The 114,607-nt window shown below is 54.9% G+C and carries 104 protein-coding genes, 1 tRNA gene and 3 pseudogenes (1 of these 108 running past the window's edge); 46 read left to right on the top strand and 62 right to left on the bottom strand.

Annotated elements, in window-relative coordinates:
* From FHR27_RS04735 to FHR27_RS04715, 5 genes are all read right to left on the bottom strand, one after another.
* On the bottom strand, positions 1-932 hold the 5' portion of the coding sequence (locus tag FHR27_RS04735) for a vWA domain-containing protein (protein ID WP_373565114.1). The gene continues 730 nt to the left of window position 1, outside the view; 932 of the gene's 1,662 nt are visible here — the first part of the coding sequence; its start codon is at positions 930-932; the stop codon falls past the left edge of the window.
* Positions 933-1,002: 70 nt separating this feature from the next.
* On the bottom strand, positions 1,003-2,445 hold the full coding sequence (locus FHR27_RS04730; RefSeq protein WP_042556721.1) for an aminotransferase-like domain-containing protein: 1,443 nt from the start codon (positions 2,443-2,445) through the stop codon (positions 1,003-1,005).
* Between the two features lie 209 nt (positions 2,446-2,654).
* A complete protein-coding gene (locus FHR27_RS04725; protein ID WP_179537950.1) occupies positions 2,655-3,464 on the bottom strand; it encodes an OmpA family protein in 810 nt (269 codons plus the stop codon).
* Positions 3,461-3,733 carry a DUF4398 domain-containing protein gene (locus FHR27_RS04720; RefSeq protein WP_179540036.1) on the bottom strand — a complete coding sequence of 91 codons (273 nt, stop codon included), beginning with the start codon at positions 3,731-3,733 and terminating at the stop codon, positions 3,461-3,463. Before FHR27_RS04720 ends, FHR27_RS04725 begins: the two co-directional genes overlap by 4 nt.
* A 90-nt stretch (positions 3,734-3,823) precedes the next feature.
* Positions 3,824-4,657 carry a substrate-binding periplasmic protein gene (locus FHR27_RS04715; RefSeq protein ID WP_042556680.1) on the bottom strand — a complete coding sequence of 278 codons (834 nt, stop codon included), beginning with the start codon at positions 4,655-4,657 and terminating at the stop codon, positions 3,824-3,826.
* Between the two features lie 98 nt (positions 4,658-4,755).
* Here FHR27_RS04715 and FHR27_RS04710 point away from each other — a divergent pair, with 98 nt between their 5' ends.
* A complete protein-coding gene (locus FHR27_RS04710; protein WP_179537949.1) occupies positions 4,756-5,709 on the top strand; it encodes an alpha/beta fold hydrolase in 954 nt (317 codons plus the stop codon).
* A 55-nt stretch (positions 5,710-5,764) separates the two neighbouring features.
* Here FHR27_RS04710 and FHR27_RS04705 read toward each other — a convergent pair whose 3' ends face one another.
* Positions 5,765-6,511 carry a sulfite exporter TauE/SafE family protein gene (locus tag FHR27_RS04705; RefSeq protein WP_042556682.1) on the bottom strand — a complete coding sequence of 249 codons (747 nt, stop codon included), beginning with the start codon at positions 6,509-6,511 and terminating at the stop codon, positions 5,765-5,767.
* 88 nt (positions 6,512-6,599) lie between these two features.
* On the opposite strand from FHR27_RS04705, the gene FHR27_RS04700 reads away from it, so the two are divergent.
* A complete protein-coding gene (locus tag FHR27_RS04700; protein WP_179537948.1) occupies positions 6,600-7,664 on the top strand; it encodes a LysR family transcriptional regulator in 1,065 nt (354 codons plus the stop codon).
* On the opposite strand, the gene FHR27_RS04695 is transcribed toward FHR27_RS04700, so the two are convergent.
* Both FHR27_RS04695 and FHR27_RS04690 read right to left on the bottom strand, forming a co-directional pair.
* Positions 7,567-8,496 carry an electron transfer flavoprotein subunit alpha/FixB family protein gene (locus FHR27_RS04695; protein ID WP_042556684.1) on the bottom strand — a complete coding sequence of 310 codons (930 nt, stop codon included), beginning with the start codon at positions 8,494-8,496 and terminating at the stop codon, positions 7,567-7,569. The genes FHR27_RS04700 and FHR27_RS04695 overlap by 98 nt on opposite strands.
* Positions 8,497-9,246: an electron transfer flavoprotein subunit beta/FixA family protein gene (locus tag FHR27_RS04690; RefSeq protein WP_042556685.1), complete on the bottom strand. Its 750-nt coding sequence runs from the start codon at positions 9,244-9,246 to the stop codon at positions 8,497-8,499. It lies immediately after the preceding gene.
* A 313-nt stretch (positions 9,247-9,559) separates the two neighbouring features.
* Here FHR27_RS04690 and FHR27_RS04685 point away from each other — a divergent pair, with 313 nt between their 5' ends.
* On the top strand, positions 9,560-11,224 hold the full coding sequence (locus tag FHR27_RS04685; RefSeq protein WP_179537947.1) for an electron transfer flavoprotein-ubiquinone oxidoreductase: 1,665 nt from the start codon (positions 9,560-9,562) through the stop codon (positions 11,222-11,224).
* A gap of 181 nt (positions 11,225-11,405) precedes the next feature.
* Here the strand turns inward: FHR27_RS04685 and FHR27_RS04680 are convergent, their stop codons facing one another.
* The 3 genes from FHR27_RS04680 to FHR27_RS04670 all read right to left on the bottom strand — a co-directional run bounded on the left by FHR27_RS04680 (position 11,406) and on the right by FHR27_RS04670 (position 13,360).
* Positions 11,406-11,972: a DUF1285 domain-containing protein gene (locus FHR27_RS04680; RefSeq protein WP_179537946.1), complete on the bottom strand. Its 567-nt coding sequence runs from the start codon at positions 11,970-11,972 to the stop codon at positions 11,406-11,408.
* 42 nt (positions 11,973-12,014) lie between these two features.
* A complete protein-coding gene (locus FHR27_RS04675) occupies positions 12,015-12,620 on the bottom strand; it encodes a DUF4823 domain-containing protein (RefSeq protein WP_042556688.1) in 606 nt (201 codons plus the stop codon).
* Between the two features lie 101 nt (positions 12,621-12,721).
* Positions 12,722-13,360: a TetR/AcrR family transcriptional regulator gene (locus FHR27_RS04670; protein WP_027906448.1), complete on the bottom strand. Its 639-nt coding sequence runs from the start codon at positions 13,358-13,360 to the stop codon at positions 12,722-12,724.
* Positions 13,361-13,434: 74 nt separating this feature from the next.
* Between FHR27_RS04670 and FHR27_RS04665 the strand changes: the two genes are divergently transcribed.
* Complete coding sequence (locus FHR27_RS04665) at positions 13,435-14,568, top strand: aminotransferase class V-fold PLP-dependent enzyme (protein WP_042556689.1); 1,134 nt, start codon at positions 13,435-13,437, stop codon at positions 14,566-14,568.
* A gap of 219 nt (positions 14,569-14,787) precedes the next feature.
* Here FHR27_RS04665 and FHR27_RS04660 read toward each other — a convergent pair whose 3' ends face one another.
* From FHR27_RS04660 to FHR27_RS04645, 4 genes and pseudogenes are all read right to left on the bottom strand, one after another.
* Complete coding sequence (locus FHR27_RS04660) at positions 14,788-15,570, bottom strand: TatD family hydrolase (RefSeq protein WP_179537945.1); 783 nt, start codon at positions 15,568-15,570, stop codon at positions 14,788-14,790.
* Between the two features lie 92 nt (positions 15,571-15,662).
* The gene (locus tag FHR27_RS04655; protein WP_042556691.1) at positions 15,663-16,019 is read right to left on the bottom strand and encodes a PilZ domain-containing protein; all 357 of its coding nucleotides are present in this window, start codon (positions 16,017-16,019) and stop codon (positions 15,663-15,665) included.
* Positions 16,020-16,053: 34 nt separating this feature from the next.
* A complete protein-coding gene (locus FHR27_RS04650; protein WP_042556692.1) occupies positions 16,054-17,040 on the bottom strand; it encodes a DNA polymerase III subunit delta' in 987 nt (328 codons plus the stop codon).
* A pseudogene (locus FHR27_RS04645) lies at positions 17,033-17,383 on the bottom strand (dTMP kinase); the annotation flags it as partial. The pseudogene FHR27_RS04645 and the gene FHR27_RS04650, both read right to left, overlap by 8 nt.
* 102 nt (positions 17,384-17,485) lie before the next feature.
* On the opposite strand from FHR27_RS04645, the gene FHR27_RS04640 reads away from it, so the two are divergent.
* From FHR27_RS04640 to FHR27_RS04620, 5 genes are all read left to right on the top strand, one after another.
* Positions 17,486-18,331, top strand: a complete 846-nt coding sequence (locus tag FHR27_RS04640) for a deoxynucleotide monophosphate kinase family protein (protein WP_257026817.1) — start codon at positions 17,486-17,488, stop codon at positions 18,329-18,331.
* 14 nt (positions 18,332-18,345) lie between these two features.
* On the top strand, positions 18,346-20,532 hold the full coding sequence (locus tag FHR27_RS04635; RefSeq protein ID WP_179537944.1) for a hypothetical protein: 2,187 nt from the start codon (positions 18,346-18,348) through the stop codon (positions 20,530-20,532).
* Entirely contained in the window at positions 20,525-22,837 is a 2,313-nt protein-coding gene (locus FHR27_RS04630) for a tyrosine-type recombinase/integrase (RefSeq protein ID WP_179537943.1), read from the top strand. Before FHR27_RS04635 ends, FHR27_RS04630 begins: the two co-directional genes overlap by 8 nt.
* Positions 22,830-23,900: a hypothetical protein gene (locus FHR27_RS04625; protein ID WP_179537942.1), complete on the top strand. Its 1,071-nt coding sequence runs from the start codon at positions 22,830-22,832 to the stop codon at positions 23,898-23,900. The genes FHR27_RS04630 and FHR27_RS04625 overlap by 8 nt, the downstream gene beginning before the upstream one ends.
* A 70-nt stretch (positions 23,901-23,970) precedes the next feature.
* On the top strand, positions 23,971-25,302 hold the full coding sequence (locus FHR27_RS04620) for a tyrosine-type recombinase/integrase (RefSeq protein WP_179537941.1): 1,332 nt from the start codon (positions 23,971-23,973) through the stop codon (positions 25,300-25,302).
* Positions 25,303-25,614: 312 nt separating this feature from the next.
* Here FHR27_RS04620 and FHR27_RS04615 read toward each other — a convergent pair whose 3' ends face one another.
* Positions 25,615-27,204: a hypothetical protein gene (locus tag FHR27_RS04615; RefSeq protein WP_179537940.1), complete on the bottom strand. Its 1,590-nt coding sequence runs from the start codon at positions 27,202-27,204 to the stop codon at positions 25,615-25,617.
* A 26-nt stretch (positions 27,205-27,230) separates the two neighbouring features.
* Positions 27,231-27,374 (bottom strand): hypothetical protein, encoded by a 144-nt coding sequence (locus tag FHR27_RS04610; RefSeq protein WP_179537939.1) that lies wholly within the window; start codon positions 27,372-27,374, stop codon positions 27,231-27,233.
* Between the two features lie 898 nt (positions 27,375-28,272).
* On the opposite strand from FHR27_RS04610, the gene FHR27_RS04605 reads away from it, so the two are divergent.
* Positions 28,273-29,460 carry an HNH endonuclease gene (locus tag FHR27_RS04605; protein ID WP_179537938.1) on the top strand — a complete coding sequence of 396 codons (1,188 nt, stop codon included), beginning with the start codon at positions 28,273-28,275 and terminating at the stop codon, positions 29,458-29,460.
* 767 nt (positions 29,461-30,227) lie between these two features.
* Here FHR27_RS04605 and FHR27_RS04600 read toward each other — a convergent pair.
* On the bottom strand, positions 30,228-30,422 hold the full coding sequence (locus tag FHR27_RS04600; RefSeq protein ID WP_218878449.1) for an antitoxin Xre/MbcA/ParS toxin-binding domain-containing protein: 195 nt from the start codon (positions 30,420-30,422) through the stop codon (positions 30,228-30,230).
* A 129-nt stretch (positions 30,423-30,551) separates the two neighbouring features.
* Here FHR27_RS04600 and FHR27_RS04595 point away from each other — a divergent pair.
* Positions 30,552-30,625, top strand: a tRNA-Gly gene (locus FHR27_RS04595).
* 404 nt (positions 30,626-31,029) lie between these two features.
* Here the strand turns inward: FHR27_RS04595 and FHR27_RS04590 are convergent.
* Positions 31,030-31,821 (bottom strand): hypothetical protein, encoded by a 792-nt coding sequence (locus tag FHR27_RS04590; RefSeq protein ID WP_179537937.1) that lies wholly within the window; start codon positions 31,819-31,821, stop codon positions 31,030-31,032.
* 432 nt (positions 31,822-32,253) lie between these two features.
* Between FHR27_RS04590 and FHR27_RS04585 the strand changes: the two genes are divergently transcribed.
* Positions 32,254-33,312, top strand: coding sequence for a tyrosine-type recombinase/integrase (locus FHR27_RS04585; protein WP_179537936.1), 1,059 nt, complete (start codon positions 32,254-32,256; stop codon positions 33,310-33,312).
* Between the two features lie 174 nt (positions 33,313-33,486).
* Here FHR27_RS04585 and FHR27_RS26825 read toward each other — a convergent pair whose 3' ends face one another.
* Positions 33,487-34,317, bottom strand: coding sequence for a hypothetical protein (locus tag FHR27_RS26825; RefSeq protein ID WP_257026815.1), 831 nt, complete (start codon positions 34,315-34,317; stop codon positions 33,487-33,489).
* Positions 34,318-34,631: 314 nt separating this feature from the next.
* Between FHR27_RS26825 and FHR27_RS26820 the strand changes: the two genes are divergently transcribed.
* A complete protein-coding gene (locus FHR27_RS26820; RefSeq protein WP_257026814.1) occupies positions 34,632-35,480 on the top strand; it encodes a hypothetical protein in 849 nt (282 codons plus the stop codon).
* 166 nt (positions 35,481-35,646) lie between these two features.
* On the opposite strand, the gene FHR27_RS04565 is transcribed toward FHR27_RS26820, so the two are convergent.
* Positions 35,647-36,738: a hypothetical protein gene (locus tag FHR27_RS04565; RefSeq protein ID WP_179537934.1), complete on the bottom strand. Its 1,092-nt coding sequence runs from the start codon at positions 36,736-36,738 to the stop codon at positions 35,647-35,649.
* 478 nt (positions 36,739-37,216) lie between these two features.
* Here FHR27_RS04565 and FHR27_RS04560 point away from each other — a divergent pair, with 478 nt between their 5' ends.
* From FHR27_RS04560 to FHR27_RS04530, 7 genes are all read left to right on the top strand, one after another.
* Complete coding sequence (locus tag FHR27_RS04560; protein WP_179537933.1) at positions 37,217-37,903, top strand: TetR/AcrR family transcriptional regulator; 687 nt, start codon at positions 37,217-37,219, stop codon at positions 37,901-37,903.
* 393 nt (positions 37,904-38,296) lie between these two features.
* Positions 38,297-38,764, top strand: coding sequence for a hypothetical protein (locus tag FHR27_RS26815; protein ID WP_257026813.1), 468 nt, complete (start codon positions 38,297-38,299; stop codon positions 38,762-38,764).
* A gap of 56 nt (positions 38,765-38,820) precedes the next feature.
* The gene (locus tag FHR27_RS04550) at positions 38,821-39,780 is read left to right on the top strand and encodes an MvdC/MvdD family ATP grasp protein (RefSeq protein ID WP_179537932.1); all 960 of its coding nucleotides are present in this window, start codon (positions 38,821-38,823) and stop codon (positions 39,778-39,780) included.
* Positions 39,768-40,430: a hypothetical protein gene (locus tag FHR27_RS04545; RefSeq protein WP_179537931.1), complete on the top strand. Its 663-nt coding sequence runs from the start codon at positions 39,768-39,770 to the stop codon at positions 40,428-40,430. Before FHR27_RS04550 ends, FHR27_RS04545 begins: the two co-directional genes overlap by 13 nt.
* 68 nt (positions 40,431-40,498) lie before the next feature.
* Positions 40,499-42,097, top strand: coding sequence for an ATP-dependent nuclease (locus FHR27_RS04540; protein WP_179537930.1), 1,599 nt, complete (start codon positions 40,499-40,501; stop codon positions 42,095-42,097).
* Positions 42,090-43,250, top strand: coding sequence for a UvrD-helicase domain-containing protein (locus FHR27_RS04535; RefSeq protein ID WP_179537929.1), 1,161 nt, complete (start codon positions 42,090-42,092; stop codon positions 43,248-43,250). The genes FHR27_RS04540 and FHR27_RS04535 overlap by 8 nt, the downstream gene beginning before the upstream one ends.
* On the top strand, positions 43,247-46,996 hold the full coding sequence (locus FHR27_RS04530; protein ID WP_179537928.1) for a hypothetical protein: 3,750 nt from the start codon (positions 43,247-43,249) through the stop codon (positions 46,994-46,996). Before FHR27_RS04535 ends, FHR27_RS04530 begins: the two co-directional genes overlap by 4 nt.
* Before the next feature lie 124 nt (positions 46,997-47,120).
* Here FHR27_RS04530 and FHR27_RS04525 read toward each other — a convergent pair whose 3' ends face one another.
* The 5 genes from FHR27_RS04525 to FHR27_RS04505 form a co-directional block, all read right to left on the bottom strand.
* On the bottom strand, positions 47,121-47,615 hold the full coding sequence (locus FHR27_RS04525; RefSeq protein WP_179537927.1) for a hypothetical protein: 495 nt from the start codon (positions 47,613-47,615) through the stop codon (positions 47,121-47,123).
* 178 nt (positions 47,616-47,793) lie between these two features.
* Entirely contained in the window at positions 47,794-48,519 is a 726-nt protein-coding gene (locus tag FHR27_RS04520; RefSeq protein WP_218878448.1) for an HAD family hydrolase, read from the bottom strand.
* A gap of 95 nt (positions 48,520-48,614) precedes the next feature.
* Positions 48,615-48,968 carry a hypothetical protein gene (locus FHR27_RS04515; protein ID WP_179537925.1) on the bottom strand — a complete coding sequence of 118 codons (354 nt, stop codon included), beginning with the start codon at positions 48,966-48,968 and terminating at the stop codon, positions 48,615-48,617.
* A 70-nt stretch (positions 48,969-49,038) separates the two neighbouring features.
* On the bottom strand, positions 49,039-49,317 hold the full coding sequence (locus FHR27_RS04510) for a hypothetical protein (protein WP_179537924.1): 279 nt from the start codon (positions 49,315-49,317) through the stop codon (positions 49,039-49,041).
* An 18-nt stretch (positions 49,318-49,335) separates the two neighbouring features.
* A complete protein-coding gene (locus FHR27_RS04505; RefSeq protein WP_179537923.1) occupies positions 49,336-50,064 on the bottom strand; it encodes a metallophosphoesterase in 729 nt (242 codons plus the stop codon).
* 208 nt (positions 50,065-50,272) lie between these two features.
* Here FHR27_RS04505 and FHR27_RS04500 point away from each other — a divergent pair, with 208 nt between their 5' ends.
* Positions 50,273-50,743, top strand: a complete 471-nt coding sequence (locus tag FHR27_RS04500) for a Cro/Cl family transcriptional regulator (protein ID WP_179537922.1) — start codon at positions 50,273-50,275, stop codon at positions 50,741-50,743.
* A 230-nt stretch (positions 50,744-50,973) separates the two neighbouring features.
* Positions 50,974-51,156 (top strand): LysR substrate-binding domain-containing protein, encoded by a 183-nt coding sequence (locus tag FHR27_RS27210; protein ID WP_373565143.1) that lies wholly within the window; start codon positions 50,974-50,976, stop codon positions 51,154-51,156.
* A gap of 212 nt (positions 51,157-51,368) precedes the next feature.
* On the opposite strand, the gene FHR27_RS04490 is transcribed toward FHR27_RS27210, so the two are convergent.
* From FHR27_RS04490 to FHR27_RS04480, 3 genes are read right to left on the bottom strand one after another with little or no spacing between them, the layout of a single operon-like run.
* Positions 51,369-51,797: a CopD family protein gene (locus FHR27_RS04490; RefSeq protein WP_179537921.1), complete on the bottom strand. Its 429-nt coding sequence runs from the start codon at positions 51,795-51,797 to the stop codon at positions 51,369-51,371.
* Between the two features lie 3 nt (positions 51,798-51,800).
* Entirely contained in the window at positions 51,801-52,265 is a 465-nt protein-coding gene (locus tag FHR27_RS04485; protein ID WP_218878447.1) for a DUF3817 domain-containing protein, read from the bottom strand.
* Entirely contained in the window at positions 52,266-53,267 is a 1,002-nt protein-coding gene (locus FHR27_RS04480; RefSeq protein WP_179537920.1) for a c-type cytochrome, read from the bottom strand.
* 548 nt (positions 53,268-53,815) lie between these two features.
* Here FHR27_RS04480 and FHR27_RS04475 point away from each other — a divergent pair.
* Together FHR27_RS04475 and FHR27_RS27205 are read left to right on the top strand one after the other, a co-directional pair.
* The gene (locus FHR27_RS04475; protein WP_179537919.1) at positions 53,816-54,748 is read left to right on the top strand and encodes a GlxA family transcriptional regulator; all 933 of its coding nucleotides are present in this window, start codon (positions 53,816-53,818) and stop codon (positions 54,746-54,748) included.
* 62 nt (positions 54,749-54,810) lie between these two features.
* Positions 54,811-55,020 (top strand): annotated as a pseudogene (locus FHR27_RS27205) (FAD-binding and (Fe-S)-binding domain-containing protein); the annotation flags it as partial.
* A 146-nt stretch (positions 55,021-55,166) separates the two neighbouring features.
* Here the strand turns inward: FHR27_RS27205 and FHR27_RS04470 are convergent.
* From FHR27_RS04470 to FHR27_RS04435, 8 genes are all read right to left on the bottom strand, one after another.
* Positions 55,167-55,790: an SCO family protein gene (locus FHR27_RS04470; protein ID WP_257027029.1), complete on the bottom strand. Its 624-nt coding sequence runs from the start codon at positions 55,788-55,790 to the stop codon at positions 55,167-55,169.
* A 135-nt stretch (positions 55,791-55,925) separates the two neighbouring features.
* Entirely contained in the window at positions 55,926-56,417 is a 492-nt protein-coding gene (locus FHR27_RS04465) for a copper chaperone PCu(A)C (RefSeq protein ID WP_179537917.1), read from the bottom strand.
* 89 nt (positions 56,418-56,506) lie between these two features.
* Positions 56,507-58,564, bottom strand: a complete 2,058-nt coding sequence (locus FHR27_RS04460) for a TonB-dependent receptor family protein (protein ID WP_257026812.1) — start codon at positions 58,562-58,564, stop codon at positions 56,507-56,509.
* Positions 58,564-60,723 carry a TonB-dependent receptor gene (locus tag FHR27_RS04455; RefSeq protein ID WP_179537916.1) on the bottom strand — a complete coding sequence of 720 codons (2,160 nt, stop codon included), beginning with the start codon at positions 60,721-60,723 and terminating at the stop codon, positions 58,564-58,566. Before FHR27_RS04455 ends, FHR27_RS04460 begins: the two co-directional genes overlap by 1 nt.
* 72 nt (positions 60,724-60,795) lie before the next feature.
* Positions 60,796-61,191 (bottom strand): DUF2946 domain-containing protein, encoded by a 396-nt coding sequence (locus FHR27_RS04450; protein ID WP_179537915.1) that lies wholly within the window; start codon positions 61,189-61,191, stop codon positions 60,796-60,798.
* A gap of 351 nt (positions 61,192-61,542) precedes the next feature.
* Positions 61,543-62,217 carry a hypothetical protein gene (locus FHR27_RS04445; RefSeq protein ID WP_179537914.1) on the bottom strand — a complete coding sequence of 225 codons (675 nt, stop codon included), beginning with the start codon at positions 62,215-62,217 and terminating at the stop codon, positions 61,543-61,545.
* Positions 62,218-62,287: 70 nt separating this feature from the next.
* The gene (locus FHR27_RS04440) at positions 62,288-62,662 is read right to left on the bottom strand and encodes a PA0061/PA0062 family lipoprotein (RefSeq protein ID WP_179537913.1); all 375 of its coding nucleotides are present in this window, start codon (positions 62,660-62,662) and stop codon (positions 62,288-62,290) included.
* A gap of 49 nt (positions 62,663-62,711) precedes the next feature.
* Positions 62,712-62,999: a hypothetical protein gene (locus FHR27_RS04435; RefSeq protein WP_179537912.1), complete on the bottom strand. Its 288-nt coding sequence runs from the start codon at positions 62,997-62,999 to the stop codon at positions 62,712-62,714.
* Positions 63,000-63,251: 252 nt separating this feature from the next.
* Between FHR27_RS04435 and FHR27_RS04430 the strand changes: the two genes are divergently transcribed.
* The 5 genes from FHR27_RS04430 (at position 63,252) to FHR27_RS04410 (ending at position 67,770) form a co-directional block, all read left to right on the top strand.
* On the top strand, positions 63,252-64,211 hold the full coding sequence (locus FHR27_RS04430) for a GlxA family transcriptional regulator (RefSeq protein WP_179540029.1): 960 nt from the start codon (positions 63,252-63,254) through the stop codon (positions 64,209-64,211).
* A gap of 144 nt (positions 64,212-64,355) precedes the next feature.
* A complete protein-coding gene (locus FHR27_RS04425) occupies positions 64,356-64,754 on the top strand; it encodes a DUF2946 domain-containing protein (RefSeq protein WP_179537911.1) in 399 nt (132 codons plus the stop codon).
* 250 nt (positions 64,755-65,004) lie between these two features.
* Positions 65,005-66,534, top strand: coding sequence for a PepSY domain-containing protein (locus tag FHR27_RS04420; protein WP_179537910.1), 1,530 nt, complete (start codon positions 65,005-65,007; stop codon positions 66,532-66,534).
* Positions 66,531-66,911 carry a DUF2946 family protein gene (locus FHR27_RS04415; RefSeq protein WP_179537909.1) on the top strand — a complete coding sequence of 127 codons (381 nt, stop codon included), beginning with the start codon at positions 66,531-66,533 and terminating at the stop codon, positions 66,909-66,911. Before FHR27_RS04420 ends, FHR27_RS04415 begins: the two co-directional genes overlap by 4 nt.
* Positions 66,912-67,245: 334 nt before the next feature.
* Complete coding sequence (locus FHR27_RS04410; protein ID WP_179540028.1) at positions 67,246-67,770, top strand: putative natural product biosynthesis protein; 525 nt, start codon at positions 67,246-67,248, stop codon at positions 67,768-67,770.
* A gap of 224 nt (positions 67,771-67,994) precedes the next feature.
* On the opposite strand, the gene FHR27_RS04405 is transcribed toward FHR27_RS04410, so the two are convergent.
* Both FHR27_RS04405 and FHR27_RS04400 read right to left on the bottom strand, forming a co-directional pair.
* Entirely contained in the window at positions 67,995-68,111 is a 117-nt protein-coding gene (locus FHR27_RS04405) for a transposase (protein WP_218878446.1), read from the bottom strand.
* A 260-nt stretch (positions 68,112-68,371) separates the two neighbouring features.
* Positions 68,372-69,232 carry an NmrA family NAD(P)-binding protein gene (locus tag FHR27_RS04400; RefSeq protein WP_179537908.1) on the bottom strand — a complete coding sequence of 287 codons (861 nt, stop codon included), beginning with the start codon at positions 69,230-69,232 and terminating at the stop codon, positions 68,372-68,374.
* An 85-nt stretch (positions 69,233-69,317) separates the two neighbouring features.
* Between FHR27_RS04400 and FHR27_RS04395 the strand changes: the two genes are divergently transcribed.
* Positions 69,318-69,638, top strand: coding sequence for a winged helix-turn-helix transcriptional regulator (locus tag FHR27_RS04395; protein ID WP_179537907.1), 321 nt, complete (start codon positions 69,318-69,320; stop codon positions 69,636-69,638).
* 230 nt (positions 69,639-69,868) lie between these two features.
* Here FHR27_RS04395 and FHR27_RS04390 read toward each other — a convergent pair whose 3' ends face one another.
* The 3 genes from FHR27_RS04390 to FHR27_RS04380 form a co-directional block, all read right to left on the bottom strand.
* Positions 69,869-70,480, bottom strand: a complete 612-nt coding sequence (locus FHR27_RS04390; RefSeq protein WP_179537906.1) for a transferase — start codon at positions 70,478-70,480, stop codon at positions 69,869-69,871.
* 182 nt (positions 70,481-70,662) lie between these two features.
* Positions 70,663-71,208 carry a cysteine hydrolase family protein gene (locus tag FHR27_RS04385; RefSeq protein ID WP_179537905.1) on the bottom strand — a complete coding sequence of 182 codons (546 nt, stop codon included), beginning with the start codon at positions 71,206-71,208 and terminating at the stop codon, positions 70,663-70,665.
* A 174-nt stretch (positions 71,209-71,382) separates the two neighbouring features.
* Positions 71,383-72,273: an MBL fold metallo-hydrolase gene (locus FHR27_RS04380; protein ID WP_179537904.1), complete on the bottom strand. Its 891-nt coding sequence runs from the start codon at positions 72,271-72,273 to the stop codon at positions 71,383-71,385.
* A gap of 122 nt (positions 72,274-72,395) precedes the next feature.
* Between FHR27_RS04380 and FHR27_RS04375 the strand changes: the two genes are divergently transcribed.
* From FHR27_RS04375 to FHR27_RS04350, 6 genes are all read left to right on the top strand, one after another.
* Entirely contained in the window at positions 72,396-73,349 is a 954-nt protein-coding gene (locus FHR27_RS04375; RefSeq protein ID WP_179537903.1) for a GlxA family transcriptional regulator, read from the top strand.
* A 156-nt stretch (positions 73,350-73,505) separates the two neighbouring features.
* Positions 73,506-73,961 (top strand): hypothetical protein, encoded by a 456-nt coding sequence (locus tag FHR27_RS04370; RefSeq protein WP_179537902.1) that lies wholly within the window; start codon positions 73,506-73,508, stop codon positions 73,959-73,961.
* Positions 73,962-74,510: 549 nt separating this feature from the next.
* The gene (locus FHR27_RS04365) at positions 74,511-75,497 is read left to right on the top strand and encodes an MBL fold metallo-hydrolase (protein WP_218878445.1); all 987 of its coding nucleotides are present in this window, start codon (positions 74,511-74,513) and stop codon (positions 75,495-75,497) included.
* A gap of 189 nt (positions 75,498-75,686) precedes the next feature.
* Positions 75,687-76,679 carry a zinc-dependent alcohol dehydrogenase family protein gene (locus FHR27_RS04360; protein WP_179537901.1) on the top strand — a complete coding sequence of 331 codons (993 nt, stop codon included), beginning with the start codon at positions 75,687-75,689 and terminating at the stop codon, positions 76,677-76,679.
* Between the two features lie 165 nt (positions 76,680-76,844).
* The gene (locus FHR27_RS04355) at positions 76,845-77,741 is read left to right on the top strand and encodes a LysR family transcriptional regulator (RefSeq protein ID WP_179537900.1); all 897 of its coding nucleotides are present in this window, start codon (positions 76,845-76,847) and stop codon (positions 77,739-77,741) included.
* 242 nt (positions 77,742-77,983) lie between these two features.
* Entirely contained in the window at positions 77,984-78,943 is a 960-nt protein-coding gene (locus FHR27_RS04350) for an LLM class oxidoreductase (RefSeq protein WP_179537899.1), read from the top strand.
* Positions 78,944-79,140: 197 nt separating this feature from the next.
* On the opposite strand, the gene FHR27_RS04345 is transcribed toward FHR27_RS04350, so the two are convergent.
* The gene (locus FHR27_RS04345; protein WP_179537898.1) at positions 79,141-80,115 is read right to left on the bottom strand and encodes an endonuclease; all 975 of its coding nucleotides are present in this window, start codon (positions 80,113-80,115) and stop codon (positions 79,141-79,143) included.
* 163 nt (positions 80,116-80,278) lie between these two features.
* Between FHR27_RS04345 and FHR27_RS04340 the strand changes: the two genes are divergently transcribed.
* A complete protein-coding gene (locus FHR27_RS04340; RefSeq protein ID WP_179537897.1) occupies positions 80,279-80,638 on the top strand; it encodes a histone-like nucleoid-structuring protein, MvaT/MvaU family in 360 nt (119 codons plus the stop codon).
* Between the two features lie 840 nt (positions 80,639-81,478).
* Here the strand turns inward: FHR27_RS04340 and FHR27_RS04335 are convergent.
* Complete coding sequence (locus FHR27_RS04335) at positions 81,479-83,818, bottom strand: AAA family ATPase (protein ID WP_179537896.1); 2,340 nt, start codon at positions 83,816-83,818, stop codon at positions 81,479-81,481.
* Between the two features lie 164 nt (positions 83,819-83,982).
* Positions 83,983-84,525, bottom strand: coding sequence for a HEPN domain-containing protein (locus tag FHR27_RS04330; protein ID WP_179537895.1), 543 nt, complete (start codon positions 84,523-84,525; stop codon positions 83,983-83,985).
* A 182-nt stretch (positions 84,526-84,707) separates the two neighbouring features.
* Between FHR27_RS04330 and FHR27_RS04325 the strand changes: the two genes are divergently transcribed.
* The 3 genes from FHR27_RS04325 to FHR27_RS04315 all read left to right on the top strand — a co-directional run bounded on the left by FHR27_RS04325 (position 84,708) and on the right by FHR27_RS04315 (position 91,346).
* Positions 84,708-87,587, top strand: a complete 2,880-nt coding sequence (locus FHR27_RS04325) for a UvrD-helicase domain-containing protein (protein WP_179537894.1) — start codon at positions 84,708-84,710, stop codon at positions 87,585-87,587.
* A 175-nt stretch (positions 87,588-87,762) separates the two neighbouring features.
* Positions 87,763-89,682 carry an ATP-dependent nuclease gene (locus FHR27_RS04320; protein WP_179537893.1) on the top strand — a complete coding sequence of 640 codons (1,920 nt, stop codon included), beginning with the start codon at positions 87,763-87,765 and terminating at the stop codon, positions 89,680-89,682.
* The gene (locus FHR27_RS04315; protein ID WP_179537892.1) at positions 89,679-91,346 is read left to right on the top strand and encodes a UvrD-helicase domain-containing protein; all 1,668 of its coding nucleotides are present in this window, start codon (positions 89,679-89,681) and stop codon (positions 91,344-91,346) included. Before FHR27_RS04320 ends, FHR27_RS04315 begins: the two co-directional genes overlap by 4 nt.
* Positions 91,347-91,513: 167 nt before the next feature.
* On the opposite strand, the gene FHR27_RS04310 is transcribed toward FHR27_RS04315, so the two are convergent.
* The gene (locus FHR27_RS04310; protein ID WP_179537891.1) at positions 91,514-91,996 is read right to left on the bottom strand and encodes a hypothetical protein; all 483 of its coding nucleotides are present in this window, start codon (positions 91,994-91,996) and stop codon (positions 91,514-91,516) included.
* Positions 91,997-92,240: 244 nt separating this feature from the next.
* Here FHR27_RS04310 and FHR27_RS04305 point away from each other — a divergent pair, with 244 nt between their 5' ends.
* The gene (locus FHR27_RS04305; RefSeq protein ID WP_179537890.1) at positions 92,241-92,603 is read left to right on the top strand and encodes a hypothetical protein; all 363 of its coding nucleotides are present in this window, start codon (positions 92,241-92,243) and stop codon (positions 92,601-92,603) included.
* Between the two features lie 32 nt (positions 92,604-92,635).
* On the opposite strand, the gene FHR27_RS04300 is transcribed toward FHR27_RS04305, so the two are convergent.
* Both FHR27_RS04300 and FHR27_RS04295 read right to left on the bottom strand, forming a co-directional pair.
* A complete protein-coding gene (locus tag FHR27_RS04300; protein WP_218878444.1) occupies positions 92,636-93,412 on the bottom strand; it encodes a hypothetical protein in 777 nt (258 codons plus the stop codon).
* A 277-nt stretch (positions 93,413-93,689) separates the two neighbouring features.
* Positions 93,690-93,989: a hypothetical protein gene (locus tag FHR27_RS04295; protein ID WP_179537889.1), complete on the bottom strand. Its 300-nt coding sequence runs from the start codon at positions 93,987-93,989 to the stop codon at positions 93,690-93,692.
* Between the two features lie 193 nt (positions 93,990-94,182).
* On the opposite strand from FHR27_RS04295, the gene FHR27_RS04290 reads away from it, so the two are divergent.
* On the top strand, positions 94,183-95,619 hold the full coding sequence (locus tag FHR27_RS04290) for an RES family NAD+ phosphorylase (protein ID WP_179537888.1): 1,437 nt from the start codon (positions 94,183-94,185) through the stop codon (positions 95,617-95,619).
* 460 nt (positions 95,620-96,079) lie between these two features.
* On the opposite strand, the gene FHR27_RS04285 is transcribed toward FHR27_RS04290, so the two are convergent.
* The 14 genes and pseudogenes from FHR27_RS04285 to FHR27_RS04220 form a co-directional block, all read right to left on the bottom strand.
* A complete protein-coding gene (locus FHR27_RS04285; RefSeq protein ID WP_179537887.1) occupies positions 96,080-97,828 on the bottom strand; it encodes a hypothetical protein in 1,749 nt (582 codons plus the stop codon).
* Between the two features lie 41 nt (positions 97,829-97,869).
* Entirely contained in the window at positions 97,870-98,556 is a 687-nt protein-coding gene (locus FHR27_RS04280; RefSeq protein WP_179537886.1) for a hypothetical protein, read from the bottom strand.
* The gene (locus tag FHR27_RS04275; RefSeq protein WP_257026811.1) at positions 98,553-99,770 is read right to left on the bottom strand and encodes a hypothetical protein; all 1,218 of its coding nucleotides are present in this window, start codon (positions 99,768-99,770) and stop codon (positions 98,553-98,555) included. Before FHR27_RS04275 ends, FHR27_RS04280 begins: the two co-directional genes overlap by 4 nt.
* Before the next feature lies 1 nt (position 99,771).
* A complete protein-coding gene (locus tag FHR27_RS04270; protein ID WP_179537885.1) occupies positions 99,772-100,815 on the bottom strand; it encodes a hypothetical protein in 1,044 nt (347 codons plus the stop codon).
* 611 nt (positions 100,816-101,426) lie between these two features.
* A pseudogene (gene tmk / locus FHR27_RS04265) lies at positions 101,427-101,724 on the bottom strand (dTMP kinase); the annotation flags it as partial.
* Positions 101,721-102,785, bottom strand: coding sequence for an endolytic transglycosylase MltG (mltG, locus tag FHR27_RS04260; RefSeq protein WP_042556694.1), 1,065 nt, complete (start codon positions 102,783-102,785; stop codon positions 101,721-101,723). The gene mltG and the pseudogene tmk, both read right to left, overlap by 4 nt.
* 3 nt (positions 102,786-102,788) lie before the next feature.
* A complete protein-coding gene (gene pabC, locus FHR27_RS04255) occupies positions 102,789-103,601 on the bottom strand; it encodes an aminodeoxychorismate lyase (protein WP_042556695.1) in 813 nt (270 codons plus the stop codon).
* Positions 103,601-104,845, bottom strand: coding sequence for a beta-ketoacyl-ACP synthase II (fabF, locus tag FHR27_RS04250; protein WP_179537884.1), 1,245 nt, complete (start codon positions 104,843-104,845; stop codon positions 103,601-103,603). The genes pabC and fabF overlap by 1 nt, the downstream gene beginning before the upstream one ends.
* Positions 104,846-105,058: 213 nt before the next feature.
* Positions 105,059-105,295 (bottom strand): acyl carrier protein, encoded by a 237-nt coding sequence (acpP, locus tag FHR27_RS04245; protein WP_003245177.1) that lies wholly within the window; start codon positions 105,293-105,295, stop codon positions 105,059-105,061.
* Between the two features lie 192 nt (positions 105,296-105,487).
* Positions 105,488-106,231 (bottom strand): 3-oxoacyl-ACP reductase FabG, encoded by a 744-nt coding sequence (gene fabG / locus FHR27_RS04240; RefSeq protein ID WP_042556697.1) that lies wholly within the window; start codon positions 106,229-106,231, stop codon positions 105,488-105,490.
* Between the two features lie 14 nt (positions 106,232-106,245).
* The gene (gene fabD / locus FHR27_RS04235; RefSeq protein WP_179537883.1) at positions 106,246-107,184 is read right to left on the bottom strand and encodes an ACP S-malonyltransferase; all 939 of its coding nucleotides are present in this window, start codon (positions 107,182-107,184) and stop codon (positions 106,246-106,248) included.
* 99 nt (positions 107,185-107,283) lie between these two features.
* A complete protein-coding gene (plsX, locus tag FHR27_RS04230; RefSeq protein ID WP_179537882.1) occupies positions 107,284-108,300 on the bottom strand; it encodes a phosphate acyltransferase PlsX in 1,017 nt (338 codons plus the stop codon).
* Positions 108,301-108,303: 3 nt separating this feature from the next.
* The gene (gene rpmF, locus FHR27_RS04225; RefSeq protein WP_025167420.1) at positions 108,304-108,486 is read right to left on the bottom strand and encodes a 50S ribosomal protein L32; all 183 of its coding nucleotides are present in this window, start codon (positions 108,484-108,486) and stop codon (positions 108,304-108,306) included.
* 12 nt (positions 108,487-108,498) lie between these two features.
* The gene (locus tag FHR27_RS04220; protein ID WP_042556700.1) at positions 108,499-109,026 is read right to left on the bottom strand and encodes a YceD family protein; all 528 of its coding nucleotides are present in this window, start codon (positions 109,024-109,026) and stop codon (positions 108,499-108,501) included.
* Positions 109,027-109,137: 111 nt separating this feature from the next.
* Between FHR27_RS04220 and FHR27_RS04215 the strand changes: the two genes are divergently transcribed.
* The 4 genes from FHR27_RS04215 (at position 109,138) to FHR27_RS04200 (ending at position 113,371) form a co-directional block, all read left to right on the top strand.
* Positions 109,138-109,716 carry a Maf family protein gene (locus FHR27_RS04215; protein ID WP_179537881.1) on the top strand — a complete coding sequence of 193 codons (579 nt, stop codon included), beginning with the start codon at positions 109,138-109,140 and terminating at the stop codon, positions 109,714-109,716.
* A gap of 277 nt (positions 109,717-109,993) precedes the next feature.
* Positions 109,994-110,938, top strand: a complete 945-nt coding sequence (locus FHR27_RS04210; protein WP_197077073.1) for an aliphatic sulfonate ABC transporter substrate-binding protein — start codon at positions 109,994-109,996, stop codon at positions 110,936-110,938.
* 98 nt (positions 110,939-111,036) lie between these two features.
* Positions 111,037-111,960: a sulfurtransferase gene (locus FHR27_RS04205; RefSeq protein ID WP_179537879.1), complete on the top strand. Its 924-nt coding sequence runs from the start codon at positions 111,037-111,039 to the stop codon at positions 111,958-111,960.
* Between the two features lie 253 nt (positions 111,961-112,213).
* Positions 112,214-113,371: a YeeE/YedE family protein gene (locus tag FHR27_RS04200; protein ID WP_257026810.1), complete on the top strand. Its 1,158-nt coding sequence runs from the start codon at positions 112,214-112,216 to the stop codon at positions 113,369-113,371.
* The last annotated feature ends 1,236 nt before the right edge of the window (positions 113,372-114,607 follow it).

Below are 114,607 nucleotides of genomic sequence, written 5' to 3'. Positions count from 1 at the left end.
CTGCGCTTGTCGACAGCGAGCGCCTTGAGGCTCTCGAAGTCGCTGATGCCGACATTGAAGTCACCATCGGTGGCCAGCAGGATGCGATTGATGCCGCCTTCGATGAAGCCCTTCTGCGCCTGTTGGTAGGCGAGCTGAATGCCCGACTCCCCCGCCGTCGAACCGCCGGCCCGCAACTGCTCGATGGCTGCGCGGATAGCCGCCTTGCGCGAGCCGGACGTTGGCTCCAGCACCACGCTGGAGTCACCGGCATAGACCACCAGCGAGACGCGATCCTGGGCCCTTAATTGATCGACCAGCAGTTTAAGGGTGCTCTGCACCAGCGGCAGGCCCTCGGGGCGATCCATCGAACCGGATACATCGACCAGGAACACCAGGTTGGCGGCCGGCAACTCGGCGACTTGCAGGTCGGACGCCTTGACGGCGATGCGCAGCAAGCGGCTCTGCGGGTTCCAGGGCGTCACCGCCAGCTCGCTGCCGACCCCGAACGGTGCGGCACCTCTGGGCATCGGATAGGCATAGGGAAAGTAATTGACCAGTTCCTCGAGGCGCACCGCCTCGGCCGGTGGCAGCCGCCCCTCGTTCAGGAAGCGCCGCACGTTGGCGTAGCTGCCGGTATCCACGTCGATGCTGAAGGTGGATACCGGCGCCTCGGCGACGGATTGCACGGGATTGGCGGCCAGACGCTGGTACTGCTCGCCGCTGGCCTCGGCGACCGACGCATGAGCCTGATCAGCGGCCAGTGGCGCTGCCATGCGCGTCATCATCGGTGCGGGACGAACCTGCTGCTGGATCGATGCCACTTCACTGACAGTTGGCGGCTCGCTGCGCGGCGCCTCGCTGGCATCTTCATGGCTGGCCGTGCAGGCCGTCAGCGACAGCACGACACCGCTGGCAAGGCCGCACAACAGAGGCTGGGCAATCATTTTCATGGTGCATCTCCTGGATCGAAAGAGTCGCTCTGATCCAGTAGACGCACGGCTGACCTGATTCGGGTTAACGCTAGAAGCTGCTGGCGGCTGCCTCCTGACAGAGCTGGCTGGCCAGCATGCCGAGGGTCATCAGGGCGCGCTCCGCTTCGCGGTTCCAGGGGATCCCGCAGTTGAGGCGCACGCAGTGGTTGAACTGCTCGGTGTTGCTGAAGATCAGCCCCGGGGCGATGCTGATACCCTGCTGCAAGGCGCTGACGTGCAGATCCTTGGTGTTGACCCGCGCCGGCAGACTGACCCAGAGAATGAAGCCGCCATTGGGCCGGGTGATCTGCGTACCCTCGGGGAAATACTGCTGCACCGCCAGCTGGAAGGCACTCAGGTTCTTGCGGTATTCCTGACGGATGTGCCGGAGATGACGGTCGTAGCCACCATTTTCCAGGTAAGCGGCCACCGCCATCTGGGTGACGCTGCAGGCCGAATGGGTAGTGAACATCTGCAGCCGCTGGATTTCGTCCTGATACTTGCCGGCAATGATCCAGCCGATGCGCACCCCAGGCGACAGGGTTTTGGAAAAGCTCGAGCAATACACCACACGCCCTTCCAGATCCCCGGCCTTGAGCGCCTTGGTGCGCCCCTGTTCGAACATCAGTTCGCCGTAGATGTCGTCCTCGACGATCTGGATATCGAAGTCGCTGGCCAGGCGCAGCAGCTGTTTCTGCCGAGCCTCGGGAATGGTGCCACCCAGCGGGTTGCTCAGGCGCGCAGTAAGCACCAGCGCCTTGATCGGCCACTGGCTGGCAGCCAGTTGCAGGGCCTCGACGCTGATCCCGGTGGTGGGATCACTGGGAATCTCGATGACCTTGAGCCCGAGCAGATCGGCCAGTTGCAGCAAACCGTAATAGGTCGGCGACTCGGTGGCGATCAGGTCGCCGGGGCGCGTCAGCACCCGCAGGGACATCTGCAGGGCGTCCACGCAACCGTGGGTGATCACCACCTCGGAGGGATCGACCAGCACACCGGCATCGCGCATGCGGATCGCCACCTGGCGGCGCAGCGGTTCGAAACCGGGGCTGAACATGTAGCTGAAGGCGCGCGGGCTCTGGAAGCGAGTGACCTTGGCAAGCTGCTGATGCAGGGCGCGAACCGGCAGGTAGTCGACGTGAGGCACCGCCGCCCCGAGGGGAAACACACCTTCTCTGCGCGCTTCGCCGAGCACCTGATTGATGATGCTGCTGCGCGTCACCAGGCCGGGCCGTTCGACCCGCGCGATATCCGGTGTATCGGCAGTCAGCGCAGGCGTCTGGTGCACGTAGAAGCCGGACTGCGGACGTGCCCGAATCAGGCCCAGGTCTTCCAGATTGGCATAGGCCTGCAGCACCGTGGCATGGCTGACGCTGAGCTGGGCGCTGAGCTTGCGCACCGATGGCACCCGCTCACCGGGCTGATAGACGCCACGACGGATATCATCCGCCAGCTGCTGAGCGATACGCTGATAGAGCAACAGATTGGTCATGGCCGCTTCATCCCGGGACTGAACCATAACAGTACTCCAACTGAATGTTTCTGTACCGGTACAGCCCTGAAATATCTCGACGATACAGCCGCTTGGTTCGGGAATGATCTTTCCAGGCCGCTGATGACGACCCGAGGGTAGAAGCCAGCGCAGACGGTCATGAAAAACCCCGCACTGGCAGTCAGTAGCGGGGTCCTGCGCCATGGTCTCTAGCGAGTAGCGCCCAGCCGCCCCTGTTCATCGGAGAATAAGATCTCGACGCGACGGTTCTGCGCCTTGCCCTTGGCCGAAGCGTTTTCAGCCACCGGGAAGCTCTCGCCAAAGCCTTGCACCTCGATGCGCCCGGCATCGATGCCCAGATCGATCAGCGCATCGGCGACGGTCTGCGCGCGATCCCGAGACAGCTGCAGATTTTCCTCGCGCTTGCCGCTGCTGTCGGTGTAACCCTCTATGCGCAGCACGCGGCGCGGGTTCAGCTGCAGAAACTGCACGAGCTTCAACACGGTGCGATTGGCGCTGGTCTTGAGGTGCGCTTCGCCCGCGTCGAACAGCACGTCGCCGAGGGTCATCACCAGACCGCGGTCGGTCTGCGCAGTGGCCAGGCTGACGATCTGCTCTTCGAGCCAGGCATTCTGCTCCTGCACGCTGGTCAGCTTGGCTTCACGCAGCGCCAGTTGCAGACGCTGACGCTCGAGCTCCAGGCGTGCAGCACGCTCCTGATCCAGAGCGAGCTGCGCATGCTCACGGGCAATCTCGCTATAGCGCTGGCTCAGGTAGGCGTAATGGGCCACGTCGTCACCGCTGCCCCAATAGCCGGACAAGCGCTCGGCACGCCCAAGGGACTCGCCGGCACGAATGACATCCTTGGGCGCGCTACGCAGCACCTGAGGATCCTCCCTGACCGACTGGAAGCTGCTACGGGCAGCGTCGAGCGCAGCGCTGTGCTGGTCATCGAAACCGGCGCAACCGCTCAGAACGGCGCCAACCAGCGCCACGGCACTCATCCGCGACAGGCTCATGGCATGGCTCCCAACTGATCGCGAAGCCGCTTGATATGGCGGTTCAGCTCGGTCAATTGCGCCTGGCTGCGCAGCGTCAGCACCCGAGCCTCGGCCAGGCGCGCATCCAGCTCGGCCTGTTCGGCCTGGACACGAGCAGTGCGGTACGCCTCCTCGTCCATGGCCGAACGTGCCCGGGCAAGCTTGTCCTCGGCCTGGGTGAGCTCGGCGACGGTTTCGCCGGCAGCCACGGTACGGGCCTGCTCGATCACCTGTTCGGTGAGGCGCATCTGCTCCGAAGGTGCAGGGTCAGTGGCACAGCCTTGAAGCAACAGCAGCGCCAGCGCGGCGCCGGTATATCGATAGATCACAGGTACGTCCTACTGATTCGGAACACTACTGGCAGCGGGTTGCGGCTGTTGTTCCTTCCAGCGCTGCAAGTTGCGTTGCAGAAGGGTTTGCGGCACGCCAGCGGCGGTGAATTCTGTCATTTTTCTGGCCAGCTGTCCGCGCAGCCAGGGGTCGTTGCACGCCGAGTTGTGCGACAGCGCCAGGTGCAGCCCCTCGCTGGAAACCGGCGGATCGAGCACCTGCAGATCGTCCTGCAGGCCCAGGGTCGAAGCCAGCGCCTGCCCCGGATAGCGCTCGTAGAGCACGTAGTCGGTACGCCCCAGCAACAGTTTCTGGAACGCCTGGGTCAGGCTGGAAACCCCTTCGAGGGTCAGGTTGTCCTTGGCATAGGTGTCGAACGTCTGCCCGAAGCTGTTGTTGACCAGCGTGTCACCGGTACGCCCCTGCAGATCGGCCCAGCCGGCATACGGGAAATCGCTGCCCTTGCGCACCCAGACCACGCTCGGCGTCGACAGGAAAGCTGGGTGAACGAAGTCCATGCTTTCCAGCCGTGATACGGTCAGGAAGGCGCCGGCGAGCATGTCGATACGCCCGGTTCGCACATCCTCCTGCGCCCTCGACCACGGCCCCGCGTAGACCACCTCGATGCCGACACCGAGCTCCTCGGAAACCGCCTTGAGCAGGTCGACGGTGGCACCGATCAGTTGCCCCGGGTTCTGCGGGTCACGCCACAGGTAAGGCGGGTACTCGGGGTTGCCGGTCGCGACCAGTCGCTCGCATTTGCCGGCAGCCTGCGCACCACCGGCCAGCAGCGAGCCGGCAAGCAACAGCACAGCTGACCTGATCAAACCTCGCTCACCCATTGGCACTCTCTCGATTCAGATATCGGCCGGACAGCCACCGGCACAAGATTCGTGACATGCTAGCTCATACTCCTTCGATATTCAGCGATAAACGCCGCATGAAGAAAATGATTCTCGCCGTATTCGTCGTCATCGCCCTCGCCGCAGGCGCGGTGCTCTACCTGTCGCCCGCGGCGCAATTGACGGCCTATCAATCCATCGAGCAGTGGCGCGCCGGGCTGCACGAGCGCAGCGTCAGCGTCAACGACCTGAACGTCAGTTATTACGAAGGTGGCCCGCAAGGTGCCGAGACCGTACTGCTGGTTCACGGTTTCGGTGCCGACAAGAGCACCTGGCTGTGGTTCGCCCGGGATCTAACCGAGCGCTATCACGTGATTGCCGTGGACCTGCCCGGCTTCGGCGACAGTGGCCGGCCGCACGGCAGCTACGATGTCGGCACCCAGGCCGAGCGCCTGGCAGCCTTCGTCGATGCACTGTCGATAAGACGCCTGCATCTGGTTGGCCACTCCATGGGTGGGCATATCGCAGCGCTCTATGCGGCCCGCTACCCGGAGCAGGTCACCAGCCTGGCCCTGATGGCCAATGCCGGCATCGATGCGCCACGGCGTAGCGACTTCTTTCGAGGTCTGGAGGAGCGCGGCGACAACCCCCTTCTGGTGGAAAGCACGCTGCAGTTCGATCAGCTCCTCGACTGGCTGTTCGTCGCCCCGCCCCAGTTGCCGGAGCGCATCCATCAGTACCTGGCGCAACGTGCCGTCGACGACAGCGCCCATCAGCGCGTGGTTTTCGACCACCTGCGCCAACGCTACCTGCCCCTCGAGCCCGAACTGCCACGAATCAGCGCCCCTACGCTGCTGCTCTGGGGCGATCAGGATCGCATTCTGGACGTATCCAGCATCGAGGTGATGAAGCCGCTACTGGCAGACCCGAGCGTAGTGATCATGAAGGGCTGCGGTCACGCGCCGATGCTCGAGCGCCCCGAAGAAACCGCGACCCAGTACCTGCAGTTCGTCGGTACCCATGGGGCACAGGCCACGGCCACGAAACAGTAGCCGGACGCGTAACCAGCCTGTTCCGGCGAGACAGCGAATGGATCGTCTCCTGCCGTCAGAAGAAAGGCCGCGAGATCAGCTCGAGCCCCAGAATCAGCAGAAACCACAGGAAGCACAGGCGGAAATGCCTTGGACTCAGGCGCGCACGAATCGACTGCCCCAGCCACATCCCCAGCAGCGCCGGGATGACCGCCAGCGAAGACACACCCAACTGGTCGACGCGAAAGGCTCCCTGCAACAGCAAACCGCCCGCCAGCGCCAGGGTCGACACCGTGAAGGACAGGCCTAGCGCCTGCACCAGTTCGTCCTTGCTCAGGCGCAGCGCCTGCAGATAGGGAACCGCGGGCATCACGAAAACCCCGGTGCCCCCGGTGATCAGCCCAGTGACGATCCCCACCAGCGGCGACAGCGTTCGCTCCCATCGCGCGGGTACCGAGACGGCCGGAGACACCAGGGCATAGCTGGCGTAGGCCAGCAGCGCGCACCCCAGCCCGAAGGCAGACCAGGATGGATCGACCCGCACCAGCAGTGCCGTACTGCTCAGGGTGCCCAGCAGGATACCCAGCGCCATCGGCCACAGGCGGCGCAACAGACTCACCGTCGCCGGGCCCGCCAGGCTCTGCCAGAGGTTGCTGACCAGCGAGGGGATGACCAGCAGGGCCGCAGCCGCCGCTGGCGACATGAAGGTCACCAGCAGGCCCATGGCAACCGTGGGCAGGCCCATGCCCGTCACGCCCTTGACCACTCCGGCCACGAGGAAGATCAACATCAGCGGTAGCAACAGGGACAAGGATTCGTTCATGCGCCCATTTGGCCTGTCAGAGTGCTTTCGCACAATCAGGATCTTTCATCGTATCCTCTGGTTTTTCCGAAGGCTGAGGAGCGCTGACATGCGACCGGATCTGGCCGACCTGCGCCTCTTCCTGTGCGTGCTGGAGGCGGGCAGCATCACCCGCGGTGCAACCCTGGCGAACCTTGCCCTGGCCTCGGCCAGCGAGCGGCTGCGCAACCTCGAGCGCGATGCAGGTGTGCCGCTGCTACTGCGTCTGCCGCGGGGCGTAGCGCCGACCGAAGCAGGTGAAGCCCTGGCGCACCATGGCCGCCTGATCCTCGACCAGCAGTCGCTGCTTCAGGACGAGTTGCGTGACTTCGCCAACGGCGCGCGGGGCACACTGCATCTGTATGCCAATACCGCGGCGCTGACCGACTTCCTCCCTCCCCGACTCGCTCCCTGGTTGGCCCAGCGCCTAGGGCTGCACCTCGAACTCAAGGAGCGCACCAGCGCCGAGATCGTCGGGCTCATCGGCAGCGGCCTGGCCGAAGCCGGTATCGTGTCCGACGCCGTCGAGGCCCAGGGCCTGCACATGCAGCCTGTGGCGAAGGATCATCTGGTTCTGATCATGCCCACCGAGCACCGCCTGGCAGACCAGACCACGCTGCAACTGGCCGATGTGCTCGACGAGCCCTTCGTCGGCCTGGCAGCAGGTAATGCCTTGCAGGACCACATCCTCGATCACGCCCGCTCGGCTGGCGGTGAGCTGACCCTGCGCATTCGCCTGAAAACCTTCGAGGGCCTGTGCCAGATGGTCGCCCATGGTGTCGGCCTGGGCATCGTCCCACTGACCACCGCCAGCCGCTACCGGCGCCGCCACGGATTGCGGACGGTATCCCTGAGCGATGACTGGGCACGCCGTCAGTTGTGCCTCTGCTTCGGTTCCTGGCAGGCGCTGTCCCCGCCCATGCGCAGCCTGCTCCTGCACCTTGGCGTCACCGCCGAAGCCGCCCTTGCCCGAGGGCTGGCAGGCAATAAAAAACCCGCTCGAATGAGCGGGTTCTCTGGGTGCAGAAACAGCTGGATCAGACCAGCTTTTCCAGCTCCGGGACGGCTTCGAACAGATCGGCGACCAGGCCATAGTCGGCAACCTGGAAGATCGGTGCTTCTTCGTCCTTGTTGATCGCGACGATCACCTTGGAGTCCTTCATGCCGGCCAGGTGCTGGATGGCACCGCTGATGCCGACCGCGATGTACAGCTGCGGAGCGACGATCTTGCCGGTCTGGCCGACCTGCATGTCGTTCGGCACGAAACCGGCGTCGACCGCGGCACGGGAAGCACCGACCGCTGCGCCGAGCTTGTCGGCCAGGGTGTACAGGTGTTTGAAGTTGTCGCCGTTCTGCATGCCGCGGCCACCGGAGACCACGATCTTGGCAGCGGTCAGTTCCGGACGATCGGACTTGGCCAGCTCCTCACCGACGAACGCCGACTTGCCGGCATCGCCGCCCGCCGAAACGTTCTCGATGGCAGCGGAACCGCCTTCGGCCGCCACGGCGTCGAAACCGGTGGCACGCACGGTGATCACTTTCACGGCTGCGGAGGATTGCACCGTAGCGATGGCGTTACCGGCGTAGATCGGACGCTTGAAGGTGTCCGGGCTCTCCACGGAGACGATCTCGGAGATCTGGTCGACGTCCAGCTGTGCAGCGACGCGCGGCAGGATGTTCTTGCCGTTGCTGGTGGCGGCAGCCAGGACGTGGCTGTAGGCCTTGCCGAGCTCGGCAACCAGCGGCGCGACGTTTTCCGGCAACTGATGAGCGAATGCGGCATTGTCGGCAACCAGCACCTTGGCGACGCCAGCGATCTTGGCAGCCGCTTCAGCGGCAGCGCCAACGCCTTGGCCGGCGACCAGTACGTGGATGTCACCACCGATGGCCTGTGCGGCAGCGACGGTGTTGAGGGTCGCTGGTGCCAGCGCGGAATTGGTGTGTTCAGCGATAACCAGGATAGTCATTTAGATCACCTTCGCTTCGGTTTTCAGTTTCTCGACCAGTTCGGCAACCGACTTGACCTTGATACCCGCACCGCGTGCAGCTGGCGCTTCGACCTTGATGGTCTTGACGGTGGAGGCAGTGGAAACGCCCAGCGCGTCAGGGGTCAGGGTTTCCAGCGGCTTTTTCTTGGCCTTCATGATGTTCGGCAGCGAGGCGTAACGCGGCTCGTTCAGGCGCAGGTCGGTGGTGACGATGGCCGGCAGGTTCAGCGCAACGGTTTGCAGACCGCCGTCGATCTCACGGGTGACGTTGACCTTGTCGCCGCTGACTTCCACCTTGGAGGCGAAGGTACCTTGGGCGTAGCCGGTCAGCGCAGCCAGCATCTGGCCGGTCTGGTTGTTGTCGCTGTCGATGGCCTGCTTGCCGAGGATGACAAGCTGCGGCTGCTCCTTGTCGACCACTGCCTTGAGCAGCTTGGCGACCGCCAGGGAGTTCAGCTCTTCGGCCGACTCGACCAGCACGGCGCGATCGGCGCCCAGTGCCAGTGCGGTACGCAGTTGTTCCTGCGCCTGGGCAGGGCCGATGGAGACGACCACGATTTCACTGGCGACGCCCTTCTCTTTCAGGCGCACGGCCTCTTCAACGGCGATTTCGCAGAAAGGGTTCATCGACATCTTGACGTTGGCAAGATCGACGCCACTGTTGTCCGGTTTGACGCGAACCTTGACGTTGTAATCGACCACTCGTTTGACAGCTACAAGAACCTTCATGGATTCCTCGTTACTCTCCGGTGAATAGGAATGTCGCCAGAAGCGAGCATGCGGGTGATGCAGACAAGCAGACACCATAGCTCAGGCGGCGAGCGCAAAACCGCCCTTATCTTGACCGTCACACCTGGCTCGGTCAATACGCCCTGGCTGCGAGCCATTCGTGTTGTAGCTCGATTCTAGCAGGCCTACAGAAAATTCAAACAAACGTTTGTATTGGCCCTAATCGAGGCTGGCTATATACTGCGCGAGCGTGCCTTGGGAAGGTTGCTGGCTCGCCATGAAAAATTAGAGAGCCTTGATGAGGAGATAGCCCGTGGAACGCGAATTTATGGAGTTCGACGTCGTCATCGTCGGCGCTGGCCCTGCCGGCCTGTCCGCCGCTTGCCGTCTGAAGCAGAAGGCCGCCGAGGCTGGCCAGGAAATCAGCGTCTGCGTGGTCGAGAAAGGCTCCGAAGTGGGTGCCCACATCCTTTCCGGCGCGGTCTTCGAGCCACGCGCCCTGGACGAACTGTTCCCCGACTGGAAGGAACTGGGCGCGCCGCTGAATACGCCGGTCAAAGGCGACGACATCTACGTGCTGAAAGATGCCGACAGCTCCGTCAAGGTTCCGGGCTTCTTCGTGCCCAAGACCATGCACAACGAAGGCAACTATATCATCTCCCTCGGCAATCTGTGCCGCTGGCTGGCCCAGCAGGCGGAGAATCTCGGCGTGGAAATCTACCCGGGTTTCGCCGCTCAGGAAGCGCTGATCGATGAAAGCGGTGTGGTTCGCGGCATCGTCACCGGCGACCTGGGCGTCGACCGCGAAGGCAACCCCAAGGAAGGCTATTACACCCCCGGCATGGAACTGCGCGCCAAGTACACGCTGTTCGCCGAAGGCTGCCGTGGCCACCTTGGCAAGCAACTGATCAAGAAATACAACCTCGACAGCGAAGCCGACGCCCAGCACTACGGCATCGGAATCAAGGAAATCTGGGACATCGACCCGAGCAAGCACCAGCAAGGCCTGGTGGTGCACACCGCCGGTTGGCCGATGGACATCATGGGCACCGAGAACACCGGCGGCTCCTTCCTCTATCACCTGGAAAACAACCAGGTGGTGGTCGGCCTGATCATCGACCTGTCCTACGCGAACCCGCACCTGTCGCCGTTCGACGAGTTCCAGCGCCTCAAGCACCACTCGGTATTCAAGCAATACCTGGAAGGCGGCAAGCGTGTCGCCTACGGCGCCCGCGCCATTGCCAAGGGCGGCCTGAACTCGCTGCCGAAGATGGTATTCCCAGGTGGCGCCCTGATCGGCTGCGATCTCGGCACCCTCAACTTCGCCAAGATCAAGGGCAGCCACACCGCCATGAAATCCGGCATGCTGGCTGCCGAGGCCATCGCCGAGGCCCTGGCCGCTGGCCGTCAGGGTGGCGACGAGCTGGGCAACTATGTCGACGCCTTCAAGGCCAGCTGGCTGTACGACGAACTGTTCCGCAGCCGCAACTTCGGCGCGGCGATCCACAAGTACGGCGCTGTGGTCGGTGGCGGCATCAACTGGGTCGACCAGAACCTGTTCGGCGGCAAGCTGCCCTTCACCCTGCACGACGACAAGCCGGACTACGCCTGCCTCAAGCCTGCGGCCCAAAGCAAGAAGATCGACTACCCGAAACCGGACGGCAAGCTCAGCTTCGACAAACTGAGCTCGGTGTTTCTCTCCAACACCAACCACGAAGAGGAGCAGCCCTGCCACCTCAAGCTGGCCGACCCGAGCATTCCGATCGACAAGAACCTGCCGCTGTACGACGAACCGGCGCAGCGCTACTGCCCGGCCGGCGTGTACGAAGTGGTCGCCAACGACGATGGCAGCAAGCGCTTCCAGATCAACGCGCAGAACTGCGTGCACTGCAAGACTTGCGACATCAAGGACCCGGCCCAGAACATCACCTGGGTGGCGCCGGAAGGGACGGGTGGGCCTAACTACCCCAACATGTAAGGATCTGCGCACAATCTGCTGCGCGTCGGCCCTGCGGCGTTTAAAACAGGCTCGGAATGCTCATTTACAACTCGTAAACTCCGCTTCCTCGCCTGTTTTTGCCTTGCAGGGCTCTAGCTCGCTAGATCGTGCACAAATCCTGGCTATTGAAAGGCTCCCTCGGGAGCCTTTTTCATGGGCCCTATTCCAGCGGCCCGATGGGAAAGAACACGCCACCACTCCACACGCCCAGCCATGGCTGGCCGTCGATTTCACGGGTTTGCGCCAACTCGACCAACTGGTAGAAAACGTTGCGATGGATCAGCGCGTCCAGGTTGGCGCGCACGTGCACGTAGGGCGATGGTTCCTGAGTCTGCGCATCCAGCTCGACCCGCAACGGATGCTCATCACCCGCCTCGACCTCGTCACCGACATTGCTGACGAAGCGCAGCACCTGCCCCTCACCCTGCCCCGTCACCTGCACGGAGATTGCCACGAAAGGCGCGTCATCGACCTTGATGCCGACCTTCTCTACCGGCGTGACCAGAAAGTAGTCGTCGCCATCACGGCGAATGATCGTCGAGAACAGCCGCACCATGGCTGGCCGACCGATGGGCGTACCCATGTAGAACCATGAGCCGTCGCGGGCGATACGCATATCGATATCGCCGCAGAAATCGGGATTCCACAGATGCACCGGCGGCATGCCCTTGCTGCCTGCTGGCGGAATCTGCGCCAGCAGGTCGCCGGCCTTGTCGCGTTCACTCATTACCCTTCCTCACGCTCCGAGGAGCACCAGGCGGCAGTGCCCTCAACGACTGAATCCGAGCAGTGTACGCGCATAATCCTCGAGCGGCGCCCGGATCAGGTCTTCGGGCCTGGCGTCGTAGAACGTCAGGAATCCGCCACGACTGTGAATTCGCGCGGTGTCCACCAGATAGCGGGTGTTGGTTTCGATCAGCATCAACTGCAGCACGCTGCGGTCGGTACCGAGGCGATCGAAGGCCTCCTGATCTTCCCACTCCTCCATGGTGCCGATGCGGTCATCGGCATAGGCGAAACGGGTGTAGAGCAGATAGTGGGCACCGGCGGCGCGGGCTTCGCCCAGCGCCTCATCCAGGCCGACAGGCGCCTTGGCGCGACGTACCATGGGAAAGTATTCGACGAAACCGCGGAACGCTTCCTCGGCCACCACATTGGGCCGCGGATAGGCGTGCTTGCCACTTGGCGCGAAGTGGCCCTGAGCGATGTAGATGAACGAGTCACCCTGCAGCCGCCAGGACGCCGAGCGCCGCACCTTGCTGTGATCCAGCACGCCCGCATCACGCAGGTGGTAGGTGGCGCCATCGGCCATGTCGCTGACATTCATGCAGCCAGCGAGGCTCAGCAATAGGGCCAGGGCGAACAGATTACGCATGTGAACTCTCCCGAGACCGGCGACGGAAAACCGGCGAATGACTGCTCCAAGCAGGTTTCGCGCCAGTCGGCTCACTCGTCGCCCGAATCGGGTCGGAGGGGTCAGGCGGGAGGCGTCTCGCTGTCGCGCTTGCGCTTGTTGCCCATGCGCACGCCGATATCCATCAGGAACTGGAAGAAGCCTTCCTGATCTTCCAGCACATTGCTCCAGAACGGCGAGTGATAGAGCGCCACGGCCCCATGCACCAGTGCCCAGGCAGCGCAATAGTGGAAGTACGGGGGTACGTCTTCGAGCTTGCCCTCGGCGATGCGCCCCTTGATCAACTGGGTGAGGCGCTCGAAGTTGGAGGCGCGGATGCTGTGCAGCTGCTCCACCAGCTCAGGTACCTGATTGCCCTTGACCACCTTCTCTTCCAGGCGATCGAACAGCCGGTAGCGTTGCGGGTCGCGCATGCGGAATTCGAAATAGGCCCGCGACAGCGCTTCCTTGTCACGGTCGATATCGGACGAATGCAGCAACTCGTTCAGATCACGCTCGTAGTCGAGCATCAGCCGCAGGTAGATCTCCGCCTTCGACTTGAAATGCTTGTAGATGGTGCCTTTGCCGATACCCACGGCGTCGGCAATCATCTCCACGGTCACGCTGTCCTCGCCCTGCTCGAGGAAGAGTTTCAGAGCGATGTCGAGAATCTCCTGCTCGCGGCGGCGAAACTCACGGATCTTGCGGGGTTCTTTCTGCATAAGGAAATGACAAGGTCGTAATTCAAGTCCGGTATTATGCCTAACTAACGCCAAATTGCACGGATCACGCGCTCATGAATGCCATCATCGACGAGTTTCCCCAACCGGACGATCTCTACTACCTGAACCACGCTGCGGTCGCCCCCTGGCCGGCACGCACCGCACGGGCCGTAGAACGCTTCGCCCGGGAGAACATCACCACCGGCGCCCGTGATTATCCGCAATGGCTGGAAACAGAACGGCGCCTGCGCGAGCGCCTGGCGCGCCTGCTCAACGCCCCCTCGCGAGCCGACATCGCGCTGCTCAAGAACACCTCGGAAGCCCTGTCGTTCGTGGCCTTCGGCCTGGACTGGCGCGACGGTGACCAGGTCATCATCAGCACCGAGGAGTTCCCATCCAACCGCATCGTCTGGGAAGCGCTGCGCCCGCAGGGCGTGGAAGTCGTCCAGGTCGACCTGCAGGACGGCGATGCCGAAAGCGCCCTGCTCGCCGCCTGTACACCGCGCACCCGCCTGATGGCCATCAGTGCGGTGCAATACGCCAGCGGTTTGCGCCTGGACCTCGATCGCCTGGGAGCCGGCTGCAGGCAGCGCGGCGTTCTGCTCTGCGTCGATGCCATCCAGCAGCTGGGTGCCATGAGCATGGATGTGCAAAGCAGTGGCTGCGCCTTTGCCATGGCCGACGGCCACAAGTGGTTGCTCGGCCCTGAAGGCCTGGGCGTGTTCTATTGCCGTCAGGACCTGCGCGAGCAGTTGACCCTGCACGAATACGGCTGGCACATGCTCGAGCACGCTGGCGACTACGACCGTGACGACTGGCAGCCGGCCCGCAGCGCCAGACGCTTCGAATGCGGCAGCCCCAACATGCTCGGCGCCATGGCGCTGGAAGCGAGCCTTTCGCTGCTCGAGGAGGTCGGCATGGCACACGTCGAGCAGGCGGTGCACGAGCGCGTGCAGTGGCTGCTCGACGGCCTGCGGGACATCCCGGGGGTGCAGATGCGCAGCATCGTCGAGCGCGAAAAGCGCGCCGGCATCCTGACTTTCGCCATGGATGGCTGGGACAATCGCGCGTTGCACGAACGTCTCAAGCGCGAACAGATCATCTGCGCTCAGCGCGGTGGGGGTATCCGCTTGTCGCCGCACTTCTACACCGAGCCGCGGATCATCGAGCACACCCTGAAGCTGCTGCGTCAGCTTGCCAGCGAATAAGCACTCAGCAGCGGGAAAAGTATTCCAAATCCGTTTAAAGGCGGGGATGGACGTCTGCCGCACATGGCCAATACTTCAGATACCGGTGCGACATACCCCCCCAAGTGTCGCAGCGGCCGGAGTGCCGAGGACCGCGCACTTCGCTTGACTCCTAAAGGTCTTGACCCGGCTTCTGCGCGAAACCGGGTTTTTTTTGCGCGCGATCCCGGTGGCGACGACTCAGGCCACCCGGGCCAGCGGGAACAGGCGCTTGAAGTTCTCCCCCGTCTGCCGCGCCAGCTCTTCGTAACTGACACCACGCAACACCGCCAGGTACTCGGCGACATCACGCACGTACTCCGGCAGGTTTGGCTTGCCACGATGGGGAATGGGCGCCAGATAAGGGGAATCGGTCTCCACAAGCAGGCGATCGGCGGGCACCTGACGGGCGACTTCGCGCAATGCATCGGCATTGCGGAAGGTGACGATACCGGACAGCGAAATGTAGAAGCCGATATCCAGGGCCGCCCTGGCCATCTCCCAGTCCTCGGTAAAACAGTGCAGCACGCCGCCCTGGGGCAGCGCCGCCTCGCGCAGCAGCGTCAGGGTGTCGGCACGGGCCTCGCGGGTATGCACGATCACCGGTTTGCCGGTGATCTGAGCGGCTTGCAGGTGCAGGCGGAAAGCCTCCTGTTGCAGCTCAGCCGCTTCCGGTTCGTAGTGATAGTCCAGGCCGGTTTCACCGATGGCGACCACCCCTGGGTGGTCCAGCTCGGTGAGCAGCCAGTCCAGCGCCGGTGCGCTGCCTGGCTCGAGATCGAGCGGATGGATGCCGACGGAGCAGTCGACGTCGGCGTAGCGCTGCGCCAATTCGCGCACGGTGGCAGCGTTATCGGCACTCACGCCAATGCACAGGAAGTGGCCGACACCACGAGCGCGGGCGGCTGCCAGTGCTTCGTCCAGCGAACCGCCGCGGGCGGCCAGGTCGAGACGATCGAGGTGGCAGTGGGAATCTATGAGCATAAATCAGAGCCTCGAGCGGCAAGCGTGGCGACGCACGGGATCAGGCAGACGGCGAGGCCTGCCGATCATCCGTGACCACCTGCTTGCCGTCGTTACATCGTATGGGTGGGGCGATCGGACTTGAGGGCGCCTGCCAGGTAGGTCTCGATCTTGTTGCGGGCGGTGTTGTCACCCTCGTTGAACTGTACGCCCACGCCTGCAGCGCGGTTGCCCTGGGCGCCCTTCGGAGTGATCCACACCACCTTGCCGGCGACCGGGATCTTTTCCGGCTCGTCCATCAGGTTGAGCAGCATGAACACTTCATCGCCGAGCTTGTAGCTCTTGTTCGTGGGAATGAACAGGCCGCCATTCTTGATGAAGGGCATGTAGGCGGCATAGAGCACGGATTTGTCCTTGATGGTCAGGGACAGGATGCCGTTACGGGGCCCCAGATTGGGTGGCAAGCTCATGCGTGATTCCTGATGTCGAAACGTGGTCTCGATTCTAGCCCGGTCCAGGCAGGCTTGCCCACTGCACCAGCAAGGCTTCGAGAAGCAGAACACGGTTGAGGTTGGCCTTGCCCAGTACTTTCTGCCGCTGCTGCAGCAACCACTCCTGAATATTCAACACTTTGCCCTGGGGCGCTTTCTGCGCCAGGTACTGCACGACCTTGCTCATGTCCGTCGGGCCTAGCCCCTGTTCGTCCTGGGTCAGCTGGTAGCGCAGGATCAGATGAGCCCAGTCACAGAACCAGTCGAACAGCAGCGGCAGGGGCACGGCGTTCCAGCTCTCGGCCAGCTGGCTGGCGGAAATCTGCTGCTTGTGCAGCTTCTTCACGCCCTCGGCGACCAGCGCACGCTGCTCACGCACGCCTTGTGCCTGCAGCCTGACCGCTGCCAGCGGGGAACCTGCAGCCAGGTACAGCAGCTCGCGGATTTCCTGCTCGGAAGTGCCCGGCAGCGCCTCGCTCAACCACTGCAAGCTCACCGCCTCGCTGGGCAGCGGGCAGGCCTGCTGTACGCAACGGCTCTTGATGGTCGGCAGCAGACGGCTCGGCTGGTGACTGATCAACAGCAGCACGGTGTCGCCCGAAGGCTCCTCCAGGCTCTTGAGCAGAGCGTTGGCGGCGTTCAGGTTCATCGCCTCGGCAGGCTCGATGAGAATCACCTTGCGCCCCCCGAGCTGCGCCGTCTGCACCACGAAATTGACCAACGCACGCACCTGATCGACCTTGATCGGTTTGTCGGCCTCTTCCGGCTCGAGCACGTAGTTGTCCGGGTGGCTGCCGGCAGCCAGCAGATGGCACGACTTGCACTGCCCGCAGGCCTGCTGCGCCACCGGCGACTTGCACAGCAACAGCGCCATCAGGCGCTCGGCCAGCGCCCGCTTGCCGATGCCAGCGGGGCCATGCAGCAGGTAGGCGTGGGCATGTTGCGCGCGCCCGGCGAGTTGCTGCCAGAGCTCCGCCTGCCAGGGATAGACATCAGCCACGCTGCAGCTCCAGCAATTGCGGCAGCAGCGCATCGAGATCACGCTGCACGGCCTCGAGCGACTGGGCGGCATCGAGAATGCGATAGCGCGCCGGCTCGGCCCTGGCCCGCTGCAGGTAGGTACTGCGCACAGCTTCGAAGAAATCGCGACCTTCCTGCTCGAAGCGGTCCAGACGACCACGGGCAGCCGCCCGTGCCAGGCCGACCTCGACCGGCAGATCGAACACCAGAGTCAGATCCGGGCGCAGCGCACCCTGAACGAAATTCTCCAGCAGGGCGATGCGCTGCACATCCAGGCCACGGCCCCCGCCCTGATAGGCGTAGGTCGCATCTTGTTTTCGGTTTGGTGAAAACGTAAACATTAGGTGTTAATATCCCTTTCTAGAAACGTAAACAACCCTGAAAGCCCCGAAACACGGGAGCCGGGGAAGCCTCAGGAGCACCACATGCGTACCATCATCGGCCTGGCCGCACTCGCTAGGTCAGGCAAAGACACCGCAGCATCCATGCTTTTGGCCCACCAAGGAGTGGCTGCTTTCGCACTGGCAGACCCTCTCAAAGTGGGGTGCCAAGCGTTGTTTGGTTTGACCGATGATGAGACTTGGCTGGACACCCAGAAAGAGAAAACCATAGAGCTCTGGGGTCGCTCGCCGCGTGAGTTTTTCCAAACCGTGGGTACTGAGTGGATGCGCAATCATAACGCAGACCACTGGCTGATGAGAGCCGCGAGAGAGATCAATCCACCCTCTTCTCAGGTATCGGAGACTTCGACCTCTAGCCCCTCAAAGCCACTCGCGCCAGGAGCACCAGATGCCCCATTTTCCCTAGCCGCCCAAGCGTTCTTCGACTTCGCGGATGAGCAGATGATTGGCGATGCGTACGACACCCTGGATGCGTACTGGGGGCTATCCCCTGCTCAAGCTGTGAGCCTGCTCAAAACGCTCACTCTGCGCATGTACCCAGACTTCGAAGAGCGACGCGTCATTCGCCGGCTGGAGCCCCTCAAACGCCGCGAGCAGGTGCCTATGACGGCGCACACGATCGTGATCAAGGACATCCGCTTCGAAAATGAAGCAGCATTCCTGCGTGCGCACAATGGCCAGATTTGGCATATCAAACGGCCAGACCTGCAGGCAGTAAAAGCCCACTCTTCCGAGCTTGGAATTGAACAGGCATCCGCAGACGTACTGATCGTGAACGACGGCTCTCTCGAAGTCTTACGCACTCGAATCGAGCATGCCTGGGCCCAGCAGCAGCACAAAAATCAGAATATCAATAACAATAAGAACTAAGAAGATAACAAATAATGACTGCTTTTAACCGTGAAATTCCGAATGAGATTACCGAGATTATCAGCAAGGAGGGTATGCCTGTTGATTGCCGATACTTGTCCAGCCCTGCGTACGACCCAGAATCCAATCTATGCAAATGCTTGCACTGGCTTTTTGTCCTCTACGGCCCATCCAAGAGCTACTCAAACTCTTATTTATTACGCAGCGCTATCGAGCATTTTTTAACTTTTCTCGTGCAGTACAACAGCTCAATGCCCGAGCAGTTGAAAGTGGAAAAGTACACCGATATAACCTCAGAAGTATTTACGAAATTTATTCATTACTTGCGTGACAGAGAGCTTTCACCGTCGCTCGCCGAGAAACTAAAGACGGCAATTACAGTAGTTGCTCGCGATACTGGAAAGCTTCCCTTTATCACACTTCCAATGGTGCCCATCAATAAGAAGCATGGACAAGAACCTCTATCTCCAGAAGGTGTTGATTCGCTGCAATCGGCACTAACTACACATATCCATACCCTGTGGGATAAATTGCGTTTTCGCGCCGAGGTTGACGAGGCCCAGCCCTATATAGCATCTGAGGTAATGGAGCTTTTCTATCCACCCGTAACACGCCAACGAGCATTGGAATTTGTAAAATACAATAAGCAACACAGTCGGACGCCTCAGCCATCCGGATTTATAACTCAGCTCAGCTGTTGCAACGACACAGAAATCCAGGAAGTCATTAACTCTGCAAACCCTTGGAGCGAGTTATGTGCAATTTACGAGAACTGCAAAGATAGTATCCCATACGAAGTCAAGTCAAACCCGCTCGTAGGCCTACATGTTGACAAATGGGAAATAGATTACGCTCGTGTGATGAAAACCTTTCTGGTGAATGGCTACCCCTTCAGCTATGACCTGAGATACATTTATGACAACTACCGCCGCATCAAGCTTGGCAAGCCGGAAAAAGGCTGTGATGACATCATCGCTATCCTTCTGTATCGATTAACCACCGCCAATAGAAAGCCTAACCTTATTTTATTTCTAGACGAAGTCTTAGCGTTGTACTACCCGACGATTGTAGACATGCTAGCTATTGTTATCTTCATGATGTTTCAGTCCGGCTGGAATAAAGAGACCGCGTTAGCTATCGACCAGAACAATTTCGAGCACCCGCTAACGAGTACGATTGAGTCGGCTATTCGCGTAGTTTTCTCAGAAAAATCCCGCTCCCAAGGAAATGATAAGACCTATCACGACGCCAAGCGCATCAACTTACCGACAAGAGACGACGACCCCTACTCGTTCTACAACTTGATCAGGCTTGCGATCAAAATGTCGGAACCACTGGACGGCATTCCCTTCGACGTGATTCCGATTCTTAGAACAGAAGATCGGATGAACACCATGTTTCTCTGCATCAGACCGAGTTGTGACTGGGACAGAGGCGGTCGTCACACGTCGATTGCGCATCCCAAGACCTTCAGGGTCGCCATGAAGCACTTCCTACAGCAGTACGAGGTGATTGAGGATGGCAAACGCTTGGCCTCGGCTAAAGAGATCACCAGGCGCCTTCGTCCAACTTGGTTGCTCTACACGAAAAAGCACAACCCGATCGCTCTACTCTCAACAAGTATGGGTCATAGCGATCGTGAAACAACTGACATCTTTTATGACAACAGTGGCCTAGCAGTCAAAGGACGCCTGCAACGTCTTCGAACTGAACTCGAAGAGATCATGACTCTTCTGAGGACGAGGCAGTTCAAGGGAATGATCGGCGCCCAGGCGCAGGCTGATGCCACAGCCGATCTAAAAATTTTCCATATACCGGGACTTTCTCGACCGATGTGGGCGTGCGCTGACCAGCGAAAACCGGACTGGGTTGGCTCAGAGATCATCGCACGAACAGGCGGCAAATGCTGGGAGCTCGGTGAGTGCATTTTTTGCAGTCAACTGCGAATCTTCGAAGACTCACTGCCCTTCTTAATGGAGCGAGCGTCGCATCTAGAAGAGATGCTCGGCGATGACGATGCAGGGGGGTTCGCGAACCGAATCGAGAAAGAGCTTGAAGCAATCCGGTTCATTTTGGACGAATGGGGTGACGAAGAAGACATCTCCATGGCTGCTCGTTACCGCCGACGCAACAGCCCTCTTTTACCGCGCGATCTGAAAGTACTGAAAGTCATCTTTGAAAGTGAGGATCACAATGTCTAACTATAAATTCCAAGCTGAAGAAGTCGTTGAGCAGAGTGGCAGTTCAGTGCACGAAAACGCAGCAAAACCAAAACTGTCAATTTTCGAGATGCTCGCACTGCCTAAATCTGAACGCGCGAACTATAAACCCCGTCTTGCTTCGCTACCGGAAAAAGAAGGTCTGGTTCAGAGTGAGAGCAGTGTTCAGCCCACTAAAACCACGAACCAGACGCGCAACGAAGGTAGTGCCACCTCGGCATCAGCTTTGCCGGATGACGTCAAAGACGGTTCAGATGAAGACGCCGAGTCTGTAGATGGGGATGATGAAAGCGAAGCAGCCTCGATGCTCAGAGAAATTGAAGAGGACTATAGCGAATTAGAATTCGAAGAATTGGAGAGCTTGCAGGAGGAGTTCCAAAGACGGCCTGACGCACCCTCCTCATCCCTTGCAAGCAAATTAAGCGTGCTTGATGACTTCCCGATCTGCCCTGAATCGAATTACAGGGACAAGATGTGGAAGTTGCCTCACGGAAAGAATTCGTTTGCAAATAACATCCGTTTTAATAGAGAGCTGTCAGGCTCTAACGATCTCAAGCGCGTACTCGTCTACCATGTAATCCCTGATTACTCGCCGTTCAGCTTCATTCGGTCATATACAACAGCCAAGGCCTTTGGTAACGAATACGCAGTACTTGAAAAATATATTTTCATAGACAATCACATCTCAGCTCAGCCTGAACATATCGCCCTGATTTCCATTCCGATGGTGATGCAAGCGCTCGAAAAGGCTAAAGCCAGTGAAAGTAAACTTCACTTCTTCCTTCTATTCAAATTTTTAAGATTGTGGTGCAATCTCTCTGAGCACAAGCTTATCCCAGAGCAGTACTACCTGAGCATCCCGATTGACCAGATTGATACCGTTGAGCGCCGGCATGAGGTTCTAAAAAGTAAATTTACTGGCACCATGAATGCATGGACATCATATTCAGAGGAAGATCTAGAGCACATCATGAACTACGCAACGGCGTGGCTTGATGGCGCTATCCCTAAGTTGTCCGATCTGAAAAACTACATAATGGATAATGGTTTCCATGAGTACACAGATAAAAACATTAAACGTCGCGAGCGGCTGATAGAGCTCGATAAGCTCATGACCATTACTATTGATGGGAAGGAGATAATGAGGCCGCATGTGCTTCGATACACTCTAAAAGGTGATGAGACTTACACGCACAGCTGGGTCGGCGGCTACGGTCGAGCACTAAACGGCATTCGCAACTCGATTTTCATGCTAGTCGCATTAGTTACAGGGGGTCGTAAATCCGAGCTCGCTACTATTCATTTCGACCATATCACGACGGATCACAAGGGCGACTATTGGATTACGATAACTCGCTATAAGACATCTGCGAGCCCTACCCACGGCGAAGAGGACACGCTTCCGCTCCCGCGTTACGTCGGAGACATGATATCTAAATTCAAAGAATTGCGTAGTCTTCCGCCGTTTTACAAACAAGGATGGTTGTTTCAACCTAACAACTCAAGCAAGGTAGTTAATAAGGCAACTCCTGGCCTAGTCACCAACATCATCGTACAGCTCAAGGAAGAACTGCCGATTGCTCGCCTGCACGCGCATCGATTCCGCAAGACAATTGCTGAAATTTTGATTAATCGTGATGAGCGTAATATCGATATTATTAGAGCGCTCTTTGGCCACAAGAGCTACGCGATGACACTGCGATACATCGCTCGAAATCCGCTGATGGTACGTAGTGTGGCAATCGCGATCGAGCAGAGCTACGCACGAGAATTCCACGACATCGTAGCGGGAATACGCTTTGCAGGTTACTCGGGCGAAGGTGCCAAACGCATCTACCAGCAGATCCTCAAGCGGCCCGATGAATTCACAGGGAAGCAGCTGAAAGTCACCCTTGTGGCCTACGTGAGCCACTTGCTCGCCGCTGGTGAGCCGCTCTTTATCCGTCGTACTGCGGTTGGTACCTACTGTCTAACCGGCGAACACTTTACACACGAGAACCTACCGCCGTGCCTTCAAGGTCGGGAGATTGAGGGTGACCTGATCATGCCAGATCCGGGAAACTGCCAGCCTGACTGTAGGAAGATTGTGGTACTTCAAAGCGCGAAGTATGCGCTGGAGGACACTGCCCAGTTCTATTCGCAGGTTCTAAACAACTCGGCAGGCAAGCTCAGTGCGGTGGCAGAGCGCGAGCTCAATCGACGCGTCAAAGCAGCCCACGCCCACCTGGCCAACCTCAATGAGACCGGCCACTCAGCTGCACAGCTGATTGAGGTTACTCATGCGTAAATCAATCGGAGCCTCAGAGCCACTAAAAACTACCGTGCTAGTAAAAGCCCTCGACCCAGTAGAAGTCGCTGAGCAAGATGACGAACTGGAAAAGGTAGATCGACGGTCGGCGATCATTGAACTCCTAGTCGCCCACCACCTGTCTGGCAACACCGCCAAGCTTAAAATCCAAGATGTAGCGGAGCGCTTGGGGATTTCCCGCCAGACGCTGCATCTCTACTATCGTGATCTGAAGCCCTATATATCAGGGAAGAAGGATATTGGCGAACTGGTGAGCGGTACAGCCCAGCGTATCCAGATCGAAAAGCAGTTAGTGGTTAATGACACCACCGCCAAGTGGAAGACAGAGCTCCAGCGAGTGAAGCAGGAGCATCAAAGGGAGCTCCAGAAGGCCCTGGACTCCCACATCACCTCGTTAATGAACAACGACATCTTGATGCTTGAAAGTAATCAGGTGCGTATCTCCTTAGAGCGTCAGACGCTTCACAACGTTGAGCTAATCAAAAAGATCACTGAGCTCGAACTAAAACTGACTCAGAAGAGCCTATTATCTAACAGCTCAGCGTCACACGCGCAAAACAAGTTAGCCTATGACGTAGACATTCAGCATTTATGCGGAGCGTACGCGTCCAATGGCAATATCGACGCCTTTGAAGATGCGAAAATTGCTGAGCTCGGAAAAATAAAGCAAAAACTTGCAAAGTTCTCCGACGAACCAGATACGCACATCATTATCCTCCTTGATAAATACATATCAAGATTTTCAATCTTCGCAGAGAACTATAGAAGCCTCTCTAGAGAGACATCACTAATTGTAAGACTCCCCTTATTCACTAGAGATGAGATAACAGGTTTCTTAGGGGGATTGCCAAAGAGCGCCAAGAAAAGTATTTACATCCCGTACTGCTCATCTGACACAGAACGAAAAGCCCAAAGAACCTTCATATATCAGCAAGCCCCTGTCCCCCCCGACGAAGTTAAGGCTGCCGACAGGGCGGATATCCCCTTGGTTGCCTGGGGTTTTGATCAAGTCGTGCACTTTAAAGTGCAGCAAGGCGAATAACTACAATAACAAGCCCAAAAATAGACGAACAAACAGGACGCCCAATGATACGGGCCTTTGGATTGCCGAGATGAACGAAGAACTTATAATTAAAACAAAGCAGATAGAATATCAGAGCATTGAGCACGGTGGACGCGTGAGTCACTGCATTCTCATTGCTGAAGTCGGCAATAAAAAAATTCTACTGACTCACCCTAACCTCTACTTGTACAGAAAAACGACATCGTCCATGTCAACGTCCACGCGCTACGCTACCGTTATTTCAATGTTTTACCGATTCTTGGCTACACGTCAAAAATTTAAAGGCAAAGACATTAGCGCCTACCACGCTCTTGCAGACAACATTGATATTCGGCAATGGCAAATATATCGCCAGATGCAGAGGCTAAGTAAAGGATCTTTACGACCGAATTCCGAAACCATATTTGAAGACGCCAAAATTTTATTGACATTTTTCCACTGGATTAACAAAAAAGGCTATCTGACAAATGTAAGTGTCGAATTACGGACATGGCGAGCAAACTTCAAAAATCGCCGAATGTTAAATTATATCAAGCAAGTCTCGCGAGAAAAGATTGATCCAGAAAATATTAGGATTCTTGACCGCAAGAGTCGTCAGGGCAAATCCGACTTTTTGATCACAGACAAGGAAATCAGCCAACTCCTTGAAAGCTACTCTGACCCGGTCTACCAGGCACTCTTCAATCTGTCACTGGGTACCGCGATGCGGCCAATGGATATTGTTAACTTTCCTTATCTAGGAAATGGTGATAACAAACACGTTATGCCCTATTCTGAAATGAATAAAAAAAGCGCATCGATCAAATATGAAGTTTATAACAGCAAAGGAAACAAAGATCGAACAATCACCATCAACATGGATGATCTAAAGGCGCTAGAGGCCAACTACATAATCCCGTACTACACTATTCGCAAGCAGCTTTACAAGAAAAAATATGGCCACCCTTGCCCACCCTCAATACTATTTCTGAATAAAAAGGGCGATCCAATAACGGCAACGCAGATTGCTTCGCGCACTAACGATGCGAAAGAAAAGGCCATGCGCAATCATCCTGACTTTCGAAATCACATATGCTTTTACCAAGCAAGACACTGGTGGCCTACACAGCATCTGATCAACACGTTTGGGGATCGCCTGTTAACAGAGGACATGCAGACCCTCTACTTAGCAACAGCCCAGGCGATCAAGGATCAAATGGGGCACGATGATTTTGAAACGACCTACAAATACTACATCGATATGGCCAGAATCATCATGATGGTGCATAAAGGTAGGACTCTAGATCTGCTGAATAATCCCACCCAGTCGGTAAGCGGATTCATTCAAAGCATCAAGCTACCAGCCCTGGACGACCTCCCTTCTTCGACTCAGGCTGCCTGATGCTTGCGGTACGCAAGGTAGACGATTGCCCGACTACATCGCTCAGAACGTTCGTTACTCAGAAGTTTTTGGCCGATGAAGGGTTGGGCGTGCCCTGTCGGGTCGGCTGTCGTGAACCAAGCCTCCAGGCTTCGCCTGGGGTCTTGGCCCTTTGGGCTTCCATCCTCACGCCTGCGCGCTCCGCTTGCCGCCCCCAGGCTTCGGCTGCAGGTCACGCCTGCAACAGAGAGGACGATGCCCCCTACTCTCCGCCTAATTTTGGAGGAGGCCCACCACGACGGCGCTGCGACCCAGCAAATGATGGATCAAGCGCTACACCTGGAAGTACTTGAGGTTGGGCATGCCGAGCATCGTATACGCGAACCGAATATTCTCATCGGTAGGCTCGCTATCACGCAGATGGCGAACCTCCAGACCAAGGTAGTAGGCCCAAAATGCCCCTTGCTTGAACGGTAGCCAACGGTTCGTCTTAGCCATTACTTCCAGGTATTGATTCATCAGTCGGTACTGATAATCGCCAGCACTGTATCGGCCAAGCTGAAAAGCCGCAGTGTAGTGTTCAACTGCCGCATCGAACTCATCAGCGCGGTAGAGAACCACAGCGCGAAGCCAGTGAAACATCCAAGGCGCCCGCTTGGCCAAGTCAGCCTTTGTCATCCGCTGCTCAAATGCATCCACATCAGCCAGCGTCGTGGAGCCGGCCTTACGCATTGCACTTGCCTCTGCCATCAACTCATCAAAGCCGGCAGGCTTATCCAGTACCCAACGGTTCGTGATGTCCTGATCCATGCGCGCAGCAAACGCCCCCAGTTGGTTTTCAACCAATTCGATGCTGAGTGGGTTGTAAGTACCATCAGAAGCGCGATGCCCCTGAATGAATACGTTCGCCTCTGAGCATTTCGACATGTAGTCCCTAAACACTTCGAGCGCGTAATGGGCGCGTGCTTGCCCTAGGTCAAGCTGAGCGATGGGATAAGTCTCAGTAAGCCTCTCCCCCTCCTGCCGAGCAACCTCCAGATGAGGTGAGATCCAGCCGTTGTAGAGCTTTATTTGTTCGCAGGTACTGAGCAGAAATTCACGCCCGTACTCTGCCTCGATGCTGTAGGCAATGTAGCTAGCTATCCTAGCGACCGCCAAACTCGTGATGATCGCCAGACGCAGCTCAGGCACCACAGGTTTCCCAGCCAGCTCAAGCGCATCGAAGCTATGCGTCACGTTTCGATAGAGCGCCGGCAAGGTCGGTGGCTTGGATTTACCTAAGACCCTCCACTTACGACTCGTGTCCAGATTGCGTGCTAGTTGGCCACAGGGGTCACTCACGCCGCTGGGCTTATGAAACTGTGCCTGAGAGACCCCACTGATCTCGTACACCCACTGCAGTGCGTTATGCAGTGGAGAAACGAGCAGGCCATCCTCCTCATGGGGCAAAAACCAGAAGGCCTGGGTGGGGCGAGGCTGCTGATTATTTGCGGCTGAAGTCGCTAGAGCTTGCACCTGCCAGGACGAAACGCTGCTTCTGACCGCATAGCTAGTGAGCAGGTAGCGCACTGTCTCTGACTTAGTCGCGAATGTGCAGTACTGCTTGAGTGTTTCTCGATATGGCCCATACAGATCGCTCAGTAACTCGGCAATTTGTAGCCGCATCACCGGGCAAGTCACATAGACACGAAGCTCCTCAATATACAGATCGAGTAGAGCGTCGAGCTGGGGCTGGAGCGAACCACTCTCCTCAGCCAGGCGATTGAGCTGTTTGTAAATGGTCTTGGCATTTTTGTCATGCAGAGAGCTGTTCGTCACCGCAGGTAAATCTTTATCACCCGTGATGCCTGTGGCGTCGAATAGGTACTTGACCGTCTCTCCAAGCGTTGGATATGTGTATTCGCGTTGCATTATGTTGTCCATGATAAGCGTCCCTGCTTGCTCCGAATTTAACGCTGATTGGGGTTCAGTTGCTTGCCCCGATTGCCGTTAGCCTTTGAGTTGGCCTGATTGCTGCCGCTTGATCCACGATTGCGGTTGAGCTGATCGGAATGATGATTTTTTTGCTGCTGAGTTTTGTTGTCGACTGACATGCTGGATTCCTCCGTTGAGTTGGTGGAACCAAGGTTAGTCAGGACGAGCTCGTGCCCCTAGCGGATTGTCGACGACAACCTTTTCATAAGCACTAGCATTACCCAATTTGGGGATTGAGCCGCTTTCGGGTCGACCTGTTGTGCGTGCCCTGCCGGGCCGGCTGTCGTGAACAAAGCCTCCAGACGTTGCCTGGGTCTTGGCCCTGCGGGCTGCCATCCTCACGCCTGGCGCGCTCCGCTTGCCGCTGTCCCTGTAAGGTCATGCTAGAGCGATGAAAGGAGGCCATTCACACAGCGAACTTAGTCGAGACAGCCCCCGAATCCTTCATCATTGCGCATCCCCATTTGGTCACTCTGACCCATGGCGTCAGCTCAGTTCCAGAGTGGCGAGCCCTACGCAGAGATTTTTCGGGGTTGAAACTTTTCGGAAATGTCGTGAAAGGCATGTGTAGTGGTCTACGGATTCACGACCCCTATTTTCGGGTTGGCCGAGTCAGCCCTAAGTAGGTCGGGCGAGTAGCTCCAGCAGGAACGACAGGGCGCTACCCGCTAGAACCTCAAATCATCATTATTCCAGCAGTCCGGAAGCGACGCGGCATTTTACTGGCCGGCCTGGCTTCACCAATCTCAGTATCCATTGAGTAAAATGATGCCCTGAGGAATAACCTTCGCTGCTCCAGATCTCCGCGAACGAACAAACGAATAAAGGACTGCCGATGCCCGCTATCGCAAATGACCCGACGACCCAGCTCGCCTTCTCGATGTTTGAGAACAAAGGCGTTTATGCAGTGCTGCTTGGGTCGAGATTGCCAGCCGGGCCGCAAAATCGACTCTGGCTATGAAAGTTTCGGTGGAAACAAGCGCACCCACTACTTAAATAAAATTAAGAGCTCTCCCTATGCCTGACTCTGATCAAGAAGATAAAAAACTCACGCGAATCTGCTACCTAACGGGGCAACAGCTTAAAACGCCAGTCGAAGCTTACGAGGGCTATCTCAAGTCATTTAAAAATGCCGCAATGGCTGAAAAGACGAGTAAGGAGCCTCTTTCGTTCGGAAGCGAACCGCACGCCCCTGACAGAGAGTCATTAGAGCATATAATTCCGAATGCGATTGGTGGCAAGCTTAAATCAAAAAACATACTGAGCCATGCGGGCAATCAGAAACTGAACGAGGACATCGACAAGGAATTTGTCAAAGTCTTCAGCTCATTCAGCTTGCGCCTCGCTGCGAATAATGACAGAAAGACTAAGCCAAGCATGGACGCCTTTCATAAAGACCACGGCGTTAAAGTCATTTTCAGAGAGGGCAAGTTTTTCCCTGTCTCGCCTTTTTTTGACGAGAATTCAGGGAGAATTTACGCCCACTCGCTAAAAAATGCTGAAAACTACAGAAAGCACCTTATATCGCAAGGAAAAATCCAGCCAAATGATGAAATAAAGTTGGCCGATGACATGGCTGGCGAAATGGAAAAGCCTTTTGGATTTGACAACAAAAACTTCAAGCAAGGCATGGCGAAAATAGCCGTCGGTTTTGCTGCGCTTAAGGGACTCTCCCGCGAGCAGCTTACAGATGTACTAGATTGTGAAAATAGAGCATTCGCAGATAAGATTTTGTTTGTGCCCTCCATGCCCACATCACCAAGCGAGCAGTTCTTCGAAATAAACATTACCAAGAGTTCTTATTATCCATGCCACGCTCTGACGCTCTGTGGGCACCAAGGCATTCTATTTTGCCATGTTGAGCTTTTCAGCGCATTTCAATGCTACATAGTATTAAACAGTGCCTATCGGGGTGACGATATTTTCGAAACCTATACCTACGATTTGCTGGATGGACAAGAAATTTCGCGCGATGACTATATAGCCTCGGTGACGCTGCCGCCGCACCTACCAAACATCAAGAATATGAGGAAGCTTCCACCACCTTATCTACTTGGACAAGCTGAGGCCGCCACTACCAGAAAGGAAGACTGGAAATCCTTCAACACATTCAAGTTCAATCAATTGTCCGAATTCGTCAACCGTTACTTTGTTTATCACAAAGCTATTGAGTTGGGATTGATAAAAGAAAACTTTGTGCTGTGAGACAGCGTGGCACCTGCTTACCTCGCTCAATGCGCCAGACCTTAAAAATTGTCGGCGCACAAAAGGCGTCGCCTAATATCATGAGCGAATCGGGGTAACTTGATAGGCGGCCAGCTTCCAACAGCCCACTAGGCTCACCCATACGGCAAGGCTTTATTACGAAGTGAGCACGTGGCTGCCAACAGCTTGTGCTCCAGAACTCAACACGGTGGCGACCAAAAGCCCTGTTAGGGAATTCATCATGGGATCCTCTGTGAGCAGACGCTGGCGGGGCGCTGGCCCTGGCGCTCACGGAGACAATAACGCAGCCTTCAAAGATCATCGGCTGGCCGTTTGCGCCCCGGGCCTTTAGCAGGCCTCCGACACGGCGGGTGAAGCAATCTGACAGTGACTACAGCCTGAAAGTAGATGCCACCATGTTTCCCGATGGGGGGCGTGAGCAAGCACAAACGGCCCCGGGAATCTGAATCCCAGAAAGCTGTAAACCACATTGTTGAGCTGAAAACCTGTGTGGTTAACATGTTACAAAATTGGGTTACAGCCAGTGCTGCGGATTTACGTTCGGTGACTTATCGGACATCTGGACGGATGGGAAACAACTATGGATTCGATCAAGGGTTAATGATGTGCCGCTTGGCGCTAAAGCCCCATGAGGTTGTACAGGAGGTCAGAACAAGGGGGTGATCGCAAGCTCAGGGGCCTGTACTTGCATAGTCACAGGTAGGCTTCAGAGCGTCCTGTGAGCCTGACTAGGGGCCAAATCAGACCTAGGCACCATAGCCGTGCTCTAAACGGTTGGGTAATTCGATAACTGCCTTAATGTCTGCATCCACTGGACGCTTCTGCCCAAGCGCTTGCAGTGGGGTGGATAGCCACCGGATCGCATATTCTTCTTCCATAAACACGTTGATTGCTGCAGCTAATACCGGGGGCACAATGCTCTCTTTCAACACATCACCCACCGCACTTCGGTCTTTCTCAGCACTTGTGTCTGCTTGGTTTTGAACTATGGATTCAGCCAGGGCTTCCTCTAAACTTGAGCTGAGATCTTATTGGACACGCCACTTTAGTGCACCGTTGAGGCAAGAAAAGCGGGTATAGTTGAATGGTACAACTATTGCTTCCCAAGCAATCGGTGAGGGTTCGATTCCCTCTACCCGCTCCACCTTCCAGCCATTGTTTCCGGGCCTTCCAGGGGATTCCCTCCTCAATCAGGAAGCCGAAAGCATCATTGCAGTACCTAGATCCAAGCTCCCCAGCCCTCCCCTAGAGTCACCAAAATTTGGTGCACCGTCGGCGCCGTCCAGAATCACGAATCGACAGACCATCGCGCTCCTCGATCCACCCAATAAACCCCAAAAAGCTCATTTCCGTATCCGTACCAAGCCTGGATCGCTAACCAGTTCATCACCGTGCGTGCCAGAATGGCGTTCCGGACTGCCGCCCTATAGTGCCGTCTCAGAAGACGACCCAGAGTTCGCGAAAGGGAGTGAGCAGATCGGCCAGCCCTCCCCCTCGAAAATCACCTCGACGTCGACAGGGCTCCAAACGACCCAGCATTCTTGCGCCTCAGTCATTTCCTCCAAAGACCGGATTATCCAAACCTAGAAAGTCCGCCATCCAAGCTCGCTCCCCGCCACTGGGCTCGTAAGAATAAGCAGTCTTACCCTCAACTTGCTCAGGCAACTCACGCCAATATCTTGGTTCAGCAACGCCGTCCAAAAATACTAGTTCGCAGGACACATAGCACATCCATATCCCTGCCGTCAGGAATTGAATATTCAACTGCAACGATTCTTCATTGCCCGTGTATTCGCGGATGGGCGTGAACTGCTTATGCAAAGTTCCAATATGCGTAAACTCTCGACTCAGCAAGCCGTAGATGTGGCCAAATGGAGGAAAGACGCGCTTGGCACTGGAAACGGCACGCGGAGACTCAAACTTGTGCTCTTGGTATTTCTGAAAGTCTTCCGGAAATTGCACGAGATGGAGGGCTACGGCCATGGTTTCAATGGCTGAGCGCACGACCGGGCCAGGCTGCAGAACAAAGCCACCCCGAAGCATGTATGCTGCGCCAACCATGGAGTTCAGGGCGTTTGAGAGGAGCTCTGCACACGCTTTGCGAAGCTTATCCTCTTCGCGATCAGCCCTAAAAAGCCCCGATGTCAAAATAGCGGAGCAATGGGCAAAAAGCGCACTCATTTTTTCAAGATCAGCACTGTGTAGCGCGTCAAAACTTTTAGCGATTTTATCAGCATCGCGACTTATCTGATTAATAAGCATTGACCGACGGAACTCGTACACCTTCTCGTTGAATGGATCAACTACTACTGCGCAAGTATCAGGATGCTTTTCCCACATAGACCATTCCTTTTTCGTCAAGAGTCGTCAACCTGAGACGCTGATATCCTTAACCCGCCAACTCATCTGCGAACCGGCTCAGGCAATAGGATACAGAAGCCAATAAGAATATAATTCCGCAATCAATATCAGTAGTACACGTCCTGTGAAGCATAGCTCGTAACCCAGGACAGGTTCCCCCGCTGAACGCCCCTGTACGATGACTTCCATCAGGGCAGCTGAAAAAATCCGCCTCATGGTCAAGCCTGACAAGCTGGCAAGCCCTACAGTGTTGATCAGCACCAGAAGCGATGCTACCGTACCGACCACGGTCTTCCTGGATCGAGCGGTCGGCATGCAAAGCCTTTGCGCCTCAGGTGTTTCTCCCCTTCTATCGCACGCACTTCGACAATTGTCAGCGGGCAGCCGACCCCGTGACATTGGAGAATTGCCATGCGCGTTCCGGTCTATCCCGAAGATCTGCTCCCCCAAGCCGCCTTCAAAAAACTCGCCAAAAGCATCCAGAAACGATGGCCAGGCCATTCACCCGTCCAGCTCTCTTTTGCCCGAGAGACCCTGTCCAAGGGGCTAGGGTATGCCAATTACCACGACCTCATTAAAGAGTCCGTCATCTGGCCTCGGGATGCAGAAACGCCTGCCCTGAGTACCACGCACACCCAGTTCGCGGCTGAGATTTCTTCGGTATTGGCCTTGGCCAACGACACCTCAGTACCGCGCAGCGTGCTTGACCCTTTTGTCGAGACGCTCCCTTTGAAAGCGCTTAGCACGTTCAAGGGGGCTGCCTCACGAGGCGTGGAAGTGACCAAGAGCCCAATGCCTGATTTCAACCAGACTGGAATCTGTCCTGAGAACACCACCGCCCCAGAGTCCGAAGTCCCGTGCTACACGTGTCCACCGATAACGCACAAGCCATCGAGGCTCCACGCCATTCCGTTGGGACTGGATGTCTTCACTCACAGTGATGCGATCAAGCGGATCGTCGAAAACTCAGGAAGCCTTCGCGACCGGAGCCTTTTTGCACTGCTGGAGACAGGGCTTCGGGGGCATGTCGTCCTTGGTGCCAAGGTTTCCCAGGTTGTCAGCTTGGAAACCTACATGCCTTCGAGCAAGGAGATATCCATTAAGATCTCGAAAGCGAAACCACCACTACCCCTTGCGAACACAGCAGTAATCGAGAAGTACATCAGCGAGGAGAATCTCTCTGCCGATGACTATCTCTTCCCGAGTAATGACCGGAAGCAACCCATGTCGACAGCGCAACTGCTACCGATTTTTCGGTCGTGGGAACGACAAGCTCAACTTCCCGGCTCAACACTAACGCCAGGCACCTTGAGACTGGCAGCGATGGCACGGCTAGCAGCGTCCACCCCAACACAACAGCCTGGCGAGCGAATCGCCGATCAGTTGGGTCACTCCTCCAGTTCCATGGCCGAACAATACGTTTCACTCACTACGACAGGCGCTGATGCGGCCTTGAAGACTGCCAAGTAAACTGGGAAAGCTCTGAGTCTTGAAAGACGCAGGGCCTCAAGGGGAGGCCGTGAGGACTAGCATCGACGACCCACATCTCACAGCATGCTAGGACTGGGCACATAGAGCAGCCTGGGGCGCTTTAATCGGCGAGCCTTGGGGTACTGACTTCCAAGGCTCGTTACGCGCGATACGTTACTCGTTGTCTCCGAACGTCAGATTCAACGCAGTCTCCCACGCTTCGCCTTGCTCAAGCGTTGCCACCTTTCTGATGAACTCACCAATGATGGCTTCCTGCTCCTCCTCGGTCTCCGCAGCTCCGAGTTTGGTGTTCAAGTCTTGAGTGAGTCGGCTGCGATTTTCTGCATGGCTCTCGACGCTCCACTGCTCAAGCACGTGATCCGATGCGGTTTTGTTTGCGGCCATCGTGAACGAGTGTTCCGCCCTGAACGATTCCGGTGTCCTCGGGACGTAGCTAGATGGAGCTGTCCCCTCGATCACGAAACGAGCAGGGCTCACTGATCGAGGATTGATGGCTACACCTCGGAAGGGAATGCCCGTGGCAGGGCCGAGCGCGACCGAGAACCGCCATCCACCGAAAATCTCAATGAAGGCCACGGTAAGGTCACCGACTTCAGTGACAATCAGTGAATGCTCAAATCCCGAGAGTTCTGCGCCAATGCACTTATGATGGGGCTCAATCTTCGAGATGGTTGGCCACGGGTTGACGAAATCCCACCCGCAGAACTCGTTGATGGCCGGCTCGCCACAGATGATCGCGTCTCTCACATCACGATCTATGACTGCGAGGGCCCGCTCATTGCCGTACAACAACACAAAGCCTGAAATAGCCGACTTTGCGATGCATTTCCACACCTTTATGCCATCAAACTTCGAGCCTAACTTGATTTGCGGCACTTTCCGCTCAATCAGCATAGAGTTCGAGAAATCAGCCTGCAGCTTGCGCTTGTTCAGGATTGATTGTACCCGCTTGGCCTCGGCTTCATTCGGGACAGTCAGGTTCAAGACACTCGCACCTGGAGGTCGCTCGGCACCTTAGGTGGCCTGATGAAGGGTATGAATCCAGGGGCTAGATCGAATGATCCCCCCTCTTCCAACACACCTGCATTCGCGATCGTGGTCGGAGGCTTTTTCCGACCTGTCCAGATTTGGAGACCATTTCGGACATGCTCAAAGGCATCAGCCAGTGCGTCATCAATCTTGCCAGTTTCTTGGCTGCTAGGTCATCACTAGCGTCCCTCTTGCTCTGGCGGTAGGGGTGCTGGTCGTAGAGAAGGCCAGCTGGCAATCAATCATCAGATTCTTAGTAAGGGAAGAACTTGAACGTTTTTAGCATTTTGGAAAAACCGAGGGTGCCAATTGCGCTAACTGAGAGTAATTACAACAAGAAAACGAGCCGCAGCAAGCCCTATGTTTGGAACAATGGACAAGAGGTTAAGTCGTACGCTCTCTGCCCAGCATGCGTAAATCCAGTTCTCTTGGTAAATCGTCATGTCGCGAAGACCGATGCCAAGATTCTCTACGCCAAGCACGCAGGGCGCTCCATCCCTGGCTTAGCCGAGCACGATCAACAAGCCTACGAAAGTTGCCCATTCCACAACCCGGAACGCTTTGACAGCAAAACTCGCCGAACCAATGAGGTGTGCAACGACGAAATCCGAGAAGCCCTGATCAACCATATCCACCTGGTGGTCAAGATCTTGGAGACGGCCACAGGCATCGCATACAGCGATGGTCTGGTGGAGGCTATGCTGAGAGACTTCGGCGCTAACCAGGGGCATCAGTACAAAGCGATCAATCTTTATAACCTGCCGTTCGGCTTCGCCTACATGACGGAAGCTCAAGACATGTACGGCTTGAAGGTGGATAATTATCTTGCCGCGCAGATCACTGAGAACTCGGTCGGATTCGAGGTCGGGCAGTATCGTAAAGTGGTGCGCAAGAAAGACACGAAGGGCACAAGTCTGCGCTTCTACTTCAATAACCATCGGTTGGGAGAATCGTCGGTAGGGGATGACTCAATCGATCTCGTCGTTGCAGAAATACATAACCCCACTCGCACGTCGACGATCGTTTGCTCGAAGGCCATCGAGTTCAACAGCGAATATTTCTTCAACACGTACATGCGGCGTGAGCGGCTACGCCTACTCGCACTGCAATACCTGTAAGGTGATGTCGAAGTAGTAGACTCCAACCTACCGGGCAGCCGATGGGCTGCTGCAGCCTTGATGGTGGGCAAAGGCCAGTCCAGCCCGCCGAGTGGGTATGGCTGTTCTGTCTCTCAAACACCCGCCTCATCCCGGGTGTTGCGGCGGGCAGGCGAGCCTCAGAGAATCACGCAGTCAAGAACTCCTTAAGCAGCGCAGCGCAGCGGAATGGCGACTCTGCGATGTCCGTACCAGCCACCCTGTATGACCGTATCCCAACCGCTGCCAGTTTTTCATCTACGGCTTTGTCTTTTGCTACCTGGGCAGGAGTTGTGTGATGAGCTTTGGAATCACAAAATACTGCAACCATCTCCTTTTCAAAGAAGAAATCTGCCTCAGTGATTGTCTGCGCCAGTTTCTTCGTGCGAACACCACCCTCCCACATCGACTGCAAGGATGGGAAAATCGATCCATCAGGATAAATATGCATTTGGATTTTTGGATGCAAACCAATTTGGCTCATGGCCTGTAAAAGGAAAAGCTCAATGGGAGAATCGCACCCCCAAATTTTAAAAGGTTTTGAATCAGTAAACTTCTTGAAGTAGTTCTTGCATCTGTATTTTTGGTAGTCTCCAAGAACCCCTTTGGTCTCGCCCAGCAACTCAGTGCACAGACCAGGATCTGTTGCATCTCTCGGAACATGTTTGGAGGCAACAAAATAGGTATTATAAACAAAGCCGATAACATCTGAGCATATGGCTTCGCTGACAGGGACTGCCCCAATAGCGTATAGGCCAAAAGCATCCGAGAATGGATTAAACCCCATGTAGTGTGGCTTGCCGTCCAAAACCTTCTCTAAATCAAAATTTGCGATCCAGTCAACCCACACTGTCTGAGGTGAACCATTTTTCATAGCTGGACGTAGAGAAACATGGTAAGGCAGTGCAAATAGCTTACCATCACGTCTTTCGAATGAGTGACAGCAGACAACCACATTAACCATCTGGAATGTGTCACCACGCTCTCTGTAATACTCAATGGCCTCTTTCGATGGGTTTACGCCGACAACTGGCACCCCTTCGAAGAGCTTCTTCGACAGGTCGAAAATTACCGTTTCAAGAGGCTGAACTCCGTCCAGATCAAAGATATCATTAGCCAAAAACTTTCCAGCAGCGCTGGCCAAATCAATTTGAAAGGACTCATCAGGCAAATGATTGTAGTTGGGCAACGTCCACAATTCTTTTGGCCGGTTTTGAATATCACCTATGATATTAGGCACGTGACCTCCGTCTTCAGCCTAAGCAGGTATACCATAATCATAATAAATCGTACAAACTGAAACTATGCCAGGCACAAACATATTATCAAGCAACGAGAGCCAATGATATGCCTGGCACGCTGTTACCCCACAAAATCTCGCCTCGACTAAGGCAGAACGCGCGCCTATGTAACTTTTTCGCCTCTAACTTCCTTGCCATCTGACAATAAACCGCTAAACGGTAATATCCCCTTATTCAAGACAGAAGTTATCCATAAAATCCACTTCAGCCATGAGACAAATCTTCCCACAGGAACTTTTTACACGCATATTGACAGCTCTCTCTTAAAAATTCGCACACCTATTTTAGTGCACGACAATAGGCCACAACCAAGTGAGACACTGCCTTACTAGACATTCAAGTAAAAGATTATAAGGAGGCTGGCATATTGTAGCTTTTTCAGTAAGACTTGTTATACCAAGAGCCTAGGTAATCGTAATGAACTCAACGCCTCAACTCCCCATTGAAAACTTGTTCAACATTGGCGAGGCAGCATCACGTCAGGCGAAGTTTTTGATTGCCGCAGGCCGAGTGTTCATCGAGCATGGCTACGACGGGGCCAGCATGGAGGAGATTGCAAAGGCAGCCGAGGTAACCCGCCCAACCCTGTACAACCGATTCCCTGATGGCAAAGAGTCGCTCTTCTTTGCGGTGGTCGAACGGATATGGCAAGCCTTCCCGGCCATGAATGTCCCGAAGGACAAGAGAGCCCTGAACGATCCGAGGGCTGGGCTACGGCGTATCGCCACTGAGTTTGCGGTTTTTTGGGAGGGCCCAATGGCTTCAGACTTCCTGCGCATGATCTTTCTGGAAAGCAAGCGCTTCCCCCAGCTAAGCCGCAGGTTTGAAGAGATCATTGAGCAGCCCGTCCAAGAGGTAGTCTGTGCTTACTTCGTCAAGCTGGCCCGGCGAAATATCCTTGTAGTTCATGACCCTGAGGTCGCCGCACGTCACTTCTTGGGGATGATTGATGGACTCGTCATCCTCACCCAGATCAGAGGCAATCGTGAGCCGCTAGACCGTGCGGAGATTGAGGTGATCGTGGAGCGGACGGTAGACATTTTCATCCGTTCATACGAGGACAAGTCCCTGGCGTCTGGAGTCCAGGATGTTCAAGCTTGCTAGATCGGTAACCAGGAGCCCCTATGCTCGTCCAGCTTGACCTTAACCGGAACGACCGCGACGCTCTGCTTCGTCACTGCCAATCTTTCCAACCGGCATCCGGGGACGCGTGGGAAGATGCTCGCTTAGCGGATGCGCTGTCTGCCCTGATCGAAGCGCTTGAGCATGATGATTCACACAGGCCGCAGTACGAGGCTACCTGACTGCCTCGGCCCTGCTGCGGCAACCCTCGCCATGTCGAGATGGGCCCTCTGGATGCCCTCTATGGTGGCTTAGAGGCCAGCCCTAGAGGTAGGAGTGGCTTCTACCGCTAAACGGCCCCAAAGCACATTGTCCGGTAACAGGTAGCAAAGTAGTATCAGCCCAGCGCTCCTTTCGAACTCATGGACTTGATGCATGGACAACACCGCTGACACGGACGCTTGCGACCATCCTCGCAACACGAAAATTTCCCCTTTCCTGGCTCGATCCGGAACACTTCGTACTGGAGAAGACCGGCTGCCTGGCTACTACTGCGAACAGCAGCAAATGTGGGTAGTCGACACCGAACAAGGTGTTCAACCGATCATCAATGAGCAAGCGCTCTCGCAACTGAAGACAAAGACTCGTGCCGACGGCGAAGAAGATGATGACTGCCAACTAGCACTTGAGCTGGTGACTAAAACGCATCAGCAGATTGAACGAGACGATGACACGCAACCAAACGGGTTTAACAACCTCCTGCAGCTAGCGACCAAGACCGACTCGATCGACGAGGCAGATGACAATTACTCAGCAGCCCAACTGCTGGAGTTGGTCACCAAAACAAAGGTTCAGCAGGAAGCAGACGACGATGCCATCCAGTCCTTTGGTTTTCACTGCTGACAGTGCTCAGAACGAAGCGAAATGCTGACCTGGACGGATTGAGTTAGGGAAAACGAATGCTGCTGTTAGTTACCAATCGTCGCGACGTCACTATTGATTACGTGGTAGCCGAGCTCAAGCGCCGGCAGACGCCATTCTTTCGTTTGAATACCGAAGATATGCCAGCAGCTCGCTGCACCATGTCTGCATTTCCCAGGGGAGCTTGGTCACTGTCATTCGGTGATCGAGTGCTCAAAGGATCGGATGTCAAAGCAGCCTACTTTCGGCGTCCTGCCCAGCCTTCTAGCCAAGTCAGCATCGCCGACGACGGTGAAAGGGAGTATGCGGAGTCCGAATGGGGGGCTTTCCTAAAGAGCTTGTATGCCCGCCTGGAGGGCATGTGGCTCAACGCTCCTTTGGACATCTTCGCTGCGGAAGACAAACCAAAGCAGTTGATGCTTGCGAGCGAAATAGGCTTCAACGTGCCACAGGGTTTGATCACGAACGACATCGCATCGGTGCGCGAGGTCATTCAGGCAGGGCCTGCGATTGGGAAGCCACTTCGGCAAGCGTTGATCCGCGGTGAACAGGAACGCGTGATTTTCACCACCCGTTTGGAGCGTTTGAACGACAGCGACGAGGGCTCCATCGCACTGGCGCCGTTCATTGTTCAGACCGAGATCAAAAAGCAGTACGACGTCCGCGTGACGATGGTTGGCTGCCAGGTTTTCGCGACCGCGATTAGGTCGCAGGAACATGAAGAGACCATCGTAGATTGGCGCCAAGGCAGCAGGCCTGATCTCAGACATGAGCGCATGGAGCTTCCCCGTGAGGTTGAGGAGCAATGTGGAGCCCTAATGAAACGCCTGAACCTACGTTACGGTGCGATCGACTTTATCTGCGATCAACAGGGCAAATTGTGGTTCTTGGAAATCAATCCGAATGGCCAATGGGCCTGGATCGAGAACCTCACTGGATACCCCATCGCAGCAGCAATCGCGGACGAACTTGAAGGAATCGCCCGATGCCAAAGCTAGTGCCTGATTGGCTATGGCCTCGCCTCACACTTTCCTCATCAACGGCTGACTCTCAACAACAGAAGTGGCTCAAAAGTGAGCACGAAAAGGTTGATCAGGGATCCTGGGCGGATAAGAGCGATGTAGCCTTGGAGGAGGCTCGCAGGCTCTTTGATGCCGAGCAAGAGCGTCGCCGGGGAGCTGACTCCAAGGCTGGTCTTTATCTCGCAGCAATTACCGCTCTGATGCCGATTCTGGCATCCATCCTTCCAGGGCTCTGGGAGGATCAGATCGGCAGGGCTCCTCGGAGCACACTGCTGGCATTCTTCGTCCTGGCGTTGGTGTTCCTGACACGGTCGGGCCTATGGGCCCTGAAGACCATCAAGATTTCCGCGTCGACAGTGGTAAGCCCTGGCGATATCGCTGACAGCCTCAATTCGGACAAGCCAGAAGAAAGACTGGCGAAGGAATTGCTGAAAGCCGTCATCCAGAACTACGACGCAAATAACCGAAAGATCAGCTCCATAAAGATGACGCACGAGCTTCTTCTCCGGGCCTTCATGTGCTTCGTGGCCTTCTTGGGGGTTCAGGCAAGTTGGCCTGCGGCAGTCTGGTTAATTGGTCGAATTCATAACGAGATCGTCACGCCACTCATGGCCTGTTTTCCGTAGCACGATACGCATCCCCCAGCCCCAACACTTGGTACCCAGACCCAATCGCCGCCACGCAGGGACAGCAGATGATCACGAAGATCAAGATTCAGGGCTATCGCATCTATAGAGATTTCACCCTGACCCCCAACACAGATCTCAACATCTTGGTGGGTGGTAATGACGCAGGAAAATCGACCCTGATGGAGGCGATCGGTCTTGCACTCAATGGGCGTATCGGTGGCCGCTCAGCCCAAGAGGAGCTGAACCCTTACTGGTTTAATAAGGCCTTGGTGTCGCAATTTCTTGAGGATGAAGGCTGGGGAGAGAATCCAGCCCTCCCGGAAATCCTGATCGAGCTGTTCCTGGAGAATCGAGAGGAGCTGCAGTTTCTCTGCGGCGCGATCAACAGCGACAGAAAGACCAATGCCTGCCCAGGCATCTCGTTCAAGGTCATACCCAATCCCGAGTATGAGGAGGAGCTGACTCAGTGGCGGGCCAACCCCAGCGCGCTGATTCCCGTCGAGTACTACAAGATCGAATGGCGAACCTTCGGGGATGAGGTGTTGACCCGACGCCCACGGCAGCTTGCTGTCGCGACCATCGATTCACGTACCGTGCGCTCTACCTCAGGTATCGACTATCACCTGCGCCAAATCCTGAGTGACCATTTGGAGCCAAGCGAGAAAGCCAAAATCTCCCATCACTACCGCTCAATCAAAGAGTCGATTACCGACGACTCGCTGGGCGACGTGAATCAACGGCTGAAGGAAATCCGAGCTCCGCTGGATCATCAGGAAATGGCCTTGGCGATGGATCAAAGCGCTCAATCCTCTTGGGAGGGGGCGGTTACACCGCATGTGGATCATGTGCCGTTCGCACTGGCAGGTCAGGGGCAGCAGGCTTCGATCAAGATCACGCTGGCTATGCAGCGCCTGTCTGAGCAGACCAACATCGTGATGATTGAAGAACCGGAAAATCACCTTTCGCACACAAGCCTGACCACGTTGCTATCGCGCATTGAGGATGCAGCTGGCGAACGGCAACTGTTCATTTCAACCCACAGTGCATACGTGCTGAACCGTCTTGGGTTGAGCTCATTGTTATTGCTGCATCGTGGTAAAGCGTCCCACATCGAGGAGCTTGATCCGGACACTGTCACCTATTTTCAGAAGCTCGCAGGCTTCGACACGTTACGAATGGTGCTGGCCCACAAGCTCGTCTTGGTGGAGGGCCCATCGGACGAAATCCTGTTCGAGCGCTTCTTCAGAGACCTCTACAAAGCTTCCCCGATGGAACTGGGGATTGATGTGATGAGCATGCAAGGTCTGACGCTGAAGCGCTGCCTGGAGCTTTGCGCGGCCATTGATCGTCCCGTTGCGGTGCTTCGGGACAACGACGGGCAAGACCCAGAAGCCCTCAAAGAGCCCGTCAAAGAACTGCTCGAAGCTGGCAACCGAGCGCTATTCATTGGCGCGAAGGAAGCTGGTAGGACGCTGGAGCCGCAACTGATGGCGTGCAATAGCGAAGCGACCCTGCGCAAGATCCTTGGTGTAACCGACCGGGCCAACCTTGATAAATGGATGTCGAGGGAGAAAACAGAAGCAGCGCTGCTCATCGCCGAATCCCAGGAAACCCTCACGCCGCCGCCGTACATGGAAGCAGCAGCGCGGTTTATCCATGGTTAACTCAGCCGTGGCTAATAATTACCTGACCCTGGCGGTCGCAGGTGCTCGCAAGACGCAAAGCCTGGTGGAGCACTGCAAGGCGCTACCTGTTGATCGCAAGGTGCTGCTCATCACCTTCACTCAGACCAACCAGATTGAGCTTCGCGAGCGCGTTAGGCGATATGTCGGTGACCGGCCCAGCTTGGAAGTATGTGGCTGGTTCAGTTTCCTGCTGCGTCACTTCGTCAAACCCTTTGTGCCATTCGCATTCCCAGGAAAGCGTTGCAGAGGCTTCAATTACGACGGTGATCCAGGACGATACGCGAGCGGCGAGAACCGATTCTTCGACTCAGGGGAAAGCGTGTATGCGAAAGAAACAGCGCGCTTAGCATACGAATTGATCGGTCAAAGCAGTGGTGCCTTGATTCGTCGCCTTGAATGCCTCTACGACGAAATCCTCATCGACGAGGTGCAGGATCTCTCTGGCTATGACCTGGATATCTTGCAGGCATTGTTCGGCACTCGCATCGAAATTCGGCTCGTTGGCGATGTCCGCCAGGCTATTTTGTCCACGAATCCTCGGGGCCAAATGAAGAAGGCCTTCGCCTACTCCAAATCGCATGAGTGGTTCAAAAAACAGCAAAAGGCTTGCCGGCTGGAGATCAACTACAGCTCCGTCACTTGGCGATGCTGCCAATCTATCGCCACGTTTTCCGACACGATCTTCGATGCGAGCTGGGAGTTTCCAGAAACGACCTCGGAGAATCACGTGACCACGGCACACGACGGTGTCTTCTTGGTGAGGAAGGAGCACGTCGGTCTGTACGTCGAGGCGTTCCAGCCCCAATGCCTGCGTGACAACATCAAGTCAGGCAAGGAGTTCGAACTCGACTACATGAATTTTGGTGTATCGAAAGGTCAGACATTCAACCGTGTTTTGATCTATCCAACCAGCCCCATAGGGAAGTTCATCAGCAAGGGGGAGCCTCTCAAGCCTCTTTCTGCGGCTGATTTCTATGTCGCGGTCACACGGGCTGAGCAGAGTGTTGCGATCATCCTAGACAAGCCGGGGGCATCGATACTTACCTACTGGACACCTGACGGTGGTCAATCGCCTAGCGGAGATGGAGAACTCAACGATGAGCAAGCACTACAGGCCAAGGGAATTGCATGAGTAATTATGAACTAATTAAAGACTTGGAAAAAAAACTATCCATTTATAGGCAGGCTTATCCAGAAAAGCCCTCTTCGCAGCCGAACAGAATCCACGAAAAAATTGCATCGCTAGTTCTTAAGGCGAAACTTTACCCCGCCCGCCTTACCAGAGAAGTCGTTAAGTCACTCATCCAGGATAGGGAGCCCTGGCCGACGATTGAGGGATATCCTTATTGCCTCGCACATCCAATAAATATTGAAACGCTGGAATCTGCTAGATTAATTAGTTTCCCAAATGACAATCTTTGCGTTCAAAGAACTACAGAGATATCGGGAAATATGCCGACTCAGCTACGTAATGAGCTGAGTGCCCACCGATTTCTCTATGAAATACGTTATCATGGCGGTGAGCTTTCATCTCCGCACTTGCGGCTGCATAAAAGCGAAATTGGAGGGCCTGATCTTGCTCTGGTAGGAGATCGCCTAACACCGGATGGCGACTACCTAAGAATAGCTATTGAAGACGACGACATTTTTGGTGTAGGAACCTACCTCTGGAATGCTCTGCGTATCACGAAAGACACCCCTGATGAAGCATTCGATGAGTACACTATCAGGATGCGTACCGCAGCAGATCGACCCTATGTTTTCGAGATAGATTTCGAGAATAGAGTTGATCTTGATGAGTTTCTTGGATGCGCCCTAGCATTTATAAAGTCAGACCAGAAATTACTTGAAGATTGGTCGAAATGCGCTGCCGACATTGCACTAGACTGCAATCGAATTGAATCATTGACTGAACTGTCCCGTACGCCAGGATCCACCGATATAAGTTATGCGAATTCGCTTAATTTGCAGCCCTTGCAAGACGTCATCGATGGGATGCAGAAAGTACCCAGAACGACTCTGCTAGAAGCCATCGAATGGTTCAAGCGTAATGATCGCCATGGTTATTATGATCGCGATCATATTACGGGGTTCCTCGTATGGCTAATCATTAAGAATGAGCACAATGCTTATACAGTTCAAAACAGCTTCAAATTGACCCAACGACTGATTGAACACTCTCAAATCGCGCCGAAACTCAATGATTTTCTATTCAGGGATATCACTGACCCGAGCTATTTGTGTTTCTTACTTTCATTTAACCCTACCAGCCATATTGGCCTCATAGCATTGTATCAAAAAATGGCAAGCAATGCTTTGCGTAGAGCTTCATCGAAAGTCGATTACGAGAAAGCATGGCAAGATCTGATATGGACTCAGGGACTTGAGGTATATTGTAATAGCTTCGAAAGTAACATTGAGTACAAACATGTACGCGGCACGCTTGAATCTATCTGTGAAATGGTTGCATGGTTTGTGAGCCATGAATTTTCTAATAGTTCTAACATGAGGCCAATCACAGATACTCGAATCCCCAGCCTAAAAGCTACAATCCTTTCTCTGAAATATATTACAGAGATGGGCTACAAGCAGAATCTTTTTGAAGATCACCTAGTGCTCATTGGTGAACTTATCCACGACCGGGCTTTTGAGAACCGCAGTCTATACGCCCCTGCTCCGATGGGTCATTGGCTCGTGCTATTCTGGTCTATTGAAATATCAGAAAAGAAAAATATCTCTGGCGATAACACATCTCGCATTCTGGCTAAGACTCTAACCAGTAGTTATCTACAGGTTCTCAATGACCGCCGACACGGCAAGTCTATTAGTGGCGACGACCCTACACTTTTTGATGACTTAAGCTGGGGTCAACTCCTTCCGCATCTTTCAAAGCTACAACAAGCAAAATGGTTATTGGCACTACACGAATGGCCGGATCGAATCGAGGGATTGCCCGCAGGCGAATCTAGCGCGTTAAACTCTGCAGTGAGGCTACATTTACGGACACTCCTGAATGTCCATGACAGTTCATTGAATGGTGAGATAAAGGGCACAGTTTTTGACGAGCTATGCTCCATTATTGACCGTTTCGGGTTTGCCCCAGATGATTTCTCTGGCGCTCTAAACTATACAAATGATCACGCAAGCCATAGTCCACTACGACTCTGGCGAGCGATTTGCGAGTTGACCAACGACGTATCTAGCGACTGTTACAATAGTTTTCTGAATACAATTATCTCGCGCAAGCCACCTCTGAGCGCTTTATTTGATCTTCTGGATAGGACTAATTTGCAGGAGCGCAAGGCCACAATTTCGGCAATTATCGCGAGTAGAAATGTGGAGCTTGAGAAGCAGTACTGGGTTCCCGAGATATTCGATACAGCAATAAAAGCCGCAAACAATAACCACATTACTACTGCCAAGTATCTATTGGAGAACATCCAGAAAAACTCGCATAAAACTCATAGAGCCAAGGTTGAGGAACTGATAGCCAAGGTGAGTTTAAAAGAGATTTTCGATGATGCGTCGAAAACACCAGTAGAGAAGATCGAGATTCTTTCTAAATTTGAGGCGACTATCCAAGAGCAGGAAATATCTAGATCAATAGATGAATTCAGAATATTTTTAATAGCGACGCTTGAAATGCCGGCGAACAAGGAAGCTTCAATAGCGAAGTTTGCTCGTTTGACAAAAGCTTCGCCAACTTTGCAGAATGCTACTGGGTTGATCAACAGCTTGCTTTCCATTCCGGAAATGGAGGAGTCTGTCGCACTGCTTAATGCGCACTATACTACGTGGATGGGGGTATTTGAGAATTATACACTTGCTAATCAAATGCCTGAGCTTGCTGATGAGAGCTTACATAGCGTTCTCCAAGCGTGTCTTAGAATGTCACTACTGTCAGAGTTCAGTGGATTTTGGGGAAGCGCATTAAAGCGCCAGCGAGATAGCTACCAGTTTGCAGATGTGCGCACAGAGTACTTAACTAAACTTGGGCGTCACACCGAAGCGCTTTCCTACGTAAAGACGCTACTTGACAAGCTAGACGATCAGTCCGTTTCTGCACGCAATGAACTAATCAATATCCAAACAGGTCTGCTAGAACCGCTAGCCCAGCCGCACTCGTCGTTAGCCCAAGTACCCGCAGTATCTGTTGGCGCATTGGAAGCAGAATTGAGAAATAGTTGGTTGCGCATTAAAAACTTAGGTGCTCTCTCTCAAAGCCAGATTTTTATAGAGCCAACTAACTCGATAGATAACTACCTGCTTGAGATTATGGAACAAGTTGGCAATGAGTTGCTTATGAGAGTTGGTAATCTCCTAAGAAAGAAAGTTCCAGCCAAATCAAGTGCCACTATTCCTCTTGATGATGAAGACTTAATCAACGACTGGATGGTTTCATTGCTAAGGCAGAAAATGAGCTTTATTGGCTGGACTGTTCATGATCAATCTCGCATGGGGAGATCTGCCTCTGGCAAAGGTGTTGGCGAGACTGATGGTTGGATTCAGGATGGAAAAGGTAATCCAATATCTATTATCGAAGCCTTTCGTCTAGGGAACAGTGTTGACAGAAATGTGATTCGTGAGCACCTGGATAAAATTGCTGGCTACAACTCATCAGGCATTTGCACACTATTTATTGTCATTTACTCGTCAAGTAACGATTTCTCTGAGCTTTGCTCAAATTATGCCTCATATATCAATAGTCAGGAATATAAAGGATTTGATAGCAGGGGATCGAGCCCTTCGACCCCCTTGGTCTCTAGGAAAGTGAATCCTCCTAAAGCGGAGGCACGCTACTATGAAGAGGCAAGATATGTGAATGGTGAGAGGATAAAAATTTATCATCAGATCCTGAATCTAAGAGTGCCTGACTAAGGGCTTTTATTTAAGTAGCCTCACATTCGGTGGCGACCGATCCAGTGTCGCCCGAAGTATAAATTTCATCTTTTCTTCACCACAAGTTTTTTATGTTCTGTCCCTGATGCATTGAACAACAATACTAAATCTTGATCCCAAACTCCTCGAAATCCCGCTGCAGAGTTTTATGCCCCAAGACAGCTGGGATTTTGAAGAAAAAGCGATAGGCCAAAAACAATAGCCAAGGTGTGATCAACAGCCCCGCGCCGTAAGTTGCGATCCCCACTATAACTCCGGCTGGCAAAGCTGCTGCTGCAAATACAATGCCCTGTACACGGGCCCCACGAGTAACTCCGTTTATCTCATCCCTGTCGTAGAAGAACTCGCCAGCGCTGTTCTCAAAACCTACAACGACAGTAACGTTGCGCGAAGTCTCTTTCACAAACCAAGTGCGCGGAACGTCTCTACTAAAAGCCCCTTTTTTATTTATGTAGTCAGGAATCAGCAAATCTTTATAGTAAATTGTAGCACCCGCCTCATCTTCAGCCCTGACTCTCTTAAAAAGAGTTGCAGAATTGCATCTTGTACTATCTTTGTAATTTCTGACAACTACAACAATTTTGCGCATTTGCGACATACAAAAATATCTCTATAAAAATGAATTGATCAATACCCGGACGCGGCACTACTTGCCAGGTAAACAAAAGGCACGAAAAACAGACAAAGACCACCCTCAAATAAAGGTAGCTTCGGCTGAGTGCGACATACGGAATGCATTACCACCAGGCAACCTTTCGCCAACAAAGCGAGCCTATTTACGGCTCACCCTCGAAATTGCGCCGAATATGATCTCGCCCCATCTCTTCGAAGTCGGCAGGAACTTTAATTGCCCCCCGCATAAACCCATGTCGATAGCCTATCAACACACACTCGGCAAAGTGAGTCAGGCTTGAAAAATCCCCCCTACCCGTGCGATTCAAATAAAACCCAGCAAGCCCTGCAGCCCGTGCCCCATCGCGGTCGCATTTAACAGAGTCTCCAACCATGACTACCCGCTCGCCCCCAAGCTGCCTGCCCGGCACGACTTCTAACTCCTGGCAAACCGTTCTGTAGATAAGAGGATCCGGCTTTAGAACTCCAAGCTCATAACTGAAGCCATAGGCATCCAGATTAGGCAGTAACTCACGCACAGTCGGGCCATATCCCGACGCTGAGTTTGAGCACAAACCAATCTTGACCCCAGCTTCTCGCAGCATCGAGATGGCCTCTTGGGCGTCGTCAAAGAGCGTCATGCTTGCAAGCTCTTTCTGCAGCTCCCCTGCAAAACCTCGGAGCACTACATCACCGGCGCGTATGCGCAGCAGATCGGCAGCTTCCTGCCAGCCAAGTTCCTGTGTCATGAGCATTCGAAGATGCTCACCGCTCAGGCAGAGACCTTGTTTGCGACCGTATCGAAGGAGCTGAAGATATGGATTTCGTCTGTCATTAATTTTTATCAACGTGCTGAACACGTCGAATATAACACCAGTTGTTTTTACCATTTCTGAAAAGCTCCCAAGCAATGAGCTCTTGATGGCTGGCGAGCGTGACATTAAATTACCCGCATTAAGCCTTTGTGTACTCCACTCAGTCCGACTCAATATAGGGTTTGCAATCGAGGAACCTCGCGCACAAACTCAAACAGCGAACTCATGTCAGCTGCAAAATCAATAACAACGTAATAGCTATTCAGTGTTTTAAATAAATAGTAACCGTCATACTCTCTAAAGCTGACAACCATCGACGTAACTATTAAATGCCCATTCGCAAACCTGGATCCATTTAACCCTGCTTTGCGATGATGCCATACGACGCCAATTAAAGATCCAGAATCGAATCTCGCACTTGTTAGAAATCCTGTGACAGAAACAGGCCACTTCATAAGTAAAGCCTTATCCAAAAGCTTCTGCTGTACAGTATTTACTTCACGAGAAAACTTATCTTCAAGCATAACTAACTCATCGCACCAAAACTCAACAGGCTCAACTCAGCTGGAGAAACTTCGATAATAACCAGGTCGGTCAGGTGTATGACGGTGTATATTCGGAAACCAGAACGTAGTGATCCCTACCACACTCACTTTGCATCAGTTGGAAATCGCCACAAGCACTGAGCATTCTCAACGGTGGTGTAACCACCGTTTCTCCATCCGGAATAGCGCGTGCGCGATCCAAGAAAACTGACGCAGCGAACCGTTCGCCTACCTTCGCTGCGTTGATCAAATAAGCATCGATGAGCACACCCCAGTCGATGCGAGAGGCCTGCTCTACGCTGGCAGGGATAGCTTTTACATCCAGCACAGCAACTCCTGTTGTGGCTTAAAGATCAATCACGAAGGACGGGTTAAAACCTGTGTCTTCGCCTGGATAACCGCGCGGATTAGATATCACGCGACACCCGTAAAACTCATCGTTGATTGCATCGTGCGTGTGCCCAAAAATCCAAGCGTCAGCCTTGGCCACAAGCTCTGGCCAATTGTTTGCGTAAGATGCACTTAGGTGCCCTACAGGCTCCTCGCCTAGGATGCAAGCGAGCGGAGCATGATGGCTAATCACGACTGTTTTGCCGTCAAAATCCTTGGCTAACTCGCTTTTCAGCCAGTCGTGCGACGAGCGATTTCGCTTGATTACGTCTGCGGGACGCAGCTTGCGATAGCTGTCACCAAAGCGGATTAGCTTGTAATCGTTCATTCCATCCAGCGCTTCACGGACAGCAGCTTGGGAGTCTCCAGAGATCGAAAAGTCTGCCCACCCTGTGGTGCCAAGGAAGCGCACGCCATCACGTATGAAAGAGTCGGCCTCCAAAATGTGCACATGGGGTGCAGCGCATTCGCGGGCTTTCGCAAGCGTGCGATCAAGATGCCCTCTGTAAAATTCATGATTACCCATGACGTACACAACGTCGCAGTCGAACACCTCATTTGCCCATTTCACACCGCGTGTCAGTGTGTGGATGTCACCGGCCAGTATCACCAGGTCTGCGTCGTGAACCTCTGGCTTGAAACCAGAAAATTCAATGTGAAGGTCTGAAAGGACATGCACACGCATTGCAGATTCACCATCCTCGATTTAGCGTTAAATTGAAGAAACTCCGAGGATGATCCTCACAACCGTCTCCCCATGGACTCAGCTTCCTGCGAGCAGGACTGAGGACTTGGGCGTGCCTGGATGATATTTCTATTGTCCATATAACGTCAATATACGCTGTTTATCTGAACGCGCTGTGTATGGCTCTATCCTCGTTTTTTGGATGCATATGACTCTGAAAATCGAGGTAGCTGCTGTGCTGCGGGCTGTGAGGCAAGTGCGCGCAACAAGTTACGACGGCATGAAGGATGCCAGCGCCAATAGCACCATTGGCTTGCTGGAGCGGGCCAAGTCCGGAGTCACGCTGGACAAGCTTTCAGAGATAGCCGCCGCGCTGGATTTCGATCTGGTCACGTTCGTTGCCCTTTGCGTTGCACTTCAACGTCGCACGTCGCCGGAGCGCGTCCTCAAAGAAGCGTCTGAGCACCTGCAAGACTTTCTGCAGGAAGATGGGCAGGCGCTCATGAACGCCCAGCTAACTGGTCGCACGCTTCAGCAGCGGCCTGCTGGTAAACCAGGCAATAACGATAATCGGAACGCGGTGCTGAAGCTGAAGGCGTGTGGATTAAGCCAAGCGGAAGCAGCCCGCCTGCTAAGCCTCCCACGCTCAACTGTCCACAGCTATTGGCATCAAGGCTGACAAGCCTGCCGTTTGCCAGGATGGTCGGCGAGGCCATTGGATGATCTCGCTGGCCTTCTACGCTGGCGGATCTGGTAAACGCATCATAGTGCTGGAAGTGTATCGAACATGGCGAATGTGGTTGGATGCGTCTGGATATGGCCACATTCCCACGGATCACGGGCTAGGTGTCAATAACTCGGCTGCCGTGCTACAGGCAGCTATAGACAGTCACGGCCGCTCGCAGCGTGATGGTGCGTGACGACCTAGCGGCTGGACGCCTAATTCGGCCTTTTGCCGACAAAGGTTTGGAGTGCCCACTGACCCAGGCGTACTACATCGTCTACCGCACTGAGTTCAGTGAGCTGCCAAAAGTACGCGACTTTCGCGACTGGTTGCTCACCGAAGCTGCCAAGGACGCTTTAGATAACTGACTATTGCGCGCTCTACCAAAGCCCACTGGAGAACGTTGATCGTTACACACCTCAGAACACCGTCTTTATCGAGCTAAGGCCCTTCAGAAAGCTGGAATACACGTGCTCTCCAGGCTGGGCCTTGCTCCAGCTGAAATTCTCGTTTCTGACACATAGATGCTGGATAGGTGGCAAGCGCTTCAAACTGCAGTAGCGGTGGCGACGTGTAGCTATTAGAACGGTTTTAAGATCACAAGAAACACGATCACTAGCGGTGCACCGAGAATGACAGGCAGCAAGACTCTTGGGTCGAAGCCAGTGTGGGTATTTCCGACAGTGAGCATGCGCCGTAATTTTCCAGCTTGTACGCCATGAATGCCCGCAAGCAGCATGACGATGGCTATTTTTGCAGACAGCCACCCATTTCCAAACCATCCAGCAATAGTCCCAATCCCTACCCCGCTACTAAGAGCAAACACCATCGCGGGTGTAGTTATAAAACGGTTCCACTTGATCAGAAGACGCAAAGTAGAACGTTCCTCAGGCATTGGAGGGCCGGGCAGTGTGCGGCTCACTAATAGAATGAATGCTTGCATCAGCAGTCCAGCGATCCATAACAGTACGAAGAAGATGTGGAATGTCTTAAGCGTCAAATAAAGCACAATCTATTCCTGTTGTTTGATATATACATTTTTTTGCAGGAATCGGGCTGTAAAAAAGCCCCCGAATGGAACCAAAGCGGCGAACAACACGCGCAGCAAAAGTCCCGTGTCCCAAGCGTGCTCTGCAGCCGTTTTAAGTGTAATCGTGGCATAAATAATGAATGCAACCCCGTGAACAGGCCCAAGCAAGGAGACGAGCTGCGGGTAATGGGCAAGGTGCTTTAGGGGTACTGCTATGCACAGTAGTAATAGCAGTGTGGTTCCCTCAAAACGCGCTGCCCATATGAGGGCTCGCGCCGGTGCATCTTCAGAGACTTTAGCGTTTCGCATACTTAAACTTACCTGGAAGGAAAAGCGTGGGGGGGTCGATGTTGCGTAATCTCGAACTAAATACCAATACTCGAAAGATTTTTGAGCATTCCCTTGGAGACGTTGAACAGTGTCTGGCGATACAGAAGAGATACTCATCTAGTCCTTAATTTTCTTATCTAGATCGTTCAGATACTCGACGATCAATTGAACGCCCTCCTCATGAGAAATAGTTGTGCCTATTTGCGGCATGTGCAGAGGGCCTGACGTTGTAATCCTTCTGGCAATTTCTTGCCGCTTTAGGTGAGTTGATTCACGGTCAGCTGTCTCTTCGTACGTCAAGTCAAGTCGAGTAAACCTAGCAGTGCCTTTAGGTCTGTGGCAGTGCGCACAATTGGCGTCGAGATAAGCTCTTGCCCTATCCTCAAGCGAGGTCGATTCAGCCCTGTAGTCAGGCGTACGTGTAATCGCCCCGGGCGAGATCGCATCCAGTTTCTGGCTACTCTGGAGATGTTCGAGCTGATTGATCAGCACCTCATCTCTATGTGCATCGATGTTCATATTCCTGAGCTTCATGCCTAGGGGCACGAGCTGATTACCCTGACGATGACAGGCAAGGCAGTCGTCGCGCGAAGGAACCCTGTAATTGATCGTTCTGCCGTGCCCTTTTTCATCTATAAAAGCAATAGGAACTGTAGCGCTATCTTGCAGCAGAAAAGCTTCATCCTGGGTGTCGTTCCATTTATAGGTAGCAGCACTCCATTTAGATTGACTCTTAATAAGAAGCCGCGTCTCCACTATTAATTGCGAAACAATATTTCCTTTACTCGAGCGTGGATAAAAGAATGTTTTGACGATTACGGTGCCATCCGGAAAGTCAGGAAGGTCATTCCCCTTCCCCTTCATTTTCTCACCCTTTGGCAACAAGAGCAGCCGCTGCTTCTCCGCGTGATCAGTGAACAGCGGCGACGCTATTTCTATAATGGAGGCTTCATCAACGGGAACAAGCTCGGACATCTTTCCTTTAAAAAAACCATATTCAGAAAGCCTTGGTTTGAAAGCAGAGCTATCTCCCTGATTTGAGTCAGTCCCGCAGCCGCTGAGCTGTATAGCAGAGCTCAAAATTATTACTGTGATCAACACAGCAACTGTTCTGCCCATGACACTGTTGCCTCATTTTTGAGCACTATTTTTTGATAGTCGAAAGACCGCGCGATCCAACCTAGCTTGGAAACTGCCTGAAAGTTTGGGTCGCAACTGATGTGCTTCATTGGATGATGATCTTTTAGTTCTCATCGCGCGTCACAGCGCGAAGAAAGTTCAAAACAGCTTCATCCTTTCCAGAAGCCACCAAATCCTTGGCAGTGCATCCACCCAATATGGAAATGGGATCGTCTTCGAACCACCTCGCCACTTGTAAAATATCCGTCTCAATACATTCGGCTAGCTTGAGAATGGTCTGGGGGATCGCAGTCACCATTACTACTAGTGCCTCTGCCCTCTCCACGGAAAGAGAGTGAGAGTCCGACGACAACGAGCACGACATGTCGCCCACGCTAGTGGCGTCTGAGGAAGAGGAGCGGTTCATAGTTCGGCCGTTGTGGATTGTTGAAAGTGCCCGACCCGGAGCGGAGCAAGGTGTGTACGGATGAAAGTTTCACGCAATGCAGCGATGGCGTAAAGGACGCTAATCCCTTATAAAAGGCCATATGAAAAACATCGCACTCTACGTCTGCCCTGAATTCTTGCTGCTTGACCTAGCCGGGCCTCTCGCCGCCTTCGAAGCCGCCTCGCTAGTGGCCGGCCGCCCCCTCTACTCCCTTGCCGTAACATCCGCCGAGGGTGGGAGTGTGTTCAACAGCAGTGGTATTGCTATGGAGACGGTCTCCTTCAACGCTATCTCGGCAGAAACTGTGATTTTCATTGGTGGCCGGCTGGAACCAATGTTCGAACCAGCTCAGATCTGTGCGGCCAGCGCACATGCATCTGGAGCGACTCGAGTGGCCAGTGTGTGCACCGGCACTTTTCTCTTGGCAGAGACCGGGCTTCTCGATGGCAGACGCGCGACAACTCATTGGAAAGCCGTCCCTCTGTTTCTGGAGCGCTATCCCTCCGTGAAGATGCAGCCCGACCTGATCTACGTAATGGACGGGAACGCATGGACGTCTGGGGGCGTGACCGCTGGAATTGACTTGGCTCTGGCATTGATCGAAGCAGACCATGGAGTAGAGATGGCTCAATCCGTGGCACGGCATCTTGTCGTGTACCACCGTCGCACAGGGGGGCAATCGCAGTTCTCGGAGCTTTCAAAGATGGAGCCAGCATCCGATCGCATAAGGCGGTCGCTGACGTTTGCGCGCGAGCATCTTGCCGAAGCTTTGCCCATCGAACGCCTGGCCGAAGCAGCCAACCTGAGCGTTCGCCAGTTCGGCAGAGCATTCCGTCAGGAAACGGGGGAGACACCTGCCAAAGCAGTGGAGCGTTTACGTGTCGAAGCAGCGCGCCTGAGATTGCGTGAAGGTTCGGAGCCAATCGAAAAAATAGCCATATCCGTAGGCTTTATCGATCCAGAACGGATGAGGCGGGCTTTTATAAAGCTCCATGGAATGTCACCGCAAACTGTGCGGCGCGTGGAAAGATGAATTTCGCTTCCCATGCGAGCGTCAGGTCGCCGAAGTTCATGCTAGGCGTGAACGTGGTCGACTGCCCTATGTCTGGCACTTACGGCCACGAAGCACGCAACCTGCAATCATCCAAAACGATCTTCTCTCAATCGTGGGGGCCTGCGCTGAAATCTGAGGACGGAGCGGAGCCGCTGGCAACCGGCGATTCATGCCGCAGCCAGTCCGCGAGGATGAACGATAAAAAACTGCGTCACCCCATTCAGGCCTTACTGGAACACTACGAAGACTGAATGCTTGCTGGGCATCCAGTCTCACGTGCTAGAGGCGACAGCTCGAATCGCCCCATGCTGACCGCCTCCATGCGATTGATTTAGCCGCAGCTTGGCTTGGGGAACGCGAAGTACAATCTGACTTGCTAGATACCGCTCCGACCTCCTTATGGGCCGGCACTCGAGAACAGTTTGGGCAGGGTCTCGATGAGTTCTTTCACCTTCAGCGGCCCTCTGACGTAACCGACCTGCTTACCCTCTGGGTCTATCAGCGCCAGGTTGCCGGTATGCACGACAGGGTAGTTGGGTTGGCTGGTGTCCCCAGGCACGAATGGCAAGCCGATGACACTGGAGGCGTGCTGTACCGCTGCGAGCTCTCCCGTCATCGCGGTGAAGCTCGGATCAAAGTAGGTCACATATTGCTGGGCACGCTCAGGTGTATCCCGGTTCGGATCCACGCTGACCATCGTCACACCCATTAGCTCACGTGACTCAGGCGGTAGCGCCAGGTAAACCTGCCTCAGTTCACTCAAAGCTGTAGGGCAGATGTCCGGGCAAAAGGTGTAGCCGAAGAGCACCAACGTCCATTTCCCAGCGAAGAATTTCGGGCCGAAAGCCTGCCCATCCATGGTGGCCAATTGAACACCTGGAAGCTCACGAGGGCTGGGCATCAGCACGATATCGGCACTCGCCAGCTCCGCCTCATCCAATGGCGCTTCCTTAAAGGCCCAGTAGGCAACTCCTGCTCCGACAACACATGCAGCAGTGAAAAACAGTAGCAAACGACGCATCAATATCTCTCCAAAAAAATACAACGCGAGCTCGAGATGAGCTCTACAGCGAGAGCTCTCTTGGCAACCGCGGGCCAGCAGCTGTGCTGGCCGCGATTAAGGGGAATATCGGGAATCCCTTTGGCGCCCTGAAACTCAGTGCTGGTGACCTTCGCCATGGCCTTGGTGAGATTGCTGCTCAGCAGGGGCGTCCTTTTGTACGACGACGTCGACTTCAACCGCGCCGGCCTTTTCAAAGGTCAGCGTGAGGGGAAAGTGATCACCCGCTTTGGCTTGCTGCTTCACGTTAATCAGCATCACGTGATAGCCCATCGGCTCGAATTTCACTTCACCTCCAGCAGGAATTTCTATGCTCATCACCTGCTGCATCTTCATCGCACCGTCAGCATGCACATGCTCGTGCAGCTCTGCTTTTCTGGCGACGCTGGTACTCACGGTGAGCAGGCGATCAGCGTCGCTGCCCTGATTCTTGAGGACGAAGTACGCAGCAGCTGTTGGTGCCACAGGTGGGAGCTCGCGTGACCACGGGTGAATAATTTCAATGTCGCCAGCCTGAAACTCGTGCGCATGAGCAACCTGGGCAAGCGACAGGAACGAGAGTGCCAAAAGGGATTTTGCGAGGGACATGGGATTACCTATTTGTTTAAGCAGGCGCCGTTCAGTACTACTGCCCTGCGGAGGATGAATGAGTTGTAGATCGGTTAAGCATGAAGCGGTCATAGACGCCACTCGAGGCCCAAATAGACGCTACGGCCATCGCCGGGGAAGTAATAAGCACCGTCCACGCTCCGCACATTGGCCTGCACAGCTGTTGTGGCGGCGTAGTTGCGGTCAGCAAGATTTCGCCCTTCTACGAACCAACTGGTGTGCCGGCCCAACGCACCACCGACCGTCATGTTGAGCAGGCTGTACCCACTGGCTGATAAGGTGTTGGCGTGATCGATGTATGTCTTGCCTGGCAACCACTCGAGAGCGGGCGCGATGTAAAGCCATGAGGACGGCGACCAGCGCAGTTCTGCGCGGATAAATTGGCGAGGGATTCCAGCCAATTGATTATCGCCGTAAACCGAATCGCCATCGAACTTGAAGTCGTTGAAGAGGTAGTTCATACGCACCGACCATTGCTCGGCCAGAGGTACATTGGCGTACAGCTCTAAGCCCTGATGAATTGTCTTGTCTGCGTTGACCGTGCCGAGTGCATTGCCCTGGCTATCGGTCAGCGACAGCAATTCGCGGTCGATCCAGGATCGGTAAATCACCGCATCGAGCTGCAGATCACCACGGCGGTGGCGGTATCCGAACTCCCAGGTAGTCGACTCTTGATCTTCAGCGAGGGGCTGGGTGTTGACCGTGATTTCGCCGAATGGGGGCGCTTCATAGCCACGGCTCACACTCATGAACCACTGTGTATTGTCGTCTGGTTCAAACAGCACACCGATCTTGGGACTCATGCCCTCGTAGCGTTCGTCATAACTGATTGCGGGTAACCCACTGAAGGTCGTTTTGCGCTCAGCCTGCACAACCTGCGCGCCGACTTCGACGGCCCAGTGGCTGCTCAGTCCGTACTTAAACTGGCCATAAAGAGTGCTCTCGTTAGCGTCGAGATCGCTCTGGCGGGTCAGAACACCTGGCTTACCGTTAGGATTGGTGAAGCGATCCTCTTCGCCTTCAAGACGCGAGTAGGAAGCTCCCAATGTCAGCTTGCGAGTCAGATCCGCCTGACCGAATTCGGTGGCCATCCTGACGCTCAGCCCTGTATCGATAAGATCCTGCTGCAGAATCGCAAAGGTCATCGCATGATCTCGCTTGCGATCCGCGACATAAAACGACGTCTCGACTTCAGTCTGCTCAGAAGCATTCCAGCTCAGCTTCAGTGCTGCTCGATCAAGGCGGTAGTCGTTGTGTGCATTCAGGCGCTCGTAGTTGGCACCCGCAGAACGGGGAGCGTTGCGTAGTGCTGTTTTGCTGATGCTCCCCGGCATTTCCATCTTGCTTTCGAGGTGGGTCAGGAACAGACGCGCTTCCAAGTCTTGGGAAATTCGCATACCGATATTGCCGAAGTAACGTGTGGAGTCCGTTGCGGACTGATCGCGATAACCGTCCTGATGGCTGTCGGTGATGCTCAGAAAACCGTCGAAGACATCACCGGCCCCGGCAACAGCCACCTGATTGCGGCGTTGATCGTAGGCACCAGCTTGGGTACGCAATTGCAGAGGCCCTTGATCTCGCCCAGTAGGTGAGACGAAGTTCACCGCACCTCCAAGGGCGTTAGAGCCATACTCCAGACCGCTGGAGCCTCGCCACACCTCTATGTACTTTGCTGCGAGAGGCTCTATTGACTGGAAGTCACCGCTGCCGTCGGCGTGATTTAGTGGGATGCCATCCTGGTAAAGCTGGATGCCGCGCATCAGAAAGCCACGCTGAATACCCGAGCCACGAATGGAAAATCTAGCCTCATCGCCGTGACGACTCTGAGCCAAAACACCCGGCGCATAGCCCAAGGCATCAACCACCGTGGTCGCTCGTCCATTACGGTAACTTTGGGCATCGATAACAGCAGTGCTGGCAGCTCGGCTCTCCAGATTCTCGCGCGCGCTCGTCTGTACATTGTCCCTGTTGCCGACAATATCCAGAGGATCCAGCTCGATTTGCGCAGGCAACCCATGTACCGCATCAGCCGCTTTCAAGTGGCCCAAAGGCATAAGCAAGAACAAGCATGACAGCAGTGCGGAGGAGCGAACTGGTAACTCGGTACGACGCTGTATGAGCATCATCAGTATCTCCACTGCACGGCCACTTCGAGGCTACGCGGCTCACCCAGGTAGTACTGGGTGTTGGTCTGATGAATGAAGCGTGCGTATGTCTCGTCGGTGAGGTTACGCAGGCGCGCACTCAGCTCGGTATGCGCGTCGAGGTCGTGCTTGAGGAACATTCCGTAGACCGTGTAGGACGGTACCCACATGGTATTGGCTGTATTGGCGTAGACCGAAGACACGTAGCGTGCATCGGCGCCGATTTGCCACTGCGGTGCCAAATCGTAGGTCAGCCAGAGGTTGGCGGTGCGATCCGGAATGTTCACCGGGTTCTTGCCCTTGCGTGAACGCACCACGCCGGCGACGGTTTCATTGAATTCGTCGTATTCGGCCCGCACCCAGGCGAAATTACCGGCTGCCAACAACTGCGGAGTTATCTTGAACGATGCTGCCAACTCGATACCCGTAGAGGTCTGCTGGCCAGCCTGCTCAGTGGTGTTCTGCAGTGTGGAGGATGGCACCGAGATGTTCTTGCGCACGATTCGGTAAGCAGCTGCTGTGGCAGATCCGCGGCCGTCGAGGAAGTCGAATTTGCTACCGACTTCGATCTGGCGTCCGGTGCTCAAGTCGAAGTCACCGACCTGGCCGATGCTTGCGCTGGTCAGGGTTCCGCCTGGCGGCTCGGCTGAGGTGCTGTATTGGGTGTAGAGGCTGGCGTTATCGGTCACGTCATAGACGAGCCCTGCCCTACCGGTAAAGGCGTCCCAGCGGCGATTGAGTGAGTTGCGCGCCGCGTGGTCAACTACCTCGAAATCAATGTGGTCGTAGCGCAGCGCGGTAATCAGTGCCAGACGATCAGTCAGGCGTGTGCGGTTCTCCACAAAGGTCGACGTGGTATCCGTCCAGGTGCTGCGGCCTTTCGTGCGTGCGGCATCCATGCCAGGGATGTCGAGAAACTCGCCTGGATCGAAGCTGCCTGGGTCTACCGCAGCGCCGAAAGGCCCATTGATGGACAGTGGATAGTTAACCTGCTTGTTGCGGCTGTACTCGAGGCCAAAGGCCCAGTCGCTGGCCCGATCGAACAGTTCGCTCGCGTGCGTCAACTCCAGACGATTACCGTTCACCTCTTGATCATGCCGCTGGCGATAGCCCGCGGAGCGAGCTACGGCGCTGTTGTCCGCGTTGAAGCGGTACACCTCCAGATTTCGGTAATCGCGCTGACCGTCATAGTGATAGAAGGTGTTGCGCAACCCTGTGGAGTCGTCGAAGCGGTAGTCGGTAATCGAGCGCAACCAGCGAGTTCTCTGCTCGTAGCGCCCATCATCGACGTTGTAGTTTTTGAAGCGGTTATGTTTTTCGATATGCAGCTTGCCGCTCAGTGGCTGCAGCACTGGCGAGCCCCAGTAAGGGCTGTCCTCCTGCTCTTCCAGATACTCGATGGCGAGTGTGTGGGAGAGCTGGTCGTTGATATCGCTCAACAAGGAAAAAGCCAGATTGCCAGCTCCGTTCTCCTGACGATCGATGTAGCCATTGGTGTGGGTGCGGCTGTAGTCCAGACGCGCGTAATGGCGCGCTCCGTCACCCTCGTTGAGGGCCTGGTTTACGCCGATGGCAGTCTCCCAGGTGTCGTAACGCGAGTAGCTCACTCGCCCCTCGATGCTGTTCTTGTCGCGGCTGGCCAACTTGGTGATGAAGTTTAGGCTACCGCCCACCGCGCCACTGCCATTGAGAAAGGACGAGGGCCCACCCAGCAGCTCGACGCGATCGTAGATCCACGCACCGACCGGGCGCGCTGAGCCGCCGTATTGCAGATTGATGCCGTTGAACAGCTGTCCAATCTGCCCGCCATTGAAGCCGCGGTAAGAGACATAGCCACCCCAGCCAGGTGGTGCGGAGGCATTCACTCCAGGCAGCGCATTAGCCGCATCTTGGAAGTTGCGCGCACCGATGCGCTCCATCGTCTCGCGGTCGGCCACACTGACGGATGCGGGGTTCTCACGGGCGCTCAGGTTTAGGCGCGAGCCACTCTCGATGGCCTCATCCAGATCGATACCCGTTGCTTCTTTAGGCTCTGCAGCAACTGCGGAGACGGTACTGACAGGTAGTTTCAGGGCGTTATCTTGCGCCAACGCAGGATGGCTACTGCCAACGAGCAGCGCCAGGGTGGTCATGCGGAACATAAAGGACTTCCAGGCTTTTATTCGATAAGCCCGCACACGGCCCGGCATCACAGCCAGCCTGAACGGGTACTTTCAGAGCGAGAGAAGTCCGAGGGGCGATGCACGTGGATTGGCCGGAGGCCAGCGATACCGATTCAATCGGGGGCGTTGTGAGCCGGACAGAGGCCGCACCTGATCGGCAGCTAGCAAGCCCCACAGACCGTAGAACGCGGCAAGAATGATGGCGCTGAACAGGCTGGCCAACGCGCAACTGGATCCAGTGACGGGGTTTGCTGCAACCAAACCAGAACCATCAAGATCGGCCCCGGTACCCATACTGTCGTCGAGGGAACAATACTGCCCATCGAGGCCAGCCAACTGCAGGCCTGCCATCTGACCATGACCGATCGCGCAGGCGAACGCACTGAACAGGATGCATCCATAGAGCACCCAGGCTACGAACGCGCGTTCATTGCGTGCGAATTTCATGAGGCGATACGTTACCGCAGTATGGGTCGACGTACAGGTCAGCGGAGTTAACAACCGCGCCGACCCAACCGTTCAGTGGTGTTAGAAAGCTGCACACCCTTCAGTAGAAACGCTGATGCTGACAGCAGCGAAGCATATTGCACCTGCGACATCCCGCCTCAGGCTTACGAGCCTCGATACAAGCTGGCTCTGCACCTGGCAATTCCGGGGGGTGATTGGCAAAATCCGACAACACGCCCCGACCCAGGATGGCAAGTTGTCGCACCTCTTAGCTGCCGACTTCCAAGGAACCTAACCGCATACCCTCCCCCCATCGCAGAGATCGACTTGCGACATCGTCACCGGCAATGTCTACTCCACAGGTACTTCCTTCAATCGCTGTTCGAGTAACTCAAGTGCTTGTCGCTGAACCTCTCCCTGCTGCCGTATTTCTGTAACGATCTCGCTCTCTCGTTTACTACGCGGCCAAAGCGGTGCCAGCGCGAATGATGCTGTGCCATGGATGGTTCCCAAGTAACGTCCATCTGACTTATGGAAAGCCAACGAAAGGGAAGAAGCCGGCTCAGAACCGCGACCATCGATCAGCTGAGTGTTCATGCTCAATGTCGCAATGAGCGGCAAACCGCTGCGTGCAGCATCGTCGAATGATTGGAATGAGCGAACCTCGCCGAACCGTTCCTCAAGCACTCGCGTCACCCCCTCCACGCTAAAGCGTGGTTGCGAGGTTTCCACATAGGCACGCCGGATGTTCTCGGTATAAAGGCGCGCCGTCAGCGCATCCTTGTAATAGCTGTTATAGGCCCCAAGCTCTTCAATCGTCTCAATCACTGAGCCAGTAATGATCAGGGCGACAGGGCCTGCTGGTAACCCGGCGGGAACCTCTACTTGGTCATAGTGGTTCTCGGTAATGTGTTTAGACGTGCAACCGATGACGATCATCAATGAGATTGCAGCAGCTGATATCTTCAAAAATCTTGGCAATGTTTTTCTAATCTGAAAAAGGGATGAGAGCCAAACTAGGGACATGATTTTGAACTGCAGTGATTTATGAGTTCTTCTCAAGGCACAGAGGCACGACTAAATTTCTCAACATGAATCAAAAAGAGCTCTCTCCCAGAAGCACACCATTCTCGTCAATCAATTGTAGGGCTTTGGTAACGCCCCTGTCGGCGACCGATATTTTATAAGTACTTGCCTTGCTGAAATTGTCATAGTCGATCAAAACAAACCTGTTGAACGTGTAATTTTTACCTGACTCACCAACGACGAGCACTTCCAAACGGTTATGACCTGAGAGGACAGAAAAATAACGCCCGCTCTCCACACGCTCTCCATTCAATTTACTGGCCACTAGCGTGTGAGTAGAGTCGCGGGAAAACAACACTACACTTTTCGAGTCTATTGGTGCCGGCAACGTACTGGTGCAAGCTGACAACAAAACAACTGCGGCAGCAATCATCCAAACTTTCATTTTTTATACCTTTAAGTGGTTAGGAGTCAGTTCCTGCAAGAACGGCGTCTCATGCCGCTGCGCTGACCAAGGCTCCGAAAGAGACTCGGGAGCATTTTGCAATTAACAGATTCGCCAGTATTTCAAGCGGTTTGGAAGACAAGTGATCGTGCATGGCGTTTGCGTCATACCAAACGAGCTCAATAATCCAACCATTGGCTACCTGAGTTCGTTTCAAGCTGCAGTCAGTACACCTGACCGAAACCTGCTTTATGTATTTCAAAAGCAATAGAACCTCTAGCTGCAGGTCTTCACCCTTTTTAGCCTCGAACTCGATGACGTTGCTTACTGGTGACATGCTGGAACCCCTAAGGCTTAGAGCGCGTAGAAAGGGCATTTGAAAGCGAACCTGCTTCATGACAGCGGTGCGGTAGTAGCCCTGGTTTTCCCTACACCTCGTCAGGCAAGCTCGAACTCACAAGCGCTGAATAACGCTTTTTCGGGATTGCGGAGCCAGCATAAGGCAGGCTATCTTGGCGAAAATGACAAAAAGCTGCTCGTTTCCGCCAATCGCAGCAAGATCAAGCCGCCATTCTCTGGAGGGGTATCAATGGTCAGCAAGTCGATACAGATCATGTCGTATCCCGGGGTCAGTCTTCTCGATTTAGCGGGGCCTCTCGATGTTTTCATTGCGGCCAACCACTACACGAAATCACCTATTCCACCCTATTCCTTATCGATCCTTGCTCTGGAAAGTGATACGGAGGTTTTTACGGGGCTTTCCCTCAGCGCCGAGGTTCTAGAAGCGCACACGCCATCGCCAAACACTCTAATAATCCCTGGCGGGCCTGGTATTCAGGAGTTTTGCAAAGGGTCAAAGTTCTCCAGGTTCGTAGCTCATGCAGACAAGGCAGAGCGCTTGGTATCGGTATGCACAGGCATATTCGCACTAGCGGCAGGCGGCAAATTAGATGGCCGAAAAGTGACGACACACTGGTCTGCGTATGAAGAGTTAGAAAAGTTCTTTCCCAAGGTGATCGTCAAGAGAGGGCCCATTTTCATTAACGATGGAAACATATGGACATCGGCAGGAGTGACATCAGGGATTGATCTTGCCCTTTCCATTGTCGAGCAAGACTTGGGGCACACCGCAGCACTCGAGGTCGCGAGACATCTTGTGATGTTCCTGAAACGCCCGGGCGATCAGGATCAATTCAGTTCATCTCTAAGACTGCAGTCGGGTAGCAGTCAGTTTTCTGACCTGCATGCCTGGATAAGTACAAACCTGAACCTAGATCTTTCTGTTCCGGTACTGGCCGACTTCATGAACATGACCGAGCGTACTTTTCTTCGTAAATACACCGCGGATACAGGCCAGACGCCTAGCAAAATGGTCGAACTACTTCGGTTGGATGCCGCCCGCCATCTGCTGGTTACGTCCAACAGCCCCCTCAAGGAAATAGCTTACAAATCGGGTCTTGGTAGTGAAGCAACTTTGATCAGGCGATTCATCAAAGCATTTGGCGTGACGCCGAGGGAGCATCGTGCACACTTCAGATCAAGGCCATAAAGGCCTGCGTGGGCCGAATATGACTTTAACGCCTCGAAGTTATCGCGGGACTTGTCGAGCACAATCGGCAATGCCGCTAGCGTGCGGCAATCCACCACGGCCCTTGTGCGTGCGAAACGTTATCCGGGTGGTAAAGTCGCGCCCATGAAAATCGCACGCAATGAACGAACACTCGTTGCTTGGATGCTGTACGCCAGCGTCCTGTTCAGCCTGTTCGCCTGCGGTATTCATCACGGTCAGATGAGCGGACTGGCGCTTAGCGGTCTTAATGGCGGCTACTGCTCTATGGGTAGCGGTAACGGCCAAGGCTTCGACGCAGACGGCTCCGACCAGACGCAACATGCGGCTTACCAACTCAACTGCCCACTGTGCTCCTCCTCTTCGCTTGCAGTCGCAGTCAACACGGCAGACTGGGATCTGCGCGATATGCCCAAGGGCAGCCTTTCACCGGTAGTCACACGCACCCTGGCACAGCCCCCTCCCCGCTATTTCTGGCCCTCTCTAAATCCCCGCGCACCACCGACCACTTCCTACGCAGTGTGAATCTTTCTGGCTGATCCGCAGCATTACGCCTTGGCGTTACGCGGAAACAGCGCGTACCCATTTGCGTGGAATTGCTGTTCATGAATCAAGAAAACACCTCTCAGGTGCAGCCGTGTGGCGACTGCAATCTTGCGTATGCTCGAATCATCCAAGAGCACAAGTTGCCTGCTGATGACACGGAGCTAAAGGCTTGTAGAAGCTCGAGCTACGTGAGGCACGTCGGCCCTCTCACCCTGCGCTTCTGACCACCATGAAGCGCTATCTCTATCTCTGGCATCGGTGGTTGGGCATTGTCCTGTGCTTGTTCATGGCCCTCTGGTTCTTTTCCGGGGTCGTGATGCTGTTCGTTGGATACCCAAAGCTGACGCCTCAAGAGCATCTTGGGCATCTACCAACGCTGGGCACAAATGATTGCTGCGTAGGCCCGGCACAGGCCATCCAGGTTGGAGGCTCGACGCCTACTGCAGTGCGACTGACTACGGTAGTTGGGCAACCGCACTACATACTGGACTACGCCAATGGCACACGCGTAGCGGTAGCTGCTCGTACCGGGGAACGCATCACCGCGGTCGATGCCACTATGGCACTCGCCAGTGCCATGCAGTTCGCGCCAGTACCCAACCGCTATGTGAGGGCTATTCAGGAAGACGCCTGGACACGCTCACGCGCTCTGGACAGGGATCGGCCATTACACGTCGTTCAACTGGACGAGCCTCAGGCACGCCTGCTGTATATCTCCAGCCAGACCGGCGAGGTGATACGGGACGCGAACAGTACCGAGCGGGTATGGAATTGGGTTGGCTCGTGGCTGCACTGGATCTACCTGCTGCGTGACAGTCCCTGGTGGACGCAGATCGTCATTTACCTCTCGCTTGCAGCAACGCTGATGGCCGTTTTGGGCTACGTCATTGGCCTGTTGCGCTGGCGGTTTTCCAAGCCCTACCGCAGCGGATCACGCTCGCCTTATCAAGGCTTGCCGGCCCGCTGGCACCATATTGCGGGTTTGCTGTTCGGCCCCCTCCTCATTGCCTGGATATTCAGTGGGCTGATGTCGATGCGGCCGTGGGGGATCTTTGCAAACCCGGTGCGTCTGGATACTAGCGCCTACCAAAGCACCAACCTCTACAGTGACATCAATACAGAGCGGGTCTCCGAAGTGTTGAAACGCTTCCAAGCTGCAGGCTTCGAGCCCGTGGAGTTGCATTGGCAGATCGTGGGCAAGCGCATGTATCGAGTGGCTTACGACCGCACAGGGGAAAGCCGGATTCTGCCGCAGATTCAGGACGCCCAGGCTCTGATTCAGCTGCCTTCGATTACATTGGAAAAAGCGGCTCGGCTCGTTCGCCCCCGGGATGTTCTTGAAGTCGAATGGCTGGATGCCTACGACTTCTACTACGTCTCTCGATCCGAACAGAGCATGTACGGCGCCACGAGAAAGCGACTGCCGATGCTGCGTGTGCGCTTCCAGGATCCTTCCGCCACATGGCTGCATATTGATCCCTATAGCGGCGCTGTGATCGAGCAACTGGATCGGCATCAGCGCGCCGGGCGATTGCTGTTCAATCTATTGCACAGCTGGGACTGGGCACCGCTGCTGGAAAGGCCATGGCTGCGTGAACCCCTGATGATTCTTTTCAGCATTGGCGGCCTGCTCATCAGCCTGACCGGTGTCGTACTGGGATGGCGTCGCCTGGCTCCGGGCAAAAGGACAGCAAAGCGCAAGACCTCTGATGATCGCCAGTCTGAACCAGATATTCGGAGCAAGAACGGATGCCGATGAGCCGCCCCCTGAGAGCCTTTACCGCTTGGGCGCTCTACGGCTGCGTGCTCTTCAGCCTGTTCGCCTGCGGAATTGCGCATGGACAGATGAGCGGCTTGAGGCTCAGCGGATTGCAAGGCGGGTTCTGCCTTTCCGTCGGCGACCAGATCGTCACAGAGTTGAAGGGGCTTTCCAGCCAGTCCCTACCGCAACCCTTGAGCAAGATCGACTGCCCGATGTGCTCGTTCGGCGGTGGGGTCGCATTGCTGAAAAGTACCGCCTGGCTGCTAACCCTGCCGACACTGAACAATCCATTCATCCCCCCTCATCAAACTCCCCACACCACGGCACTGCATGACTGGGTGGCGCATCTTCCCCGAGCACCGCCTTCCTGCTGACTGTCTGGCTGAAGGCCTGACAGCTCTTTTCGATTTGGCTTAACCCTTTGGCTTGCATGCCCCGCATTGAGGCGTGCTGCTTTCGCCTATCGTGTCCACAGGATGCACATAATGTCCGTTCACATTCGCTCCCGATCCACCTGCCGCTCGACACCTCCCCTGCTGCTCTGTCTCTTCGCTCTAACGCCGCGGAGCAAAGCGACTACCAACAGCCGAGATACCAGAAGCACGGTCGATATGCCGGGTGCCGAGATGCTCGAAAAGCAGCCAATACAACACAGCGATCATCCGCGTGAAGCAGCGATTCCTGGAAGACGCAGTGAGGCTGAGCATCATGCCTATACCTAAGCCAAGATCCAGTGATGCAATATTTCCTGACTATCCTGGTAACGCTAGGACATTTATTACACTGGACTCGAAATTGCTACCTTACTGGCACTTGATCTTCGACTTGTGTCCTGTGCTTTTGAAACTGGATCCGCCTGATGGGTTGAAAATGTTTCGGCGATTCATGGGCTGGGCCTATCGCAACCAACCCTCTCAAGACTGGACGTTTCATGTAAGCCTATGCCGGTGGTTGCTGAACTCAAAATTCGCTGCCGAAGTGAGTACCTCTCATGTCGAGAGCTTGCTTTCCGCAGCAGCTGCACGGTGGGCGAGTAATGACTACAGTCGAGCTAAGGGGATACTGATCGCATGCTCAGTGATACCGGCGATCACACTCGAGTGGAAATATTATGACAATAACCAAGGTATCGACTTTGACTCGCTTCCTCCCGCCAGGATGGACTTTGCATGGTCGCCTTTAACGGGAAGTGGAGAGAAAGGATTTCAGCGGTGGTTACGAATACCTGAGTAACAAAGAGAGCAACCAAACTACAAAGTTGCGTATGTTGCGGTGGTTTAAGGCATACGCGACAACTCATTTACTAAATCAATAACTCGCTTAGGCAGGTGTATCAATGCCTGTTTTCTATTTGCGATTGATGGTGAACGGTTGCCCACCGCGATGCCAGTCTAAAGGCTCCACTTCTGAGAAGATGACGTCTACGGCATCCACAGGGCATTTCAACGTTTCTGCCGCTACTCGGGCGACCTATGGCCGAGCGCGACGCTGGCAATCGAAGCGCCTGGTTGGGCGCACTCTTGAATGATCTGGGCTTTGAAGGACTTGGAATAAGAACGGCGTGTTGGCTGCATGAGATACCCGCTTAAAAGGCTAGAACTGGTGCCCACTTAAATTTAAGTGCACACCATGTCTTCGCTTTGCAGGGCTGGGTAGATGACTTGGGCGGACGGTTACTGAGGAGTGCGCTGGGAGCGTATTGGATCTGCCCAGCGACGAAAGGCGATAGGTGTCATTGGGGTAGAATCCGAGTCAGGGATGGGTGTCGGCATTCCGTTAAAAATCTGGAGATGGCCGTCATCGGCTCAAGCCGCTGACAACCACCTTTCCGGGGCTAAACGTTAAGGTCTTGCAACCATTGCTTAACAGAGCGAGGCGTCAATCCAAGGAGGGTCTGAGCACTCGTCTCGTTCAAAATCGTGTTGTGAACACTCCTCGCTTGAGCCTCGTATACTCCAACGACTTCGGCAGCCCCATGGATACCAATAAAGGGCTCTAGCAGCGCCCCGAATTGCTTGGGTTCGACCCCCTCATACCTGACGGGCTGGCCGAGATATTCTGCAAAACTCGTCGCCAAATCGTTTCCGTTCAGGCCCGGCATCGCACCTACCCCGACAACGCCGGTGACAGCCGTGTCCTTGAACAGGCGGACAGCGACGTCAGCGATGTCGAGGTGGGAGCACCACGAGACCTGGTAATCGGCTGGTAGAGGGTAGCGCAACACCCCCTCTCCCTTCATAGGCTGCGACACCAACGGCATCAGAAGATTTTCGAGATACAGCCTGGGGGCTATGACCGCAACCGAAACACCAGCTTGCTCGATGCGGCTTATCAGGCTGCGGATCGCGCTTTCGGGCGGGACTGTCAGCGAGGAATTAGGGTCATCGACTACAAATCCGCTCGTCGAGATCACCACGCGCTTGGGGAGCGCTTTAGCAATCGCCAGTGCAATGCTGTCGCAGAATTTGACGCGGTCAGCTTCCGAAGCGATGGGCAGATGGATAAACACACCATCAGCGCCTTGGTAGGCTTGTGCAAGCAGCTCACTCGAACCGATATCAGCCTTGGCCGCGTTCAGGCCTGGATGTGCTGACGGATCACGAACAATAGCAACCACGGTATGGCCAGCTTTTGTTAGCAGATCATACAAAGGCCCGCCTTGGGCTCCAGTAGCGCCGTGAACAACATACTTCATGTTGTACCTCCATTAGTGCTTTTATTGAATTTTTAATGCTGCGTTGATAGCATCAGTTACGTCAAATGCACTAATAGGAATATTTATGGCCTATCAGGTCGAAGCACGCTGCGGCGTCGAGCGCTTTCTTTTCATACTCGACGGTCCCTGGGCAACGCTGATCATCCTCAAGCTGCTAGATAAGTCGTGCCGCTTCACGGAGCTCAAGGAGGGCTTGCCTGGCATCAGCGCACACACCCTCACCCTTCGGCTTAAGCGATTTGAACAATATGGTCTGCTGACACGGACTGCCTATGCCGAAACGCCTCCCAGAGTTGTCTATGAGCTGACGCCGCTCGGGCAAGAGCTTCGAGGAGTGCTGGAGGCCATGCGCCAGTGGGGAGATTCACTGCCTACGAATGCGTAGTTCAAGCACCGACAAAGGGCATTGCGAGTGGGTGACGACTTTGCTCTCTCTAAGGCCGGGCGCACAGCCTAGATGCCCTTCCAAGGAGAAGATCTCACCTCCGTGAGCGCGACAGGCAAGGAGGGTGCTACCTGGCTTGTCTTGTTCTTCAGTGCGGCGGGACTGGAAACAGCAAAAGGCCGGCAGACGATGAAATCCACAGAAAATTGCACAGCGCGGAAGCCGACGCTTTAATCATAGGCATACTGATCAATCAACCCAAGACGAGGAACGTGAGTGTTAGGCAGTAGCAGAGCGCCTGGGGCGATAACAGCATTCGCCCCTATTTTGCAGCCGTCGCCTACCAAGGCACCGAATTTTTTCACGCCCGTCTCGAACACGCTTTCTGCAAAGCGGATCTTGATATCTGCGCCATCGAGCTCATTGCGATAATTGGCGATGATTGCACCTGCTTCAATGTTTACGCCCTCACCGATCAGTGAGTCACCGACAAAGTTGAAGTGCGCCAGCTTGCTCCCATCGAGCATGAAGCTACTTTTTATTTCACAGCTAGGGCCAACAATGCAGTTATTGCCAAGGTAAACACCTCCCCGTAAATATGCCCCCGACGCAACAAATGCCCCTTCGCCAATGATGATTGCGCCTTTGAGCACTGCTCCTTCCTCAACAACGGCACTTTCGTGGATGAGACAGCTGCCTTCACGGCGGTAGCCATCACCCAGACCGGCCATTAATGCTAGAACCTGGTTTTCGCAGTCTTGAGCCACCAGCCAAGCGGCAGCAGGCATTAGCCCTAGCGAGGGCCATTTGGCAATAAATTCTGTAATTTCAAATGACTTCAAGGAAGCCTCCTGCAAGGTAGTGGTGATAGGTCGTCACGGTTGGTTGGAACCTTGGCCTCTCTCAAAAATTCGAACGCAGCCTGCGTTAGGGTGGGTATTCGCAAAAGCAGCCTGTCGTTACCGGCTGAAATCGACCCAAAGGAGTCGCAACGTCCATTTGCAATCGCTCGATAGTTGCGGACTTACGCCGAAAGATAGTCGTCCACAGACTTAATGGCAGCGTAGCCAAACTCGAAAGCGGCCATCATCGCCGCGTGCGTGTGAGCGGCAGGCACGTTAACGCCACCGAACGTAAGATCCAGGGTGGCGCAGGCGTCATGCAGTACCGTAACCGGATAACCCATGTCCGCCGCTGCACGTACTACAGCGTCGACGCACATGTGGCTCATTGCACCTACGACGACGATATCGTCTACCTCGAAAGCATCCAGTTGCTGTTTGAGGTCAGTTTCGCGGAAGGCGTTGATGTGTTTTTTTACGATTACCGGTTCGTTGGCATCAGGGGCTACTGCTGGCTGAATCTGGGCACCGTCGGATCCCTTAATAAAGATCCCTAAATCGCTGTTATCGGCTTCGTGGCGTATATGGAAAACGGGAACTCCACTATTACGTGCGTGGCTAATGACCCGGCTAGCATTTTTCACAGCGGCCTCAATGCCGCTCAAAGGCAGTTTGCCCGTTGGCAGATACTCGTTTTGCAGATCAACTACTATAAGACCTCGTTTCATTTACGATCTCCAATCAAATTTCCAACGTGATGTTGTGTGAGGGCGCAGATAAACGCCAACCCTCGCAAGAGCGTATAGACGTGGGTTGTTTAAGAACCCACTTCCCAACTGAGCCCCTAAAAAGGTGGGGGTAATTCCGAGCGGCGGTACTACAGCAGTGCAAGCCAATTCAAATTAAAACGTCAACGAAGCACCGTCTTCTGGAATCTCAACGCGACTCTCAATACCTTGCTTCTTGACGTACTCCCGCAACTCTTCACGGGTCAGGGACATATGGTTAATTGAGTCCATGTGTACTGCGACAATTTTTGCGTTTGGCGCGGCCTGCGAAGCATGCAACACGTCTTCCTCGCCCATAATTATCGACCCCTTATACCCGGTCATCATTGCTTTCCCTGCGTTGAGAACAATGACTTCTGGATGATATTTCTCAATGGTCTGATCGACCTCTTTACGCCAGACAGTATCGCCTGCAAGGTAAAGGGTCTTGTAGCCTGGCGCTTGGAAGACCACGCCCATGGCTTCACCTAGCGGTTTAGCGAGTGCTGGCACGGCATACATCTCGTCTGTGCCATGTTGACCACCAGTCTTGATGATTTTGACACCACCGAATTCAGCTTCGTCAGTCAGTACACGTACATTCTTGAACCCTTGAGAACGAATCAACTGCGCATCTGCCTCATGCTGAGCAAAGAGCGGTATATCTTTAGGTAGTGCTTTTTGTGCGGCGTCGTCCCAGTGGTCAAGGTGCGTGTGAGTAACGATAACTGCATCAACACCGGAGATGACTACATCGGGTGACTCAGGCAAATCCACCATTGGATTGCGCAAATGACTGCGATATGTACCTTCGAACCCAGGGTAGGCGTTCTTTTTTGCGAGCATCGGATCGATCAAGAACGTGGAGCCTGCGTAAGTGATTTTCGCTGTCGCATTACGAACCTGCTGCAGTTCTACTGTACGAGCAGTATCGGCTGTAGACGCGTTGCTTGAGTCAGCAAACACCGGTGCGATGACAGCGCCGTGAGCGATGCAAAGTGCGAGCGGAAGCGCTTTGAGTTTCATTTTCTGAGTCCTGCTGAATGCTTGATGAGTTCATTTTTGCCCATTCAGCGAAAGCTCAACAGTGACCTAAACGCCATATATCGATAAGATTGGGCCAATTAAAATCAAGTAGAGGCTTATCGATGCCTTCCATACGCGTCGCTGTTCTGGCTTACAACGGCGTGAGCCTGTTTCATCTTTCCGTGCCTGGGCTGGTGTTCGGAGCCGTTGAAGCCGCACAGGATGAACCTCAATACGAGATCCAGTACTGCGCTGAGGTACCGGGCATGATGGATAGTGATCAGGGCGTCGCTATAACCGTCACGCATGGGCTTGAGCTCATGATGACATCAGATGTCATCGTCATTCCGGCCTGGAGCGACCCTGCAGTTGTGGCGTCAGCATCGCTGGTGCAAGCCCTGCAACTCGCCAATGCCCAAGGTAAGTTGATTGTGGGCTTATGTTTAGGTGCGTTCGTGCTCGGCGATGCCGGCTTACTGGATGAGAAAGAGGCAACTACTCATTGGCTCGCCCGAGATATGTTTGCACAGCGATTCCCCAAGGCTCGTTTTCGACCTGAGGTGCTATACGCCAGTGCCGACAACATCATGACCTCGGCGGGAACGCTGTCAGCGATTGATTGTTGTTTGGATTTGGTTCGTCAGCGACACGGCGCTAAGGCTGCAAATCGCACCGCAAAGCTCTTGGTTACCCCCCCACACCGGCCGGGCGGCCAAGCCCAATACATCGAACGCTCGGTACCCCGGCTGGCTAGCGAGACCCATTTGTCTGACGTGCTGGCATGGGCGCGCCGGAATCTGGCCAGCAATCTTTCGGTCGATGTTCTGGCAGAAATAGCAAAGATGAGTAGGCGAACGTTTACTCGCCGATTTGGGGAAGCCACCGGCAGCACGGTAACCAAATGGTTGAACGCTGAGCGAGTTGTCCGGGCGCAAGAGCTGTTGGAAACGACCAATTTGTCTATCGAATGCATCGCCGGCGAAGCAGGTTTTGGAACGCCCTTATCGCTAAGGCAACAATTCAGCGCTCACCTAGGTACTTCACCCTCGGAGTATCGGCGGATGTTCATTTCGTAAGCGGCTGCTTAGGTCGAACGCCCGTAGCTGGCCGATTGCAGCCAGTGACTACAGGCGGCTATCGGCCACAACCGGACATTCGCCGAAGCCCTCCGGCCTTGCCTGACTCGTGCCCAATGTGTCTAATTCTGAGTACCTTTACGCAAGGAGTAAGGCATGCCGCACAACACTATGACCTTTGAGGAAAAGGTTCGCCCCGGAAGCTCATCGGACGGCTGTAGCAGTGTTGAGCGTAGCTTTGCTGATTTTCAAATCGACGAGCATTCTTTACTGGAAATCCTGGTGACCGCTGACGGTGGGCATTCTGACTACATGAGTGGGTTCGTATCAGGTTATCCAGAACAGAACCTCCGGTTTGCCGAGAGCTTGATTCGATGCGACCAGCCGGAGGCAGGGCCCTATCGGGTGCTCATCTATATTTGCCCTGAGTGTGGTGACATCGGATGCGGAGCCTACTCAGTGCAAATTCGCAGACTCTGTGCTGAGATCATTTGGGAGGTATTTGCTTACGAAAATGGATATGAAGAACCTCGCGTAATACCTGGCGTTGGCCCATTCGTATTCAGCTCAACCTCCTACGTGCGCACTGTAAGCGCCGCGCTTGAGATTTGATTTGGCGGAGGGAGGAGACTGCTCTGTTTTTTAGGGCGTTCACTTCGGGTCATTTATTGACTGTCACGACTGACTGAAATCGACCCGAAGCAGTCGTAATGCAGCTTCCGTGTCATGGCTTGAACGGATCGATCCAGCCAGGCCGAAGTCCTGCCTCGTATTCTTGGCGTACGAAGTCGAGCGACTCTGCGCATCCCATTTCCGCCTCGATAGCGCCTATGCATCCCCAGCAATCCCCGCCGGTATCTCCTGATAGTGGATCTTCCGGATTGTCGAGTAGGCATGCGCAGATCGTGCAGTGTTGCGGCTTTCTGCTGTTTGTCATAATTCTTCCGAGACGCTCCTTCCGTCTTAGATTCTCGCACGCTACCCCGAGGGGTTGCAGTCGGCCAGAAGCAGCCATTGACCATGTGATGCCTCTTACAGCCTTTTCTCGGCCGAATGTATAGGCTTTGATTACCAATCTGGTTCCAGTGACGCTATGGGTCTGTGCTTCGCGCGCTCATACGATTTCGCAACAGGCAATGATGCCTGATTGTGGAGTTTGTCATGGGTACACTGATTCTACCGCAGCGTCTGAAGACGCTCGGCGTCGTAGCGTTTATGGCTGTCGCATCGCAGGCTGCATTCGCAGCTCCGGCCGACCAACATCAGCAGGCAGCCGGCTTCTACCGGCAGATGGTCGGCAATACCACTGTGACTGCCGTTTACGACGGCTATATCGACCTGAACCCGAAGCACCTCGCGGGTATGCCGCAAGAAAAGATCCAGGAGCACATGCTGCATGAGTACCAGAAGGCGGCGCCGTTCGTACAGACAGCGGTCAACGCCTTTCTCGTCGATGACGGGAAACAGCTGGTGCTGATCGACTCGGGCTCGTCTGATTGCTTCGGCCCTACCATGGGGCGGATGGTCGACAACATCCGTGCTGCCGGTTATAGGCCCGAAGAGGTTGATGCAGTGCTGCTGACGCACATGCATCCTGACCATGCCTGCGGAGTGACCCTGCCAAGCGGCAAACGAGCCTTTACTAACGCAACCGTCTGGGCCGCAGCCCAAGATGCGAATTACTGGCTCGACGTGATGCAGGAGGGCTCATTGCCTGAGGAGCAGCGTCCATTCTTCAAAATGGCGCGTGATGCAATTTCACCTTACTCAGATGTAGGCAAATTCAAAACCTTTAATGAAGGTGACTCCATCAGCCCAGGAATTCAGGTCGTGCCGTCAAATGGTCACACCCCTGGTCACACGTCTTACCTGCTCAGTTCGGGAGACGAAAAGCTGCTGCTCTGGGGTGACATTGTGCATGTGCATGCTGTGCAATTGCCGCATCCGGAGGTAACCATCGCAGTGGACGTCGATCCTAAAGCCGCAGTTGCATCTCGCACACGGTTGTTCGCTAAGGCCGCCAGGGAGCGTTGGTTGGTGGCAGCGGCTCACTTGCCCTTTCCAGGGATTGGGCATCTGCGTAAAGAAGAAAAGGGCTACAGCTGGGTGCCTGTCGAGTACCGAAATCCTGTTAATTCTGAACGCTAAATAGCGTCCGCGGAGCGAAAAGGCCACGGTATCTCAGTGGCCTTTTATTTGCCTACAGAGCCAGGGATTGGTTCTTTTCGAGTACCAATCTATGAGCCGATCAGCGCTCTTTCCCAGGCAAGAGGGCCAGTAGGATTCGCATAGCTTTTCAGAAGTAGCTGTTATCTCTTGCCGTCAATGAGGTGTGCCATGTCCAAGATTGTCCACTTTCACCGTACCGGTGACGCTGATGTTCTGACTCTCGATGAAGTCGTAGTACCGGCACCGAAAAGCGGTGAGGTTCAAATTGAAGTAAAGGCCATCGGCCTGAACCGTGCTGAAATCATGTACCGCACTGGGCAGTACGTGATCGATCCCCAGTTCCCGGCGAAGCTGGGCTATGAAGCGGCCGGAATTGTTCGCGCGGTTGGCAGTGACGTCAGCGACGTTGTTCCCGGTGACGTAGTAAGCGTTGTGCCGGCGTTTTCCTTCGCTGATTACGGCATGTATGGTGAGGTGGTCAATGCGCCTGCGCATGCTGTGGTCAAGCATCCGTCCAACCTCAGCTTCGTGGAGGCGGCGGCCAGCTGGATGATGTTTGTGACTGCTTACGGCGCCTTGATTGAGTACGGAAATCTCCAGGCTGGTGAAACCGTGCTCATCCCGGCTGCGTCGAGCAGTGTCGGGCTGGCAGCGATCCAGATTGCCAACATGCAGGGCGCCATCCCGGTAGCCCTTACCCGCACAAGTGCCAAGCGTCAGGCATTGCTGGATGCGGGTGCAAAACATGTCATCGCCACCCAGGAAGAGGATCTGATTGCCGAGGTGGCAGCGATCACCGATGGCAAAGGTGCGCGTATTGTTTTCGACCCCGTTGGTGGTCCCGAGGCAACCAAGCTGATCAAGTCCATGGCCAGCACCGGGATCTTCTTCCAGTACGGCGCGCTGGATCATCGCGATATTCCGGTTCCGGTCTTCGATATTCTTGGCAAGCATCTGACCGTGCGCGGCTACGAGCTGTTCGAAATCACCATGGATATGCAAAAGCTGGCCAATGCCAAGGCTTTCGTTGCCAAAGGCTTGGCAGGTGGTCAACTCAAGCCCGTCATCGACCAGGTCTTCCCGCTCGCTGACATCGCGGCAGCACACCGCCGAATGGAGTCGAATGCGCAGATCGGCAAGATCGTCGTGGTGGTTGACTGAATCACATGCTGCGGTAGTCAGCCTGGCTGCCGCACGCCATCGCTGCTTGCTCCCAAGCAGTCTTGGCGTACTCTGTTTTGATGCCTGAGAGAGTCAGCCTGGCTTCGCTATCGTCCTCAGTGCAGAGCACGTCTGGCCCCATGCACAGTTAACTGGAGGATGGCGATGAACCTGATTGAAGCCATGCAAATGTTCGTGGCAGTGGTTGACCATGGCAGCTATACCAAAGCGGCCGAGGCGCTCAATGTGCATCGCCCGGCACTCTCCAAGCTCATCCAGAATCTTGAGCAGGAGTTGGGTGTGCAGCTGCTACACCGCACCACGCGCAGAGTGAACACAACGCCCGCTGGCGACGAGTTCTATGACCGCAGCCTGAAATTACTCGCTGAGCTAGCGGAAACACTGGAATTGTTTTCGCCGACTCGTCCGCCACGAGGCAAGCTCAGGATCGACATGCAGACCGTACTCGGTCACGCGGTGATAATCCCGCGACTCCCCGAGTTCATGGAGCGCTACCCTGGCCTGGAAATATCTCTGGGAGCCTCCGACAACCTGAACGACCTCGTCGCGGACGGCATCGATTGTTCTGTGCGGCTCGGTGACCTGGATGATTCAAGCCTGGTCGCCAAACGTATTGGCGAGGTTGCTTTGGTGACCTGCGCGGCTCCCGCCTACGTGAAGAAACATGGTTTACCAGGCACGCTGGATGATTTGCAGGCGCACCTGGCGGTCAATTTCATGGTTGAACAACGCCGCCAGGTCATGCCTTGGCGCTTCAGGGCCAACGGTAAACCTATCAATGTGAAGATGCGCAGCGGCATCGTCGTCGACAATGCCGAGGCGTTGCTTTACTGCGCATTGGCTGGGATTGGTATGGTGCAGGGGCTGCGCCCGGCGTTGCAGCGATACATTGATAGCGGGCGTCTGGTGGAGGTTTTGCCGGATGTTCCAGTCGAGCCGAAGACCGTTTCCGTGCTGTTTCCAGACCGCCGTCATCTCTCACCCAATGTGCGGGTATTCGTCGAGTGGGTAAGTGCGTTGTTCCAAGAGAAAAGGCGTTAGTGCGGGAGCCAATTGGTATTAGCTGAATAACAGTTCATGACTCGTTAACGGATTTATCCCTGCTTTCTATGCGCATACCGTTCTCTCTACAACCGAATATGGTGTCAGTCGGTGCCAAGGGGCGGTTATCGAGGTACGCGTGCCTTTTCCGATGATCATGCCCGCCTGGTGATCACGTCACGTTGAGGTGTGCGCAACCGAGCTGCCCGCCTAGCCAACTGGCCTTAAAGTAAGAGGAAGTAATGTCGGCGAAAAGAGTGCCCCCGAATGGGCTGGCTGAGAGTGTTTTTGCCAGGGTTTTTCTCCCTGGAAAGCTGACGTTCGGCCTGCTCACGCCACTGGAGGGCTATCCCCTGAGCGACACCCCAACCATGGCGGAACATACCGCGCTCGCTACGCTGGCCGACGATCTGGGGTTCGCCGCGCTCTGGCTGCGCGACGTGCCGCTGCGTGACCCGTCCTTTGGCGACGTGGCTCAGATATTCGACCCGATGGTATATGCGGCATGGCTCGCTGCGGCGACCCGGCGTATCGCAATTGGTACGGCCGGGATGATCCTACCTCTGCGAGACCCTATTGCAGTAGCCAAGCAAGCGCTCTCAGTCGACCAACTCTCGCAAGGGCGTTTCGTGCTGGGTGTCTCGACTGGAGATCGCCCCTCGGAATATCCGTCATTTGGTGTTGACTTCGAAAATCGAGAAGCACGCTTTCGTGATGCCTATGCTGTGATCCGTACGGTTATGAACCAGTCATTTCCGATTCACCAGTCGAGCCACTACGGCCGTTTGGATGGAACTCTGGATCTGATTCCCAAGGCATTTCATGCACGGCTACCGACAATAGCGGTAGGGCGCTGCGGCCAGGAAATCACTTGGCTGGCAGAGCATATGGATGGCTGGATCTGGCACCAGAGTGATCTTGAGCAGTTGCCGGCACTTATTAGCCGCTGGCAATCCGCATGCGGCGTGCAGACGTTCAAGCCTTACGGCTATGGAACGTTCTTTGAGCTGGACGCGGCCCCCAATGCCCCCATCCGCTGGGGAAGAGGACTGCGCGGCGGGAGAAATGCGCTTATCAGCCTTTGGCAGCGGCAACGCGACCAGGGCGTGTCGCATATTGCCTTGAACATGAGGGTGTCGCACCGCTCAGTGAAAGACAGTGTCCAAGAGCTGGCGGATTACGTGCTCCCACTCTTTGCTTGAGGACATATTAAAACTGGCTGTGTGTCCGCTTTTGGCCGACTCCAGCCGGTTGGCCACAGGCGGAAACCGGACAGAAGCGAACGCCACCAGTACGACTGAGCAGGTCTCCCTGAGGCTGGAAAGCATCGATCAAACTCGGGGTGATTCAAGGTTCAACAGCGCACAGCTGTTTAGCTGCAGATGAAAAAGACATTCGCTCAGTTACAGTTACCTGCTTTGCGAAATCCTGCGTTGATCGCATCTGACTCAGACTCAAAGGCCACCTGATTCTTTGGCGAAACCTGCCCGTAGCTCGGGCACCCAACCGGCAAGTGGTACACATTGCTACGCCGGTTGCCAATCACCTCGCCTCCAACTGAGCCGGCGTTCGTCATTTGCTGCTGGGATTTCGCTACTTGTCGCCCCGGTAACTCGGGTACCGCCGCTGCTAAGCCCTCCCCGACTGGCTTGTGCCCAAGTGACCAAGTTCGTTCGCCCGTAACGAACTTGTTGGAGTGTCCGACAATCAATGAGATGCGCTCACTGCGCTCAACCTCCCAGGAGCTCGGCGGATATTGCTTGCTCCAGGCCATCAGGAGCTGCTGCTGTTGCCGCGACATATTCAGCTTGTATCGATCAAACATGTAGAAAGTCGTGCGGGCAACAAGCCCCTTTACCTGGTTACGAGGCTCAGCAGTTCTGGCACCGAAATCTATACGCGTCGTGCACTGCCCATACTGCGCAGACACGCCTGAAACCATTCCAAAATTGAAATTTGCGCGGTCGCCGTTCACTTCACCAACTGAGGGGTAAAGGTTGTAGAGATCAGCTTCCATGCCTCGGAAAACCGGATCAGTAGCTACGCAGTTCTTGCGACCACCGTTCTGCCAGCACTGTCGCTGGTGGCCGAACTGCCAAGCTGGCACGATGTGTTCCCACTCAGTCCTCGCGGCGCGGGTCGGCTGCTTCCTGACTTCGTAGCCGCAGGACTCGGGGTCTACTCGGCCACCTGACTTACCTACCCATTGCCACTTGCATCCGCAGTAAAGATCTCCGACAGGGCCATTGGCTTGGTCGAAAAAGACTTTAAGTTTCGCAACGACTTTGGCTTCGTTGAAGCTGGTTGGGGCATTCGCAAAGGCTGGGGTTACGACGAAAATCAGGAAGGCAAGGAGAGTTAAAGCTTGGTGCATGCTAAGGCTTAATTTCGTGAGTAGGCAGAGCCATTATAAGGGGCCTACCCTGCCCTCGGGCACTACTAAAAATGCAACGAAATTCCTTTTTGAATTAAGCTGTAGATTCAGGCACAAACAAACCCGCAGCAAGCTTCGTTCGTTAATTTATTGGGGAGAAACCATGTCAAAATTAGCCGAGTTCAAAGCCTTAGAAGCTCAAATCGAAGAGCACAAGCAGCGCCTTGCCGCTCTGCAGAATGACCAAGGCTTGAAGAAAGAAATCGAATTTGAAACCAAACTGCGCAAGCTCCTTGGTGAGTACAGCTACTCGCTGCGCAACGTGATTGATCTGCTGGATCCTTCGGTTGGAACCGGGCGTAAAGCTGCTACACCTAAGCCGGCTCGTCGCGAGCGGACTCTTAAGACTTACAAGAATCCGGAGACTAGTGAAGTGATTGAGACCAGGGGCGGCAATCACAAGGTGCTGAAGAGCTGGAAAGAAGAGCATGGCGCTGAGACGGTTGAGAGCTGGGTGCAGTGAGTGATGAATTAGAGGCCGCGAGAGCGGCCTTTAATACCCTTACGTGTACCAATGCTCCTTTAGGGCGATAGTCTTTCGCTCACAACCTGATCCAGAACACTTCGAAAATTACTCAGGTCTTTGTATTCTTTGTTATTTCCTGCGCTTAGGTTTTCGAAGGCCTTGTAAAAGTCTTGAATTGAAGGGATACAGGAGGTTAGCGTTTCTTTAGCAGCAACTTTGTGTAAGAGACTTTCACAAAGATGCCTTCCCTGATCTGTCATTCCAGTGTAAGAGACTATCGAAAATCCGTTTGTCTCCATTCTAATAAAATTAACGTGCTCCGCATACTTATGATACCTCGGGTGATAGAAGTCTTTGACTTCATCCGGGCTAGGATATTTCGTACTCGAAAAACTAAAAGCGCCCCAGCAGGCATCTGTTTTCGAGCTATTACAATCGAAACACGCGATTCCGAAATTAAAGAAGTGCACAACAAACTGCGGATATCGCGAGTGCGGCAAGACGTGCTCAATTGGACAGGCGTGAGCAATATTCACTAGCCATCTCTGACAATAACAACACCTTTGCCCCTGTCTTGCTAGCAAAAAATCTCTGAAGCTTTTCTTAATATTTACTCCAGACATTGTAGTGGACTTGCTTTGATAATTAGTCAAAGCAGACCAATGATTAGTCTTAATGCCGGGAGAAAGCATCGCATCTTTGTGAAAATGCACCAAATACCTTAGTGCGGCTTTTCGGTGAATTTCGGGCTTATAAGCCCGCTTACGAAAAAGACGATACTCGTCTCTCAAGTCTTGTCTGGTTGGGACAGAGTAATCAGCCAATCTGAGTTTCTCACTATTTTCTTAGAATTTCGTGAATAGCCTTTTCGGCATGTCCAATCAACGATTTCGGGTCGATTGACTGCGACTGAGAATCCAAAGAGGTGTCTTCGATGGTCTTCAGCATCGCGTTCAGCTCTTCATTAATAGCCAGCAATAATTCCTCTCGCATATCCCTTTCCAAACCTGCGCCTTTAATAGCTCTTGAGACGAGCGAAGCGCACCGCTCAGGCAAATCTCTATTATTTGGCGTATATATCTTAAAGCCTTCCATCAAAACGGTTTCGACTGACTGCCTATCTGGTAGCTCAATCGGGGTCAGCAAATTATCAGCAGCCAAAAAACAATTATCCAAATTACTCGAATTAACAATGAGCGTCGGCGAATGAGTGGCAACCACAAATGAGCAATTTAATCTAGCCGATAAATTGGAGATAATTTGGGGCAGCAATTGCTGCCATTTGACGTGGAGGCTAGTCTCAGGCTCATCAACTAAAAAGACAGCATTTGAATCGCAACTAATCAATATGCTAGCAACTAGAGAAACTACTTGCTGTTCTCCTGAGCTCAGCTCGGAGACTCGGACTACGTTAACATCTTTGCGAGCAGCGTTTGCCGCACTCTCTCGAGCAAAGGAAAATTCGTGATGTTTGTGCTCAGTGAGTATTTCCGCATTTTGAGCTGCAGACTGAGAAAGCTCTAATACGCCGTTTACGTATCCGCCTCGCAACATTAAACGATCTGGAATGGTAGTCGACAGCAAGTAGTAAACTTTGCTAAAGCCCAGCATCCCCAACGTTAAACTAAACTGGTCAAGAAGATGTTGATCAGAGAACACTTGTTTCAAAGCGCTATGAATCTGAGCATTACTTTTTCTAATCGATATTCCGTCTTTCGACGTACGAGCGCCCTTATATAAGAACCCGGACTTATTCCCTTGCCCTATATTAAAAGGAAAACGATCAGTGCAAGAAAATGAAAGGCCAACTGTTCGACGCCCCTTATTTTTCAGGTGTTTTAGAATAGACTTCAAGAGCAAACTCTTCCCGGCACCATTATCCCCGATGACGTACGTCACCGAGTTGCCCCCCTCAAGGGAATTGAGAATTCTCCTAGGATCGAGAATTTCTAGGTCTAGTGACTTTATTGGCGTTTGAATAAGCGATGCCGGCATTAATCTTGAGAGTCCAACGCGCTCAACTGTCAGGTTTTTTGATAGCCCAGGCACCACAAGGTGCTTTTCTATCTCTCGGCTAGCATAAGATGCAGTAATTTGCTGAAAAATATAATCAAGCGCCCCCCTACTATGAGCAAAGCTGGAGCCAGCACCGCGACGATAGTTGAGCAGATTTGCTACAAATCTCGCGGCATCCTCTGTACTCACTTTAGGAGAGAAAGTCAGTAGTTTTTCTGAGTTCACCAGATAAACTGGCTGACCCCATGGCTTATTTTTATTAAAAACCCAAACAGAGATGGTATGCTCAATACCTTCGAAATCTGTTGTCGCTAGATCCACTACAGCCTCAAGATACTCGGTAACAATAGCCTGCCCTCCTACCCACACTTTCTTAAGTTGCTGCCAAGGGTAGTCCGGAACATAGATCACCACCTCCTGTGACCTCTCGCTCAATAAAACCTCTTCCACAACCTCGAATGATCGCCGATCATGAGTACGGCCTGCGTCATCTATTACTGCAACAGCTTCGGCCTCACGATGAAGTCCAACTAGAGCGAAGTCGCCCTCAATAAACTCAAACCCATGAACTATTTTCTTAAGAATGATCGCCGAAGAAATTATACCTACAGGCGCGTCTCGAACGTAAACCGATATGCCATCTCTGCCCTTCTTATGCGCTACAGATACTTCCAAGTTATACGGAGTATATTCTACAACAGGTAACGATCCTGCCAGCGCTGTGCAAAACTCAGCCATTTCCCGCGAATGATAAAAACTTGATCCAACCTGACTTTGCACGACAAGATCATAGAGGTGGTCAAAAACTGCAATAACATCTTCATAGCCCGAGGGCAGAATAGCTGGTAGTTGTTTAAAGAGTGCCCGAGCACTCCCTTGAGAAACATTGTGTGCAGGGTTCTTCCCACCATCGATTGCAGTTAACTTTTTAAGAAGATGAAATCTATCTTCGATATTGTTGATATCATCGAGCCCTTGATACTCCGCTCCTGAATATCGAATTATCGCTGAGGAATCTAACGAAAACCTACTTGCAACAATGTAATACATCGCAATCCACTTGCAAGCCTCAATATCGACCGCAACCGGGCTGATCTCAGAATGAATTTTATTTAATTTTTCCAGAAAGAAATGGGCATGCAAATTTCTTTGATCAATCATTTTAATTCCTTAACCCTGCCAGTAAAAAACTAGCCCACGATAATCGCGATTCCAGAACTAGCTCTGGCCGCGCTGTATCCGTCAGGCGGCCTATCAACGTCCTGGCTTCAACTGGCTAACTAGTTAGGTGAGTACTTATTAGCTAGGCTGACAGAGCCAGCGTATTACAACTGTTGATCTAGGCACTGATCCGTTTTTTCCACGAGCAACTTCATAAACCGGATGGCTTTCTCCAGATCATCGCGCTTGACAAGATGTGCGGCTGGAACACCAGTGGACTGAATTTTCGAACGGTGCACAGCCTGACCACGCTTCACAATCAAAGCATCGAGAGCCTTGCGATTACCCAGAGCACTGTTGCTCATTCCACTCCAGCTTTCAGTGACGTCAATGCCGAGGTAGTCGAAAAATAACTGCTTGGTCTTGGCCGAGTCAGGTGTATTGAACCGCTTCAGTTCGGTCTCCAGCTTCTGGCTCATGAAGTCACCGCACCGGCTTCCTTTTATCAGCTTGAGCTGGATCGTCAGCGCCTCTGTAACACGATCCTCAACGTAGGTTTCCCAGGCGGTAAGGGCCATCACCAATCCCGCACGCTTGAGCACCTCCGCATTGGCGGGCGGGGGGTTGGCGTTGAGTGCGTCGAAGTGCTCCAGGAGCTCCTCGGCGTCTTTGATCGAGTATTGAAAAGCCTGCTCTGCTTTTGACATCAAAAAATCCTTTAGCGTCTGTGTCCATCGTGGAGTGCGCCATCCTAATACTCACAGTGTTCTGCTGCTACTGATGTTACGCTGCTCCACCATGCCCCACAGCCTAGAACTCGGCCAGTGATGTGAGGGGCAGCTCGACTTGAATAAAAGGAATTGCCTCTGCTGCTCAGGGGCGGGATCAAATGACACGGACTATTCACTTCCCTTGGTGGGCTACTCTTCTTTTTTCCTCGGCAAGATCAGCCAAGCTCACAGACAGCGGCATTGAAATCACTAGCCGCCAAGGCACTCAAGCATTCAACTGGCATGAGATCGAGCAGTTGCCCTTTAAGGGGCGCCGGCTCATTGGTCATACGCTGGTTTTGCGTACTGCTATAGGTGATGTTCGACTCCACTTCAGTCGTGCGCATCAGCGTGACGAGATCTGGACGCTAATCGCTCGAGGCTGGTATCTCCCGCGCTTATCTAGCATTAGAGCGCGCATGCTGGCCTTCACGAACAGCCTCCCCAAGAACGGCTACGTCCGTAGCTCCCAGTGGACTCCCATTGCCCAAGAGTTCGAAAGACTCCGCTCAATCCTGCCTCCTGAACCACCTGTCTATCTACTTGATGAAGAGCAAGAGCGCTTCTTACGTGCAACCATCGAATTTGTTCGGAGCCCGAATGCATGGCTCACGCAATCTCGCATTCGTTACGTCCAGAATGCCCTCTCCCGACACACTCATCTCTTCGATACTGTTGAGAGCAAGCCACTTACAGCCAGGCAACGAGAGGCCTGTGTCGTTGATGAAGACAACAACCTGATACTCGCGGGGGCTGGTAGCGGCAAAACCAGCACCGTGATGGGTCGCGTCGCCTTCCTCGTCCAGAGTGGTCAGGCTAAGCCTGAAGAAATACTCCTACTGGCCTATGGGAGGGCTGCGGCAGCAGAGATGCGAGAGCGGCTCGAAAAACGCCTCGGCATAAAAGGGATTACCACTGCTACGTTCCACGCCCTCGGGAGTACCGTAGTTGCAGTGGCAGAAGGAAAGAAAGCGTCGTTGAGTCCGATGGCGGATGACGAGAAGCTAAAAGAGAAGTTCATTGATCTAGAATTCCAGCGCCTTCAAAAAGAGGATCCAGAATACCGTCAACTCATTCTCACCTACTTCGAGCGGTGGCTGCATCCCGAGCGCAATCCGTTCGATTTCGAGACGCTAGGCGACTACTACCAGTTCCTCAATGACAACCATGTACGGACGCTGAAGGGCGAGAAAGTGAAAGGCTTTGGCGAATGCGATATAGCCAATTTCCTTTTCAAGAACGGCATTGAATACCGTTACGAGGCCCGCTTCGACACGCCTGAGCAAGCCAAAGCGCGCGGTGCATACCACCCCGATTTTTTCCTTCCTGATCACGGGATCTATATCGAGCACTTTGGCATCGATGAACAGGGCAACACTGCCCCCTATATTGATCGCCAAAAATATCATGACGACATGAATTGGAAGCGAAACGTCCACAAGCTGGCAGGAACTACCCTGCTTGAGACGTATCATTCTCAAAAGCAGAAAGGACTGTTGTTGGACACGCTGGAGAAGGAACTCACCAAGGCGGGTGTGAGCCTCAATCCATTGCCCCCCGAGTCGGTGCTCGAAACCCTTCGAGAGATAGGAGCAATTTCTGCGTTCTCGAAGATTTTGGCGAAGATGCTCAGCCTGCTGAAAGCAGCAAACTTGAGTGTCGAGGAGCGCGAAAACCTGGGTAACAAGACGCCCCAACTCGGAGCAGCCTTGAAGCTCCTAATGCCAATCTTCGAGGCCTACCAGGCCGAACTCAAAGATGATGTCGATTTCGACGACATGGTGGTTAAGGCTACAACCTATGTTGTCGAGGGTAAATTTAGCATCCCTTGGAAATTTATTATCGTCGACGAGTTCCAGGACATCGCCAAATCACGGGCCCAGCTCGTACAAGCACTCCGGAAAAAGAAGGGGAATGTTTCGCTGTTCTGCGTCGGAGATGACTGGCAGTCGATCTATCGGTTTGCTGGCAGCGATATCGGCTACACCTCAAGCTTCCGAGAGCAGTTCGGCGCTACCTCCACCATTGAGCTCGACAAAACCTTTCGCTTCAACAGCCAGATCGGTGAAGTCGCAAGCCGCTTCGTCACGCAGAATCCCAGGCAGTTGGTGAAGACCGTTGTATCTCATGAGCAGGTACTAGCTCCTACAGTTTCCCTGATGAGAACAGACGTTGATCCAGCTGATACCAGGCTGCAGATTGCAGAGCGGATCGTACAGATTGCTCTCCCGAACTCGTCTGTCTATTTCCTCGCGCGGTTCTCACATGACCTACCTGGTAAAGAAGAGCTTTCACAGCTCAAGTGGCGCTTCCCTGCCCTTCAATTTCTGATAGACACGATCCATGGAGCCAAAGGCAAAGAAGCTGACTACGTCATCGTTCTTGGGCTGACCAAGGGGAAGTACGGCCTACCTTCTCAGATCGTCACCCACCCTCTCATTGACGCGTTACTCCCAGAACTTGAGCTCTTCCCTCACGCTGAAGAGCGGCGCTTGTTTTACGTGGCCCTCACCCGAGCCAAGCACAGGGTCTACCTCCCCTGTGACATGAGGAAATGCTCGCCCTTCGTCCAGGAGCTGGTCAAAAACGAGTACCCACTAGACCTGGAAGAGTTTGCGACCAGTAACCAGCAACGGCACGCCTTAGAGGTGAATTGCCCGAACTGTAAGCGAGGGCACCTAACTGAGCGTACGAACAGGTCTACCGGAAACAAGTTCGTAGGCTGCACGAATTACCCGCTATGCAGCCATACCGAGAAAAGCTGCTCAAGGTGCAATGCGCCGATGGAGAAGGCAGGACGATTCAGGCAGTGCGTAAACGCAGCGTGTGGTTGGTGGACACCGATCTGCCCCGTCAGCGGGGGGGAGATGAGCTACAAGACTGACTTCAAATATTGGGGATGCTCGGACTATCGCAGTAACGACCCCGGCTCCTGTCACCATAAGGAATATGGATATATTGGCGCACCGCCAGCAAAGAAATCTCAGCAGGCACTTTAGGCCCTGCTGCACTGTGCATCCAGTATGCTTAGCGTTCTCTCGAAGCCTGCTGGGGGTCTCCGAGAGACTAGCTACTTAAGCAGCCCATCAGGCACATTGAGCAACACAATGTGACCTCCTAGCCAGAGATCGGTGTGAACGCTATCTCAAGGAAAACAGAAAGGAATCTCACTTCATGAAGCTTTTTAGCCTGGGAATCAGCGGTTTTCAGTCATTTGGGCCGGGTATCACCACGATCACTTTCGAAGACGTGACCTATCTTCTCGGGCCTAACGGTGCTGGAAAGACTGCGACGCTCCAGGCACTAGCACGCATGTTTGGCTTTGAACCCGCCCTGCGACGCCTTCGCCGATCAGACTTCCATGTCCCTCTGAATGAGCAGGAGGTTCCCGAGCAACGCACGCTTTGGATTGAAGCCGACTTCACCTTCGAAGAAACCGTAGATGACGAAGACGATGACACGGTACCCCCTTTTTTCTCGCAAATGACGCTGCGCTCGGAAGGTGATGTCCCGCGAATTCGTTTTCGATTGGAAGGAGTTTTACATCCTGATGGTGATGTGGAAGAGCGATTTGTCTATGTCACCCGAATGGACGAGGACGGACAACCCACCACAGTCAAACCGGTGGCAAAGCGAGAAAGAGACGAGATACAGCTGCACTATCTGCCAGCCCGCCGTGATCCTGCCGACCATGTCGCTTACGGCGCGACTGCGCTGCTAGGTCGCCTCCTGCGCGCAGTGAATTGGAGCGACGATCGCGACTCGATCAAGGAGCTCACTGACCAGATCACAGATTGTTTGTCGAGCAATGAGTCGATCAAGGCTCTGAGTAACAGCCTCAGTGGCGCCTGGCAGCAACTGCATAGAGGAGACTTCTTCGCTTCTCCATCGCTCACCTTTGCGAACTCTGAAATCGAGGCGATCCTGAGACACCTCTCGATTTCCTTCAGCCCTGGACATGGTGAAAGCCAAGTGGATTATGCTCGGCTGAGCGATGGACAAAAGTCGATGCTCTACCTCTCGTTGGTGCTGACATCTTTGACCATTGGCCGCGAAGTGAGGTCGGGGCAAAACACATCGTTCGACCCTATGAAACTGAAGCCCTCGGCATTCACGATACTGGCTGTGGAAGAGCCCGAGAACAGCCTTTCTCCGCATTACTTGGGGCGCATCGTGAGTTCGCTCAAATCCTGCGTGGGCGTGGACGCTCAAGCCCTGATCGCGACGCAAGCGCCCTCAATGCTACGTAGGGTCGAACCTGAGCACATTCGATACCTGCGCCTGAATGCGAGGCGTGAGACAGATGTTTCAACGATTGCACTACCCCAGAAACGAAGTGACGCCTACAAGTTCGTCAGGGAAGCAGTACAGGCCTTTCCTGAACTCTATTTCGCACGCTTGGTGGTGCTTGGCGAAGGGGACAGTGAGGAGATCGTGCTCCCCCGCATCCTTCAGGCCAAAGGCGCTCCCGTCGACGAGTCAGCCGTAGCCATTGCTCCGCTGGGAGGCCGGCACGTTAATCATTTTTGGCGGTTGCTCAATGCCATTGGCACACCCCACATCACCCTGCTCGACCTTGATGTAGGACGCCATCAAGGCGGTTGGGGGCGGGTAGGATATGTCCGTGACCAACTGGATGAATTTGCCCCCGCTCGCAGCCTTCCTCAGCACTGGGAGCGCCACACGTGGAATGATGCAGACGTGCTGGTGAGAACACATCATTGGTTTGACAAAGATTGCGATCTATTTGCCGATCTAGAAGCACGCGACGTTTTCTTCTCGGAACCTTTGGATCTGGACTTCGCCATGCTCAAGGCTTTCCCCAACGCCTTTGGTGCTGTGTCAACGCCCCCTACTCCACATGACTATGTGACCGTCCTTGGCAAAAGCCACTTCAACCCTGGGCAGTACGACGCAACAGAGCAACAACTGTTCGCGGCGTACCACAAACTGTTCAAACTGAGCAGCAAGCCAGCAGCTCACCTTGATGCACTAGGCAATCTTTCTGACCCAGAGTTACTGGCCTCTCTCCCTCCATCGCTGAGCCGGCTAGCAGATAGAGTCATCGCGAAGCTGGACGAGTCTCCAGAATGATCTCGAACGATCAGTGGGCGCCTTCGCCAGGTGTACATCTCGACAAGATCGCACGGAGCGTAGTGAACGAACTCGGTCAATCCATCCTTCTAACCGCCGGGCCCGGAGCCGGTAAGACGGAAGTCCTCGCTCAACGAGCTGACTATCTGTTGAGAACCAACAACTGCCGCTACCCCAAGCGAATTCTGGCGGTGTCGTTCAAGACCGACGCTAGCCGTAACCTCAAGGAGAGGATTCAGCTTCGATGTGGATGGGATTACGCCTCAAGGTTCGACAGCGTGACCTTCCATGGCTTTGCCAAACGAATCATTGATAAATTCCGGCCCATCCTGGATGAAGACTTAAGCCCTGATTACACCATCGGTGCCGATCCGATTCCAGGCAAGCAAATTACCTTCAAGCAGCTCCTTCCCCTTGCCATCAAAATCATAGAGCGCAGTGAGATTGCTCGTAATGCAATCCGAAAAACCTATGCGCACGTATTCCTCGACGAATTCCAGGACTGCACCAGAGATCAGTACGAACTCATCAAGCTGGTCTTCCTCAACACCGATATTCGCCTCACGGCGGTCGGGGATAGCAAGCAAATGATCATGGGGTGGGCCGGTGCGCTAGAAGGAATTTTCAAGATCTACACCGACGACTTCGGTGCCCTTCCCCTTCATCTGTACGTTAATTTCAGATCACAACCCACTCTGCGCCGTGTTCAGAATGAGATCATCAGGGAAATCGACCCTACGGCAGTGACACCCGCAGAATTGACCGCAGGACAAGATGGCGAGGTTTTAGCGGCTAACTTCCAGCACTCCACTCAAGAGGCCGGAGTGGTTGCGGACAGCGTTCTCCACTGGATTGAATCGGGTGTTCCTCCAAGTGAAATAGCGGTGCTTGTCCCCAGGCAGGTTGATGACTACTGCTCTGAGCTGATGAGCCAACTGGCAAATAGAGGTGTAGCCTCAAGGAATGACAGTGACCTTCAGGACTTGTTGAAGGAGCCAGCAGTGCGCCTGGTTATCGACTACATCACCTGCCTGTATGGGAAGGGCGAGTCAGATGCATGGTCACGCCTCATGGATCTATTCACCCCCTACGATGAGGCAAGCCGAGATCAGCTTCACATGCTGTTCGAAACCATATATCGCAGTCAGCTCCGCCTAGTTAAGGCAGCAAGTAAAACAGATACGCCATACGTAGACTGGTGGACACATACTTCTGCGTTTCTTAACGGCGTGGGCTATCCGATGCTCACCGCACTATCAGGGGACTACGAATCTACCCCGCGCTTGCATGAGGTAGTTCGAGATATTCGAGATCGCATCCGTACTCTACTCGTTAGCGAAGGCACCATTGCTCACGCGCTTGCTCGCCTTTCGGACAATCAAGCCGTGCGCTTTCTCACCATCCATAAAAGCAAAGGACTGGAGTTCAATACCGTCATTTTGCTAGCCGTTGAGAAGCAAGCTTACTGGGCGAAAATCAAGGACGAGCGTTGCGTCTTTTTCGTGGGCGTCTCGCGGGCTAAAGAACGTTTGTTCATCACGACTGCAGACTACCGGCCAAAACCTAAAGGGGCAGCGGGACAATGGAAGGAAAACCGCACACCTCATCACGAGTTCGTTCCCCATGTGACCAGGCACCTGACAGGAGACCTGCCTGGTGGATAAAGCACTTGGCATAACTCATGATCTTTCGATTGGATACGAATTAAGCCGCAAGCCTAAAACGGCTTGCGTACCTCTGAGCTAAAACTCTCAATGGTGAACGTGACTGCCCTGCCTGAATCCGAGCGACCTCTGACGCTAATCACGTCAGACGCCCTGGCTTCTAGCGGTCAAAGCCCAAGGTCAGCACTGAATCGCAAATCACGTAGGCGATCAGGAAGTACCTCAACAGGCACGAGGATCAGCACCTTCGACGTAAGAAAGTGCCAAATCTGGTTCTGAATGATAAAGCTGCCGAGCACTTCGCAGATCTCCTCACACCCTTTTTGAGACTCATCGTCCACTGCCAACAGGGCACCTACAGGAAGAATTTCACGCAGCAATTTAAAGATCGTGAACGGGTATCTACCATTGCCATCCAAATCAGCAATAGGAGAGTAACGGAAACATCCTGGGTCGTAGCCCTCCCTGATAGCCTCCTCCAGCTCCTCACGTAGCGCCTGGTAATCGAGGCATGCAGCAGCAGCCCACCAGAGGAACTCGACATCTTCGATCGTCCACCCCTCCGGCACGTTCTCTCGATAATTCTCGAACTCTGCGTACATCACAATATCGGGGCGCGGAATAGGTTGGTCGGGCAGCCAGGACGTCATGGGTGCATCGCGTGATATTTGGCCAGTCATGGCATGTTTATCTCTTCAGGTTTGTATGAGTCATCAATCAGAAGATCAGAGCTGAACATGGAGCCTGCTCGCAAGACCCAGTGTAACGCAGAGTAGTTGACCGCCTGAGCTAGGCTGAAGAGAGGCAACACTTAATACACAGGAGCATTTGACCAGCGCAATGCTCCGCCTCAATAATAATGTACTCGAATACTAATAACAAGAGACGTTACCAATGTCCAACTCAATGCGAAAAAAGAAATTCATCCACCCAACCTTACCCTTTATAACAGTCTCCTGGAGCGACGAGACTGACCATTCCTCTGCGGGCTGGACTTATACAATCGAGGGCCTGTACAGCTCCAGTACTTCATTCACTGCTGCAGATGCTAGAGAGGCTGCAGAGTATGAATTATTTAGCCAGAACGGCGAGTTTGTAGAGCAAAAATTAAAGAGCGCAGTAGATCGAGGGGATTTTGAGCTTGCCTTGTCGATCGCTCACCATCGAGGATACTGGGATGGTGTTGCCAACCACAAGGCAAGAATAAAAAAGAGCCTTAAAAGAGCTATAACAAACCTTGAACCGCTACTGCGATAGCTGGCCATGGGACTTATGAGATACGAAGCCTCTTAATCGCTAATTTTTTTCATCGCCCGCTCAAAGTAGCTACTCTTGACCATGGAGTACCATAGCTGGGCAGTACTATATTTCGCCCGATCATAGACCGGCAAACCATTATTATAGAGCTGCCCACCTATCATATAGTGAGAAACACGCAATGTAAAAGAGCCACTCTCGACAATCATATGATTGAGAAGCCCGCCTGTACGCTCTTCACCAATAAAATAGAACACTACGATTGTATTAGCCAGCGACAATTCGCACAGACGCTCAAACGTATTGGCTTCCGGAGGATGCGTTCTAATTACCTCAATAATTATGTTGGGACAACTGGCTCTTGGAAAAAACCGGTTAGCATCCCTACCCGCTAGATCAGGCTGGATATAGGTACCATCGTGGAATGCTATTCGAGCCCCCTCCTCCTTAACCCACCTATAATCACTGGCCGCTCCCGTAGCAAAAACAACTTGCTCTTCGCGAGATTGCGACCCGACTGGAAAGAAATAAGTCAATAGAGTTTTAACCTGCCCAGGCGCCTGAAGATGATCGAAGATCTGCTGGACGCATTTATCATGCGTCGGATCATCTTCACTTCTACCAATTCGACGGCCAAAAGAAGCCCGACCAATTCGACGAAAATGAGGTGTGTCCAAATTTCTGACAGGTACGACTAGCTCATCCTGTTCATTGATCAGCGGCTCAATTTTCATCTTGGCGTATTGCAGGGGGTTGAGAATATCCTGCTCGATGTAAACTTCTTCAGAGATAGTGCCAGTTGCTGCCATCCTTTGCTCCTAATCGATAGATTTCTCAGCGACGAGCCTACAGGACTAGAAGCAATTGAGGAAAAGCCTTTAGCTCCAGGAGCTAGACGCCCTGAGCAATGCGTCGCAAATCCCCTGCTATCGTCGATCCCAGTGCAGCCAATCAACTGGCATCGACGCAAACAAGCGGAGCGCTCAGCCGTGAGGATGAGCGCCCAAAGCGTCAAGATCGATCCATTTATAGCGGGCCTATTTCAAAACTGCCACAGCAGCCGTGCCACACGGCGGAACGCACAAATCAATACAGCGAGCCCTCGATAGAAACTCTCACCATCGACCAAAAAGCCGAGCTCTTGCGCGAGTCTGCAGCGTTCCTCGACAACAGCCCGAACTGATCTGTATCGGCCAAGTCTGCGGCAACCATCAAACGCTCGTTGTCTGCCAGAGCCCGGTGACGCTCAATCTCTGGCGCATAACGTACAAAATAGCGTCGGTGCAACAATTGATGTCGCGATAGCGCCAGGTAAAGCGGAGCGCGCAGGCCGGCTAGGCCGTAGCCGTGAGGATGGAAGCCCGAAGGGCCGAGACAGCCATTCATGGCCAGGCTCGGTTCACGACAGCCGTCCCGGCAGGGCAAGGCAAAACCTTCACGTCATAAGACGCTCCAGGCATACGCTTGCAGGCAACACAACTGCTTCTGATTTAGACCTGGAGTCCTCTATGACTCAGGATCGGAATAACGTCGCTGAACATCAACTGTCGGCAGATGACCGTTATCTTGAAAAGGCTGAATGAACGTGAAAAGTGACGAGCTGTGGATCTGCGACCAGTGTGTAGAAGAGCCGTTCCTTTCGCGCGAGATCGCAACCACGGGCGAGATCGCGGAGTGCTCCTACTGTGAGAGCGAAGGCCAATGCTGGACGATCGAGCAACTGGCGGATCGGATTGAGCAAGCGTTTGCTGAGCACTACGTTCGAACATCTAACGAACCGGATGATTGGCAGCAAAGCCTAATGAGGGATAGAGAGTCGGATTACGATTGGGATCGAGACGGTGAGCCCGTTCACGATGCTATCGCAGGCGCTGCTCGCATTCCCGAAGAGGCGGCTTCAGACGTACTGGAGGTGCTCAGTGACCGGCACTTTGACTTCGACGCGGCGGCTATGGGAGATGAGTGCGAGTTCGACGGCGAATCGCACTACGAGCAAAAGGATTCTAGCGACGTTACCTGGCAGCATGACTGGCAGCATTTCGAAAAAACGCTGAAAACTGAGGCCAGGTACTTTTCTCGGGCGGCGACAGATCATCTCGCAGCTGTTTTCGAGAGGATAGATGAACTCGGCACCTTGGATGGCAAGCCAGTGATTGTGGACGCAGGCCCCGGTGCACCAATTGAATACCTGTTCAGAGCCCGGGTATTCCAATCGGAGGAGCCGCTTAAAGAGGCACTTTGTCGACCCGATCGCCACTTGGGCTCTCCCCCCGCCCGTGCTGCAGCAGCGGGCAGAATGAATGCCCGAGGTATCTCGGTTTTCTACGGAGCCACCTCCGCAGGAGTTGCACTCGCTGAGGTTCGGCCGCCCGTGGGCAGCCAAGTCGCTCTGGCCACCTTCAGGATCATTCGCTCCCTACGCCTTCTAAATCTTTCCGCACTTGAAAATGTGTCTGACGGCGGAAGCGTGTTTGACCCTACGCTGCTCCAACGGCTTGAGCGCGCATCCTTCCTACGATCGCTCGGTAGCAAGATGACGCGGCCAGTGATGCCCGATGATCAGGAGTTCGACTACCTGGCCACCCAGGCAGTGGCCGATTTCCTGGCGACTGAAAATGATCCAACGTTGGACGGTATTCTCTTCAATTCGACACAGTCAGAAGAGGGGGACAACATCGTGCTGTTCCATAAGGCTTCACGCGTGAAGAACATGGATCTACCCGAAGGCACCGAGCTAAGTGCCAACACGATGAGCTGGGACGGTGATGGTTGGTACCCCGACTATTGCGTGCAGGAGAATGTCCCAATCCAGGATGAGACTGAAACCGCTATGACATCAAGCCCTTGGGCTATGAGACTTCATCATATCCATGAGGACGAGGATTATCGCGAGGAGACGCTAGACGTCATTCCGACCTCAGTAGAAGTGCATCACGTTAAGAGAGTGAAGGTGGAAACTGAACCGCACGAGGTAGAGCGCAACCGTCATCAGATGAGCAAGAGCGACATTCTCTGAGCGGCATACTGATACAATCACTGTGAGGGCTATCGTGACGAATTAGCTCTCATTGCACTTATGGAGATCGATCACTTGAGCCGGTTGAGCCGCTTATCAAGAAATCTCTCACACGCCCTTAGTCCCCTTGAAGCTCCTGAGGATCTCCTTCAACTTGTCAACCAACTCGCATACGCCTCTATTAAACATCTTGGGCCAGAGTATAGGATTGAATCGACACAAGAGGGCTTGATAGAAGACCCCATTAGCGCAGACGACATCAACAGACACCTCAACCTGCCGATCCGCTATTTATAAAAAAATTTTGAAGGCTAGAAAACAGAGCTGCTCATTCTGAAGGTATGTATTGACGAAGAGGTCACTGCGCTATCCTAAGGGCCTTTCACACATAACCTTGGAGAGTAGACATAGGATATTTACCGTGACATGGGAGGTCTAAATTATAAATAAAGGCCAAATTTCAGGAAGAATTTCCTGCGCCCACAAACCAGTCAGGTAAAAGGCCATCGTACGCTTCAGACACGAAACGGCTTAGTGCATCACCCTGCTCAGCAGAGGCCTCTCGAACGATTTCTAAAAGCCAGGCTCTTTTATTTTCACGATCTTCAGCATGTGCTGTTTGAAAATGCAAGACGCTTGGAAACTCTATTAAGGGGAAATTGTAATTACCCGAATCGAGCTCACTCCAGTAGGTCGTAAAAAGGTTTTCAAGTAGCCCTCGCCAAAGACTCAGCGGAATATCATACTGCTGCATTGAAATGATATGTGCATCATCATCGTAGATGAGAAATCCTTCAGGCGAATCGAAGCACTGCGTAAGATGCTCCCAGTAAACCTCCTTATGCAGATCGAAAACATCTACAAGATAGTCACCTATATAGTCATTCTGAAACTGACGCTTGTTGACAATATTATGAATATCATCAGGCTTTAATTGAGACAGGACTTCCTTAGCTATCTCAGGAGACAGTGACTTGAGATAGTCATGACGATTTTCTGTCATGTAAAAACGAGTGAACTCCCGATAGTGATCGCTCAAGCTTCGCGGGCCCTCCTGAGTTACAGCTAGACGATAATCAACTCCTACAGGGTCATGTATCAATGATCCTGCCCTTGATACTTCCAACTCCCGAAACGCCTGAATAATTACATTTTTTGCAGGCTTTTCTGCCCATTTGCGCACCATGTTACTAAGTGCCACTGTCGGCAGCCCGAGTGCCCCTAATGCAGAGATCCAGGGCAGCCCTGCTAAAGCCGCAGAAGTCGATGCCACGATGAAAGTAGAACTAGCATCGATACCATCGGCCACATAGGCTGCTACATCGGCATTGCGCTTTTCGAAAAGTGACGATAGCTCATCAACCAGCACTCGCTCTTCTTGACTATATTGCTGGGGCGACAATCCACTGAGTGCCGGCAGAAAATGGCGCCTGATCTCACGCCGAACCGAATCATGCCTGGAGAGAACATCATAGAAGACTTCAGCATCTGCCTCTTCTAAATACGCAAACCGAGTGTCCTGCAGGATGCTCGTAAGGCATTGCTGAAACCTGAGGTTATCCAGAGAAAATTGCTCGTGGCCAGCCGCTAAAACCTGCTGCTCTACCGGTAAACGAGATTCATCGGTCAAAAGCGTGTAGGGGTGTAGCGGCAGGCCATCGGCTATCGCGGCAAATGCGAGTGCCAGCCCAAGGCTGGCAGCCGGAGCAGTCCCGTACTTACGGACAGCCTGATCTATCTCAGCCGCTCCCTGGCTCCACATACTGGGGTGCGCCAGGATCACGGCCCCTCCCCGCCGTACTAAGGACTTGAGCATTAACAGCTCGCAAGCGATCTGAACGACTAGATTTTTGCGGGTTTGGTAGCTCTCGGTCACTAAAACTCGGCTACTAAGCACATCCCAGAGAACAACACGCTCACCGTAAAGCAAACCGAGCTTTATGAACTGATCAAAATCATGCGCAAGGCCGAAGCCAACAGTCTGAACGTGGGTGTCGCCGTACTCGGATGCGGCCTTACGCGCAGCTAGCGCAGTATCACCACTCATTAGCGACGCTAGGTCTGAACGAAGGCTAGTGAGGGCATCGTCAGTTACCCAGTCATGAAGGCAAATCGGTATCCCAGCTTCATTCCAAGTCACCTTCAAATGCCGCTCAAGCAGCTCTAGATAGCCAAGAGTGAAGATTGTCGCCTGATCATTGCTTTGCATCTCGGCCCTCATGGCTCGTACGACTCAAGACCTTGCAGGCACTACTTAATCAGCAGGCTGGTCAGGTAGTGCAGATGCTCATCATCATCTAGCGATACGGCAATGGAGCCAGACTTCGAAAGGTCGACCAGGACAGGGTTGTGGTCGTATTGGTAGGCGATCTTGATCTTGTCGATAGGAGCAGCGCGACCTGCGGTGATTTCCAGCAGCTTCGCCATAGCATTACTCGTCGACGTGATGTCGACCCGGTAGCTGCTCTCGATATCGAAGCTAACAGCCCCCGACACGATGCGCTTAGCCATGACCCTGGTGAACCTCTTATTGCCACGTAGTTGCTCGTAGAATGCCGCAATATTGGGCCTAACCACCTCAAGTGCGAAAGCCCCCCCAATAGCGAGCCTCATCAGCTCCACGAAAGGCTTGAGGTCTTTAGGGGGCATACGCATGCAAATCGAGAAGCGATCTTGCCCTAGCCCCTCAACTGTCATCTCGAAGCTAACGTAGGTTGAGTAGTTGGACTCCACGGTCTCGCCTAGCGGGTTCACGAATGACTGCGTGATATCGCGCTGCTCGTGATACCGAATCGTTGCCCTTCCATCGAGTACTTCAATCGGCTCAAAACCAATTCGGCTCGTCTCATTGAATGGAAGCAGCAGCAGCCCGCGCACCAGCTCCTGAAAGCCAACCTCAGCAGTCAACACCCAAAGCTTTAAGCGCTTCGCCTTCATCTGCCGAGTCCCTTCTCGATGTCATCCAGCGTCTTCTGAGCTGCCTGCTCCAGCTTAGCCTTGAATTTCTCCTCTACCACGGGGCTTGCTCGCACACGATTCTTTGCGTAGCTACCGTTGTGGTAGTTGTAAACACCTTTCACGATGTAAGAGAAGTCACTGTAGGACGCTTGGTTTCCAAATTGAGCTTCGAACTCGACGATCTCTGACCCCACAAGCTTCTCACGCGCTGTCCAGCGGATCTTCCACAAGTAGAACCCATGCCCTTCCAGCTCCAGCAGCTGTTTTGACTCCAAAACACCTTTGCCTTTGAGGGAGGCCTTCTCGATCCTGATGACTTTGTGGGATTTGAGCACCGGTGCCGGGGCCTGACCTTCGCTTAGCTGAGCGCCGGGATCGTGAGGTTGCGAGGATTCTGAGGCTTGTAGGGATGCAGTTGCGCGCGTGATCTCAGATGGGGTTTCTACCTCTATCGATTCCTCGATCTCCAACGCCTCATCACTCAGATCAAGATCGTCATCATCCCGATCACTTGGGTTGAAGGTAGATACGTCGATTACATCCTCGACCACCATATCTCTTAAATTACGAATAAGGTTACGTAAGAATCCTGTCCGGATGGCCGGATCAGCAACCCCAGCTAGCGAGATCGCCCGCGTTGCAACCTCCTCGTCCGTCGCAATTTCAATCTGAGAGTACAGCTGCTCTGTGATCTGCTTGAACTTTTCGTTCATCGGGCCAGTAATCTTCCAGCCACTTCCCTGCTTCTCTATTGTAACCTCAGCAGTTTTTTCAACCACTTGACGAAACTCGGCCTGAGTAAGGTCAAGCTTCTGATATTTGACCGAGAATTTTATTTGATCACCGACTACTGAAACTTCAGCAAGCTCATGCTGGTCATCATTCAGCCATTCTTTCACGGACGCCAAAGCATCTGTAATGGTCTCCTTAGAAACATTACTGGTCACAACAACACTTGTTGTCTTCTCGCGACCTTCACGCCCACCCACAAGGAGAGATATATTGCGATAATCGTGATAGTCGTGAAACAAAGCACTGAATCGCCGAGCTAAAAATTTTCTATCCGACTCGTTGGATATAATAATCCCCCTAGACAGAAAAACTTTTCGCATCTCAGCAGCCGTTAAACTTCTTTGGGTGAGCGCATCATAAATAGCCTTATCAGAAGCATAGAACAAACTACCCATGCGCATATTAACCCCTCCACCCAATTGCTTCTGGCTTATAATTTGGTATTACGTGCTTTATAATATCAAGCTTTATCGCCTGCAACTTATGTAGGCGATGTTCATCATCCCCCCATTCGCTCACATAGCTATTAATAGCCGCATTAAAATTACTAATAATACTAGAGTGGTGGTAGCGATTTGCAACACGTATGCGAATGCTGTGCTTTTTGTCCGCATTCAGCATTTGAAACCGAGAAAGGGCGTCAAATAAATATCTAAACTCGATTTCAGTGGCACCATCGCGCCGATAATAAATCACATAGCCTTCGCCATAGCTTTCCACCGACGTATCAGTTTTCTCGCAAAGGGTTCTGACTGCCTTATGGTGAATAATGAAATACGGAGAGGCGATTAACTCTGCAGTCGCTGCACGCTCCCAATACTCCCCACCCGCCTTATGCATCACCTGATCAGGATAGTAGAATGTGTAGTTATCTTTAGGAAATGTCCCTGCAGCCCTTAGTGAGTCTATATCCACCAAAATAGTATTCAGGTAGTTAATTAATGACGGCTCAACAATATGTATCTGCTGACCGTCTTTGATGCTGAGGCTTTCGCCGTTGTAATCTTTGAAGTGATCGTAGAAATCCTTGTCATATTCATCATCGTGGTTGAAAACGAATAACATTCCTCGGATTTCAATCTTTTCGCGTTTATTAAGGTGGTAGCGGCCCTGCCACTCTGGAGACACACGAGCGCAATCAATGGTTTTCCCTAGGGACTTCAGGGCCTTCTTGATCTCGGCCATTTTGATTGACCCAACCGCGTAGCTCTTCAGGTCGGTATGCAGAATGACACTCTTATTGAGGTACGGATCTGCATACTTGAACACTACGTCACCAGGGTGCGTATGCTCCGTCTTGGTCTTCTGAGGCGCGTGTATTTCTTTCTTCGCACAGACGAAATTCAGGTTGTTGGGGCCAACCTTTTCCCATCGAAAGAAGCTGAAAATATCGCTGGATACGAGCTCTGCGAGCTTCGCAATGTTATCGGTTTCACCGCCTGACATGATCATTCCTGTCGCAAATTGGATGCGCAGAAAGCACGGAGATCGAGCTTGGCGGCTGTCTAGGCCTGGAGCGTGCGTCCTGCTCTATAGATGGCTTCCTGCCATCAAAAGGTATCCCAAAACGTTCACTCAAGCCAACGAGGTTGGTTCAATTGACTGATCAGAAATTCGTGTTTTCGGAGTATTTCGCACGAGGTGACCTTGAACCGCACAAGCTCTACTGGATGCAATCGCGGAAACAGACGGTCATTTTCTGGAAGAGAAGAGCAGCGTAGTGAACGTGGAAATCACGAGCCTGACCAGAGGAAAAACAAAAACGTAAACCTATTTCAGCCCTTTAAATACGGGGGTTCTGGGCGAAAAATGATCACAAACGGAGAGAGTACAGGGGCAAATCAGGAGGCGGGGGTTTACGTTTTGCGTGTGCTAAACATTTTCTTCATAAGGGGTTTACATTTACGAAACGCTCATGGCTATAATGAGATATATCAGCAAGCCGATGAACAGATTAGCTCAGTAACTATGGGGCTTTCAGGCGATGATGAAATTTTCAGGCGGCGCGGCGAGATGACCTTTGACAGGTTTACGCCCTACCAAAAAGAAAATTAACATGGCGGTGAAGCGGTCACACAGCACCACCGCACCACGCTGCAGAGCCGGCACGATCACCTGGGCCAGATGCTGGGCGCGTGCCGCGAACACCAGCAGCAGCTCGGTATCGCTGGCCATGCGTTCGTCACTGGGCGCCAGCAGCAGCTCGCGTACTCGCTCGGCCAGCGGGGTGCCGCCGGGTTCGCGGGTCAGCAGCACATCGACGCCCTGCTCGCGCAACAGCGCCGCCAGGTACTCCCGATTGGTGCTCTTGCCGGCGCCCTCGGGGCCTTCCAGGGTGATAAACAAGCCGCTCACTGGTTGTCCTTATCGCTGTTCTGGGGAGTTGGCGCAGGGCTGGAACGGTAGTCCGCACGGCGCTTCAACTGATATTCACGGACGGCACGGTTGTGCGCGTCGAGGGTTTCCGAAAAGACGTGGCTACCGTCGCCACGGGCGACGAAGTACAGGGTCTTGCCCGGCACGGGGTGCAGCGCCGCATTGATCGCCTCACGGCCGACCAGGGCAATGGGCGTCGGCGGCATGCCGTCGATGGTATAGGTGTTGTAGGGCGTTGGCTCACGCAGATGGGCACGCGTGATGCGCCCCTGGTAGCGTTCACCGAGGCCGAAGATAACCGTCGGGTCGGTCTGCAGGCGCATGCCGGTGGCCAGGCGCCGCACGAACACCCCGGCGATTTCGCCACGTTCCTCGGGCACGCCGGTTTCCTTCTCGATCATCGAGGCCATGATCAGCGCCTCGTAGGGATCCTTGTAAGGCAGAGAATCGGCGCGGTTCGCCCACTCTTCGTCGAGTACCACCTGCAGACGCTTGTGAGCCTGCTTGAGCAGATCCACATCGCTCATACCGCGTACATAGCGGTAAGTATCGGGGAAGAAGCGCCCCTCGGGGTTGAGGCCCGGCAGGCCAAGCTTGGCCATCAGCTCGGCATCGCTCAGCTCACTGAGGGTCAGTTCCAGCTTGTCCTGACGCGCCAGCGCTGCACGCACCTGACGAAAGCTCCAGCCCTCCACCAGGGTCAGGCTGTACTGCACCACTTCACCGCGGCGCCACAGGTCGAGCAGATCACGCGCGCGCAGGTCGGGGGTCAGGCGGTATTCACCGCTGTGCAGCGGCTGGCCCTGCAGGTTGAAGCGCCAGTACAGGCGCAACCACAGTGCACCGTCGATCACACCGTCCGCTTCCAGGCGATTGAGCACGCCACCAGGCGTGGCACCGACAGGCACTTCGATCAGGCGCTCCTCACCGAGCGCCAGAGGCTGCTCGAGGGCGCGGTGCTGTTGCCAGGCCACGAAGCCCAGGGTGAGACCGGCCAGCACCACGGCAATTTCCAGCAGCAACAGTAATTTGCGAATCACGAATCAGCAGTCCAGTAGATGACGAGCAATGCCCTGCAGTTTACGGGTGAGCGGCCCGACCGGCCAGTGACGGCCTTGCAACTCGCGGACCGGCCACACGCCGTACAGGCTGTTGCAGAGAAAGACTTCATCCGCGGCCAGCAGTTCGTCCATCTGCACATCGCCCACCTGGCAGCTGACACCCAGGGCCTGCGCCTGCTCCAGCAGCTCGGCACGCATCACCCCGGCCACGCCGCAGCGGCTCAACTCGGGAGTCGAGAGCACGCCATCACGCACCAGGAACAGATTGCTGAACACCGCCTCGACCACCCGCCCCGACACATCGCGCATCAATCCTTCAGCGTGCTCGGCGTCCTGCCACTCGGCGCGGGCCAGTACCTGCTCCAGGCGATTGAGGTGCTTGAGGCCGGCCAGCAGCGGCTGCTCGGCGAGGCGGGTTTCACAGGGAAACAGGCGAATACCGTTGTCGCCGTGCTGCGGCGGGTAAGCCGGCATGGCGCCAGCCTGAAGGATGTGTCGTGGTGATCCGGCAGATGGAGCGTACCCCCGCTGGCCATCACCGCGGGTGACGATCAGCTTGGCAACGCCCTGCCCCAGCTCGGCACAGAAGGCCGACAGCTCGCTGCGCAGGCGCGCGGCATCCAGATCGATGCGCAGCCGTGCACAGCCTGCCGTAACCCGTGCCAGGTGGCGCTCCAGCAGTACCGGGCGACCGCCCTGCACGGCCATGGTCTCGAACAGGCCGTCACCGTAGGCCAGGCCGCGGTCCACGAGGGGCAGCGACGTGGCCAGCCGGCCATCGACCCAGGTGAGCATCAATCAGCGTACCGGCGGAATACCAGCGAGCCATTGGTACCACCGAACCCGAAGGAGTTGGACAGCGCCACCTCGATCGGCATCTTGCGTGCTTCGTGCGGCACGAAGTCCAGGTCACAGCCCTCGTCCGGCTCATCCAGATTGATGGTTGGCGGTGCTACCTGATCACGCAGCGCCAGCACACTGAAGATCGCCTCCACCGCCCCCGCTGCACCCAGCAGGTGACCGGTCATCGATTTGGTCGAGCTGACGGCAAGGGCGTGAGCATGATCGCCGAACACCGACTTGATCGCCGCCACTTCGGCCTTGTCGCCAGCCGAGGTCGAGGTGCCGTGGGCGTTGATGTATTGCACGTCCGACGGCTGAATACCGGCATCGCGCAGGGCGTTGGCCATGCAGCGCGCCGCACCGGCACCGTCTTCGGGTGGCGAGGTCATGTGGAAGGCGTCGCCACTCATGCCGAAACCGATCAGCTCGGCGTAGATGGTCGCGCCACGGGCCTTGGCGTGTTCGAGCTCCTCGAGCACCAGTGCTCCGGCGCCGTCGGACAGCACGAAGCCATCACGTCCCTTGTCCCACGGGCGGCTCGCCTTGGTCGGCTCGTCGTTGCGGGTGGACAGTGCGCGAGCCGCTCCGAAGCCGCCCATGCCCAGGCCACAGGCAGCCATTTCGGCACCACCGGCGATCATCACGTCGGCCTCGCCATAAGCGATGTTGCGCGCCGCCATGCCGATGCAGTGGGTACCCGTGGTACAGGCGGTGGCGATGGCGTAGTTGGGGCCCTGCAGACCCAGGTGGATCGACAGGAAACCGGAAATCATGTTGATGATCGAGCCAGGCACGAAGAACGGCGAAATACGCCGCGGCCCTTGCTCCTGCAACGACTTGCAGTTGTTCTCGATGTTGGTCAGGCCGCCGATGCCGGAGCCCATGGCCACACCGATACGATCACGATTGGCGTCGGTGATTTCCAGGCCGGCATCGCGCGCCGCCTGAAAGCTGGCCGCCAGACCGTACTGAATGAATAGGTCGAGCTTGCGCGCCTCTTTGGCGGACAGATACGGCTCGACATCGAAATTCTTTACCGAACCACCAAAGCGAGTGGAAAAGGCGGAAAGATCCGTGTGTTCGATCAGGCCGATGCCACTGCGGCCGGCCAGAATGCCCTGCCAGCTGCTCGGCACATCGTTACCCAGCGGCGACAACATGCCCATACCGGTAACCACGACGCGTCTACGCGACACAGCAATCTCCTCTTATCAGGTTTTTCGACGCCTCGATGCACCTGGCAAGCCTTTGCCCAGGCATTGATCATCTGGCGATTGGCTCGGCGTGCAGTTTCACCCGAGCGAAAAAACGCCGCTGGCGTTTCTCTTGAATCTACAGCGAGCCGTCAAAGAAAAGCCGCACGCCTTTACAGACGTGCGGCTTTTCCAATTCGGGAAGCGACGAACTGCTTACTGAGCGTGAGCAGTAACGTAGTCGATTGCTTCCTGAACAGTGGTGATCTTCTCGGCTTGTTCGTCCGGGATCTCGGTCTCGAATTCTTCTTCGAGAGCCATCACCAGCTCAACGGTGTCAAGAGAGTCGGCACCCAGGTCTTCAACGAAGGAAGCGCTGTTGGTTACTTCTTCTTCCTTCACGCCCAGTTGCTCGGCAACGATTTTCTTGACGCGTTCTTCGATGGTGCTCACGTGTTGTCACTCCTATTGGACAAATCCAGCCAGCTGGTTGTGCCGGCAAGTGTATAGAAAGGGTTTTCGGCTTTTCAAGCTGAAAGCCGATGGCGGCCACGGAAATACCTCGACGACCCTTCATGCAAACCAGCAATTTTGCTACCAAGTTTGTATCGGATCGAAGACGTTCGCCGATGGCATCGCCCGTATTCAGCTCATGTACATCCCGCCGTTCACAGGGATAGTAGCCCCTGTGACGTAAGCTGCACCATCGGAAGCGAGGAAAGAAACCACGTTAGCGATCTCTTGCGCCTGCCCCAAACGGCCCAGCGGAATCTGTGTCAGCAGCGCTTCGCGCTGCGCTTCCGGCAATTCACGGGTCATATCGGTGTCGATGAAACCCGGTGCCACCGCATTGACGGTAATCGAACGCGAACCAACCTCACGGGCCAGCGCACGACCGAAACCTTCGAGGCCAGCCTTGGCCGCTGCGTAATTCACCTGGCCGGCGTTGCCCATGGCACCCACCACCGAACCGATGTTGATGATACGCCCGAAACGCGCCTTGGTCATGCCGCGCAGCACAGCCTTCGACAAACGATAGAGGCTGTTGAGGTTGGTATCGATGACGTCATACCACTCGTCGTCTTTCATGCGCAGCATCAGGTTGTCGCGGGTGATGCCGGCATTGTTGACCAGCACCAGAACCTGACCGAAATCCTTCTGGATCTTTTCCAGGGTGGCCGCGACGGATTCGTCGTTGCTCACGTTGAGCATCAGGCCAGTGCCTTCGATGCCGTTTTCCTTGAGGGTAGCGGCGATGCGCTCGGCACCGGCCTCGGACGTAGCGGTACCGATGACCACGGCACCCTGACGACCCAGCTCCAGGGCGATCGCCTGGCCAATGCCGCGGCTTGCGCCAGTGACCAGTGCAACCTTACCTTGCAGACTCATAGCATTCTCCTAGTTCAGGCCAGTGCGGCGCGCGCAGCGGCAAAGGCCTCGGGGGTGTCGAGGTTGTGCGTGTTGACGCCCTTGACACAGCGCTTGTTCAGACCCGAGAGCACTTTGCCCGGGCCGCATTCGACCAGATCGGTGACACCGTGCTCGCCAAGGCGAACCATCGACTCGACCCAGCGTACCGGGCTGTACAACTGAGCCAGCAGGTCGCGCTTGAGGGTGTCCAGATCGGCCACCACATCGGCGCTGACGTTCTGCACCAGCGGGATCTGCGGCGCCTGCCAGGCGATGGCGGCGACGGATTCGGCGAAGCGCTCGGCAGCCGGACGCATCAGCTCGCAGTGCGACGGCACGCTGACCGGCAACGGCAGCGCACGCTTGGCGCCACGGGCCTTGCAGGCCTCGACGGCGCGAGCCACGGCGGCCGCGGAACCGGCGATGACCACCTGACCAGGCGCGTTGTAGTTCACCGCGCTGACCACTTCGCCCTGTGCAGCTTCAGCGCAGGCAGCCTGCACGTCGGCATCTTCCAGACCGAGGATCGCTGCCATACCGCCCTGCCCGGCCGGCACGGCCTGCTGCATCAGCTGACCACGCAGTTCGACCAGTTTCACCGCTTCGGCGAAGCCGATGGAACCGGCAGCGACCAGCGCGCTGTACTCACCCAGGCTGTGCCCGGCGACGAACGCGGGGCGCGCGCCACGTTCCGCCAGCCACAGACGCCACAAGGCGATGGAAGCAGCCAGGATCGCCGGCTGGGTCTTGTCGGTCTGATTGAGCTGCTCTTCCGGGCCCTGCTGAGTCAGTGCCCACAGGTCATAGCCCAGGGCGCTCGAAGCTTCGCCGAAGGTATCGAGGATCAGCGCGTGCTCTGCGCCGTGTCCGGCCAACATGGTCAGCGCTTGCGAGCCCTGACCGGGAAAGACGAATGCGAGGGATGCAGACATGGAACGGTTCCCTTAGTGATCTTCTCGTCGAAAATTAACGCTCACCCTTCGGCAAGCGCTCGAAAACTGAAATTTTGGATGGCTGCCCATCGCAAGTGGTCACATATTACGGATCAAGTGCTCGATCCGACCACTCAGTCGCTGCGGCAAATTCTCCCGTACATCGGTCATTGCCCGGCGAATGGCGCTCTTTATACCATCCGGCCCGGCACTGCCGTGACTCTTCACCACGATGCCCTGCAAGCCGAGAAAACTCGCACCATTGTGCCGCGCAGGCGCCAGCTCGCCACGCAGACGACGCAGCAGCGGCAACGCCAGCAGACCCGCCACGCGCCCCAGCAGCGTGCTGCGAAACAGCGCCTCGAACCGCGACACCATCATGGTCACCAGCCCTTCGCTGGACTTGAGCAGCACGTTACCGACGAAACCGTCGCACACCAGCACATCGGCATCGCCGCGATACAACCCGTCGCCCTCGACGAAGCCGACATAGTTGAGCCCCTCGATGCCTTCGAGCAGCGCAGCGGCCTGCTTGACCTGCTGATTGCCCTTGGTTTCCTCGCTGCCGACATTGAGCAGACCCACCCGCGGCGACGCCATGCCCTGCACCTCGGCAGCCACCGCCCCCATGATCGCGAACTGACAAAGATGCTCGGCCGTGCAGTCGACGTTGGCGCCCAGGTCGAGCAGATGGCAAACGCCATTGCGACTCGGAATGGCCGCGATCATCGCCGGCCGGTCAATACCCGGCAGGGTCTTGAGCACATGCCGCGACAGAGCCATCAGCGCACCGGTATTACCCGCACTCACGCAGGCATGAGCCCGCCCATCACGCACCATTTCCAGGGCCACGCGCATGGAGGAGTCCGGCTTGCCGCGCAGGGCCTGGCCTGGACGCTCGCCCATATCGATTGACTCGGCAGCATGCTCGATGCGCAGGCGCGAGTGATCGACACCGGGAATTCCAGCGATCAGGGTTTCGATAAGGGGGGCTTGGCCAACGAGGACCAGATGCAGCGAGGGGAACTCGGCCAGACAGGCGACGCTGGCTGGAACAATGCAGTGGGGACCGAAGTCCCCACCCATTGCATCAATCGCGATGATCGGAGCGGACAAGATTTACTCGTCAGCGCCCTTGTCGATCACTTTGCGACCACGGTAAACGCCTTCCGGCGATACGTGGTGACGCAGGTGAACTTCACCGGTGCTCTTCTCTACGGACAGAGCGTTACCCTCGAGCGCGTCATGCGAACGACGCATGTCACGGGCGGAACGGGATTTTTTGTTCTGCTGAACAGCCATACTAGTAAACTCCTAAACGTTTGGGTCACGCTTTAACTGTGCCAATACACTGAACGGGTTGGACCGCGTCACCCCGTCCTCGCTCGATTCGGGCTCATCAAGGCCCGCCGGCTGCTGGCAATCTTTCGGGTCATGAACCGGCACGATGGGCAAGGCGAGCAACAGCTCATCCTCGACCAATGCCAGCAGATCCAGAGGATCTTCACCCATTTCCAGTACGTCATAGCCTTGCGGCACGGACTGGGTATTCGCGCCTTCCTTCACCACAGCGTAATCACACTCGCTGAGGATCGGTAAGGTGACCTGATCCAGACAACGCTGGCAAACCATCTTGACTTCGACCTCCAGCTGGCTGTGTATGACCACAGCATGGCGCTCGTCACGCTCGAAGACGAACTTCGCGCGCACGTTGCCGCCATTATCGGCAAGAGGGTCGCAGAGCCGCGACAAATCGGCCAGCAGTAACTCACCCTGAAGGGTGGCACCACGATCGGCGAGTTTGCGTGGATCAACGTGAGGTGGAATCGGGCCATTTGACATAGGCGCCGCATTCTATGGATGCAACCGTGCGCTGTCAAAGGAAATTCCGCCTGTCCAGCCCCTTTGCCGACAGCTAGAATTCTCTGCCCATTGCACACCAGGTCAACGCCGATGTCATCCCTGGTTCTCGCCTCCAGCTCCCCCTACCGCCGCGAGCTGCTGAACCGTCTGCGCCAACCCTTCGAGTGGGCTGCGCCAAGCATCGATGAATCGCGCCGGCCTGACGAGTCCGCTGAGGCGCTGGTGCGTCGTCTGGCCAGGGAAAAAGCCCAGGCGCTGGCCGGGCGTTTCGCTTCGCACCTGATCATCGGCTCCGACCAGGTCGCCGTGCTCGATGGGCAGATACTCGGCAAACCCCACGATTACCAGCGCGCCCACGCACAACTCAGTGCGGCAAGCGGCAGGAGCGTCAGCTTTCTTACCGGCCTCGCGCTGCTCGACAGCCGCGACGGTTCCTGCCAGGTCGATTGCGTTCCTTATACGGTGCATTTTCGCACCCTGAGCGCAGAGCAGATAGAGCGCTATCTGAAAGCAGAAGAACCTTACGACTGCGCTGGCAGCTTCAAGGCCGAAGGCCTGGGCATCAGCCTGTTCCGCAGCACCGAGGGTGCCGACGTCAACAGCCTGATCGGCCTGCCCCTGATCCGCCTGGTCGAGATGCTCGACGTCGCCGGCTTACAGGTACCCTGAAATGCTTTCTTACAACTACTGAAACGCCAGGCTACGCCGTCTTCACGCCCCCACTCGGATACCGGCATTGCGCCAGCTCAAGGCTTTCAGGGCGGCGTGAATGCTGAAGCATCGGCCTGCCTGCAATTCTATCTAAGCTAATTCCTTTAAATTATTGGCCTCGTATTTTTTAGATCGCCTAGTTTGCCTCTACCGGATCACCGGACACCCTGCTGAACCCAGACCGTCCCGTGACCCGCCTCATCCGTGGCTGGCCACGCCATAGATGAGGCTTACCATGTCCCTGCTGCGTCCCATGCTGATCGCCGCCAGCCTGCTGCTCGCCCTGCCCCAGGCCCACGCTGAAAACCTGCGTATCGGCTACCAGAAGTCTTCGACCCTGATCAGCATCCTGAAAAGCCAGGGCACGCTGGAGAAGGCCCTGGCCGATCAGGACGTGACCATCAGCTGGCACGAATTCCCGAGTGGCCAGCCGCTGCTGGAATCCCTGAACGTCGGCAATATCGACCTGTCCGCCGACGTCGCCGATACCGTACCGGTATTCGCCCAGGCAGCCGGCGCCGAGCTCACCTACTTCGCCCAAGAAGCCCCCTCGCCGGGTGCCCAGGCGGTGATCGTGCGCGAAGACTCGCCGATCAAGACCCTGGCCGACCTCAAGGGCAAGCGAATTGCCGTCACCAAAGCCGCCGGTAGCCATTACCTGCTGATCGCCGCACTGGCCAAGGCCGGCCTCAAGTTCAGCGATATCCAGCCCGCCTACCTGACACCCGCCGACGGCCGCGCCGCCTTCGAGAACAAACGCGTGGATGCCTGGGTGACCTGGGAGCCCTTCCTCAGCGGCGCCCAGCAACAACTGCCGACCCGCACCCTGGCCGATGGCGAGGGCCTGGCGGACTACCAGCGCTATTACCTGACCAGTACCCGCTTCGCCAAAGCCAACCCCAAGGTGCTGGAAATCGTATTCGCCGAGCTGGAAAAGACCGGCGACTGGGTACGCAGCAACCCTCGTGAAGCCGCCGAGCTGCTCGGCCCGCTGTGGGGCAACCTGGACCCGGCCATCGTCGAGAAAGCCAACGCACGCCGCAGCTATCAGGTTCGCGCCGTGCTGCCGGGCAGCCTCAACGAGCAGCAGAAGATCGCCGACGCCTTCTACAAGGAAGGCCTGCTGCCCGCGCCAGTGGATGCCGTGGACGTCGCCACCTGGGCACCAGAGAAGCGCTGACAGCAGGGCGCATCGCAGGGAGGGCCAGGACGATCAATAAGAACTGCCACGACACAGCCCCAACAACGCCTATCGCATCAGATGAAAAGGAGCCTCACATGCACATTCGTTCCCTGTTCGGCGCCGGCGTGATCGCCGTCGCCAGCCTGCTTTCAGCGCCCACCTGGGCGGCCAGCGAGTTTCTGGTCAGCACCGACTGGCTGGAGAAGAACCTCGACAATCCTAAAGTACGCATCATCGAAGTCAGCGTGGTGCCTGGCGTGTATGAGCGCGGCCATATTCCCGGCGCGGTCAACCTGGCCTGGCACAGCGACCTCGTCGATCCGGTGAAACGTGACATCGCCAGCCAGGAAGCCCTGCAGAGCCTGCTGCGCAAATCCGGTGTTTCGAACGACACCACCACCATTCTCTACGGCGACAACAACAACTGGTTCGCCGCCTGGGGCGCCTGGGTGTTCGATGTCTACGGCGTGGAGAACGTGAAGCTGCTCGATGGCGGGCGAGTCAAATGGGAAGCGGAAAAACGCACCCTGAGCAACCGCGCCAGCAGCCCGGGCAACGGCAACGTCACCCTCAAGGCTGCCAACAAGGAGCTGCGCGCCTTCCTACCGGACGTACTGGCCGCCGCGGAAAAACGCAGCGACGCGCAACTGGTGGATATCCGTTCCGCCGACGAATACAACGGCAAGGTCTTCGCCCCGCAGGGCGTTCAGGAACTGGCCGTGCGCGCCGGCCACGTGCCGGGCGCCGTCAACGTTCCATGGGGCCAGGCAGTCGCTGCCGACGGCACCTTCAAGTCCGCTGAAGAGCTGAAGAAAGTCTACGCCGCCGTGGGCATCGACGGCAGCAAGCCGATCATCACCTACTGCCGTATCGGCGAGCGCTCCAGCCACACCTGGTTCGCCCTGAAGAAAATCCTCGGCTACGACGTGCGCAACTACGACGGCTCCTGGACAGAATACGGCAATGCCGTCGGCGTACCCGTGGTCAACGTCGCCGGCACGGTCTGGGGCGGCAAGTAACCCTCGGCAGAACACCCTTTGACGGGGCGGACGCGCCAGGCATGGCGTCCGCTCCTTTTTCATGGCCTGCCATCCATGGCGACCACCCTACGGGCCGTCGCAAGCGACGTTAAAAATCGCTCCCGGCGATTTTTCATGGGCGTCCTCGACGGGTCCCGTAGCCGGCGCTGAGCGAAGCGATATCCGGGATGTGCCCCCGATCACTACCTGCCCAATTCCACCCAACGGACAACCGTCAATGGAGCGACCTTCCATGCCCATCTTGCGCACCAGCAGCGCCACCCTGATTCTGTTCGCCCTGGGCATAGCCGCCTGGTTGCTGGCCACGCCGAGCAACGAAGGGCGGGCGCTGAGCTTTTCCCTGCTAGCAGGTGGCCTGTTCGGCGTACTGCTGCAGCGTTCGCGCTTCTGCTTCTTCTGCGTCAGCCGCGATTTCATCGAACGCCGCGACCCGCGCGGGCTGCTCGGCATTCTCGCCGCCCTGGCGGTCGGCACCCTGGGCTATCACGCGGCCTTCGGCGCTTTCCTGCCGGACCCTGCCAGTGGCCGCTTGCCGCCGGATGCCCACATCGGCCCGCTGAGCTGGGTACTGGCGCTGGGCGCCACTCTGTTCGGCCTCGGCATGGCAATTTCCGGGTCGTGCATCAGCGCCCACCTGTACCGTTTGGGCGAAGGCGCCCTGGCCTCGGTGCTGGCTCTGCTCGGTGCACTGGTGGGGTTCTTTTTAGGCTTTCTGAGCTGGAACACCCTGTACCTGGCGAGCATTCAGGGGGCACCGGTGATCTGGCTGCCGGCTCAACTCGGTTATGGCGGCTCGTTGCTGCTGCAACTGGCGCTGCTTGGCGGCCTGGCGCATCTGCTGCTGCGCTACCGCAAGGATCAGGAACCCCGGCAAGCGCACGATGGCCTGCGTGAGCTGCTGTTCGGCGCACGCTGGCCAACCTGGGTTGGCGGCATCCTCATCGGCACACTGGCGCTGGCGGCCTACCTGCGCGTCGGCCCGCTGGGCGTCACCGCCGAGCTCGGCAGCCTGGCACGCACCGCCGCCAATGGCCTGGGCTGGCTGCCCGAACGCCTGGAAGGCCTGGACGGTTTTTCCGGCTGCGCCACGGTGGTGAAAGAAACCCTGCTGTCGAACAATGGCCTGTTCATTCTCGGTCTGGTCCTCGCCGCCTGGGCCAGCGCCCTGCTCGCCGGCGATTGCGCACCGCGCTGGCCAGGCGCCCGGGAAGCGCTGCGCAACGTGGTCGGGGGCATACTGCTCGGTCTGGGCGGCATGCTCGCACTCGGCTGCACCGTCGGCACCCTGCTCTCCGGCATCATGGCCGGCGCCGCCTCCGGCTGGCTGTTCGCCGTGTTCTGCTTCATCGGCCTGATCGCCGGGCTGCGCCTGCGCAGGGTGATTGGCTAACGACAAAAACCGCAATCGTGAAATCCTGTAGGGTGGGTCACGCTCTATCGACCCACCAGGCCATTCAATACCGATGGTGGCTGGCGAACATCGATACGCCTTTGAACTGCGCTCCGAACGGTGATCGCAATGGTGGATGAAAAGAGCGTCGGCTACGCGCCCCGATCCACCCTACGGGCTGAAGCCCACCCTACTTCCCAGGGGCATGAACCGTAGGGTGGCGCTTTAGCCCACCAAAACCGTTCAACACCGACGGTGGCTGGCTGTTTAAAGCATGCGGTTCGGGGCTTTGGGCTGTGGGCGTTGTCGGTGGTGGGCTGAAGCCCACCCTACTTCCAAGGGGCATGAACCGTAGGGTGGTGCTTTAGCCCACCAAAGCCATTCAACCCGATGGTGGCTGGCTGTTTAAAGCATGCGGTTCGGGGCTTTGGGCTGTGGGTGTTGTCGGTGGTGGGCTGAAGCCCACCCTACTTCCAAGGGGCATGAACCGTAGGGTGGCGCTTTAGCCCACCAAAGCCATTCAACACCGACGGTGGCTGGTGGCTCAGAGCATGCGATTCGGAGCTTCGGGCTGTGGGCGTTGTCGGTGGTGGGCTGAAGCCCACCCTACTTCCAAGGGGCATGAACCGTAGGGTGGTGCTTTAGCCCACCAAAGCCATCAACCCGATGGTGGCTGGTGGCTCAAAGCATGCGGCTCGGAGCTTCGGGCTGTGCGCGCTGTCGGTGGTGGGCTGAAGCCCACCCTACTCCGCTGCGCCTGCGCAAGGTGATTGGCTAACGACAAAACCGCAATCGTGAAATCCTGTGGGGTGGGTCACGCTCTATCGACCCACCAGGCCATTCAATACCGATGGTGGCTGGCGACATCGATACGCCCTTGAACTGCGCTCCGAGCGGGGATCGCAATGGTGGATGAAAAGAGCGCCGGCCACGCGCCCCGATCCACCCTACGGGCTGAAGCCCACCCTACTTCCAAGGGGCATGAACCGTAGGGTGGCGCTTTAGCCCACCAAAGCCGTTCAACACCGATGGTGGCTGGTGGCTCAAAGCATGCGGCTCGGAGCTTCGGGCTGTGCGCGTTGTCGGTGGTGGGCTGAAGCCCACCCTACTTCCAAGGAGCATGAACCGTAGGGTGGTGCTTTAGCCCACCAAAGCCGTCCAACACCGATGGTGGCTGGCTATTCAGAGCATGCGGCTCGGAGCTTTGGGCTGTGGGTGTTGTTGGTGGTGGGCTGA

It is taken from the genome of Pseudomonas flavescens, assembly GCF_013408425.1.
Classification (GTDB): domain Bacteria; phylum Pseudomonadota; class Gammaproteobacteria; order Pseudomonadales; family Pseudomonadaceae; genus Aquipseudomonas; species Aquipseudomonas fulva_A.
Note: the sequence above shows the minus strand (reverse complement) of the source record. Positions and strands in the feature narration are given on the sequence as shown.

What these genes read in the sequence shown, in the direction of transcription:
- FHR27_RS04285 (WP_179537887.1), bottom strand. Translation starts at nt 97,828, where the DNA reads ATGCAAAGCAATGATCAGGCGACAATCTTCACTCTTGGCTATCTAGAG.
- FHR27_RS04675 (WP_042556688.1), bottom strand. Translation starts at nt 12,620, where the DNA reads ATGCGTAATCTGTTCGCCCTGGCCCTATTGCTGAGCCTCGCTGGCTGC.
- FHR27_RS04620 (WP_179537941.1), top strand. Translation starts at nt 23,971, where the DNA reads ATGAACGAAGAACTTATAATTAAAACAAAGCAGATAGAATATCAGAGC.
- FHR27_RS04590 (WP_179537937.1), bottom strand. Translation starts at nt 31,821, where the DNA reads ATGTGGGAAAAGCATCCTGATACTTGCGCAGTAGTAGTTGATCCATTC.
- FHR27_RS04215 (WP_179537881.1), top strand. Translation starts at nt 109,138, where the DNA reads ATGTCATCCCTGGTTCTCGCCTCCAGCTCCCCCTACCGCCGCGAGCTG.
- FHR27_RS04360 (WP_179537901.1), top strand. Translation starts at nt 75,687, where the DNA reads ATGTCCAAGATTGTCCACTTTCACCGTACCGGTGACGCTGATGTTCTG.
- FHR27_RS04670 (WP_027906448.1), bottom strand. Translation starts at nt 13,360, where the DNA reads ATGCAGAAAGAACCCCGCAAGATCCGTGAGTTTCGCCGCCGCGAGCAG.
- FHR27_RS04625 (WP_179537942.1), top strand. Translation starts at nt 22,830, where the DNA reads ATGCGTAAATCAATCGGAGCCTCAGAGCCACTAAAAACTACCGTGCTA.
- FHR27_RS04370 (WP_179537902.1), top strand. Translation starts at nt 73,506, where the DNA reads ATGCCGCACAACACTATGACCTTTGAGGAAAAGGTTCGCCCCGGAAGC.
- FHR27_RS04630 (WP_179537943.1), top strand. Translation starts at nt 20,525, where the DNA reads ATGTCTAACTATAAATTCCAAGCTGAAGAAGTCGTTGAGCAGAGTGGC.
- rpmF (WP_025167420.1), bottom strand. Translation starts at nt 108,486, where the DNA reads ATGGCTGTTCAGCAGAACAAAAAATCCCGTTCCGCCCGTGACATGCGT.
- FHR27_RS04335 (WP_179537896.1), bottom strand. Translation starts at nt 83,818, where the DNA reads ATGATTGATCAAAGAAATTTGCATGCCCATTTCTTTCTGGAAAAATTA.
- FHR27_RS04730 (WP_042556721.1), bottom strand. Translation starts at nt 2,445, where the DNA reads ATGACCAATCTGTTGCTCTATCAGCGTATCGCTCAGCAGCTGGCGGAT.
- FHR27_RS04445 (WP_179537914.1), bottom strand. Translation starts at nt 62,217, where the DNA reads ATGTCCCTAGTTTGGCTCTCATCCCTTTTTCAGATTAGAAAAACATTG.
- FHR27_RS04695 (WP_042556684.1), bottom strand. Translation starts at nt 8,496, where the DNA reads ATGACTATCCTGGTTATCGCTGAACACACCAATTCCGCGCTGGCACCA.
- FHR27_RS04705 (WP_042556682.1), bottom strand. Translation starts at nt 6,511, where the DNA reads ATGAACGAATCCTTGTCCCTGTTGCTACCGCTGATGTTGATCTTCCTC.
- FHR27_RS04560 (WP_179537933.1), top strand. Translation starts at nt 37,217, where the DNA reads ATGAACTCAACGCCTCAACTCCCCATTGAAAACTTGTTCAACATTGGC.
- FHR27_RS04420 (WP_179537910.1), top strand. Translation starts at nt 65,005, where the DNA reads ATGAAGCGCTATCTCTATCTCTGGCATCGGTGGTTGGGCATTGTCCTG.
- FHR27_RS26815 (WP_257026813.1), top strand. Translation starts at nt 38,297, where the DNA reads ATGGACAACACCGCTGACACGGACGCTTGCGACCATCCTCGCAACACG.
- FHR27_RS04380 (WP_179537904.1), bottom strand. Translation starts at nt 72,273, where the DNA reads ATGAAACTCAAAGCGCTTCCGCTCGCACTTTGCATCGCTCACGGCGCT.
- FHR27_RS04540 (WP_179537930.1), top strand. Translation starts at nt 40,499, where the DNA reads ATGATCACGAAGATCAAGATTCAGGGCTATCGCATCTATAGAGATTTC.
- FHR27_RS04450 (WP_179537915.1), bottom strand. Translation starts at nt 61,191, where the DNA reads ATGAAATTCGCACGCAATGAACGCGCGTTCGTAGCCTGGGTGCTCTAT.
- FHR27_RS04610 (WP_179537939.1), bottom strand. Translation starts at nt 27,374, where the DNA reads ATGTCAGTCGACAACAAAACTCAGCAGCAAAAAAATCATCATTCCGAT.
- FHR27_RS04700 (WP_179537948.1), top strand. Translation starts at nt 6,600, where the DNA reads ATGCGACCGGATCTGGCCGACCTGCGCCTCTTCCTGTGCGTGCTGGAG.
- FHR27_RS04515 (WP_179537925.1), bottom strand. Translation starts at nt 48,968, where the DNA reads ATGCTTGAAGATAAGTTTTCTCGTGAAGTAAATACTGTACAGCAGAAG.
- FHR27_RS04655 (WP_042556691.1), bottom strand. Translation starts at nt 16,019, where the DNA reads ATGAGCTTGCCACCCAATCTGGGGCCCCGTAACGGCATCCTGTCCCTG.
- FHR27_RS04690 (WP_042556685.1), bottom strand. Translation starts at nt 9,246, where the DNA reads ATGAAGGTTCTTGTAGCTGTCAAACGAGTGGTCGATTACAACGTCAAG.
- FHR27_RS04725 (WP_179537950.1), bottom strand. Translation starts at nt 3,464, where the DNA reads ATGAGCCTGTCGCGGATGAGTGCCGTGGCGCTGGTTGGCGCCGTTCTG.
- FHR27_RS04355 (WP_179537900.1), top strand. Translation starts at nt 76,845, where the DNA reads ATGAACCTGATTGAAGCCATGCAAATGTTCGTGGCAGTGGTTGACCAT.
- FHR27_RS04720 (WP_179540036.1), bottom strand. Translation starts at nt 3,733, where the DNA reads ATGCGCCTCACCGAACAGGTGATCGAGCAGGCCCGTACCGTGGCTGCC.
- FHR27_RS04340 (WP_179537897.1), top strand. Translation starts at nt 80,279, where the DNA reads ATGTCAAAATTAGCCGAGTTCAAAGCCTTAGAAGCTCAAATCGAAGAG.
- FHR27_RS04640 (WP_257026817.1), top strand. Translation starts at nt 17,486, where the DNA reads ATGCGTACCATCATCGGCCTGGCCGCACTCGCTAGGTCAGGCAAAGAC.
- FHR27_RS04425 (WP_179537911.1), top strand. Translation starts at nt 64,356, where the DNA reads ATGAAAATCGCACGCAATGAACGAACACTCGTTGCTTGGATGCTGTAC.
- FHR27_RS04320 (WP_179537893.1), top strand. Translation starts at nt 87,763, where the DNA reads ATGAAGCTTTTTAGCCTGGGAATCAGCGGTTTTCAGTCATTTGGGCCG.
- FHR27_RS04305 (WP_179537890.1), top strand. Translation starts at nt 92,241, where the DNA reads ATGTCCAACTCAATGCGAAAAAAGAAATTCATCCACCCAACCTTACCC.
- FHR27_RS04680 (WP_179537946.1), bottom strand. Translation starts at nt 11,972, where the DNA reads ATGAGTGAACGCGACAAGGCCGGCGACCTGCTGGCGCAGATTCCGCCA.
- FHR27_RS04505 (WP_179537923.1), bottom strand. Translation starts at nt 50,064, where the DNA reads ATGCGTGTGCATGTCCTTTCAGACCTTCACATTGAATTTTCTGGTTTC.
- FHR27_RS04375 (WP_179537903.1), top strand. Translation starts at nt 72,396, where the DNA reads ATGCCTTCCATACGCGTCGCTGTTCTGGCTTACAACGGCGTGAGCCTG.
- FHR27_RS04300 (WP_218878444.1), bottom strand. Translation starts at nt 93,412, where the DNA reads ATGGCAGCAACTGGCACTATCTCTGAAGAAGTTTACATCGAGCAGGAT.
- FHR27_RS04365 (WP_218878445.1), top strand. Translation starts at nt 74,511, where the DNA reads ATGGGTACACTGATTCTACCGCAGCGTCTGAAGACGCTCGGCGTCGTA.
- FHR27_RS04345 (WP_179537898.1), bottom strand. Translation starts at nt 80,115, where the DNA reads ATGCACCAAGCTTTAACTCTCCTTGCCTTCCTGATTTTCGTCGTAACC.
- FHR27_RS04480 (WP_179537920.1), bottom strand. Translation starts at nt 53,267, where the DNA reads ATGGGCAGAACAGTTGCTGTGTTGATCACAGTAATAATTTTGAGCTCT.
- FHR27_RS04400 (WP_179537908.1), bottom strand. Translation starts at nt 69,232, where the DNA reads ATGAAGTATGTTGTTCACGGCGCTACTGGAGCCCAAGGCGGGCCTTTG.
- FHR27_RS04635 (WP_179537944.1), top strand. Translation starts at nt 18,346, where the DNA reads ATGACTGCTTTTAACCGTGAAATTCCGAATGAGATTACCGAGATTATC.
- FHR27_RS04315 (WP_179537892.1), top strand. Translation starts at nt 89,679, where the DNA reads ATGATCTCGAACGATCAGTGGGCGCCTTCGCCAGGTGTACATCTCGAC.
- FHR27_RS04520 (WP_218878448.1), bottom strand. Translation starts at nt 48,519, where the DNA reads ATGGTAAAAACAACTGGTGTTATATTCGACGTGTTCAGCACGTTGATA.
- FHR27_RS04290 (WP_179537888.1), top strand. Translation starts at nt 94,183, where the DNA reads ATGAACGTGAAAAGTGACGAGCTGTGGATCTGCGACCAGTGTGTAGAA.
- FHR27_RS04270 (WP_179537885.1), bottom strand. Translation starts at nt 100,815, where the DNA reads ATGTCAGGCGGTGAAACCGATAACATTGCGAAGCTCGCAGAGCTCGTA.
- FHR27_RS04605 (WP_179537938.1), top strand. Translation starts at nt 28,273, where the DNA reads ATGCCTGACTCTGATCAAGAAGATAAAAAACTCACGCGAATCTGCTAC.
- FHR27_RS04330 (WP_179537895.1), bottom strand. Translation starts at nt 84,525, where the DNA reads ATGTCAAAAGCAGAGCAGGCTTTTCAATACTCGATCAAAGACGCCGAG.
- FHR27_RS04325 (WP_179537894.1), top strand. Translation starts at nt 84,708, where the DNA reads ATGACACGGACTATTCACTTCCCTTGGTGGGCTACTCTTCTTTTTTCC.
- FHR27_RS04310 (WP_179537891.1), bottom strand. Translation starts at nt 91,996, where the DNA reads ATGACGTCCTGGCTGCCCGACCAACCTATTCCGCGCCCCGATATTGTG.
- FHR27_RS04500 (WP_179537922.1), top strand. Translation starts at nt 50,273, where the DNA reads ATGACTCTGAAAATCGAGGTAGCTGCTGTGCTGCGGGCTGTGAGGCAA.
- FHR27_RS04665 (WP_042556689.1), top strand. Translation starts at nt 13,435, where the DNA reads ATGAATGCCATCATCGACGAGTTTCCCCAACCGGACGATCTCTACTAC.
- FHR27_RS04395 (WP_179537907.1), top strand. Translation starts at nt 69,318, where the DNA reads ATGGCCTATCAGGTCGAAGCACGCTGCGGCGTCGAGCGCTTTCTTTTC.
- FHR27_RS04350 (WP_179537899.1), top strand. Translation starts at nt 77,984, where the DNA reads ATGTCGGCGAAAAGAGTGCCCCCGAATGGGCTGGCTGAGAGTGTTTTT.
- FHR27_RS04470 (WP_257027029.1), bottom strand. Translation starts at nt 55,790, where the DNA reads ATGCGTCGTTTGCTACTGTTTTTCACTGCTGCATGTGTTGTCGGAGCA.
- FHR27_RS04715 (WP_042556680.1), bottom strand. Translation starts at nt 4,657, where the DNA reads ATGGGTGAGCGAGGTTTGATCAGGTCAGCTGTGCTGTTGCTTGCCGGC.
- FHR27_RS04385 (WP_179537905.1), bottom strand. Translation starts at nt 71,208, where the DNA reads ATGAAACGAGGTCTTATAGTAGTTGATCTGCAAAACGAGTATCTGCCA.
- FHR27_RS04275 (WP_257026811.1), bottom strand. Translation starts at nt 99,770, where the DNA reads ATGCGCATGGGTAGTTTGTTCTATGCTTCTGATAAGGCTATTTATGAT.
- FHR27_RS04475 (WP_179537919.1), top strand. Translation starts at nt 53,816, where the DNA reads ATGAAAAACATCGCACTCTACGTCTGCCCTGAATTCTTGCTGCTTGAC.
- FHR27_RS04710 (WP_179537949.1), top strand. Translation starts at nt 4,756, where the DNA reads ATGAAGAAAATGATTCTCGCCGTATTCGTCGTCATCGCCCTCGCCGCA.
- FHR27_RS04455 (WP_179537916.1), bottom strand. Translation starts at nt 60,723, where the DNA reads ATGTTCCGCATGACCACCCTGGCGCTGCTCGTTGGCAGTAGCCATCCT.
- FHR27_RS27210 (WP_373565143.1), top strand. Translation starts at nt 50,974, where the DNA reads ATGGTGCGTGACGACCTAGCGGCTGGACGCCTAATTCGGCCTTTTGCC.
- FHR27_RS04295 (WP_179537889.1), bottom strand. Translation starts at nt 93,989, where the DNA reads ATGAATGGCTGTCTCGGCCCTTCGGGCTTCCATCCTCACGGCTACGGC.
- FHR27_RS04200 (WP_257026810.1), top strand. Translation starts at nt 112,214, where the DNA reads ATGCCCATCTTGCGCACCAGCAGCGCCACCCTGATTCTGTTCGCCCTG.
- FHR27_RS04435 (WP_179537912.1), bottom strand. Translation starts at nt 62,999, where the DNA reads ATGTCACCAGTAAGCAACGTCATCGAGTTCGAGGCTAAAAAGGGTGAA.
- FHR27_RS04280 (WP_179537886.1), bottom strand. Translation starts at nt 98,556, where the DNA reads ATGAAGGCGAAGCGCTTAAAGCTTTGGGTGTTGACTGCTGAGGTTGGC.
- FHR27_RS04535 (WP_179537929.1), top strand. Translation starts at nt 42,090, where the DNA reads ATGGTTAACTCAGCCGTGGCTAATAATTACCTGACCCTGGCGGTCGCA.
- pabC (WP_042556695.1), bottom strand. Translation starts at nt 103,601, where the DNA reads ATGCTCACCTGGGTCGATGGCCGGCTGGCCACGTCGCTGCCCCTCGTG.
- FHR27_RS04405 (WP_218878446.1), bottom strand. Translation starts at nt 68,111, where the DNA reads ATGCAGCCAACACGCCGTTCTTATTCCAAGTCCTTCAAAGCCCAGATC.
- FHR27_RS04585 (WP_179537936.1), top strand. Translation starts at nt 32,254, where the DNA reads ATGCGCGTTCCGGTCTATCCCGAAGATCTGCTCCCCCAAGCCGCCTTC.
- FHR27_RS04460 (WP_257026812.1), bottom strand. Translation starts at nt 58,564, where the DNA reads ATGATGCTCATACAGCGTCGTACCGAGTTACCAGTTCGCTCCTCCGCA.
- FHR27_RS04440 (WP_179537913.1), bottom strand. Translation starts at nt 62,662, where the DNA reads ATGAAAGTTTGGATGATTGCTGCCGCAGTTGTTTTGTTGTCAGCTTGC.
- FHR27_RS04485 (WP_218878447.1), bottom strand. Translation starts at nt 52,265, where the DNA reads ATGAGTATCTCTTCTGTATCGCCAGACACTGTTCAACGTCTCCAAGGG.
- FHR27_RS04205 (WP_179537879.1), top strand. Translation starts at nt 111,037, where the DNA reads ATGCACATTCGTTCCCTGTTCGGCGCCGGCGTGATCGCCGTCGCCAGC.
- FHR27_RS04525 (WP_179537927.1), bottom strand. Translation starts at nt 47,615, where the DNA reads ATGTCGCAAATGCGCAAAATTGTTGTAGTTGTCAGAAATTACAAAGAT.
- FHR27_RS04410 (WP_179540028.1), top strand. Translation starts at nt 67,246, where the DNA reads ATGCCTATACCTAAGCCAAGATCCAGTGATGCAATATTTCCTGACTAT.
- FHR27_RS04465 (WP_179537917.1), bottom strand. Translation starts at nt 56,417, where the DNA reads ATGTCCCTCGCAAAATCCCTTTTGGCACTCTCGTTCCTGTCGCTTGCC.
- FHR27_RS04550 (WP_179537932.1), top strand. Translation starts at nt 38,821, where the DNA reads ATGCTGCTGTTAGTTACCAATCGTCGCGACGTCACTATTGATTACGTG.
- fabD (WP_179537883.1), bottom strand. Translation starts at nt 107,184, where the DNA reads ATGTCTGCATCCCTCGCATTCGTCTTTCCCGGTCAGGGCTCGCAAGCG.
- fabG (WP_042556697.1), bottom strand. Translation starts at nt 106,231, where the DNA reads ATGAGTCTGCAAGGTAAGGTTGCACTGGTCACTGGCGCAAGCCGCGGC.
- FHR27_RS04545 (WP_179537931.1), top strand. Translation starts at nt 39,768, where the DNA reads ATGCCAAAGCTAGTGCCTGATTGGCTATGGCCTCGCCTCACACTTTCC.
- FHR27_RS04660 (WP_179537945.1), bottom strand. Translation starts at nt 15,570, where the DNA reads ATGCTCATAGATTCCCACTGCCACCTCGATCGTCTCGACCTGGCCGCC.
- FHR27_RS04415 (WP_179537909.1), top strand. Translation starts at nt 66,531, where the DNA reads ATGAGCCGCCCCCTGAGAGCCTTTACCGCTTGGGCGCTCTACGGCTGC.
- FHR27_RS04615 (WP_179537940.1), bottom strand. Translation starts at nt 27,204, where the DNA reads ATGGACAACATAATGCAACGCGAATACACATATCCAACGCTTGGAGAG.
- FHR27_RS04530 (WP_179537928.1), top strand. Translation starts at nt 43,247, where the DNA reads ATGAGTAATTATGAACTAATTAAAGACTTGGAAAAAAAACTATCCATT.
- FHR27_RS04220 (WP_042556700.1), bottom strand. Translation starts at nt 109,026, where the DNA reads ATGTCAAATGGCCCGATTCCACCTCACGTTGATCCACGCAAACTCGCC.
- FHR27_RS04430 (WP_179540029.1), top strand. Translation starts at nt 63,252, where the DNA reads ATGGTCAGCAAGTCGATACAGATCATGTCGTATCCCGGGGTCAGTCTT.
- FHR27_RS04210 (WP_197077073.1), top strand. Translation starts at nt 109,994, where the DNA reads ATGTCCCTGCTGCGTCCCATGCTGATCGCCGCCAGCCTGCTGCTCGCC.